At 37.9% G+C, this 95,769-nt stretch carries 81 protein-coding genes and 1 CRISPR repeat array (1 of these 82 only partly in view); of the genes, 66 read left to right on the top strand and 15 right to left on the bottom strand.

Annotated features, from left to right (window positions below):
• The first annotated feature begins 592 nt into the window (after window positions 1-592).
• From rpmH to rsmG, 8 genes are all read left to right on the top strand, one after another.
• Window positions 593-727, top strand: coding sequence for a 50S ribosomal protein L34 (rpmH, locus tag VPAR_RS09470; RefSeq protein WP_004692946.1), 135 nt, complete (start codon window positions 593-595; stop codon window positions 725-727).
• Between the two features lie 79 nt (window positions 728-806).
• Window positions 807-1,166 (top strand): ribonuclease P protein component, encoded by a 360-nt coding sequence (gene rnpA, locus VPAR_RS09465; protein WP_004692947.1) that lies wholly within the window; start codon window positions 807-809, stop codon window positions 1,164-1,166.
• Window positions 1,167-1,214: 48 nt separating this feature from the next.
• A complete protein-coding gene (yidD, locus tag VPAR_RS09575) occupies window positions 1,215-1,436 on the top strand; it encodes a membrane protein insertion efficiency factor YidD (protein ID WP_012865047.1) in 222 nt (73 codons plus the stop codon).
• 170 nt (window positions 1,437-1,606) lie between these two features.
• Window positions 1,607-2,272, top strand: a complete 666-nt coding sequence (locus tag VPAR_RS09460; RefSeq protein ID WP_012865046.1) for a YidC/Oxa1 family membrane protein insertase — start codon at window positions 1,607-1,609, stop codon at window positions 2,270-2,272.
• Window positions 2,273-2,281: 9 nt separating this feature from the next.
• Window positions 2,282-3,079 (top strand): RNA-binding cell elongation regulator Jag/EloR, encoded by a 798-nt coding sequence (gene jag / locus VPAR_RS09455; RefSeq protein WP_012865045.1) that lies wholly within the window; start codon window positions 2,282-2,284, stop codon window positions 3,077-3,079.
• Window positions 3,080-3,260: 181 nt separating this feature from the next.
• Complete coding sequence (gene mnmE, locus VPAR_RS09450; RefSeq protein ID WP_012865044.1) at window positions 3,261-4,646, top strand: tRNA uridine-5-carboxymethylaminomethyl(34) synthesis GTPase MnmE; 1,386 nt, start codon at window positions 3,261-3,263, stop codon at window positions 4,644-4,646.
• Window positions 4,647-4,696: 50 nt separating this feature from the next.
• The gene (mnmG, locus tag VPAR_RS09445; protein ID WP_012865043.1) at window positions 4,697-6,568 is read left to right on the top strand and encodes a tRNA uridine-5-carboxymethylaminomethyl(34) synthesis enzyme MnmG; all 1,872 of its coding nucleotides are present in this window, start codon (window positions 4,697-4,699) and stop codon (window positions 6,566-6,568) included.
• 119 nt (window positions 6,569-6,687) lie between these two features.
• Complete coding sequence (gene rsmG, locus VPAR_RS09440) at window positions 6,688-7,440, top strand: 16S rRNA (guanine(527)-N(7))-methyltransferase RsmG (RefSeq protein ID WP_012865042.1); 753 nt, start codon at window positions 6,688-6,690, stop codon at window positions 7,438-7,440.
• A gap of 305 nt (window positions 7,441-7,745) precedes the next feature.
• Here the strand turns inward: rsmG and VPAR_RS09435 are convergent, their stop codons facing one another.
• Genes VPAR_RS09435 through VPAR_RS09425 form a run of 3 tightly spaced genes read right to left on the bottom strand, consistent with a single transcriptional unit; the run spans window position 7,746 to window position 11,876 of the window.
• Window positions 7,746-8,603 carry a methylenetetrahydrofolate reductase gene (locus VPAR_RS09435; protein WP_012865041.1) on the bottom strand — a complete coding sequence of 286 codons (858 nt, stop codon included), beginning with the start codon at window positions 8,601-8,603 and terminating at the stop codon, window positions 7,746-7,748.
• Window positions 8,604-8,624: 21 nt separating this feature from the next.
• A complete protein-coding gene (locus VPAR_RS09430; RefSeq protein WP_012865040.1) occupies window positions 8,625-11,060 on the bottom strand; it encodes a homocysteine S-methyltransferase family protein in 2,436 nt (811 codons plus the stop codon).
• Between the two features lie 48 nt (window positions 11,061-11,108).
• Complete coding sequence (locus VPAR_RS09425) at window positions 11,109-11,876, bottom strand: methionine synthase (protein ID WP_012865039.1); 768 nt, start codon at window positions 11,874-11,876, stop codon at window positions 11,109-11,111.
• 900 nt (window positions 11,877-12,776) lie between these two features.
• Here VPAR_RS09425 and VPAR_RS09420 point away from each other — a divergent pair.
• From VPAR_RS09420 to VPAR_RS09375, 10 genes are all read left to right on the top strand, one after another.
• Complete coding sequence (locus tag VPAR_RS09420) at window positions 12,777-13,547, top strand: ParA family protein (RefSeq protein WP_012865038.1); 771 nt, start codon at window positions 12,777-12,779, stop codon at window positions 13,545-13,547.
• Window positions 13,548-13,695: 148 nt separating this feature from the next.
• Window positions 13,696-14,625, top strand: coding sequence for a ParB/RepB/Spo0J family partition protein (locus tag VPAR_RS09415; protein ID WP_012865037.1), 930 nt, complete (start codon window positions 13,696-13,698; stop codon window positions 14,623-14,625).
• Between the two features lie 277 nt (window positions 14,626-14,902).
• Window positions 14,903-16,273, top strand: coding sequence for a [FeFe] hydrogenase H-cluster maturation GTPase HydF (hydF, locus tag VPAR_RS09410; RefSeq protein WP_012865036.1), 1,371 nt, complete (start codon window positions 14,903-14,905; stop codon window positions 16,271-16,273).
• A gap of 211 nt (window positions 16,274-16,484) precedes the next feature.
• On the top strand, window positions 16,485-17,006 hold the full coding sequence (locus VPAR_RS09405; protein WP_012865035.1) for a DUF4446 family protein: 522 nt from the start codon (window positions 16,485-16,487) through the stop codon (window positions 17,004-17,006).
• Window positions 17,007-17,015: 9 nt separating this feature from the next.
• The gene (locus tag VPAR_RS09400; RefSeq protein ID WP_012865034.1) at window positions 17,016-17,972 is read left to right on the top strand and encodes a M23 family metallopeptidase; all 957 of its coding nucleotides are present in this window, start codon (window positions 17,016-17,018) and stop codon (window positions 17,970-17,972) included.
• A gap of 172 nt (window positions 17,973-18,144) precedes the next feature.
• Window positions 18,145-18,723 (top strand): cob(I)yrinic acid a,c-diamide adenosyltransferase, encoded by a 579-nt coding sequence (locus VPAR_RS09395; RefSeq protein ID WP_004694402.1) that lies wholly within the window; start codon window positions 18,145-18,147, stop codon window positions 18,721-18,723.
• Between the two features lie 29 nt (window positions 18,724-18,752).
• Complete coding sequence (locus VPAR_RS09390; protein ID WP_012865033.1) at window positions 18,753-19,886, top strand: hypothetical protein; 1,134 nt, start codon at window positions 18,753-18,755, stop codon at window positions 19,884-19,886.
• A gap of 75 nt (window positions 19,887-19,961) precedes the next feature.
• Window positions 19,962-20,339, top strand: a complete 378-nt coding sequence (locus tag VPAR_RS09385; RefSeq protein WP_004694406.1) for a GerW family sporulation protein — start codon at window positions 19,962-19,964, stop codon at window positions 20,337-20,339.
• 280 nt (window positions 20,340-20,619) lie between these two features.
• Window positions 20,620-21,078, top strand: coding sequence for an OmpH family outer membrane protein (locus tag VPAR_RS09380; RefSeq protein WP_004698051.1), 459 nt, complete (start codon window positions 20,620-20,622; stop codon window positions 21,076-21,078).
• A 283-nt stretch (window positions 21,079-21,361) separates the two neighbouring features.
• Window positions 21,362-21,883, top strand: a complete 522-nt coding sequence (locus VPAR_RS09375; protein ID WP_012865032.1) for a nitroreductase family protein — start codon at window positions 21,362-21,364, stop codon at window positions 21,881-21,883.
• A 163-nt stretch (window positions 21,884-22,046) separates the two neighbouring features.
• On the opposite strand, the gene VPAR_RS09370 is transcribed toward VPAR_RS09375, so the two are convergent.
• From VPAR_RS09370 to VPAR_RS09360, 3 genes are all read right to left on the bottom strand, one after another.
• Window positions 22,047-22,334 (bottom strand): cupin domain-containing protein, encoded by a 288-nt coding sequence (locus tag VPAR_RS09370; protein ID WP_012865031.1) that lies wholly within the window; start codon window positions 22,332-22,334, stop codon window positions 22,047-22,049.
• A gap of 76 nt (window positions 22,335-22,410) precedes the next feature.
• The gene (locus VPAR_RS09365; protein WP_008714572.1) at window positions 22,411-23,076 is read right to left on the bottom strand and encodes a hypothetical protein; all 666 of its coding nucleotides are present in this window, start codon (window positions 23,074-23,076) and stop codon (window positions 22,411-22,413) included.
• Window position 23,077: 1 nt separating this feature from the next.
• Window positions 23,078-24,034, bottom strand: a complete 957-nt coding sequence (locus tag VPAR_RS09360) for a DUF1858 domain-containing protein (RefSeq protein WP_012865030.1) — start codon at window positions 24,032-24,034, stop codon at window positions 23,078-23,080.
• Window positions 24,035-24,426: 392 nt separating this feature from the next.
• Between VPAR_RS09360 and sfsA the strand changes: the two genes are divergently transcribed.
• The 12 genes from sfsA to cas6 (VPAR_RS09730) all read left to right on the top strand — a co-directional run bounded on the left by sfsA (window position 24,427) and on the right by cas6 (VPAR_RS09730) (window position 39,148).
• A complete protein-coding gene (sfsA, locus tag VPAR_RS09355) occupies window positions 24,427-25,689 on the top strand; it encodes a DNA/RNA nuclease SfsA (RefSeq protein ID WP_012865029.1) in 1,263 nt (420 codons plus the stop codon).
• Window positions 25,690-26,045: 356 nt separating this feature from the next.
• A complete protein-coding gene (locus tag VPAR_RS09350) occupies window positions 26,046-26,852 on the top strand; it encodes a hypothetical protein (RefSeq protein WP_012865028.1) in 807 nt (268 codons plus the stop codon).
• Window positions 26,853-27,022: 170 nt separating this feature from the next.
• On the top strand, window positions 27,023-29,491 hold the full coding sequence (gyrA, locus tag VPAR_RS09345; RefSeq protein ID WP_012865027.1) for a DNA gyrase subunit A: 2,469 nt from the start codon (window positions 27,023-27,025) through the stop codon (window positions 29,489-29,491).
• A gap of 78 nt (window positions 29,492-29,569) precedes the next feature.
• Window positions 29,570-29,941, top strand: a complete 372-nt coding sequence (locus VPAR_RS09340; protein WP_012865026.1) for a hypothetical protein — start codon at window positions 29,570-29,572, stop codon at window positions 29,939-29,941.
• 97 nt (window positions 29,942-30,038) lie between these two features.
• Entirely contained in the window at window positions 30,039-30,413 is a 375-nt protein-coding gene (locus VPAR_RS09335; RefSeq protein WP_012865025.1) for a hypothetical protein, read from the top strand.
• Between the two features lie 327 nt (window positions 30,414-30,740).
• Window positions 30,741-32,171, top strand: coding sequence for a [FeFe] hydrogenase, group A (locus VPAR_RS09330; RefSeq protein WP_012865024.1), 1,431 nt, complete (start codon window positions 30,741-30,743; stop codon window positions 32,169-32,171).
• Between the two features lie 489 nt (window positions 32,172-32,660).
• Window positions 32,661-33,809 carry a glycoside hydrolase family 3 N-terminal domain-containing protein gene (locus VPAR_RS09325; protein ID WP_012865023.1) on the top strand — a complete coding sequence of 383 codons (1,149 nt, stop codon included), beginning with the start codon at window positions 32,661-32,663 and terminating at the stop codon, window positions 33,807-33,809.
• 435 nt (window positions 33,810-34,244) lie between these two features.
• Window positions 34,245-35,309, top strand: coding sequence for an ATP-binding protein (locus VPAR_RS09320; RefSeq protein WP_012865022.1), 1,065 nt, complete (start codon window positions 34,245-34,247; stop codon window positions 35,307-35,309).
• Between the two features lie 293 nt (window positions 35,310-35,602).
• Window positions 35,603-36,469, top strand: coding sequence for a sigma-70 family RNA polymerase sigma factor (locus VPAR_RS09315; RefSeq protein ID WP_012865021.1), 867 nt, complete (start codon window positions 35,603-35,605; stop codon window positions 36,467-36,469).
• Window positions 36,470-36,788: 319 nt separating this feature from the next.
• Window positions 36,789-37,397 carry a hypothetical protein gene (locus VPAR_RS09310; protein WP_004694448.1) on the top strand — a complete coding sequence of 203 codons (609 nt, stop codon included), beginning with the start codon at window positions 36,789-36,791 and terminating at the stop codon, window positions 37,395-37,397.
• A gap of 980 nt (window positions 37,398-38,377) precedes the next feature.
• The gene (locus VPAR_RS09735; RefSeq protein ID WP_231968131.1) at window positions 38,378-38,665 is read left to right on the top strand and encodes a hypothetical protein; all 288 of its coding nucleotides are present in this window, start codon (window positions 38,378-38,380) and stop codon (window positions 38,663-38,665) included.
• 120 nt (window positions 38,666-38,785) lie between these two features.
• On the top strand, window positions 38,786-39,148 hold the full coding sequence (gene cas6 / locus VPAR_RS09730; RefSeq protein WP_231968130.1) for a CRISPR system precrRNA processing endoribonuclease RAMP protein Cas6: 363 nt from the start codon (window positions 38,786-38,788) through the stop codon (window positions 39,146-39,148).
• Between the two features lie 2,315 nt (window positions 39,149-41,463).
• Here the strand turns inward: cas6 (VPAR_RS09730) and VPAR_RS09300 are convergent.
• Window positions 41,464-43,833, bottom strand: a complete 2,370-nt coding sequence (locus VPAR_RS09300) for a hypothetical protein (RefSeq protein ID WP_012865020.1) — start codon at window positions 43,831-43,833, stop codon at window positions 41,464-41,466.
• A 168-nt stretch (window positions 43,834-44,001) separates the two neighbouring features.
• On the opposite strand from VPAR_RS09300, the gene VPAR_RS09295 reads away from it, so the two are divergent.
• Window positions 44,002-46,146, top strand: coding sequence for a TM1812 family CRISPR-associated protein (locus VPAR_RS09295; RefSeq protein WP_012865019.1), 2,145 nt, complete (start codon window positions 44,002-44,004; stop codon window positions 46,144-46,146).
• A 63-nt stretch (window positions 46,147-46,209) separates the two neighbouring features.
• Here VPAR_RS09295 and VPAR_RS09290 read toward each other — a convergent pair whose 3' ends face one another.
• Window positions 46,210-48,225, bottom strand: a complete 2,016-nt coding sequence (locus VPAR_RS09290; RefSeq protein ID WP_012865018.1) for a TM1812 family CRISPR-associated protein — start codon at window positions 48,223-48,225, stop codon at window positions 46,210-46,212.
• Window positions 48,226-50,796: 2,571 nt separating this feature from the next.
• Between VPAR_RS09290 and VPAR_RS09670 the strand changes: the two genes are divergently transcribed.
• From VPAR_RS09670 to cas6 (VPAR_RS09185), 22 genes are all read left to right on the top strand, one after another.
• A complete protein-coding gene (locus VPAR_RS09670) occupies window positions 50,797-50,961 on the top strand; it encodes a hypothetical protein (RefSeq protein ID WP_169302147.1) in 165 nt (54 codons plus the stop codon).
• Window positions 50,962-53,448: 2,487 nt separating this feature from the next.
• On the top strand, window positions 53,449-53,847 hold the full coding sequence (locus VPAR_RS09285) for a DUF805 domain-containing protein (protein WP_012865017.1): 399 nt from the start codon (window positions 53,449-53,451) through the stop codon (window positions 53,845-53,847).
• A gap of 114 nt (window positions 53,848-53,961) precedes the next feature.
• Entirely contained in the window at window positions 53,962-54,237 is a 276-nt protein-coding gene (gene cas2, locus VPAR_RS09280; RefSeq protein ID WP_012865016.1) for a CRISPR-associated endonuclease Cas2, read from the top strand.
• 17 nt (window positions 54,238-54,254) lie between these two features.
• Complete coding sequence (gene cas1 / locus VPAR_RS09275) at window positions 54,255-55,250, top strand: CRISPR-associated endonuclease Cas1 (protein WP_012865015.1); 996 nt, start codon at window positions 54,255-54,257, stop codon at window positions 55,248-55,250.
• Between the two features lie 192 nt (window positions 55,251-55,442).
• Complete coding sequence (locus VPAR_RS09270) at window positions 55,443-55,808, top strand: hypothetical protein (RefSeq protein WP_012865014.1); 366 nt, start codon at window positions 55,443-55,445, stop codon at window positions 55,806-55,808.
• A 30-nt stretch (window positions 55,809-55,838) separates the two neighbouring features.
• Window positions 55,839-57,440: a Cas10/Cmr2 second palm domain-containing protein gene (locus VPAR_RS09265; protein WP_012865013.1), complete on the top strand. Its 1,602-nt coding sequence runs from the start codon at window positions 55,839-55,841 to the stop codon at window positions 57,438-57,440.
• A 2-nt stretch (window positions 57,441-57,442) separates the two neighbouring features.
• Window positions 57,443-58,090, top strand: coding sequence for an RAMP superfamily CRISPR-associated protein (locus VPAR_RS09260; RefSeq protein WP_012865012.1), 648 nt, complete (start codon window positions 57,443-57,445; stop codon window positions 58,088-58,090).
• On the top strand, window positions 58,078-59,658 hold the full coding sequence (locus VPAR_RS09255; RefSeq protein ID WP_012865011.1) for a hypothetical protein: 1,581 nt from the start codon (window positions 58,078-58,080) through the stop codon (window positions 59,656-59,658). Before VPAR_RS09260 ends, VPAR_RS09255 begins: the two co-directional genes overlap by 13 nt.
• 13 nt (window positions 59,659-59,671) lie before the next feature.
• A complete protein-coding gene (locus tag VPAR_RS09250) occupies window positions 59,672-61,006 on the top strand; it encodes an RAMP superfamily CRISPR-associated protein (protein ID WP_012865010.1) in 1,335 nt (444 codons plus the stop codon).
• Window positions 60,999-61,562, top strand: coding sequence for a type III-D CRISPR-associated protein Csx19 (gene csx19, locus VPAR_RS09245; protein ID WP_012865009.1), 564 nt, complete (start codon window positions 60,999-61,001; stop codon window positions 61,560-61,562). Before VPAR_RS09250 ends, csx19 begins: the two co-directional genes overlap by 8 nt.
• A gap of 1 nt (window position 61,563) precedes the next feature.
• On the top strand, window positions 61,564-63,576 hold the full coding sequence (locus VPAR_RS09240; protein ID WP_012865008.1) for a TIGR03986 family type III CRISPR-associated RAMP protein: 2,013 nt from the start codon (window positions 61,564-61,566) through the stop codon (window positions 63,574-63,576).
• Window positions 63,576-64,379, top strand: a complete 804-nt coding sequence (cas6, locus tag VPAR_RS09235; RefSeq protein WP_012865007.1) for a CRISPR system precrRNA processing endoribonuclease RAMP protein Cas6 — start codon at window positions 63,576-63,578, stop codon at window positions 64,377-64,379. The genes VPAR_RS09240 and cas6 (VPAR_RS09235) overlap by 1 nt, the downstream gene beginning before the upstream one ends.
• 348 nt (window positions 64,380-64,727) lie before the next feature.
• Entirely contained in the window at window positions 64,728-65,390 is a 663-nt protein-coding gene (locus VPAR_RS09230) for a phosphoribosyltransferase (protein WP_012865006.1), read from the top strand.
• A gap of 1 nt (window position 65,391) precedes the next feature.
• A complete protein-coding gene (locus VPAR_RS09225; protein ID WP_012865005.1) occupies window positions 65,392-66,339 on the top strand; it encodes a DNA-processing protein DprA in 948 nt (315 codons plus the stop codon).
• A gap of 27 nt (window positions 66,340-66,366) precedes the next feature.
• Window positions 66,367-66,903 carry a hypothetical protein gene (locus tag VPAR_RS09220; protein WP_012865004.1) on the top strand — a complete coding sequence of 179 codons (537 nt, stop codon included), beginning with the start codon at window positions 66,367-66,369 and terminating at the stop codon, window positions 66,901-66,903.
• Between the two features lie 100 nt (window positions 66,904-67,003).
• Entirely contained in the window at window positions 67,004-69,259 is a 2,256-nt protein-coding gene (locus VPAR_RS09215) for a hypothetical protein (RefSeq protein WP_012865003.1), read from the top strand.
• 433 nt (window positions 69,260-69,692) lie between these two features.
• A CRISPR array of direct repeats spans window positions 69,693-70,247; the repeat unit is 35 nt; unit sequence GTTGCAACAGCACTTACCGTTTACGGTATTGAAAC.
• A gap of 828 nt (window positions 70,248-71,075) precedes the next feature.
• Window positions 71,076-73,625, top strand: coding sequence for a type III-A CRISPR-associated protein Cas10/Csm1 (gene cas10 / locus VPAR_RS09210; protein ID WP_012865002.1), 2,550 nt, complete (start codon window positions 71,076-71,078; stop codon window positions 73,623-73,625).
• A 10-nt stretch (window positions 73,626-73,635) separates the two neighbouring features.
• On the top strand, window positions 73,636-74,148 hold the full coding sequence (gene csm2, locus VPAR_RS09205) for a type III-A CRISPR-associated protein Csm2 (RefSeq protein ID WP_012865001.1): 513 nt from the start codon (window positions 73,636-73,638) through the stop codon (window positions 74,146-74,148).
• Window positions 74,149-74,160: 12 nt separating this feature from the next.
• Complete coding sequence (gene csm3, locus VPAR_RS09200; protein WP_012865000.1) at window positions 74,161-74,844, top strand: type III-A CRISPR-associated RAMP protein Csm3; 684 nt, start codon at window positions 74,161-74,163, stop codon at window positions 74,842-74,844.
• Window positions 74,845-74,853: 9 nt separating this feature from the next.
• Window positions 74,854-75,852: a type III-A CRISPR-associated RAMP protein Csm4 gene (gene csm4 / locus VPAR_RS09195; protein WP_012864999.1), complete on the top strand. Its 999-nt coding sequence runs from the start codon at window positions 74,854-74,856 to the stop codon at window positions 75,850-75,852.
• Window positions 75,845-77,020 carry a type III-A CRISPR-associated RAMP protein Csm5 gene (csm5, locus tag VPAR_RS09190; RefSeq protein WP_012864998.1) on the top strand — a complete coding sequence of 392 codons (1,176 nt, stop codon included), beginning with the start codon at window positions 75,845-75,847 and terminating at the stop codon, window positions 77,018-77,020. Before csm4 ends, csm5 begins: the two co-directional genes overlap by 8 nt.
• The gene (gene cas6 / locus VPAR_RS09185) at window positions 77,010-77,780 is read left to right on the top strand and encodes a CRISPR system precrRNA processing endoribonuclease RAMP protein Cas6 (protein WP_012864997.1); all 771 of its coding nucleotides are present in this window, start codon (window positions 77,010-77,012) and stop codon (window positions 77,778-77,780) included. Before csm5 ends, cas6 (VPAR_RS09185) begins: the two co-directional genes overlap by 11 nt.
• Before the next feature lie 508 nt (window positions 77,781-78,288).
• Here the strand turns inward: cas6 (VPAR_RS09185) and VPAR_RS09665 are convergent.
• From VPAR_RS09665 to VPAR_RS09175, 3 genes are all read right to left on the bottom strand, one after another.
• On the bottom strand, window positions 78,289-78,453 hold the full coding sequence (locus tag VPAR_RS09665) for a hypothetical protein (RefSeq protein ID WP_009351567.1): 165 nt from the start codon (window positions 78,451-78,453) through the stop codon (window positions 78,289-78,291).
• 5 nt (window positions 78,454-78,458) lie between these two features.
• On the bottom strand, window positions 78,459-79,763 hold the full coding sequence (locus VPAR_RS09180; RefSeq protein ID WP_012864995.1) for a cytosine permease: 1,305 nt from the start codon (window positions 79,761-79,763) through the stop codon (window positions 78,459-78,461).
• Between the two features lie 738 nt (window positions 79,764-80,501).
• Entirely contained in the window at window positions 80,502-81,920 is a 1,419-nt protein-coding gene (locus tag VPAR_RS09175; RefSeq protein ID WP_012864994.1) for a sodium:solute symporter family protein, read from the bottom strand.
• Window positions 81,921-82,412: 492 nt separating this feature from the next.
• Between VPAR_RS09175 and VPAR_RS09170 the strand changes: the two genes are divergently transcribed.
• Both VPAR_RS09170 and VPAR_RS09160 read left to right on the top strand, forming a co-directional pair.
• Window positions 82,413-83,672: a hypothetical protein gene (locus tag VPAR_RS09170; RefSeq protein WP_012864993.1), complete on the top strand. Its 1,260-nt coding sequence runs from the start codon at window positions 82,413-82,415 to the stop codon at window positions 83,670-83,672.
• Window positions 83,673-84,572: 900 nt separating this feature from the next.
• Entirely contained in the window at window positions 84,573-85,109 is a 537-nt protein-coding gene (locus VPAR_RS09160) for a flavin reductase (protein WP_012864990.1), read from the top strand.
• 205 nt (window positions 85,110-85,314) lie between these two features.
• Here the strand turns inward: VPAR_RS09160 and VPAR_RS09155 are convergent, their stop codons facing one another.
• Window positions 85,315-86,649: a hypothetical protein gene (locus VPAR_RS09155; protein ID WP_012864989.1), complete on the bottom strand. Its 1,335-nt coding sequence runs from the start codon at window positions 86,647-86,649 to the stop codon at window positions 85,315-85,317.
• A gap of 256 nt (window positions 86,650-86,905) precedes the next feature.
• On the opposite strand from VPAR_RS09155, the gene VPAR_RS09150 reads away from it, so the two are divergent.
• From VPAR_RS09150 to VPAR_RS09135, 4 genes are read left to right on the top strand one after another with little or no spacing between them, the layout of a single operon-like run.
• Complete coding sequence (locus VPAR_RS09150) at window positions 86,906-87,484, top strand: hypothetical protein (RefSeq protein WP_012864988.1); 579 nt, start codon at window positions 86,906-86,908, stop codon at window positions 87,482-87,484.
• A 53-nt stretch (window positions 87,485-87,537) separates the two neighbouring features.
• On the top strand, window positions 87,538-88,260 hold the full coding sequence (locus VPAR_RS09145) for a hypothetical protein (RefSeq protein WP_012864987.1): 723 nt from the start codon (window positions 87,538-87,540) through the stop codon (window positions 88,258-88,260).
• A gap of 38 nt (window positions 88,261-88,298) precedes the next feature.
• A complete protein-coding gene (locus VPAR_RS09140) occupies window positions 88,299-88,742 on the top strand; it encodes a hypothetical protein (protein WP_012864986.1) in 444 nt (147 codons plus the stop codon).
• Window positions 88,742-89,341, top strand: coding sequence for a DNA-3-methyladenine glycosylase I (locus VPAR_RS09135; protein WP_012864985.1), 600 nt, complete (start codon window positions 88,742-88,744; stop codon window positions 89,339-89,341). Before VPAR_RS09140 ends, VPAR_RS09135 begins: the two co-directional genes overlap by 1 nt.
• Window positions 89,342-89,361: 20 nt before the next feature.
• Here VPAR_RS09135 and VPAR_RS09725 read toward each other — a convergent pair whose 3' ends face one another.
• Complete coding sequence (locus VPAR_RS09725; RefSeq protein ID WP_012864984.1) at window positions 89,362-89,490, bottom strand: hypothetical protein; 129 nt, start codon at window positions 89,488-89,490, stop codon at window positions 89,362-89,364.
• A gap of 300 nt (window positions 89,491-89,790) precedes the next feature.
• On the opposite strand from VPAR_RS09725, the gene VPAR_RS09130 reads away from it, so the two are divergent.
• The 5 genes from VPAR_RS09130 (at window position 89,791) to VPAR_RS09110 (ending at window position 93,109) form a co-directional block, all read left to right on the top strand.
• Entirely contained in the window at window positions 89,791-90,507 is a 717-nt protein-coding gene (locus tag VPAR_RS09130) for a DUF554 domain-containing protein (protein WP_012864983.1), read from the top strand.
• 355 nt (window positions 90,508-90,862) lie between these two features.
• On the top strand, window positions 90,863-91,147 hold the full coding sequence (locus tag VPAR_RS09125) for a type II toxin-antitoxin system RelE/ParE family toxin (RefSeq protein ID WP_012864982.1): 285 nt from the start codon (window positions 90,863-90,865) through the stop codon (window positions 91,145-91,147).
• Window positions 91,148-91,163: 16 nt separating this feature from the next.
• Window positions 91,164-91,484: a HigA family addiction module antitoxin gene (locus VPAR_RS09120; RefSeq protein WP_012864981.1), complete on the top strand. Its 321-nt coding sequence runs from the start codon at window positions 91,164-91,166 to the stop codon at window positions 91,482-91,484.
• 86 nt (window positions 91,485-91,570) lie between these two features.
• Window positions 91,571-91,924 (top strand): Spx/MgsR family RNA polymerase-binding regulatory protein, encoded by a 354-nt coding sequence (locus tag VPAR_RS09115; RefSeq protein ID WP_004698187.1) that lies wholly within the window; start codon window positions 91,571-91,573, stop codon window positions 91,922-91,924.
• Between the two features lie 411 nt (window positions 91,925-92,335).
• Window positions 92,336-93,109, top strand: a complete 774-nt coding sequence (locus tag VPAR_RS09110) for a hypothetical protein (protein ID WP_012864980.1) — start codon at window positions 92,336-92,338, stop codon at window positions 93,107-93,109.
• A 108-nt stretch (window positions 93,110-93,217) separates the two neighbouring features.
• On the opposite strand, the gene pgtP is transcribed toward VPAR_RS09110, so the two are convergent.
• Window positions 93,218-94,540, bottom strand: coding sequence for a phosphoglycerate transporter protein PgtP (pgtP, locus tag VPAR_RS09105; RefSeq protein WP_012864979.1), 1,323 nt, complete (start codon window positions 94,538-94,540; stop codon window positions 93,218-93,220).
• 315 nt (window positions 94,541-94,855) lie between these two features.
• Here pgtP and VPAR_RS09720 point away from each other — a divergent pair, with 315 nt between their 5' ends.
• Window positions 94,856-95,047 (top strand): P-type ATPase actuator domain-containing protein, encoded by a 192-nt coding sequence (locus VPAR_RS09720; RefSeq protein WP_042466846.1) that lies wholly within the window; start codon window positions 94,856-94,858, stop codon window positions 95,045-95,047.
• A 17-nt stretch (window positions 95,048-95,064) separates the two neighbouring features.
• Window positions 95,065-95,325 carry a hypothetical protein gene (locus tag VPAR_RS09715; protein WP_042466845.1) on the top strand — a complete coding sequence of 87 codons (261 nt, stop codon included), beginning with the start codon at window positions 95,065-95,067 and terminating at the stop codon, window positions 95,323-95,325.
• Window positions 95,326-95,511: 186 nt separating this feature from the next.
• Here VPAR_RS09715 and VPAR_RS09090 read toward each other — a convergent pair whose 3' ends face one another.
• Window positions 95,512-95,769, bottom strand: partial view of a nitroreductase gene (locus tag VPAR_RS09090; RefSeq protein WP_012864978.1) — the 3' end only. The gene runs 333 nt beyond the window's last position; 258 of the gene's 591 nt are visible here — the last part of the coding sequence; the start codon falls outside the window, past its right edge; it ends in the stop codon at window positions 95,512-95,514.

The raw sequence follows: 95,769 nt of genomic DNA, 5'->3' as shown, positions 1-95,769 counted from the left end.
ATTTTCCCTAATTTCAAGTATGATTGTACCAAAAAATCACTAGTTTGTCATTTATTCTGTGGATAACTTTTGATTATCTGAAGGAGAAGTGTTAATAACTCAGTAATTAGCTCATCTTTTGTTTATCAATTACTTTTGGGGAAGGACTGAAAACTACTTTTATCGCTCCATACGATGCGTAAGTCACTCAAAAAGTAGTTTTCAGTCCCCTCCTCCAATAAGATAATTTTTATGATTATTATACACATAGATGAAAAAGTAATTGATGAACATAACAGCATTAACCTTCAGATAATCAAAACTAAATGATCAAAAAAATGACAAATTAGTGATTTTTCAAGAGGGAGTGTTAGGTGTAGATATGGATTTTTGACAGAAACGTGTCGTATGGAGCGATGAAGGACCCTATATTCCTCCCCATGGAAACGTAACATCAATTACAGGATAAAATGTGTAGTAGAATTATTTTCAGAAATACAAGAACTCACAGCAGAACCCCTTTATTATATTGACAAATTTACGTTTTACCTCTATAATTACCCTGTTATGGTATAAGTAAAACAATACAAAATGACGAGGAGGTGTTTTACTAATGAAACGTACTTACCAACCAAATACTCTTTGGAGAAAACGTACCCATGGTTTCCGTGAACGCATGAAAACTATCGGTGGCCGTCTCGTTTTGAAAAGAAGACGTGCAAAAGGCAGAAAACGCTTATCTGCATAATATAATAGCTGTTAGGCAGGAGAAAAAACTTGGCGCTGCTGCCAAGTTTTTCTATTCTTAGGACTTAAGGACAATGCATATGGATTATTGCCTTGATAAAGCAAGACGACTGACGCACAATAATGAATATCGCCTTGTGTATAAGCACGGTAAATACGAAGTAGGCCGTATGTGTGTACTGTATCGTATGCCCGTGGCAAAGCAACCTACTCGCATTGGTTTTGTAACAGGTAAAAAGGTTGGTTGTGCAGTGGAGCGCAATCGAGCTAGACGCCTTATGAAAGAGGTATATCGCCTCAATCAGCACGCCATTCGCGAAGGGTATCATATCGTAATTGTTGGACGTGGCCCTCTGAAAAACGCTACCTACGAAAAAGCGGAAAAGGAGATTTTGTATCTCTTGCGGAAAAGCAAATTATTGATACAAAATGATAAATAGGACCACAAGTTAGAGGCTTTGGTCCTTTTTGTGTATATGGAGGTTTCCATGAAACGCTGTATAACCATGCTTTTACGACTTTTAATTAGGTTCTATCAGCTCGCCATATCTCCCTTAAAACCTGGATGTTGCCGTTATTATCCGACATGTTCCACATATACTCTGCAGGCCATCGAAAAATATGGTCCTTTGAAAGGTAGCTGGATGGGTTTAAAACGCATTCTTCGCTGTCATCCTTTCCATAAGGGTGGCTACGATCCAGTTCCATAATCTATTTTGGATTATATTGGTTTTGTGTTTTGTGAAAGCAACTTTCACCATCATTATCTAGCACAGTTTTGGAAATACCTGAGCATCTGTATGGATGAAATTTAGACCATACCATAACGATATATAGATGCGCAAAGGACGATTTCGGACTGTATGAAAAAGGAGAAACAATGGACTTTTTAAGTGGTATTTTCCAACCTATCGTTGATTTAATGAGCACATTGGTAACCTATGCGTTCCAATTGACTCAAATGATAGGTTATCCAAGCTACGGTGTGGCTATTATCCTTTTAACAATCGTTATTAAAGCGATTTTGGCACCACTTACTGTTAAGCAAATCAAATCCATGAAGGCTATGCAAGAATTGCAGCCTCGCATGAAACAATTGCAAGATAAATATAAAAACGATCCTGCAAAACTGCAAGCGGAAATGGGTGCATTGTACAAAGAAATGGGCGTTAACCCATTGGCTGGTTGCTTGCCTCTATTGGTGCAAATGCCATTCTTGATCGCGATTTACTGGGCTTTGAAAGATTACCCATATGATCCAAACTTTGTACAATTCTTGTGGTTGCCTAGCCTTGGCGATCCAGATCCAATGTACATCTTACCTATTTTGAGTGCATTATCCACATGGGTTATGTCTCGTCAAACTAGTAGTGGTGCAACTGGTGCTGCTGCGCAACAACAAAAGATTATGACAATCTTTATGCCTTTATTCATTGGTTACATTTCTTTGAGCTTCCCATCTGGTCTCGTTATCTACTGGGTAGTTTCTAACGTATTCCAATTGATTCAACAGCATTTCATTTACAAAAATTTGAACGCTAAGTAGGAGGCAATTATGGAATTTATCGATGTATCTGCTAAAACCATTGAAGATGCCATTGCTAAAGGTGTAGCTCAATTGGCCTCTGAAGGCCAAGAATTGGTAGAAACTAAGGTCTTAGAACAACCTTCTAGTGGATTTTTAGGCATTGGTCGTAAACCAGCAGTTGTTCGCTTATTCTTCACCGCTTTAGCTAAATCTGCTACTGCAGAAGAAGCAGCTAATGTTAAAGAACAATCTGTAGCTATTGCTTCCGAACCAGTGGCAACAAGCGAAACAGAAGTACAAGATACGGCAGCTGAAACTTCTGAAAGTACTGTAGAAGAAAAACCTTCTAAAAAAGAACTTTCAAAAGAAGATCAACAAGAAATTGCTGAAAAGGGTAAACAATTCCTTGATGATATGTTTACACAAATGGGTCTTACTGTCGTTATCGAGAAGATGATGACGAAAGATAAGATTACATTCCAAGTACACGGCGAAGAGCTAGGTATTTTGATCGGCAAACATGGTCAAACATTGGATGCTATTCAATATTTAACAAATCTCGTGGCTCACAAGGATGTATCTGGCCATTGCCATATCGTTGTAGATGTGGAAAATTATCGTTCTCGCCGAGAAGAAACATTGGTGAATCTCGCGAAACGCTTGGCTTTTAAGGTGAAACGCAATCGTCAAAAGGTTTCTTTAGAACCGATGAATGCTTTTGAACGTAAAATCATTCATACCGCCCTTCAAGGGGATAAAAATGTTATTACCAACAGTGAAGGGGATGAACCATTCCGTCACGTTGTGATTTCGTACAAAAAATAAAATATAATGGTGCAGCTTTCAGGTAACTGGTATTCTCCGTTACTTGAGGGCTGTTCCCTTTATTCTTTAGGTTATGGTGAAAGCTAACCTAAGTTAATCTTCGCACGGGTAAGATTGGTTTAGTTTAACTTTCACAGGCGAAGAACATATAAAAGATAATAATCGAAATACGGAGATATGTATGTATATAGATGATACAATAGCGGCCATTGCGACACCGCCCGGCATCGGTGGGGTTGGTATTATTCGTGTTAGCGGCAAGGATAGTTTTCCTATTGTAAATAGCCTGTTCAAGAGCACTGGCACCGTTCCTTTGATGGATTGCCAAAATAGAACGATACAATATGGGACCATTGTGGATCCTACAACGAACAAGACCATCGACGAGGTTCTTGTATTATTAATGAAAGGCCCTCATTCTTACACGGCGGAAGATGTGGTAGAAATCCAGTGTCACGGTGGCATTGTGCCGGTTCGACAAATTCTGAAATTGCTCGTCAATCATGATGTACGCATGGCTGAGGCCGGCGAATTTACGAAGCGTGCCTTTATGAACGGACGTATCGACCTCACCCAAGCGGAGGCGATCATTGATATTATTGAAGCAAAAACGGAGGACTCCCTCTCCCTCGCTGTGGCTCAGCTAGATGGAACTGTTTCGTCCTTTGTAAAAGATGTGCGAGAACAGCTCATCGCCATGATTGCTCATTTAGAGGTAACCATTGATTATCCTGAGGAGGATATAGAAGACGTAACGAGCCAAGAGGTTCGTGAACAGTTGCAGCCTATTTTGAAAGCTATGGATGAACTCTTGTCCACAGCTAATACAGGTCGCCTTATTCGGGACGGTATTACGACGGTTATCGTAGGCCGTCCAAATGCAGGTAAATCGAGCTTGATGAACGCTCTCTTGCGCGAAAATCGCGCTATCGTAACGGATATTCCGGGGACGACACGCGATAGTATTGAAGAATATATGACCGTAGAAGGCATTTCCTTGCGCCTCATCGATACAGCAGGTATTCGCGACACACAAGATACGGTGGAAGCCCTCGGTGTGGAGCGTGCTCGCGATTATATTAACAAAGCAGACATCGTGCTCTGCGTTATTGACGGATCTACTTCTTTAACCCCTGAAGAAATCGAAATTTTGACCTCTGTGAGCGGTTTGAATACTATCGTACTCCTTAATAAGTCCGATGTGGCACAAGTCGTTACAGATGAAAATATTAAAGAACACGGAACCTTCACGGCTATCGAACGAATCAGTGCTAAAGAAGGTGAAGGCTCTGCGGTTCTTGCCAAATGGGTGCAAGAACTCGTCTACGGCGGTCGCGTAAAACAAGACAATAGCGCCATGATCAGTAATGTGCGCCACATCAGCCTCATGGAACAAGCGAAGGCTCAAGTAGAACAAGCCCTCTCCTCTATCGACATGGGCATGCCTGTAGATTTTGTAGCCACCGACCTGCGTAGCGCTTGGGAACTACTAGGCGACATCACGGGCGATACCATCCGAGAAAGCATGATAGATGAATTGTTTAGTCGTTTTTGCCTTGGTAAGTGATTTAAACTTTTACAATAAGATAAGTAACAAATATAAGGAATTTAATTGATATGTACACAGTAGATAATTATGATGTCATCGTCATCGGTGGCGGTCATGCTGGTTGTGAGGCGGCTCTTGCCACTGCTCGCATGGGTCATCGCACGTTGATGGCGACCATCAGTTTAGATAATATTGCGCTTATGCCGTGCAACCCTGCCGTGGGTGGCCCTGGTAAAAGCCATCTTGTTTACGAAGTTGACGCATTAGGCGGTCAAATGGGTATCAATGCGGATGCTACAGCTATCCAAATGCGTATGCTCAATATGGGCAAAGGACCTGCCGTTCATTCTTTGCGCTGCCAATCCGACAAGATTAAATACCAACATTTGATGAAACAAACATTGGAGAATACAGATAATCTTAATGTTAAGCAAATTATGGTGACAGAACTTAAGGTTGAGGATGATAAGGTAATAGGTATCGTTACAGAGCTTGGTGAATTTTATGGTGCTAAGGCTATTATTCTTTGTACAGGTACCTATTTGAAAGGTAAAATCCTCATCGGTGATATCGATTATGTGGGCGGTCCAAATGGTCAACGCGTAGCGGAACATTTCTCTCAATCCTTACTCGATAATGGTATTGAATTGATGCGCTTTAAGACGGGTACACCAGCACGTGTAGATAAACGTACTTTAAACCTCGAAAATATGGTAGTTCAAGAAGGCGATGCACATCATCACGCATTTTCCTTCATGGATGAATGGATTAATCGTAATGAAGATGTATGTTGGTTGACCTATACTAATAAAGAAACGCACGAAATCATTCATAGCAATATTCACCGGGCTCCTATGTATAGTGGCAAAATCGAAGGCGTAGGCCCTCGTTACTGTCCTTCCATCGAAGATAAAGTAGTGCGCTTTGCCGATAAAGAACGCCATCAATTATTCGTAGAACCAGAAGGCACGGGTACAAATGAAATGTATGTACAAGGTATGAGTACGTCTCTTCCAATGGATGTACAATATGCTTTCTTGCGTACCATCCCAGGTCTTGAGAATGTTGAAATTATGCGTCCTGCCTATGCTATCGAATACGATTGCTTGAATCCAACGCAATTAACACCAGCACTTCAAGTGAAACATATTGAAGGTCTCTACTCTGCAGGTCAAGCCAACGGTACATCTGGCTATGAAGAAGCGGCTGCTCAAGGCCTCATGGCTGGTATCAACGCAGCATTGTGGATTCAAGGGAAGGAACCGTTCATCCTTGCTCGCTCCGAAGCGTACATCGGTGTTCTTATCGATGATCTTGTAACAAAAGGGACAAATGAACCGTACCGCATGATGACAAGCCGCAGTGAATACCGTCTATTGCTTCGTCAAGATAATGCAGACCTGCGTCTTACAGAAAAAGGCCGTGAAATCGGTCTTGTAAAAGACGATCGTTGGGCCAAATTTACAGCAAAGAAAGCTGCTATCGAAGAAGCAATGGATATGTTACGAAATACACCTGTCAATCCGTCTAAAGAAACACAAGTTTTGCTTGAAGGTTTAGGTACAGCACCTATTAGAACAGGTATTCATGCTTATGATTTAGTAAAACGTAATGAACTCTCTTACGCCATTGTAGCTGATGCATTTGGTTTGAAACGCTATACACCTGATGTAGAAGAGGCTGTCGATATTTCCATTACCTACGAAGGGTACATTAAAAAGCAAATGGACCAAGTCGATAAAGTTCGCAAACTAGAAGAAAAAATTCTTCCAAAAGAATGGGACTACACAGAAATTAAGGGCATTTCTCTTGAAGCTCAACAAAAGCTCAACAAGATTCGTCCTCACTCCATCGGCCAAGCAAGCCGTATCTCTGGCGTCTCCCCTGCAGACGTATCTGTTCTATTGATCCAATTAGAGCAATACAACAGAAGTAAATAAAAATAGCATGTAATAATATGAATTCATGTAATAACATGCATTTTATATGAACTTTTTAAAAGATATTTCCTACAAATCTTATTGTCGTATACATATTAGACAATTCATTAGGAGTACTTATGAAAGAAAAATACGATGTGCCTATAGCACCTCTGTCTGAATTTGTTTCATATATGATGGAGCAAATGAGTCATTTTGGTTTGCTCTGTACGGAAGAGCAAGCAAAAGACTTTTATTTGTATTATGTGCATATGATTGAAACAAATAAATATCTCAATCTAACCGGTATCACAAACATGAAAGAGGTCGTGATTAAGCATATGATTGACTCCCTCTCATGTTATGATTCTGAAATTATCAAATCTGGCATGACGATTATCGATGTTGGTACCGGTGCAGGTTTTCCTGGTATTCCATTGGCTATCTATGACCGTAGCCTCAAGGTTACCCTGTTTGATTCTTTAAAAAAGCGGCTTAACTTTTTGGAATCGGTTATAGATGAACTAAAACTGACGAACTGTACTACCTTACACGGACGTGCGGAGGATTTGAGTCATCAAGATTACCGTGAAAGCTTTGATATTGCTACGAGCCGTGCCGTGGCACGTTTGCCGATTCTTTTAGAATGGACTGTGCCATATGTAAAAGAAGGTGGATATGTAGTTGCTTTAAAAGGAGCTATCTACGAAGAAGAAGTTAAAGAATCTAATAAAGCCCTTAGCATACTAAAAGCTACTATCGAAGAAATAAGGACTGTTACTTTACCAACCTTAGACGATAAACGAGCCATTCTGTACATCAAGAAAACAGGTAAAACACCGAAACAATACCCACGGAAACCAAAAGAAATCAAAGATAAACCATTAGTATGATTTTTACTAGTACATACCGTGTGAAACTTAATAAAACTAGCAATACAATACAAAACAAGTACAAAAAGAGGATGCAAATCTTATATTTGCATCCTCTTTCCTTTTCATTAGGAATGACTTAGCTCGTTTTCTATCCCCCTCCCCACTACCTATTAAATGATATCGTTTACAACAACATTTTAAGGAGGAGTTATTTTGATATAGGATAAATTAGTTTAAATGAAAATAGAATACCTTTCCCTAAGGACGACTTAGCTCGCTTTGGAGTCCGTGGGAAAGGTATTCTATGCAAACATTAAAATGACTTATACGTGGTCAATAATATGTAACGTTGTATCGATATCATTTAAAGGCATAATATGTACGCCTGCTGCAATTTTCTTGATTTGTTCAAGTGTTTCAATCGCAATTTCTGTACCCGCTTCTTTACCACCTTTTTCCATGCGGTCCAAGATTTCTTGCGTAAGGTTAATTCCAGGTACTTTTTCGTGGAGGTATGTAGCCATTTTAAAGCTTTTAAGTGGAATCAAACCAAGCATGATAGGTACATCGAATTCAGCCATCTTGTCGATGTAGCGTTTTGCTTGTTCTAAATCGTAAATTGGTTGTGTTTGTACAAAGTGAGCGCCATTTTGAATTTTAGCAGCCAATTTTTGGCGTTCAATCTCTAAATCTGGAGCACCAGGATTACCAGTTGCACCGATGTAGAAGTTCGTAGGTGCGTCTAGGTCATTACCTGCAAGGTCTTTGCCTGCATTTAATGTCTTGGCGATATTGAGTAGTCCCATACAGTCGACTTCAAATACAGATTGTGCAAATGGATGGTCCCCGTTATCTGGTTTGTCACCAGTGAGGGTTAAAATGTTGTGCACGCCCAACGCTGCTGCACCGAGTAATTCAGATTGCAAACCGATAATATTGCGGTCGCGGCATGTAAGGTGGAAAATGGTTTCAATCTCTTTGTTATGCTGTAACAAATAAGAAAGAGAAATTGGGCTCATGCGCATTTTGGACATAGGACTATCAGCGATGTTGATAGCATCCACCTTCCCTTTCAAACGAGCTGCTTGTTCAAAGGTTTTTTCCGCAGAACTGCTTTTAGGAGGATCCAATTCAACAGTAATGGTGAACTGCCCTTGTTGATGTTTTTCTCTTAATGTCATCATGTACCTCGTTACTATAAATTATTTTTCTAGTGTTTCAAAGAAATCGTTAGCGTGGTTAACAGCAGCGATGCCGTCCTTAGCGTAGATATCTGCGCCCGCTTGGTCTGCGTAGTCTTGAGATACTACAGCGCCGCCAACCATGACCTTAGTTTTAAGGCCTGCTGCACGGATAGCAGCGATAGTATTGTCGATTTGTGGCATTGTAGTCGTCATCAAGGAACAAATACCTACTAGAGCGGCTTTGTTATCTTTAATGGCTTGTACGATAACTTCTGGGTCAACGTCTTTGCCAAGGTCGACGATTTTGTAACCGTTGTTTTCAAGCAATGCTGCTACGATATTTTTACCTAAATCGTGAATGTCGCCTTTAACTGTAGCCACGACAACAGTGCCTTTATCTAGGCTTTCACTAGCAGGAATAATTTCTTTAATCGTGTTGAAAGCAGCCTGCATTGTTTCAGCAGCAAGCATTACTTGTGGTAAGAATAATTTACCAGAACCAAACTTATCCCCTACTACGTTCATTGCTTCGGATAAGCCTTTTTTCGTAAGATCTAATGGGTCGATACCATCTGCTAAGGCTTTTTTTACAAGATCAATGATAGCTTCTTTTTCGCCTTGTTCTACACATGCGCGAATATTGGCTAAAGGATCATTACTATCGAATGATTTTTTTTCTGGCCCTTTAGGAGCAGAGTTACCAGGAGCAGTCGTTTCGTCTTCATAGCCGTATTCTTTAATAAATTCAGCAGAACCTGGGTCCCATCCTAGTAAGGTAGTACTAGATACAAATGCTTTTTTTGCTGGATAATTGAGTGGATTCATAATCGGTGTTGTTAAGCCACATGCAAGGGCCATTGTTAAGAATTGGCCGTTTAAATATGGACGTTGAGGCATACCGAAGGAGATATTGGACAAGCCCATTACTGTTGGAAAGCCAAACTTCTCTTTATATAATTGTAGCGTACGCAATGTTTGGCGTGCACTATCTTCACCGCTAGCAAGTGTTAATACCAATGGATCGAGTAATAAGTCGTGTGGTTGAAGACCATAACCATAAGCGCGATTTACGATGCTTTCAGCTAAAGCAACGCGATCCTCTGCTTTTTCAGGTAAGTCACCACTACAGATTGGCAAGCAAAGCAATGCTGCACCATACCGTTTAGCTAATGGCATTACGTGAGTAATAGACTCCTCCTCCCCATTTACGGAGTTGATGAGAGCACGACCTGGATAGTTTTTAAGCGCTACTTCCATAGCTACTGGGTCTAATGTGTCAATGGATAATGGAGTTTCTACGAGCATGGATAATTCGAAAATGGCACGTTCCATTAAGGGTGATTGATCCATGCCAGCTACGCCCATGTTTACATCGAGGATGTCTGCACCTGCCTCTACTTGATCTAAGGCATCGCGTTTAACACGGATGAAAGAGCCATCGCGCAATTCTTGAGCGAGAACTTTACGACCTGTTGGGTTAATACGTTCACCAATGATAAGCGGTTTTGTATTGTGACCTAATTCTAACAATCTAGTACGGCTTGTAATAATTGTTTTAGGTTCGATATGAGCACGCTCTTTAGGTGTATGTGCTTTTACAGCATTGGAAATAGATTGGATATGAGCTGGTGTCGTACCGCAGCAACCACCAACATAACTAGTGCCTGCATCAACGATATCGAGCATCAATGGTCCCATTTCTTCTGCTGTAAGTGGGAATACAGTTTGTTTATTAATCAGTTGTGGCATACCGGCATTTGGTTGACAGCTGATTGGTAAGTTTGTAACACTTGCAATCTCTTTGATTAGCGGTGTGATTTGCTCAGGTCCAAGAGAACAGTTAATACCGATGATATCAGCACCAATAGCTTCAACAATTGAAGTTGCTACTGCTGGTGGTGTACCAGTAATAGTACGACCATCTTCGCTGAAAGAAAATTGACAGATGATTTGTACATCCTCTTTTGTTTTTCCCGCTGCTTCACGAGCATCTAAAGAGGCTAATAAAGCGGCACGCATTTCCTGTACATCAATAATAGTTTCAATGATGATGAAATCAACACCACCTTCGATTAAAGCCTCGGCTTGCTCGCGGTATGTGTCGTAAATATCATCAAAACTCATATTGCCTAATGGTTGTAAGAAACGACCTGTAGGACCCATAGAGCCTGCTATACGAGCAGATGGTTTAACTTCTGCAATCGCTTCTTTGGCTACTTTTACAGCAGCAATATTTATTTCTCTTACACGATCTTGTAAGTCATAATCTTCTAGTTTAAGCCCACAAGCGCCGAACGTATTTGTTGTGATTACATCACTGCCATGTTGTAAGTATTGAGCGTGAATATTCTTTACTACTTCTGGTCTTTCTACGTTAAATAGCTCCGGACAATAGCCCTCTTCTAAGCCTGCTGCTTGCAGCATTGTGCCCATAGCACCGTCAAATATATACATAAATATCTTCCTTTAACATCCTAAAATTAAAATGTTTCACGTGAAACATCACTCTGTTGGTTGACCTTTCATAGCGATGCCAGAAATATCAGCAGTAGTTTTGCTACCTTCCTCTTCTCCCCTATCTTGGTCGTTAACTGTTGCTTTCTCTGGTAATTTACGAGAAGCGCAGTCTTGTTGTGAACAAGATGTACAGCCTCTTTTTGTTTTAATATCTTCATTTGCTGGCATTAAACCAATAATAGCTGTTACAGATTTACGTGGGAATAATAAATAGTTTTCTGTAACTTGTAAGCCAATTAGCTCAGTTTTAATAATGTTAGCTAATTCAGGCTGAATCTCTAATGGCCAATTGCCATAACCAGGACTAAAACGCCAGGTTGGCTTATATCCCTGTTTCTTAGCAATCGTATTGATTACTTCGTTTACCTGATCAGCTACCTGTTCTACAGCAGTTGTCGCCGCTGCATCAAGTAATAAACCTACCGTATAGTTACCTTGTTTAAATAACTGCTCACTACGAATTTCTACATCTTCTCCGACTGTTACGCCCAATACGTATACTTTAGTAGATTTTTCTAGATGTTTTTCGATGATAGAACCTTCAATTTTTAGGGGTGGATTACTTAAAATAGTCTTTGTTTCTGCATCGTAATCATATTCTTGATATACACCTCTAGGTGTAGCCAATAATTGGATTTCCTTACATGCTTCGTCAACATAGTTTTGTGGGAAATCCTCAGCGTGACGAAGTCCTGCGTATCGTTTTACTTCTGCTTTGTCGATGGCAGGAAGCATTCCGTTATAGATGGGCATGGAAACGCCTCCTCTTCAAAATAAAAAGCTCTGCGTGTCCGTAGAGCATGTGCTTACTATTATCAATTGTATATAAATCTTATAAAGTAATTTTTCTAGACTCTTAAGATTATCAATCTAATTACTATCTAACTAATAGTATATAGATATGGATAATACCTGTCAAAGTATATAGGGCCTGTATTCTCATATAATTTAGTAGTATATAGATATAGTTTAAAGTTATATCAAAATGCTTTTTGATCGTAAAAGTTATTGGCAATGAAGTTCTTATGTATTTAATGTTAACCTTAATGTTTCACGTGAAACAATTTGTTAAACATAATCTAATAGTTTGTTATGAATATATAAGTATATTAATGTTAGTTCATTATATTTCGTATATTATTGTTATATATAATGTTACCGATCAAAAGTTGATTACTTTATACCTTTCACTAATAGTGTTGTTCTATAAATAAAAAAGATGATATAAAATAATTTTGTATATATTTGTCTATTGGTATAGTTTATATTAAGGTAATAATTTTTTACTGTAAAATTTTTTATTAATTTTACAACTTAATTTTTGCGTTAGATTTTAATCCTTAAATTTTTCACGTGAAACATTTAATCGTAAAACTTATAAAACATTTGATGTAATTTTTCTTATTTTGTGTTGTACTTATATAGTAAAGGAATAAATTGTTATGTTTCACGTGAAACAATAAAAAATAAGCGTTGTAATTATATTAATGAAGTTATTTACCTATAAGTTTATGGACATAATATAAATGTATGTGGAAAATAATGTATTAGATAAAAAATTAATGAGAAATTGATTTATAAATACCGTAATTAGCATTGTTTTATGTTATAATGGAAAAGAAATATTTTGAACGAAGATGTGAGGTGAATTAAGTGGGCAAAGTTATAGCTATTACTAATCAAAAAGGCGGTGTTGGTAAAACTACAACATCAGTAAATTTAAGTGCTTGTTTAGCTGATGCAGGTAAGAAAGTGTTACTGGTTGATTTGGATCCACAAGGTAATGCTAGTTCTGGGCTAGGTATTGAAAAGGATGATTTAGAGCTCTGTGTGCATGATGTTCTAATTGATGGAGAACCAATTGCTGATATTGTACAACCTACAATGCTTGAAAACCTATTTGTGGCGCCTGCAACAATTCAACTAGCTGGAGCTGAAGTAGAATTAGTTTCCGTTGTTTCACGTGAAACAATGTTGAAAAAAGCATTGGTGTCAGTACGAGATACATATGATTTTATCGTTATTGACTGTCCACCATCTCTCGGGTTATTAACATTAAATGCCTTCACTGCTGCTGATAGTGTATTGATTCCGATTCAAAGTGAATTTTACGCATTGGAAGGAGTTAGTCAATTAGTTAAAACGATAACAATTGTACAACAAACATCTAATAAAGATCTTGAAATTGAAGGCGTATTATTGACTATGTTTGATGGCCGTACAAATTTATCTATTCAAGTAGCCGATGAAGTAAAAAAATTCTTTGGTAATAAAGTATATAAAACAATTATTCCTCGTAATGTACGTTTAAGTGAGGCACCTAGTTATGGGGAGCCAATTATTGTATATGATCCAAAATCCAAAGGTGCTGATGTATATACGAAATTAGCTAAAGAGGTAATTAAAGCATCCAAAGCTAAATAAGTACTAAAACTGAATTAGTATTTAAAGTTAAGTAAGCATCTGGTGATAAGTAGGTATCAAATGCTAAATAAATTGGTTCTTTGATAGTTTAAGAAATTTACTTATTTATAATTGGTAAATATTTGTAAGGTCGAGAGAGGTTAGTTGTATGCCAAGAGAAATTAAAAGCAAGAAAAGCAAAGCGTCCGGATTGGGGAAGGGCCTTGAGAATTTGATGAAGGTTGACTCTGTAGAGTCTGTATTGCCTGATAAGGAGATACATGAACTGCCGATTTCTGAGCTAGTTCCAAATGTAGATCAACCACGTAAAAGTTTTGATGAAGATAGTCTAGCTACATTGGCTGAATCAATCAAGAATCTTGGTATTTTCCAACCGATTGTAGTTCGTAAACAAAAGAATAAATATCAAATTGTAGCTGGTGAGCGCCGTTATCGTGCTGCTATGATTGCTGGATTGAAAACAGTACCAGTTATTGTTAAAAAATATAATACCGAAGAAATGACAGAGGTTGCTCTTGTAGAGAACCTACAACGAGAAGGATTAGATCCCATTGAAGAAGCGTTGGCTTATCAAGGATTGATGGATACTTATAAGCAAACGCAAGAAATGATTTCCGCTCGTCTTGGCCGTAGCCGTTCATATATAGCTAATATGGTTCGTCTTTTAAAATTATGTGATTCTGTACAAAAAGATCTTATCGAAGGTGATTTGACGGTTGGTCAAGCTCGTCCATTATTAGCGTTAAGAAGCGCAGCTCAACAAATGGAAGCAGCTGAACGTATTAAAGAGGGCGAGCTAAGCGCTAGACAAGCAGAGGCCCTTGTTAAGTCTATGCAAAATAAATCGTCTAAAGCAAAGGCTGGTAAAACTCAAAATACGGCAGAGGTTCGTGCTTTAATGGACCGTTTAAAACTAAGTTTAGGATCCCCTGTGAATATTAAATTCCGTGCAGGTAAAAAGGTACAAGGAAAAATTGAAATTGCTTTCTCCTCTGAAGCTGAATTAGAAAGACTTATTACATATATGGATGGGCAAGATCAAACAAAAGATGCGGAAACAATAGAGTTTAGAGTATAATTGGCTAGCAAAAGCAAAAGCAAAAGCAAAAGTCATAACAATAGTAATAGCCGTAATACCAACAATAATAGTAACGATAATAATAACAACAACAATAACAATAATAACAGCTATAGCAATTGTAATAGTCGTAATAATAACAATCTGAGGTAAAAGTGTAGTCTACGGGCTGCGCTTTTACTATATGTAAGAGAATTATTAAATAATAAGATAAGGCGTAAGAAGTTTTATAATATATTTTGCAATATATATGAAGGTTAAGTAACGAGGATAGGTTATGGAACAAACACCTAAGGCAAATCGTATACATATTGGTTTTTTTGGCCGTTGTAATGCGGGAAAGTCTACATTGATTAATATGCTAACTGATCAGCCTGTATCGTTAGTGTCCGATGTGGCAGGGACTACAACTGATCCTGTGAGTAAAGCTATGGAAATCTTGCCACTCGGCCCTGTGGTGATTACTGATACAGCTGGTATAGACGATACAACTGAATTAGGTACATTGCGCATGGAAAAAACAGAAGAGGTTTTGAAAAAAATTAATCTTGCTGTTTATGTGCTTCGCACTGATGAAGAACCAACTTCGGATGATATGCATTGGTTAGGTCTTTTAAAACAAAATAATGTACCTGTCGCACTTTTTATAAATGAAATTAATTCGACTAAATTCGATAAGCATTTATATAAAAATGATATAGATGAGCTTAAAGAGAATATAGTAAAGTCTAAAGGAACTATAAAAGAATCCGTAGACAATATAAGTAAGGTTACAAACAATTTAGATGATTCTAAAGATATTGTCGAAAAAGTTATAGTGGGGGAGGGCTATATAGCTGCCCATACAGGCTTATCAGATTTAGCTACTGTTATTGGTTCTGCTGACTTCACATCTGATGCTAAGCGCTTAGAGTTGCTTGATCTACTCGGTGGGCTAACACCACTTGATGTAGAAGGGGAGCAAACTCTTTTACAAGGTTTAGTTGAAGAGGGGGATACAATTATTCTTGTATGTCCTATCGATAGTGCTGCACCAAAGGGGCGACTTATTTTGCCACAGGTGCAGACTATCCGAGAAATTCTTGATTACAAGGGTTTAGCATTAGTATGCCAAACAGAAGAATTACCGGCTATGATTCACTCTCTTAAGAATCCACCTAAAATGGTAATCTGTGACTCCCAAGCATTTGATCGGGTTGATGAGTTGACCCCCGATTCGATTCCGTTGACGTCCTTTTCTATTTTGATGGCACGGTTCAAGGGAAAATTACAGGATTTAGTAACTGGTGTTAAGGCTATTAAAAATTTGAAAGCTGGCTCCAAGGTGCTCATCAGTGAAGGTTGTACTCATCGTCGTCAATGTGATGATATTGGGACTGTAAAAATACCTAATCTTTTAAAGAAGCAAGGTCATACAGATTTACAGCTAGAATTCACTAGTGGGGGAGCATTCCCAAAGGATGTATCTCAGTATGATTTGATTATTCACTGTGGAGCTTGTATGCTCACACGCCGTGAGGTGTTACGTCGTATTGAATGCGCTGTTGTACAAGGTACGCCCATCGTAAATTACGGTGTACTCATAGCAGCTCTACATGGTATACTAGAACGAGCAATAAGCCCATTTGTTGACGAACTAGAGGGCTAATAAGTAGCATTGTAATATGTATGTAACACATACATTTAGATATACATTACATGCTTGTTATATACATTGTTATATAGGTATCGTTTATCTATATTAGATATATTAAATATTAGATATATTAAATTAAATTGCATGCAGTCATTTAACTTTCACAATAGGAATGGTATAATTAACTGTTGGAGTTTTGATGATTGTATAGGAAGGAAAATACATGTTCGAATCGATTCAACCGTGGATAGGCATGGTTACCATCGTTCTTGTTATAGTGTTATTCGTATATTGTGTAATCTTACACATCCGTTTAGGTAGCTTGAAAAAGAAATACGATTTCTTTATGCAAGGAGAGCATGGTGCGAGCCTAGAACGTAAATTATCTGTAGAGGTTAGTGAAATTCGCGATGCTGCAAAGGGCCTTGAGTCCTTGTTATCCGAGCAAGTGGCAATCCGCAATATTCAGAGCAATACGATACAAAAAATTGGCTTTATTAAGTATAATGCCTTTGAAAATATCGGGAATGATTTGTCCTTTGCTCTTACCTTGCTAGATGGCAACAACAATGGCATCTGTATCTCCAGTATTTACGGTCGTAATGAATCTCGTATTTTTAGTAAACCTATTGTGAAAGGTAAAAGTTTAGTAAGTCTTTCACAAGAGGAATTAGAAAGTTTGAACGAAGCGTTGGGTGAGCGTACCAATGAGGAAGCGTTGACGAGCGCTATCGTCTCGAAATAAGGAAGTTTTATGTTGAAATTACCGGCATTCATTTCAAACAAAGTTGAAAGAAATGGTGACAAATGCATATTGACATTAACTACCAAACAAGCGAAACTCGTTGCCATTATTGGTTCTGTAGTATTGGTCTTGGCATTGGTACTCGGTATTTGGGGCATCGTGCGTCAGGCTGAGGTTGTGCAATTACGACAACAAACGCAATTGCAATCGGAACAGTTGAAATTGTTACAACAAAAAACAGAGGTTCTGGATAAGAAAATTCAAAACTTAAATCAAATTAGTGAAGAGAATAAGCAAATGTTAAAGGGTGCTGAATCTGGTACACCAGCTCAAGGTGGCGGGGATGGTAGCGACCCAAAGCAGGAAGCCGCTGATAATAGCGAAGTACAGACGTTAACAGCGGCACAATTATCGGCTCGACTGTCCAAAATGGATAAGGAAGCACAAAAATTGCTTGTTAGCTTCTATACGATGCGCAATATTCTTCGTGATGGTGGCGCACAAGATTTGATGGCATTACAATCCATCAACTTCTCCGCTGGTTCTGGTGGTGCTGTGAATAGTACGACACCTAGTATTTGGCCGAGTAAGGGTGTTATTACATCTCCATTTGGTAGCCGTGTTGATCCTGTTACGGGTGCTATTGGTGCATTCCATGAAGGTATCGATATTGCCGATGACTATGGTTCCCAAATCGTAGCTACTGCGGCAGGAGTGGTAACCTTTGCAGGGTATACAAGCGGCGGTTATGGTAACCTCGTTGAAATCGATCATGGCAATGGCTTTGTTACCCGTTATGGCCATAATAGTGCCGTATTGGTAACAGTAGGGATGAGCGTGAAACAAGGTCAAACTATAGCTTTGATGGGTAGTACTGGTAAAAGTACGGGTGCCCACGTTCACTACGAGGTACGCCTCAACAATACGCCTGTAGATCCTATGATTTTCTTACCAATTAGCAATTAGATACGCAAAATCAATTGTGATACACATAAATCAAATACTATATACTCAAAATTAAATACAATACATATGAAAAGAACTTGTTATGCGTGCACATGCGCTTATAGCAAGTTCTTTTTCTTTCTTTTTGTATATATATATTGTAAAATAAAAGTATATGAACGGAGGTATATCTATGAAGGCCTATGTACAAGTTTATACCGGTGAAGGCAAGGGCAAAACGACTGCCGCAATTGGCCTAGCTATTCGTGCCATCGGGGCTGGCAAGAAAGTCCTCTTCTTACAATTTATGAAATCTAAAGTATATAGTGAACATACTATTTTACCTACCTTAACAAATTTAACGTTAGAAACTGTGGGCAAGCCATTCTTTATCATCAAAGAAGGGATGAAGAGTAAGGATGAACTTGCTAAATGGGGCGATGAAGTCGTTGTCTTTGAGTCTGGTAACCCTCCGAAGGATTATGTAGCTCTCATTGAAAAAGGCTATGAACGTGCACTCGCTGCGATTAGCAGTGGTGAGTACGATCTCGTTGTACTTGATGAGTACAATATGGCTCTCTTCTTTGAACTCATTACATGGGATAAAACTAAAGCTTTACTCGATGCTCGTCATCCAGAAACGGAACTCGTATTTACGGGCCGTGGGGCTCCTCAAGAATTAATTGATGAGGCAGATCTCGTAACGGAGATGAAAGAGATTAAACATTACTACCTACAAGGTGTAATGGCTCGAAAAGGTATTGAAAACTAATCATAGGAACACCTAAGGAGGTGATGTGGTTGAGTACAGTGGCTATTGTGGTCCTCGTTATTGTGGCCATTATTGTAGCACTCATCTTGACTATCCTACTGGCACCAATCACATATAGCATCGAAATTGATGGACGGACACCATATCGTGGTGAGCTGCGCATCAAATGGCTGTGGCGCGTATTTTCACTCCACTTAGCGTACATTCAAAATAAACCATTTTTTAAGGAATTATACGTTTTAGGTATACTTAAGATCGGTCCTGTGAAAGATTATGAACAATGGCTTGAAAATCGTGTAGATGAAGAATATCAAAAGGTAATGGACGATGATGGCGACATGGCAGAAGCCTTTGCAAAGGCTATGCAAGGAGGCGGACAAGGTCCAACTACAAGCTCCAGCGGCACAAGCTTTGATGACTTGAAGAGCGCCCAAGGCTCCAATACAATCTTTGATGATGAAGAATCACCAGGGGCGGGGAGCTCACCTAGGGCAAAGGAGCGCATTGAGCGACCTGATGCGGTTTCTAAGGATATGGATGCACAAGCTCGTGCTGATCGATATGACTCGATTCAACAAGATCCAACGGCTCACATTCAAGATGATGATGAAGTAGTAAGTCGTGTTACTTTTAATAGTGACGGATCTATCAAGGAAAAGGTATTTACGAAGGTAAATGATATTAAAACGACTGTGAGACAACGTTTTGGAAAGCCTGATCCTAATGATCCGGTAGCATCATTCAAGTCTGAAATTCCTACATTCTGGTTCATGAAACACTTGAGAAATACAGAGCTGTGGCGTCAGATATTCCTGGTGTCGAAACGATGCTATAACCACTCTAAACCACGTGATATGGCTATAGAGGGCCGATTTGGTATTGGCGATCCGTATCGGATGGGGCTTATTGCATCTATGTTGTATAGCATTTGGCCTGAGCAAGCAGAGTCTATTGAGATAGATTATGTGAACTGGGTAGCTGAAGGCAGTGGTTATATCAAAGGTCGTATGATTCTTGCCGTATTGGCGTGGTATGGTACTAGATTTTTGGTATCTAAACCTATGCGTTCTCTATTGGGTGAAAGTGCTCGTGTTTTCTGGGTTAAACGGAAGGAAGCAAAGCAACTAGAAAAGCTAAAAGCCGCACAAGGCCAAACAGCGTAAGGATATATTATGTCAATTGAGTATATGAGCTGTATTATTATAGCTATGATACTTTCACAAAAAGGAGGTACTGTGATGGAGAACAGTAATGTAAAAGAGAATTTGGAAGTCCTATTCGAGAAGTTTAAAAATATGATTAAAGTGGAAACTGTAGTTGGTGAAGCTGTGCAAATCGGCGATACCACGCTCGTTCCATTCGTTGACGTAACCTTTGGTTTCGGTACTGGTACAAACCACTGCACAGCCAATAAAAATCAAGAATCTGGCGGCGGTGGCGGTGGTGCCAAAATGGAACCAAGTGCGATCCTTGTTATTAAAGGTGACCGCATCGAATTGTTCAACATTAAGGGTAACCCTTACAGCAGCAGCTTTGATCGCCTTATCGGTTTGGTGCCTGATCTCGTATCTAAATTGAAATCCGATAAATACATCTATTTAAATGATGAACAATAATTCGGTGAATAATAAACCATAATTTGATGACAAATTATAAATAATTGGTGAAAGCCGAAATGCCCACATGTGTGTTCTGAATATGTCTGTATCGACTGCTTTAAGGGTCTCAGAGTATGCTTGTGGGTATTATTTTAAGTTCTCATAACTTTCATAAGTAGTTCATAGGCCTTTATTATGCTATTTATCATAGTCTTGTGAAAGTTAGCAAGATTTGTTATAGTAAAAATAGTACACTATTGGATTGTATAGTGACACTTTTAATCGAGGAGGATTTCAGATGAAATTATCTAAAAAATTGACTACCTTAGCTATCGTTGGTGCTATGTCTGCTACTGCTGCAGTAGCAAGTGCTGCTAACATTGGCTTAGTAAATATGAGCCAAGTAGTAAATAGCTACCCTGGCTATGGTGCATTAGATATGAAAATGCAACAAGTAGACGCTCAATACCGTCCACAAATTGAAAAAAAAGTACAAGAAATTGAAAAGATTAAAGACTCTGCACAAGCAGAAGCAGAATTCAACAAAACTGTAGCTCCATTGCTTCAAAAAGAAAACGAAGAAATCAATAAAATTGCTCAACCTATGATGCAAGCAATTCATAACACTGTTGAAGCTATCCGTGTTGAAAAACAAATGGACGTAGTATTGGATGATCCATACACAATTCGTGCTGCTGACGCAAACAGCAAAATCGAAAACATTACTAACGAAGTAATTAGCCGTCTTAAAAAATAATAAGCACAAAACCCCCTAACTGAGTAATCAGATAGGGGGTTATTTATTATATAAGATACTTACTGTTTTAAATATATTCTGTCTTGCCTATATACTGTCTAAACGTTACAGTTTATATAGTCTAGGTTATGTATCCTAGGTAGAAATTTGTACACTTGGTAGAAGTGGTACAGGACTTCTTTTGGTACATAGAGAATTATTATACTATGAGGATTATATAAAGGATTATATAGTGAATTTCTTTACAATATATTAGCTTATTTCATCTAAGGAGTGAGATTTAATGAAAGAATTTAAAGCATTAGCCACAGAGCGGTATTCGGTTCGAAAATTCGATACTCGACCAGTGGAGCAAGAAAAGGTAGATATTTTGTTAGAAGTAGCTAGATTAGCACCTACGGCTCATAACTACCAGCCGCAAAGACTGCTTGTATTAAATACTGAAGAGAGCTTAAACAAACTAAAAGGCTGCACAAATGGTCACTTTAATGCACCGCTGGCAATCATTGTTTGTTACGATAATACGGTGAGCTGGAAGCGGGAATACGACGATGAAGATTTAGGCGTTGTAGATGCCAGCATTGTAGGCTCTCACATTATGTTTACCGTAGCCGATATCGGTTTAGGTACAACGTGGATTGCTCACTTTGATCCTGCTAAAGTACGCAAGGCATATAACTTGCCTGATAATATCATTCCTGTAGCCATCTTCCCAATTGGTTACCCTCATTCAGACTGTGTTCCTGCACCAGGTCATACGAAACGCTTTGATGTGGGGGAATTTACAACTTATAACTCCTTTTAAAAGAATACTCTTTAGATTGTGTATTATCCTGTGGGTATTTAATAACTATGGATATAACTGAACCACTAAATAGCTATATAAAACCTAATAACTATATTATTTCTTTTTAATACATACACCATATAAAAAGGACAGTTGCTTGTATCAACTGTCCTTTGGTATTTTATTCAGGTTTGTGAATGAGGTTTACAACGAACTCGCTGTCTTCTACGAGTGTTGCTTGGATGTAGTTATCGCCGTTGAATTCCAATACTTGGCCTGGTACGAGTACATGTTCTTCCGTTTCGTTAAGGAACACTTGTACTTTACCTTTTACAACTGTAAAAATGACATTAGCTTCAGGGTGGGTGTGTTTTTCCACCTTTTCACCAGCTTTGCCACCTTTTTTTACGATTACATAGTTAGGGCCTTGGAATAATAAACCTAATTCTTGATTAACTGTGCCTGCCATAATAGACCTCCTAATTCTAGCTTTTTGTCCATTTTCATCCGCTTATATTTTTTTAATCAAACGAACTGTCATGGATTTATTTTTTCTTAATTGTATATAAACGTGTACCGTTTTCTTCTGTTGTTACAAGTTCAAAGGCTGGATCGATAGCTTTTACAAAAGCTTCAAACCATGTTTGGTAGGCTAATGCCATGAATTTAGGGTCAACGCCCGCTGTACGCCAGTAGCCTGCTTGTAATCTGTGGTCGCCAACCCAGGTAAATTCTTCTGGGCTTTCAGAAACCACTTGGTCACCACCATCGCAAGGCATGCCATTTACGTAGAAGTTTTGTAACGCATTGTAAATCGCAGGTGCAGTGTGTTCTTCAAGGCTGTCTTGAGCCACAACGCCACATGCTTGGCCTTGTACTGCAAAGGCATCGAGGATAGCGGTTACTACGTGTACTGCTTCATCGCCAGAATTTGTGTCGAGCATGTCTTTGATGAAAGCCGCTTCGCGAACGGAAGCAATGTTGATTTGGTTAGCTAACCAGCCGTGAATATTGCCGTGGTCAATGATGTTTTCCAAAGGAATGCTTGGATTGATTGGCTCGCCGTATGTATCTACGGAGATGGAGTGTAGTTCCTCCGCCAAATCATCAACAACTTTAGAAGTTTTTTCTAAAATCAAATTTTCACGCTCAACAAGCAATTGAATTTTGCGATATAACCAGTAATGGATGTGACCTAAGAATGCGGACATATTAAGCTCCTTTTCGTGCTGTTTCTAATTTCTCTACTAAATCGTATACATTAAAACCGTGGATTTCTGCGGCTTGCCATAATGGCTCAGCTGTTGCAGAAGGGCAACCTAGGCAACCCATACCAATACCTTGTAATACAGGTACAACATTTGGATAGGTTTCAACGATGTCGCGAATAATTGTGTCTGGAGTGATAGGGGCACCTGCTTCGAGGCGTGGTGCTTCCACTTCAGGATCGTTACCTTGACCTGGTAAGAATACAGGTGGTTCTTCGGACTTGCTTTCAGCTGGAGCCCCTTCAAGGTCGCCCAATACAGCTGCTTTGAAAGCCTCTAAACCAATGCGGTCGATGAATTCGCCCATGCGTTCGATTTGTGCGTTTTCTTTATAGTATGCGATGATTCGATCAACTAATGCAAGAGCTTCTTTTTCTGTTTTAACTTCTGCGATGAGGTCGCCGATGCGAGGATGCGCGCCGCCGCTACCGCCAGCGTATACATTCCAACCTTCTACAGTACCGATAACGCCCACATCTTTCATGCGGCTTTCAGTACAAGAATTTGGACAACCGGACACGCCGATTTTCATTTTGCTTGGCATTTCAAGGGACAAGTACTTGCGTTCGATTTGCATGCCAAGATGTACGCTGTCTTGTTTAGCGCGTTTACAGAAGGTAGTACCTGGGCAGATTTTTACGCTGCGTACGCGGTTAGATACAGTGTACGCTGGCTCCATGCCAAGCATCTCCCACGCTTTATCTACGTCTTCTGCTTTCAAATTCGTAATCATAATGCGTTGGCTGCCAGTTAATTTAAGAACGGCGCCGAACTCATTCGCTACGTCGATATATTTTTGTAATTGATCAGGTTGAATGAAACCTCCTGGAATGCGAGGTGTAATTGCATAACGGCGTTGGCCGTTTTTAATGCGTTGTAAATTTGCTGCAATTTGTGCCATGATAAATCCTTTCTCGAGCCCTCTCTGCGGAGAATAGTGGCTAAAACTACTTAGTTAATCTATAAAACTCTTTATATATTAATTATTTACGCCCTAGGGTTTTGTGAAAGCTTCGCACATATATACGGACAAGTGGGATGAGATCAACTAGGCGATGCCTTAACAAAACCCGACGTAATGATCAGTATGGGTATTTAGAATACTGACCCGACGCTCTTAGTATAAACCATTTTAACAAACAATAATGTAACCCAAGCTACAAAAATAGAACTTTTTAATATTAATTATTGATTGTTACTAACTATAATTATATACGATACTGTTTATAGATGAAACCCAAGGGTAACATATCGTATAATAGACACATAGAATGTTTTGATGTAGGAGAAACGATGAAAGTCCTTTACGATACTATTTTAAAAGCAACATATATAGGTCGCCCGAATCGTTTTGTGGTGACTTTAGATTTGAATGGTGAAAGCATACTCGCTCATTTGCCAAATCCTGGTCGCATGTGGGAGCTTTTGTTTACGGGGGTAACGATGTACATCGTCCCTCACGACAAGCCGGATGCAAAGACGAAATACCGCGTGATAGGTATAGAACGTGATGGCGTTGTTATCATGCTCGATACAAACTACAGCAACGATGTGGCGCAACATTTAATCGAAAATAAACTGATCCCTGGTTGGGAGGAGTGGCGCGTAGTGAGACGGGAGTATACGGTTAAACTACACGGCACATCATCTCGCTTTGACTTGCTCCTCACCAATGATAAGGGCGATGAGTTCTTACTAGAGGTTAAGTCCTGTACTTTGTTCTCCAAAACGGGTGCCATGTTTCCTGATGCTATTACAGAACGGGGTCGCAAGCATTTATTGCATCTGAAAGAATTGCAAAATGAAGGCTACCACACAGGCGTTCTATTCCTCGTACAATGGGACCAAGCGCAGTGGTTCTTGCCAGATTATCATACGGACTTGGAATTTGCCCGTACCTTTAAAGAGGTAGCACCTTTTTTAGATTGGAAAGCCGTTGCTGTGGCTTGGGATGAAACTTTCACCATGCCTACGGTGACACATGAATGTTCCTATCCGAGTAGCGTCCTCGATACAGAGGCTCATGATAGTGGCGTGTATGTGATGGTCATGCACCTCGATCACGATCTAGATCTCGAAATCGGTTCTAAAGGGATGATGCATTTCAAATCTGGTTACTATATGTACGTTGGTTCTGCGAAGGCAAATTTGACGAAACGCATTGAACGTCATAAACGAAAACGGAAGAAAATGCACTGGCATTTAGATTACTTCCGAGGTTACTGCGAAATGATAGCGGGTTTGCCGATTCGTACTAGTGGACGGCCGCAGGCTATGACAATTTCCGCTCAGGAACGGCGTAAAGGTAAATTTTCTGATGATGACTCGGCTGTTCGTGAAAGCGCAGATGTAGATTTAACTAAAATTGACGTAGAATGTGCTCTCGCTGATGCGGTGCGAGCTATTGCGGAATGGAATGTACCGAACTTTGGGTGCAGCGATTGTGAATGCAACAGCCATCTATTCGGAATGAGCGAAAACCCGATACATAATAAAAAATTTATGAATGTGATAGAAGATTTTCGTATGAATAGATTGGATGCGCTAGTTAAGTGATTGTTGTTAATGGCGAATAACCGAAAATAGTATGGATGGGGCCCGAATACAAATATGCTAGATTGTTAAAAAAGGGATTCCCTTATCTCTTCGCTCCAAAGCGAGCTAAGTCGCTCATCAATAAGGGAATCCCTTTTTATAACGTTAAATGTGAATTCGTCCCATCCATACCTATGTTTTCTATTAACTAGTTGCCTCGACCATTAACAACAAAAACCCTTTTCCTTTCGCATGGGGCGAGGCCCCTGATTGGGAAAAGGCAGTGAAGTAGAGTATCAACAATCAGCTGATTTTATCAATAATTGTGGCTACATATTTGATACACATGGAATATTTGGAGAGAGGTGTGGTTGTGTATGCCTTTGTTTGTTAGGTTTGTGTTGTTGGTTTTGGTGTGTGTTTGTAGTGTTGTGTTGAGTGGTTGTTCTTTCATTTGGACGACGGAGAATGGTGATCCTGCTACACCAGAGGATATCAAGTCTAGTGTGGAGAAGGAGTTTTCGGTTGTGCATCCGAATCTTGTTCTCCAGTCGTCTGTGGTAGAGAAGGAGAAGCCATTCCAGCGAAATGTGTATGTGTTTTATGATGAAAGTAATGGTTTTTCCTTTACCACAAATTCTGTAGTGAAGTGGCCAACCTTGCCGGCCCCTGGTGGTGAGCGAAAAAATGATGCGAATTTTACGTATTCACAAGCGTATTTAGTTCATTTGAATGGTTCGTTAGTGGAGCGTGCTAAGCAGTATGGCATGCGGATGGCGACGCACGAGGAAGCCTTGGAGTTAGCTAAGTCTAAAGCGACACGTGTGGCAGGTACTAATAAGATATCTCTATTCACATATGATGAGATTATCTTTGTAGACGAATCTGTAAAGGGTAAAGATATTCTAACCTTTATGAAATCTATATATAGTTTGTATAAACCGCAAGACAACCCAGCGTTATTGCACCCTCCTTCTGATAGAAGCGTAGGCTTTTATTATCTACCAAAAGAAGAAGCGGACAAAACAAAAGCTAAGTATTTGATCGCCTTTCGATTTATGGCAAAAAATGATTGGAAAGAAACTATGCTAACAGGCATTGGTAGTACTGGTAATGACACTTCGGCTGTGGAACGAGACTTTGTTAGCATTTTAGATCATATGATACAACATGCGGCTCATTAAATAAGAGATAGAGGTTACTATATTTTATAGAATTAATTACAGTTGGGCAACAGTTGTACAATTGGGCCATGTAATGGGAAGGAACTTTTACAAAATATAGCGTTATATACGCAAAAATGCTATAATTATATGATGAATTAGTATCAGTGTTAGTAAAATGAGGTGAGATTGTGGCAGACCAACAATGGTCCCACGGGAATATTCATCCCGTTCAGATTGATAAAGAAATGAAGAACGCGTATATCGATTATGCAATGTCCGTAATCGTTATGCGTGCACTTCCAGATGTGCGCGATGGCTTGAAACCAGTACATCGCCGTATTTTGTACGCGATGCACGAAACAGGCATGACGCCAAATAAACCGTACAAGAAATCCGCTCGTATCGTCGGTGACGTACTCGGTAAGTATCATCCACATGGTGATAGCTCCGTTTATGATGCGACGGTTCGTTTGGCGCAAGATTTCAATACGCGCTACCTCTTGGTTGACGGTCACGGTAACTTCGGTTCCATCGACGGCGATAGTGCCGCTGCGATGCGTTATACCGAAGTACGTATGGCGAAGATTACAACGGAAATGCTTGCCGATATCGACAAGGAAACTGTTGATTTCATGCCGAACTATGATGAAAGCTTGCAAGAACCAACAGTATTGCCAGCGAAGATTCCAAATCTTCTCATCAATGGTTCTAGCGGTATCGCCGTAGGGATGGCAACAAACATTCCACCACATAATCTCAATGAGGTATGTAATGGCCTAGCGATGCTCATCGACAATCCGGATGTGACTGTAGATGAATTGATGACCGCTATTAAAGGGCCAGACTTCCCGACTGGAGCGCTCATTTTGGGCCGAGAAGGCATCAAAAAAGCGTATTCCACAGGTCGTGGTAGCGTTAAAATGCGTGCTCGTGCAACCATCGAAGAGATGTCTAAGGGTAAGCATAAGATCGTAGTGACTGAGATTCCTTACCAAGTGAATAAGGCTCGCGTAATTGAAACAATTGCGAACTTGAGCCGTGATAAGGTAATCGATGGCATTACAGCACTTCGCGATGAATCTGACCGTCAAGGTATGCGCATCGTTATTGAATTGCGTGCTGATGTGCAACCAGATATCGTTCTTAACAAACTATATAAACACACTCAACTTCAAGAATCTTTCGGCGTGATTATGCTGGCCCTCGTGGATGGTCATCCTCGCGTATTGAATTTGAAAGAAGTATTGGGTTACTACTTAGATCACCGTCTAGATGTAATTGTACGCCGCACTCAATTCGAGCTCAACAAAGCCGAAGCGCGTGCACACATCTTAGAAGGCTTGTTGATCGCTCTCGACCACATCGATGAAGTTATCGCTACAATCCGCAGTTCTCAAACTGACGAAATCGCACGTAACGCATTGATGCAAAAATTCGGGCTTTCAGAAAAACAAGCGGTAGCCATCCTCGACATGCGTTTACGCCGTTTAACAGGCTTGGAACGCGAAAAAATCGAAGAGGAATACAAGGAATTGTTGGCATTGATCGAAGACTTGAAAGCTATCTTGGGTAGCGAAGCGCGTCAACGTCAAATCATCAAAGACGAACTCGATGATATGAAGAAAAAATACGGCGACCCTCGCCGTTCTGAAATCACAATCGATACGTCTGACCTTGATGTAGAAGACCTCATTGCTGACGAAGAAATGGTTATTACCTTGACTAAACAAGGTTACATCAAACGCATGAACGCGAATGTATATCGCAACCAACATAAAGGCGGCGCTGGCGTTATCGGCATGAAGACGAAGGAAGACGATTATGTAACGCAAATTATGCATGTGCGGACCCATAATACATTGTTATTCTTCACATCTGCAGGCCGTGCATATCGACTCAAGGCATACGAAGTGCCGGAAGCAGGTTCCCGCAACTCTCGCGGTACCGCTATGGTTAACGTATTGCCACTCGCTGTAGGTGAATCCGTTACGACTATGATCGACCTTGAACGTGTCCATGAAGATGTAAATTTATTTATGGTCACTGAATTTGGCGTTGTCAAACGTACGGCTATTGAAGAATACCGTAATATCCGTCGTTCTGGCCTCAATGCGATTAACCTCGACGAAGGCGATCGTTTGATTTCCGTTAATGTAACGACTGGCAATCAAGACATCTTGATTGGTACTAAGTTGGGTATCGCTATTCGCTTTAGCGAGCATGATGTGCGCCTTATGAAACGGGCGGCTCACGGTGTGCGTGGCATTAAATTGAATGCAGGCGACGTAGTTGTAGGCGCTGGTGTTCTTAATACTGATGAAAGTGAAGCACAAGTGTTTACTATCTCTGAAGAAGGTTTTGGTAAACGCAATGATGCGGAAGCTTATACATTGCAAAAACGCGGTGGTAAAGGCTCTAAGAACTTCAAGATTACGAACAAAACAGGCGACGTAGTGGCCGTAGAGGTTGTTCATAATGATGATGAAGTTATGCTTATTTCTGAGCAAGGCAAAATCATCCGCTTCAACATGAACGATATCGCTGTGAAGAAAGGCAAAGCTATTTCTGGTGTGAAAACACAAAACCTCGACGAAGGCGATAAGGTAGCTAGTATTGCTGTTATTCCAGGCGCTGAAATCGAAGAAGAAGTAGAATAATATAAAACACTATATAACTATTGAGTAACCATGGGCGACCATCTAAGATGGTCGCCTCTAGTGTTGGGGAGTTTAAAAATGAAAAAATGGCTAGCTGCTATGTTTGCAGCAGGAGTTTTCTTTGTAGGTGGCTTTGGTCAAGCTGGTGCTGCTGACTGGTACTATATCGATGCTGATGCTGACGATGCGGCATGGTTTATTGACAACTCTTCTGTATATAAAACAGATGATGCGGCTACAGTACTTGTTAAAATTAACAATGTAGAAGGCTTTACATATATCTACACAGTACGGATCGATCGCAAAGAAAAAACATGGACAGAACTTGATACAACAGTATATAGCAATGCTGGTATAGCATTGCTATCCAGTAAAGAAACACAAAAACCTACGAAAATTGAACCGGACACCATGGGGGCGGAAGTTATGCAGGCCCTATGGGGGAAATAATTTCCCATAATTGAGCAGGTTTATTTTTCATACAATATTTAGTTTTTCCTTATATACTAGTTTGTATATTTTTGTATTTTCTTTGAGAGGTATTAATATGAAAAAAACATTGGCAGCTGTTTTGGCAGCAGGCGCATTATTAATCGGCGGTATTGGTAGTGTTGATGCGGCTAATTGGTATACAGTAGGCACTGATAGCAATGGTGTTACTTGGTCTATCGACAATGATTCTGTTAAAAAAGACGATAAAAAAGCGGTAATGGACATTAAAGCTATGGACTACGAAGGTTACCACTACATCGTGACTGAAGAGTTCAATCATAAAAAACGGGAAGTTAAGGATCTTAAGGTGACTCTTTATAACCCACAAGGTTATGTTGTGAAAGAGGAACAAGTTAATAAAGATAGCCGTAAAGTTGAGCCAGGTACGCCTGCGTATGCTGTATTCCAACTTATTTGGGGCGATAAATAATTGAATCCTACAGACGAGACACTCTTGATCAGTACAGGCTTGTTTGGATTGAATGATTTTGTGAAAGCTCTTCACTTGCGCACGTTCTCTTATGGAGGGCGTGCGTTTTTTATGTGAATTATTTATTGTTTCATGGTAAAATGTGATTTATATTACACTTTTTCGGAGATTTTGTGCAAAAGTGTAACAATTCTACATAGTATAAACTTTCACTATAGCGTATACTATAGGTAAGATGCAGAAGTATGGCTTGGGTGCAGTGCTCCGTAGTTTGGCATATTTCGCCCCAATAGGTTTGGTAGTTATAGTTTGTTAGAGGAGGTCCTCATGTCTCAATACGAATTTATCGATAAACGCGTGCCGATTGCACTAGACAATCCATCCATTTATCACGACATTTCCAAGTGTAAAAACTGTACGTTATGCCGTCGCGCTTGTGCGGATGTAATGAGCGTACTTGATTACTACGACCTTGATGCAAACGGCGATGTGCCTGTATGCATCCATTGCGGTCAATGTGCGGCAGCATGCCCATTCGACTCTATGCATGCTAAATCCGAGCTTGAAAAGGTAAAAGCAGCCCTTGCAGATCCTGAAAAAATCGTCGTAATCCAAACGGCTCCGGCTGTTCGTGTAGCAATTGGTGAAGGCTTTGGTTATGAACCGGGTACATTCTTGGAAGGTAAAATGGTCGGTGCCTTGCGTGCACTTGGTGCAGACTATGTAGTAGATACTAACTTTGGTGCGGACTTAACCATTATGGAGGAAGCATCCGAGCTTGTAGAACGCCTTAAAAATGGCGGACAAATTCCTCAGTTTACAAGCTGTTGCCCAGCGTGGGTACGCTTTGCGGAAATCTATTTCCCTGAATTGATTCCTAACTTGTCTTCTACACGTTCTTGTATCGCTATGGAAGCGGCCATGATTAAAACGTACTTTGCAGAGAAAAAAGACATCGATCCTCGTAATATCGTATCCGTATCTGTAAACCCTTGTACGGCTAAAAAAGCAGAAACAAAACGGGAAGAAGAAAATGCGGCGGCTCGTTACCACAATGACGACTCCCTTGGCATGGATACAGATATTTCCATCACAACTCGTGAGTTCATCCGTTGGATCCAAGAGGAAAACCTCGACTTCAATGCCATTGAAGATTCTAAATTTGATGATTTAATCGGTATGGAAACTGGGGCCTCTATCATCTTCGGTAACACTGGCGGTGTTATGGAAGCGGCGATGCGTACGGCTTACAAGCTTATCACTGATAAAGAGCCACCTCCATATGCGTTGACTCACCTCGAGGACGTTCGCGGTATGGAAGGCGTAAAAGAGGCGACTGTTCAATTGGGTGATGATGTAACATTGTCGGTTGCCGTTGTTCACGGTGGTAAAAACACACGTGACTTCTTGAATGCATTGAAAGACAGCGGTAAACACTACGACTTCATCGAAGTTATGGCGTGCCCAGGTGGCTGTATTGGTGGCGGTGGTCAACCGCGCACTAAATTGCCACAAGCAGTTAAAACTAAGGAAGCTCGTATCGGCGGTCTTTACGAAGCTGACGAAAATTATAAATGGGTTGCGTCCTATGAAAATGAAGAAATCCAAACATTGTACAAAGATTTCTTAGGCGAACCATTGGGTCACAAGGCACACGAACTTTTACATACACACTACACAGACCGCAGCGCGGTTCTTGGTACTCGTAAAGACGTAACACCTGAAACATGTCCAACATCCCCTAAATTTAAAGGCTAATGATAGCCGATTGCTTAAATATGGTGCAAGTTGGTGTTGACGACATGCCAGTAAACAAAGAAAAATTTAAAGGTTAATAATAGTCGATTACTCAAACAGCAGGCTGTTATAAAGTAATCAAATGTTTATATACTCATAGTAGCGTTAGCTATTTAGGGTATAACAACATAAAATAGAAAATCCTACGGGTCATGAGTGACTTGATACTCACGTAGCCTTTTGTTACAGTGCGGTCACTTTTTAAACGATTCGTAGGATTTTTTTATATAATTATTCAAAATTCACATATTTTTACTGTATAACTTTATTATAATAATCCAGTATAAAAAAATTATTTTATTATGAGGAAAAGATGAATCATTTAGTGTATAATATAAAAATATACTGTACGGATCAAGAGGGGACTTATGGGTGTTGCATTGGGAGAGCAACATAGAAAGCCCATAATATTCATAATATTGCGTAAGCATTAAGGAGCTTTTAGGAGAGATGAACCAGTTTTTTCGGCGGGTCCTGAGTGGCCTTGCCTTATTAGTTGCTGTCGTTGGTACAACTGGATGCCAACATGAGAGTCAGGCAGAACAAGAAACGGTACGAACCGTATCGTACCGTGCCGTCATGGAGTCCAACAAGCCGGTGTCTGAAAAGGTGGACACTTGGATTGCGGCCATGTCTCAAGAGGATAAGGTGGGGCAGCTGATGATGATCAGCCTTCATGGCAGTACGATAGGACAATCCCAAAAGGATGTGATCCGAAAATACCGTGTCAGTGGCGTTATGCTAACGAATGAAAATCTTATTAATAAGAACCAAGTGAAAACTTTCACCAGCGATATTATGCAAACGGCGATAACCTCTAGCATGGTGACACCCTATATCGGGGTACATCGTGATCGCATATTGCATGGGAATGAAAGTTTCTTGCGGTTGCCGAAGCCCAATCGGTGGGGGCAATTGCCTATGGATCGTATCATCAACTTGGCCACGCGATCTGCTATTGAAATGCGGGATATGGGTTTTAACCTAGTTATTGGGCCTAATGCTAATCTTGGTGTACCTAATATGTCTTATACATCCGATCCCACGTGGGCAGGCCATATAAACCTTGCCATGGTGGAGCGTTACCAAATTAATCATATGTGGTTCGCTTATAACTACTTTCCGGCGGTGACCTTAGGGGATGCGTCCTTTGGATCTGCTAATGAGGCGAAAGCGTATCTCAGCAATAATGATGTAGCCGTCTTTAAACGTCTCATTGCGCAGACGACGGCGAATAGCTATATGCTTGTGATGAGTCACATCCAGATTCCTGCTATCGATAACGAACACTTGGCGAGCTCCTCTAAGCCGATTATTGACGGTTGGCTTCGCAAGGAGCTTGGCTATAAAGGTATCGTTATGACAGACCGTATCGATGTGGGTGCGTTGCAATCCAATCAAAAGATAGGCGATTACGCTGTGGCCTCTATCTTGGCGGGCAGTGATCTCATCCTTGTTGATGCGGATACGATTCATATCGATGAAGTCTATCGTGCGCTGACCCAGGCGGTGGCGGATGGAACGATTTCGAATGAACGCCTCAACGAATCGGTTAAGCGCATCTTATTGATGAAAATGCAAACGCAAATTGATCCATAAGATATTTAGGAATATTAGATTTTGTAATCAGAAATTTACGAATTAGATATTTACTATTAAGAAGTTTAGTATAAGAACATTCAGTAACAATTTAATATACTTTATATGCAAATGACGTGCTATACCTTTTGGTAAGCACGTCATTTTTAATATATATAGATTAAAATATAAAATATATAGTTTAATATGTATATCTTATAATGTATAACTTATATAACCATGCCTTATAGGATATGTTGATATCAAACATATCTGGGAATAACGTAATCATAAGGCCTTTTATGATAGTAAGGAAATACGTATCACATGAAAGCTCTGATTTGATGGGTAAAAAAATTAACATAATAAAAAGCTATGTTAACTATATGAAAAAAAGTTTAATAATGATTTAAAATTATGATATAATAATTTCCGTAAATAGTTGGAGGTGAGTATATGAATTTTGTGGGACGTGCTGAGATTATAGAGAGTATCCAGTCCCGTATTGCATTGGGCCGAATGAGTTTATGTGTTGTATATGGCCCTCATCGCAGTGGTAAATCCTATGTGGCTTCGCAGCTTGTACGCCGTCATAAGGCGGTATACTTGGCGGGGCGCATGGCTAATGAATCAGTCCATGTGGCTGATATAAATAGAGCTCTTGAGGCACGTTTTGTTCCTGCTGATGCTCAAGATACATTCGAGCCTGTAGAGAGTTTGCAGCAGGCCTTTGTAAGGCTTTTTGAAAGCAGTGTGAAAACACCTCAAACTGTGGTGATTGATGATTATCCATCTTTAGTGGAAGCAGTTCCTCAGTTTCCCATTCACTTGCGCGATTTATTAGATACTTATAAAGATACGAGTCGTTTGAACATCATTTTGATGGCGAATGGCATGGAACAGCTCGATGGTCGCATCATTGGCAATCGCAGCCTTATCGGACCTTTCGTGTCCGAATATCTTGAGGTGAAACCATTTTCCTTGGTGGATATGAAATCCTTGGGCCTTCACTATGCAAAGGACGATTTGCGCACCGTCTTTGCCGTAACAGGTGGGTTACCTGCCTATGTGCAATACTTTGATAATGGTGAAAGCATCGATACGAATATTATTAACTTGTTCTTCTCAGTAACGGGAGCTCTCTTTGAAGAAACACAGTATATCTTGCATCGAGATATGAAAAATATAACGGGTGCCAATGCCATTTTAACGGGTCTTGCTAGCTTGGAAAGACCGTACTATGTGGAGCTTTTACAAGAAAGCCAAATTAAAAGTGGCACGTTCACATCTCGTTTGAACGATCTTATGTCCATGGGGCTCGTAGGTCGCATTCAGGCAAGTAGTCGTGGGAACGCGAAGTACGCGGATTACCATTTCACGAACAGTATGTTCCATTTCTGGTACCGCTATGTATATAAATACTGGGGCGACATCGTGCGCGGCTATGGTGCTGATGTATATTATAATCATGTAAAACCGCAGCTAAACGACTTTGTTCAAGCCGCGTGTATTGCGATTTAATCAGACAATTTCAGATTGAATACTATTACTTAAAGATTGAATACTATTACCCAATGATAGTATATATTTCCTCTAAAAAATGACACCACATTACATATGTGGTGTCATTTTTAGTAATTATATATTTTCAGCAATTACCCTTTTAATCGCATACTTATGTTGTACTTTGGATAGAAATAAAGACTCAAATATAACAAAATATAGTGAAATTCCAAGGAATTGCGGATTTGTCAAAACACTCTTTCCGCGGTATTGTGTACATAAGCGCTATGCCATGGCAGGAAAGGGGATTTATGTTATACACAAACGAAGAACCTTTAGTACAAAGAACATGTATTAAAACTGCAAACTTACAACATGACAACTATCAGTCAGAAAAATTAGAAACACAGGCATTACCATCTCATTCTTTATTATCGAAAGCTGATGAGTCTAGCCGAAGTATTCCAGAGAAACTGAAATTACAGACCCTCGTCTATGGTCATCAAGTCTTATCGTCCTTGTCGGACAAGAGTCTCGTGTCCATTTGTCAAAAGCCAAATATGAGGATTCAGACGGTAGGGTATCAGCCGTGGTCCGTTGATGAGCTTCGTCATGATGCGGCACAAATCGAGCTCTGTCGCAGGTATCGACCGCTCATCTTGCACTATACTAATCGCATGGGAAACCGTGAGTTCCGCGAGGACGTAGAGAGCTATCTTTGGGCCATCCTCATAGAATCGATTTATAGCTTTGATTTGGAAGGGCCCGTACCGTTTCCAGGCTTTGTGAAAGCTGGCATCATGTACGGTTACATGAGGTACTGGAAGCGGGAGCGATTGCGTTATCGCCGTGAAATTCACATCCCAGATCGCACCACCGATGATGGAGAAGTCGCCTTTGGTATGGATATCTTCGCATCTGGCGAGAATGTGGCGGATATGGTAATGAGTGCCGACGAAGAGCATAGGCTGCGAGCCCGCCTCGTATGGGCTTTAGGCAGACTATCTCCTGATCAACGGGACCTGCTGCGCCGTGTCTATGGTGAGTGTCAAAGCTTGGTATCGGTTAGTGAAGAGTTGAACTGCAGCCGCCAAGCCATCCAACGGCGCCACGAACGAGCTATTCGAAAGCTGCGTAGATATTTGAGTACGGACTTTGAAGTCTTACGTGTGCATTAGTTATTATAATTTAATTTCTTATTTATATCCTATATATTGCATATTTCTTTTAATCTCGATTAACAAATATACATAAAATATGCAATTCTCAATTTAAATGAGAAAATAATGACACATCAAGGTATATTTAACTTTTACAAGATCATAAAGTCTTTAAATATACATAAATTTCTATAGTTTTGTATATATATTTACAAATTATACAGGCTGATATACAATTAAGTCAGCAGCAGATTAAAGCATGCTAATCTGCTTTCACAGAACACGTGTTCATTGTATTGTTGAAAGGAATGTTCCTGATTAGATTGGAGAGGATTCCATGGCAATAGATGATAAACTAACAGATTTGATGGCCGCTCGGCTATCTAAAGGAGAAGATTTGGATTTGATCTACACGAATCCAAAGAATCACATTGTTTGTTTTATTCCTACCTATCAACCTAGTGGTGGGGACAGTACGAAGTGTTATTTTGTGGATGGACGCGAAGAAATGGTCCATCTGCCGATGCGAACGATTACGCGAGAGCTGGCGATGCAGGAAGGGCTGAGACCCAATTACATCATGACCAGCGATGGTCGACGCAGCAGCTATACCGCGCCTAAAACCTATGGTCCGCATTTAACCTTTGCTCATATTAAATGTCGCCGCCCTATCGGCAAGGACGTGGTGTACGGCCTCTTTAACGTGGCTATACCCTATGAATATATCGTTACGGAAGGTCCGGAACCGGATACGAGCTATATTCATGTGGCGGACTTTGCACCGATCTTGGTGTACCAATCCCCGCGTCATGTCAAACACAAACTGAATGAAGCGATGCTAGAACACTGCAACTACGTGCGTAAAATGCTAGCCCGCATCAAACTCAGCCAAAACCCTCAAGTCGTGGCCGAACTATTTATCGCCTGGAGAGACCTAACGAGATAATTCGTTGGACGGTGAAAGTACAAGTAGGAGGGTGGAGAGAAATCTGGGAAAGGAGGATAGGCGTATAAGAAAAAGAAGAAACTGCTGGAGCAGATGAACTATTGAAAATAAGTTACATATGGCATCTCAATAGAGCTACCTTATATAAGGTGGCTCTATTTTCATATGTTTTTCACTAATGCTAGTGATGTGCTATAATAGACCTAGATTTAATCTTTGGAAAACTAAATCTGCGCCGTTGTGATAGTGGCGCGGTTAAACGGCATTATTTTAGCTCGCTAAAGTGCCTTTTGGGGTAGATTTACAATCTCCGCCGTTTTTGGCATTTTAGAACCAGTAAATACCTGTTGTTTCAAAGACAGGGTTAAATTAAATGATCCCCATTAGGGGACGGAAACTCACTTGTAAACTTTCTTCATCTGCACCCGTCATTTCACGAATGTTAAATTAAATGATCCCCATTAGGGGACGGAAACCGTACTAATTGAGTTTGCACTGTGAAATCATAGATATTCAATGCTTGTTAAATTAAATAATCCCCTGATGGAGACGGAAACCAAGCTATATGACCTATAGCAATAGCTTCTTTTGTTGCACTAATATTAAATAAAATGATCCTCATTAGGGGACGGAGACTAGGTACTCTTTGGCTAATTCTCTATATTCTTTATCCGTCATGTGTTAAATTAAATAATCCTCATTTGGGGACGGAAACATATGGAAATCATCATTAATGATATGCAGTAATTCATGTCTAATGTTAAATTAAATAATCCCCTTACGGGGCCGGTTCTTATATCAAAAACTTATATAAGTACAAAAATATAGCCAGTATCTTCTTTTTAGTGAATATACTGGCTTTTTTGTATAAATCGGATGTCTTTTCTATTGGTTTTAATTAGAAATGAATATATAATGAAATCGATAGATTGTGAGTGTTATATATTCAGATATGCGTAAGATAGAAAGGAGGGATTTTATTGTCTGATAATGTAGAGATTATGTCTATAGAGTTGGTTATAGTTGCAGATCTATCTATCAAAATTGTACAGTCCATAGGTAGTGTTTTACATGGTGTACTAATGGAGCTTGTGGGAACAGAGTATGCAGGCCAATTACATGAGACTGGTTTACGTCCTTATAGCCAATATATTTACTTTGATAAACATAAAAAACAATATATATGGCGTCTTTCAGCCGTAACAGCTGATGCAGTTAATCGTATAGTAAGACCTGCGTTAGAAATGCCTGAGAAAATCTTCTTATAGCAAAAGCGAGGTTATTTATATATTAAAGATAGAACTATTTTGGAAGAAACCTCCTATGAGGCTTTGATACATAAGTTCTGGAGTAGTGATGCATTCTACTCTCAGACTAAGTTACAGTGCATGAGTACCACAAGTTTTAAAGTAGATCGGCAATATACAATCTTCCCCGAAGCATTTCGTATATACCGCTATTTATTGCGTCAATGGAATCACTTTAGTACTTTTGGAATGATGGATGCTGATTCCCTTTTAGATACTCTTAAAAAGGGGGTATTTATACGAGACTATAATCTACGTATGGGAATTTATAGTCTTGAAGGCATAAATATAAGAGGATTCCGAGGTCAAATTGTTATGCAATTTAAAAGAAATATAGAATTGCAAAGGATTTTGGCACTGTTGGGTTACTATAGTCAATTTACTGGACTTGGTATTAAAACGGCACTTGGTATGGGTGGTGTGAAGTGTGAAATTATAGAATAGTTTCCACTAGAAATATATGAATGTTAAAAAGTTAATATTCATATATTATTGGCTTTATCTGAATTTATAGATAGAGTTTTTTGTACAGTTTTACTTGTTTATCTGGGTATAGTAGATAGTATTTTAATTGTCTAAATATGGTATTAAATGAGAAGAATTGACATGGATATTATGGTATGGTCTTAGACTAAGGGTAATAAGGGTAGATGATTGATTATATTTTTCTTTAAACTCAAATGAAAAGAAAATGAACTTAATTGTTGACGTAAAATCTATAAACCCTTATAATAACTGTAATCTTAGAAAAATCATTTACCACTAGTATTTATCTATGCTCATCGACATTTTAGATGCAATGGGAGCACAATTTGACCGTTTACGGTGTGAGGTTTGCCAAAACCTATTTTTAAGCCACATGAATACTGGCTTTCTAAGACACGCTGTTGCAACAGTGCTTACCGTTTACGGTATTGAAACATTATATGAATATTATTACTAAATCAGAACATCAAAGTTGCAACAGTGCTTACCGTTTACGGTATTGAAACTCTATAAATTAGTCACGACTATAATTATTAAAGTCGTGGTTGCAACAGTGCTTACCGTTTACGGTATTGAAACATTATATGAATATTATTACTAAATCAGAACATCAAAGTTGCAACAGTGCTTACCGTTTACGGTATTGAAACTCTATAAATTAGTCACGACTATAATTATTAAAGTCGTGGTTGCAACAGTGCTTACCGTTTACGGTATTGAAACACCCATTCGCCTAGTGCTTTATGATAGTGACTTACAGGGTTGCAACAGTGCTTACCGTTTACGGTATTGAAACTTGTATTGATGGCGGTGCACAATATTATCAAATGTTAAGTTGCAACAGTGCTTACCGTTTACGGTATTGAAACCAATAAGATCAATATTATTAATATTATCAAGCTGGCTAGTTGCAACAGTGCTTACCGTTTACGGTATTGAAACCTCCTTTATAAACATTATAATAAATAATCGTAACATACAAGTTGCAACAGTGCTTACCGTTTACGGTATTGAAACTCTTCACCTTCTTCATGGAATTCGCCTTCATCATCAAGTTGCAACAGTACTTACCGTTTACGGTATTGAAACTGTAAACCAATAGCTTTATTTTTATGGCCAAATGCTGCAGAGTTGCAACAGTGCTTACCGTTTACGGTATTGAAACGCTTCATAAACTGCGATAACACACATAATAATTCTCGTTGCAATAGTACTTACCGTTTACGGTATTGAAACTTATCGGAGTTGAGCCAGCTTCACGCATCAATTAGTTTTTGTTGCAACAGTGCTTACCGTTTACGGTATTGAAACCCCTAAAATTGATTTCTGACCGCTCGCAGTCGGACCGTTGCAATAGTACTTACTGTTTACAGTATTGAAACGACATTTCGTTCAAGGTAACTTCTTGCTTCATTAAGTGCGGTTGCAATAGTATTTATCGTTACGATATGTGTACTACAGATGGTGAGGTAGAAGCGGGCACAGCGCAACGATGAAATCCTCTATATTGCAGTTATTTATACAGATTGAAGGTGTAAATAAAGGTGATAAGGGGTTGCACTATATTTTTATATCTAATAGAAAACGAGTGAATCTTTTGAATTCACTCGTTTTTTTTATGTCTTAGTTTTTTTGAATTTGGTTATATTAGCTTTCATCTTATACTAAAGACGTAGCCGATGAGCGGTGATAATCTTAATATGTTTAGGGGATCCTAGTTTTGCATCAGATTATTTGTAGCTTGTTGGGGATTGTAGAAAATATGTATAGCGTTAGGTATAGGAGGTAGTATATGAACATTAATTGGAATGGATTATTTTAATAATAGTATATTTAGTTGTAATGATAGGAGGGATGTTATGTCGCCTTTAGCAGTGGATTCTGCAGTAGCAGTGTTAGTAGCGGTGCTTGATGCACTTGAAGAGTAATTTTATTTATGTATGTTGATCGGTTAAAGTTTGTAAGGTGGTGATATTTTGAGTAAGTATAGAATTGGATTAGAAAAGTAATTATTTTGTTAAATTGTATAGGGTAGTTAATCATATGTTAGGTTTCATACTATCTTAAACAGAGCGTAGTAAGTGACCTCGTTTTTTTGATTCGTTAAGTTTTAGTACATAGTATTATTGTATAATTGGTGTAGATTTTGATTTGGATACAAAAAAGTTAAAGGACCTAGTGCATAGAGATATGTGACTAGGTCCTTTAGTTTATTAAAAGGATACCTCTATTGTATATAAAGGTATCCTTTTAATCGTATAATTTTATAAATATTAGATACTAGGGGCATGAATGAGTGCTATTTTATAAATTGTTTCTAGTTGCTTTTTTAACGGACCATCATCTGTAATTCGGACTGCACAGCCTAGTTTTAATAAATGTCGTAAGATATCTATTTCCTGGAAGGGAAGATAGCTAACTTCAATGGTAAACTCTTCATCGTTAATATCTTTAGCTTGAATTGTATAGTTGCTAAAATAGTTAAAGCAACGATCAACTGCATTGTTTGCATCGTGCAAGGTAAATGTTACGGTTCGCTTTGATTCATCTCTATAGTTAGCATATATAGTTTCTATATCTTCTAGTCGTGGTGCAGCCGTTTTTATGATATTAGATTCATTGCGTAGTGGATAGTCTAAAAAGGTATCCGTTGCATGGTCATAGGCAATAAGCGTATAGCCATTGCTTCCTACAGAGTATTCTATTCGACAAGGAGATAGATCCTTATCTTGAATAATGATACGTTTGTTATTTTGGATAGCTTGTAAGCACTGGATAATTACTTGCATTGTTAACGGAGTATCGTCTGTCATGGTTGGAACACGTGTCCATGATCCTCTTGGAAAAGTAGTGTCTGCAGTTTCTAATTCAGTAGATAATATTTGACATAGCTCTGGTGAAAGCAACCAGTTAGCTCGAGTATCAGAAATGAGATCCTTTAAGAACATTCTTTCAGCATCAGAGATAATAACAAGAGGCAAATCTGGAAGGATAGACTCAACCTCTTCGCCATTTTCATTTGGCTCAACTAATGCATCGGCTAGAAATTGCTCATAATCATCATTCCGTAATACTTTTTTGTATGGGGCTGGCGTGAGCAGCCTACGATGGTTAATTAATTCTTCTATATCTTGTTTTGTATGGACAACACCATTAATTAAGTCTAATTGCAATTGGTATTGTGTCGTAAAAGTGATAGCATTGATATCGTTTAAAACAGATGATACATAGGTACCATCTAAGTCTTTGTCTTTTTTAGTATTGTTATTATTAGATTCTTTTCTTTGAAGTGGATGAAGGAATCGATTAATTTTCTTTCGCTTTTTATATCCTTCTGGTTCTACAAAATCTATATTTAAAGAGGCGTATAAATTATTGTAGAATTTATCCTTAATACTGGATTTATTTGTGTATGTAATATATACATAAGGTAAATAGCTACGTAATTGTGGTAATAATTGTAAGGTATCTGGTACTTTTAGTTGTAATTCTATATATTCATCTGTTTTTGAGAGCACTGTTAGGAATTCTTTGAAATGACGAATAAATTTATCGTAGACCAACTCATAATTTTTTAAGGTCAAGAAGTGAATGATACAAGTATCAAATGTTTTATTTCTTGTTTGTATTTTTGGTACAGCATTAGTACTATTATATTTTGTAACCTCAAGAGCCTTGATGCGATCGATACGATTCCATTGGATACGTCCGTTATTAATACTACATAGCATATTTTTATTTTCCCCATAATGGGTTTGTAACGCTAATGGACTAACGATTTCCCTAGGTTTCCCAGATTCATAAAAGGATAGACGCACCTTTTTTTGTCGATGTAAGGCATCGGCTAAAGGGTAGAAAATGTCTCCATCAATTACATTATTTGGATTATTATCCTTGAAAGAAAAATATGTATTATTAAAGTCATAGTACATAGACTTTTGTTGGTCTTTTAAAGAAAAGTCATTAATCAAATACATAATTTTCTTGAGTAAGATATGACCTGCTGCTGAAGTAATAGAAATATTAGTATAAAAGAATACTGCCATTGCTAGTTCTTGCAATTGCTGTTTTGATAGTTCCTCTATAATAGTTGGTTTTATTGAATATGCATAGCCTTTTGTGTGCTCTGTTTTGGTGATAGCACCTAAAATTTCTAATGTCTTTACTTGGCGTTGAATATATTGTTGATCAATAATGCAAGGGGGCTCTTGTTTTTTGTTTCGTTGTTCATATAGGTTTTCTACCAAATCAATATAGTGATCCAAGTATGGTTCTTGGTTTAAATTATTATATAAATCTGTAATAGTTACATCATCGTTTGCTCCAATATATGATAAGATGCAGAGCTGTACATAAATTTGTTCTGGAACGGCAGCATATAATTCATATAAATTGTTAAGATAATTATAGCCATCTATAAAATCATCTTTTGCCAAATGATGAATAGATGTTTTACCAATTCTTTGTGTGTAAATGTGACGTATGATATCAAAATAATCAAGGCGACGAATCACATCGTCGTGCTGACTTTCTTTGATACCACGAACTGTTGCTTTACCTCTATTATGGTTTCCGAAAGTTAAGCTGCGAATAAATTGGCGCATACTAGCTAAATCATTTAGATAATTAGTTGTTGTTGCCATTATTGACTCCCTTTTAAATATGTACATTCCCGACTGTACAAAATGATTCTTAATTATGAATATAACATGATACAATATAAAATGTAAGGATAAAATTCGAGGGTAGGTTCTGATAATACACGGATGACCAAGTGTAGTTAATCAATTAATGTAGGTTTGGTGAAAGCTATGGCAATTCATAATATATTTTTGTCTTTTTTGAGTAAGGTGTCTAATACGAGTATAAAGACAATTGTAAATGCAGATATGGAAGATGCTATTCGTAGTAGTATTGCCACGAATGAGTCGTCTTTGAAATATATTTTATACCATACATGGAAGGATGAAAAAACAAGAGATATATCCTTTGATAAGATATATTTATTATGTACTGATGGTGTAATGGCACATCAAAGTAATAGCCCATCATCTTATGATATCTTTGTTAATCAAATGTGTAAGTTTTATAAAGTGATGGGCCGCAATGAGCAGGCCTTTTTAGATGCTCTTGATCATGTCCCATGTGGTACAGACTTAGATGATATTAGTCGTATTAAGTCTAGCATCATTGAGATGTCAAAGAAGATTCTTGATTTTAAAGATACTTTCACCAATGATAAAGATGAGGTCCGCCTCTATATGGATATCACTGGTGGCCCACGCAATGCAGCTATGATTCTCCTTGTTATTAGTAGACTGCTCGCCTATCATGGTATCGTTGTTGATGATGTATATTACTCTGGTTATAAGGAAATCGAGAACGACTCAGGAGAAATTACAGTTCATAAAGTACTAGATATTTATGAGCTTTTTGATATTATTGCAGGATTTGAAGAGTTTAAACTATTTGGTAGTGCCAAAAAATTAAATACTTACTTTAAGCCACCTGAAAATATTGGAACAGGTAATATTGAATCGACTGCTACCGCTACAAAAAAATTGCTAAAAGCTATGGACAGCTTTTCAGAAGCTATTAATATTTCAAGCCGTGGTGCATTTGAAAAATCTATAGCTTGTCTTGATGATAGCTTAGCCTTAGTACGTAGTATGGCAAATAATATAGATAGCAATAAGACCTTTGACCAAGAATTAATTGAATTATTGCATAAACCTATTGAGCAGTCGTATACTACACTTTTACAACATCATCGCAATCATGCTTCTGATGAACTAGCCTATATTGACTGGTGTTTAGATCATGATTATTTACAACAAGCACTTACCTTATTTTGTGAATATGTACCGGAATATGCAGTAGATAAAGGTATTATAGAGTGTGACCCACTCGTGTTTAATGCATATTATGAAGATACGCAACAGAATAAAGAAAAGAGATTGCTCCAAGCTGCTATAAAAGCATGGAATAGAGCCGGGAATAATATCGAGTTTAGTACATTTTATAATGTAGTCATGCCCGATCATGATAAGAAAACTTCTGAAAAAGATGTACGGTCTATGCCTATGCGCTTATTCAATTCTATTAATAACGCTCGTATGCAAAACTTGACGGCTATGATAAATACAAAAAAAGATAAAGTAGCTCCAGGTATCGATAAAGTAATTACTTATTATATTAAATTCGTAAGAAACGAAAAAAAGAAAATACAAATTGTTGAAAGAGACTTTCAAAAGCAGAAGGAATGTATTCATTTGATGGTGGATGAATACACTACTAAACTTAGAGAAAAATGTGAGGTTCTCTTAAATCAATATGGGTTTACACTTTATTTACAAGACGGTAGATATGCTGATAATTATACATTATTAGAATATATCTCGTTTTTGCAAGATATTCTAGAAAGCTCAGAGAATATAGAGAACTTTAATAATATATTAGAGTCATTGTGTAAAAATATAATATCTGAAGTTTTAAGTAAAGAGGAATATAAAGAGTATATTATTTGTGATGCAGATAATTCTTCGTTTAGGTTGAAAAAAACAAGTATGTTAGCGCGTAATATGGTATGTAATGCTATATTAAATCATTTAATTGAAGAAAAAAAATATAAGGCCTATAAGAGTCTTATTATGCATCAATTACCAGATACTAAAGATAGTGCAGTGACTACGGCTGAGTTATTATTATCACAACGAAAACCGTATGATAAAGGGGTTCCTTTATTTGAGGTTTCGGGTGTATATATTCCGCATGTAGCATTAGAGGATGTAACTAAGACAATGAAGTTTATTGAGCAATACTTTGAGATAAAAAAGGCACGTAATGATAGTAATCATGCGAATAAAGAAGCATTATGTAAATATACTACTTCACAAGAATTGCTAGATGAGATGCGTAAATGTGTGGCAATGGCAAGAGAATTGAGTAGAAAATAGGATATTTAATATAAGAGGCTATAGATAGTAATAATCTATAGCCTTTTGGTTTTTATGAAATTATTATTGATTATACGTACAGATATATTCACGAACCTCACGAATATCATTAAGACATTGTTTTAACTCCCTTTTTATGTCTTCACTTTCAATAAACTGGCCCCGTTTTTCTTCACGTGCATGTGCCGTATCATTTCGACTACCTTTTAATGTTCTATAAAGATTTAATATGCGAGCCACTTGTGTTATTTTTTCTGGATTGCTTTTTAATACTGAATTAAGTGTGAGTCCATCTATTCCATAAAGTTGATGGGGGAATAAATCTATTGGATATTGATATGATACAAAATTAGCAAATAGAAAACGATATATATCATCATTGTTTGAGTTCGTGAAGATTGAAATAAATGCATCTCTTACCTTAAAGAGTTTATTAGTGTCGTTAAGTATAATTTCATATTGATCATTAACTGTTACAACATCGCTAGGTAAATCTTTAAATTCTTTTAATTGATGTACAAGTGCAGCAGTAAAATATCTTCTAATATCTTTACTGAACTCATTTATACCTACAATAGATTTGGTATTTATACCTATATTACTGATAAGTCGCAGTAGCTTACTAGGCACATTAACATTATTATTGGTAAACGTTTTGTATTTCAAATAATTATGTGGCTCTTTTTCTGCTTCTTTTAAGATTATTTGATTAATATCGTTTATTAGTTGCTCTTCAAATTTAGGGTATTGTGTATCCTCTCTAGTAATGTTAGTACTAATGTTATTTTTCTTGTTTTTTAATGTTCGTTGGATAATTTGCTTAGACTCTTTTGAAAAATCACCACTAAAGTATTTCAGTAATACGCTTTTTATTTTATTATTAATCTTAGTCGCTATATTGTTTACGCTTTCCATTGTTTTGGCGGTATACTCATTAATCGTATTAAAGTTCTCCATAGAGGCACTCAATTCATTGTCTGAGTCTGTAGGGAAGATTGTGTCGTCTAAAATAATCATTTTAGATTCTAAAATAGCACGAGGTACAAATTCAGCGAACAGTGCTAAGGCCTGCTGTAGATAACCATTAGCTAGGCACCAATCAATGTATGCTAAATCGTCTTCTTTATTAGCTAGCACTGTTTTATAGTTATTTTGAATTTTGCCACTCATTAATTTGAGTGCCTCAATTTCAAAGTTTTTATGGTTTTCCCTATAATTTACAGGGATTTCTTGTTTAGAGGATTCGATATCTGTTAAAAGTTTATGAATGTCCTCCATGGATCTTTGGAACATACCGCGACTAGATAGACGAACGGCTTCTGAAAAATCTCCCATGCTAGAGATTAGTTCTTTGATTTGGACATCGGGGTTATCTAAAGTATTTACATAGTTTTTTAAGGTATCAACACTACCAAATTGGTTGAACTCAGCAAATCCTGTAATCATATCATAAATATTATAGATGGAGTTCCCTTCATATACTCGAACTATGCTATTGTTATTTGCATTTACATTGGCATATAAAATAGTTCCAATTTCAATACCTTGAAAAGCTACTAGTCTAATAATGGCAATCATCAGCATAATAGCTGTTCGTGGGCCACCAGATAAGTCTACATGTAAGATAACCCTGTCGTCAGATGACTTGCTTTTGTAATATTCCATTATAGCTTGAGACATATCTATGATGCTGTCCTTTAGATTGTCTATATAGTCAATGTCACCACAATCTATATAATTAATTATTTCTGGGCCCCACGTAATAGGTATACTGGTATTATTGATATAATCACACATTTGCTCTTCAAATACGTTGAGGCTTGATATGGTAGATTCTTTAAACGTATTCTCCATTTCTGGTGATTTAAAAAAGAACAGCTTATCTAATTTGAAAGTGGAGTTCTCTTTTCTTTTATTATGTAAAAGATACTTTAAAGCGGATTCATTAGTTTGACGGATGATATCAAAGGGAGCCAGCTCAGTAAGATTAATAACTGTTTTTTCTAGCTTTTGAGGATTATATGGATTATCTTTTGTATTTAAGGTACTTAAAAATGTTAGGTAAATATGATGTTCCATAATAGGACTCCTAGTAAATTGAGATTTAAAAATGAATCTTTTATGAATACTATATCAGATTTTAAAAGAATTACATAGAGGCTGGTTTGGCGTAAAAACTGACATACATAGAAAGTGAATATTGGGATTCATTTTTTTGTCTTAGTTTTCTTGAATAGGGGCACTTAAGTTTTCGTTTTATAATAATCTTGTAGCCTATACGAAATACTTTTGAAGTATAAGATTAAAGGTTCGTCCTAGTTTTTATGAATTCATGGGTAAATTAGATTAGTTTATACTTTAGATAGTTAATTTAGTTTTATAAAACAAGGAGGTAATATGCGTAGTAAGATTGGATGTCTAGATTTGTAATTGAAGTTGTATTATATTGTTTAAGATTTTATTATAGGAGGAATTACTATGTTACCATTTTTAGCAGCAGCAGCGGCCGTGGCCGCATGGGAAGGTTTTGCAGTAGGTGTATCCGTATATCAAGCAATAAAGTCTGGTGACTAATCATTGGTTGATATAAATAAGAAAGGTAGGTGATACTGTGTATTCATTTGTAAGATTAGCTGTAGACTTAGCCCTTTGTGCATTATTTAAAGATAAAAAGTATTAGAGGAGGTATTTGTATGGCACTATTTGTAGATTTTGGTTTAGTTCATGTTTATGTTGAGGAGTAATTTTGGTTGTTATAATTGAATCTGATATTAATTAGGCCTATTCATATGATGTCATATGGATAGGTTTTTTTATGTAATGTTCGGTTAAAGTCATTTTTTATGTATTAAATGTATTATAATTTGCTGAATAAAGATAATATCTGCCTTTTGCCAAAAATAAACAAAATTACGGGTGTACGCTTTCATATTTAATGTAAAAGAGCAAACCTTTAGATTCACTTTCTTGCGTCTTAGTTTTTTTGAATATGGACTTATCGTTTTTCATTTTATAATTATCTTGTAGCCTAGAGAAAAATACTATGATATATAGAGATGATGGTTCGCCTTAGTTTTTATGAATTCAATTGTATCTTTGAAGAGGTTATACTGTGGATAGTTAATTTAGTAATATTAATTAGGAGGTAATGAATGACTCGTAGAATTGGACATTTGAAATTGTAAAGGTTAAAGTATTTGTTTTGTTTGTATGTGCTTTAGGAGGAATTAATATGTTACCATTATTTGCAGCAGCAGCGGCCGCGGCCGCATGGGAAGGTTTTGCAGCAGGTGTATTATTAGGTGTGTCCGTATATAAAGCAGTTAAATCTGAAGACTAATCGTTGGTTTATATCTTAAGAAAGGTAGGTGATAGTATGTATCCATATATAGGCTTTGCCGTAGGACTAATAGTATGTAAATTATTTGAGGATTAATATAAGGAGAAATAGTATGAAGCAATTGCTACAGCATGATTTAGTAGAAAATAGGAAATCTCAGTTTTAAGTATAGTATCAAAAAAGTTTTGATTATAATGAGGTGAAAATATGGATGAACTATTGGATCTAGTAATAGAAGTAGCCGTTGATGCGGCGGTAGATTTTGTATTAGACGAATTATTTGATTAGGGATAGGGGGTGTTGTACATGTCAGCTTTAGTAGGATTATTATTGTTGTATATATTCGCTTGGTATCTCGAGGATTAATAGTAAAAGTAATGATGGAATTTAATTGTATATAGGCCTATTCGTATGATGTCATATGGGTAGGTCTTTTTTATATGTTGCAGATAGACTAAATCCTTTTCTAAGGTATTAAAATTAATTTAAAGCTTGGTAAACTTAGATAAGACCAGTATTTTAATAAAATAGAACAGAAAGAAAATGATAAAGAATATTGACGTAATATTCAGAAAACCTTATAATTACTGTAACCTTAGAAAAATCATTTACCACCAGTATTTACCTGTGCTCATCGGCATTTTTGATCAAATGAGAGCCTAATCTGACCGTTTACGGTGTGAGGTTTGCCAAAACCTATTTTTAAGGCCTATGAATACTGGCTTTCTGAGGCACGCTGTTGCAACAGCACTTACCGTTTACGGTATGCGCCGAAGGGTGCGAGACAGCAGAGGCGCAAAGCGACGATGAGGTCCGCACATCTCAAGTACCTGAACGAAGTGAAGGTAAAACGAAGGTGATAAGGGATCCAGCCTACCGTTTACGGTATTGAAACTGGTCTGAAGTGTTCTCCGTTCCTTGTCCATTCCCCTCGTTGAAACAGTACCTACCGTTTACGGTATTGAAACTTTACTCCTTTCCCGAAGATTTCACGAACTTCTACGAGTTGCAACAGTACTTACCGTTTACGGTATGCGCCGAAGGGTGCTAGACCGCAGAGGAGAAAAGCGACGATGAGGTTTGCACATCTCAAGTACCTGAACGAAGTGAAGGTAAAACAGAGGTGATGATGTAATAGTCTTACCGTTTACGGTATTGAAACTTTCGAGCAAAATTCCATTCAAATTGTCGCAATACCAAGTTGCAACAGTACTTACCGTTTACGGTATTGAAACCCGCTGATAGCTTGTGTAGTCATATCAACGTTCTCTGGTTGCAACAGTATTTACCGTTTACGGTATTGAAACATGATGTTTACCATCATACATATCGGCATCTGTTCCAAGTTGCAAGAGTACTTACTGTTTATGGTATGCGCCGAAGGGTGCGAGACAGCAGAGGAGCAAAGCGACGATGAGGTCCGCACACCTCAAGTACCTGAACGAAGTGAAGGTAAAACAGAGGTGATGAGGTAATAGTCTTACCGTTTACGGTATTGAAACATAAACATAATCGGCTTGGTATGTCTTGAGCTTTTTGGTTGCAACAGTACTTACCTTTTAGGGTATGCGCAGAAGGGTGCGAGGCAACAGAGGAGCAAAGCGACGATGAGGTCCGCACATCTCAAGTACCTGAACGAAGTGAAGGTAAAACGAAGGTGACAAGGTAACAGCTTTTATCGTTTATGATTGTGTATTTTCATATTTAATGTAAAAGGGTGAATCTTTAGATTCACCCTTTTTTTGCATCTTAGTTTTTTTGAATATGGATTTGTCGATTTTCATTCTATAATTATTTTGTAACCTAGAGCGAAATACTTGAATTATAGAGATGATAGTTCGCCTTAGTTTTTATGAATTCAATTGTATCTTTGATAAGGTTATACTATGGATAGTTAATTTAGTCATATGAGTTGGGAGGTAATGAATGACTTGTAGAATTGGATATTTAAAATTGTAAATGTCAAAGGATTTATTTTGTTTATATGTATTTCAGGAGGAATTAATATGCTACCATTATTTGCAGCAGCAGCGGCCGCAGCCGCATGGGAAGGTTTTGCAGCAGGTGTATTATTAGGTGTGTCCGTATATCAAGCCGTTAAGTCTGATGACTAGTTGTTGGTTGATATATTAAGAAAGGTAGATGATAGTATGTATCCATATATAGGCTTTGCCGTAGGATTAATAGTATGTAAATTATTTGAGGACTAATACAAGGAGAAAATAGTATGAAACAATTGTTACAATATAAATTAGTAGAAAACAGGAGATGTAAGTTTTAAGGATTGTATTAAAAGGTTTTAATTGTAATGAGGTGAAAATATGGATGAACTGTTGGATTTAGTAATAGAAATAGCTGTTGATGAAGCAGTAGATTTTGTACTAGACGAATTATTTGATTGAGTATAGGAGAGGTGTACATGTCAACTCTAATAGGATTATTATTGTTGTATATATTCGCTTGGTATCTTGAGGATTAATAGTAGAAATAATGATGGAATATAATTGTATATAGGCCTATTCATATGATGATGTATGGATAGGTCTTTTTATATGTAGTAGATAGACTAAATCCTTTTTTAGGTATTCAAATTAAGTTAAAAATTGTTAAACTTAGATACTATCTACATTTAATTAAAAATAAGCCATAAGTCAGAAAGAAAACGATAAAGAATATTGACGTAAAATCGAGAAACCCTTATAATTACTGTAACCTTAGAAAAATCATTTACCACCAGTATTTACTTATGCTTATCGGTATTTTTGATCCAGTGGGAGCCCAATCTGACCGTTTACGGTGTGAGGTTTGCCAAAACTTAATTTTAAGCCCCATGAATACTGGCTTTCTGAGGTATGCTGTTGCAACCGCTCTTACCGTTTACGGTATTGAAACCTAGTTCTGCTTTCTTATTTTCAGCATCATGTAGAGTTGCAACCGCTCTTACCGTTTACGGTATTGAAACTAGAAGGGGTTGAATATTCTACTATTGCCATGTCTGCAGCTTCGTTGCAACCGCTCTTACCGTTTACGGTATTGAAACATTATTGCTGTACTTCAAAATGACAATTACTTTGGGTTGCAACCGCTCTTACCGTTTACGGTATTGAAACGCTAGAAATAATTCGAATCCGATTACAAATCCTAAAGTTGCAACCGCTCTTACCGTTTACGGTATTGAAACTATTGGGAGTTTTGAATTTCTTTATGCATTTGCATAAAGAGGTTGCAACAGCACTTACCGTTTACGGTATGCGCAGAAGGGTGCGAGACAGCAGAGGAGCAAAGCGACGATGAGGTCCGCACATCTCAAGTACCTGAACGAAGTGAAGGTAAAACAAGGGTGATAAGGGATTCATCTTACCGTTTACGGTATTGAAACATTTATAACTATCGGCAATTTTAATTTTAGATGATTCGTTGCAACAGCACTTACCGTTTACGGTATTGAAACCCAAAGAACTTAATGAGTTTCAAAACATTAGCTCTACGTTGCAACAGCACTTACCGTTTGCGGTATGTGCAGAAGGGTGCGAGACAGCAGAGGAGCAAAGCGACGATGAGGTCCACACATCTCAAGTGCCTGAACGAAGTGAAGGTAAAACGAGGGTGATAAGGGATTCAGCTTACCGTTTACGGTATTGAAACCCGGTCCATGTTCCGTGTGTGGTGAATTTCCAAGGTTGCAACAGCGCTTACCGTTTACGGTATGCGTCGAAGAATGGGAATATCTAACTTAAAAATTACATAATAATAAAGAACTGTGTTCTTGTGTATGTCACACAAAAATACAGTTCTTTTTTTGTTCCTAGTTTTTCTGATTAGTTCACTTTCAGTATGATTCGTATAATGAACTCAACAAGTTTAATTGGTCTTATATAGGAGGTAGTATATGGCAATGTTGTTTTTAACTTTATTGGTGTGGTTTGTATTACCATCACGGAATGATTATTAAGGAGGGTATTATGGAAAATTTACAGGAAGAATTAAAGTCTATGTTGTCCTTATCAGGGCGTATGAATCGTCGCTCTTATTTTATGAATTTGTTGATGATTATTGGTATTGGCTATCTTGGGGGTCTTTGTATTAGTCTTGCCCCTGTATCAAAGTTTTTCTGGGTATTGGGTTGGTCAATCATAGGGTATTCTGTTATTCGAGAGTTAGCTATTGCATCGCGTCGTATTCATGATTTAAATGGACCAACTTATTTAGCAGGTATTTATATTGTGGCCGCTATAATAGCTATTTTTGAGCCCACTTTGGCTAAAATAATGGGATTTGTAAAAATTGGTTTAGTGCTGATGCCAGGGGATGAAGATCCTAATAATTATGGTGAAAGACCAGATTCAATGATTGTTGTTTAGTAAAGGAGTAAATGGAATGACTAGCTTCATAGGGATATTTTTATGTGGGATTGTATTGTTTATGATTTTTGATTCGCTGACTAATGGTAGAAAGTAAAGATACAGGAGGTTCTGATGCGGTATCTTATTTCTTATGATATTTCTGATACTAAAATTAGAAATAAGGTAGTTAAGTATTTAGAATCCTTCTGTTATCGCATACAGTATAGTGTGTTTTTATGTGTTCATGCTCACGTTAGAGTAGAAACGATTGCTAAAAGGCTCGAAGTGTTAACACAAGGGGATGAAACACGGCGCCTCCTCATCGTCTCTATTTCTGACACAGCTAAGACACCTATATGGTGTAATAAAATAATTCCATTAACAGAGGATAAGATGTTGATCATTTAATTTTTTAGGAGGTTGTGATGTTAGAAACTTTATATGTAATGACACCTGGTATATCGATACGACAAGATGGAGGATTATTGGTACTTGAAAAAGATCATTCTGTTATTAAAGAAATTCCTATAGCGACTGTATCAAATCTTGTATTAGGTCGAACGATTCAAATTTCTACGCAGGTTATGTTTTCTTTAGTGAAGCAAGGTTCTCTCATTCAGTTTGTAGATCATAAGTATCAGCTTGTAGGGACCTTAGGGGATGAGCATACGCCTTTACAACGTTTATTGTGGCAAGTAGCATGCTTTCAAAATCAAGAATTTGCCTTAGATGGGGCAAAATATATTGTTCGTCGTAAGATTAAAGGTCAGATAGCCTTGTTGAATCAGTACAAAAAGAGTAAGTGCATTCCAAATTTTGTGGTCGTACATAGAACGATGCAAGCATTGCTGAAACGTGTAGAAAGAACAAAAAAAGTAGAGACATTACGTGGTATAGAGGGTTTAGCATCTAGGACTTATTTTTCTGTATTAGGGCATGTATTATCTGAACCATGGGAATTTTCTGGTCGTAAACGTCATCCTAGCCCTGATCCTGTTAACGCTATCCTGAGTTATGGCTATTCGTTTTTAGAACGGGAAGTCCGTGCCTGTTTGTTGACTGCTGGTTTAGATGTACGCATAGGTGTTTTACATAGCACGAATAATCGAAAGGATAGTTTAGTATACGATGTAATGGATATATTTAGACAAGATATAATCGATCGCTTTGTATTAAAACTATTGAATCGTCATATGATACTCCCTGAAGATTTTGATCTGTCAGAACGAGGGTGTTTTTTATCTAAGGAGGCCAATAAGAAATGGGTGGAGCTTTATGAGGACTATATGAAAGCGGAACTTTCTCGCATTGATAATCTAGCACCAAGAAAATGGATTCAACAAGAAATACAAGCTTTTATTTCATATCTCAAATCGTTAGATGAAACAGTAGATATTGAAAAATCTGAGAATATATCTTGATAATAGGGGCTGATGTATATGTAAAAATATGGTATCAGTCTATACATTTGTGTAATTATATACAATTTATAAAATATGAAAAATCTTTCATAAATCATGTATTTATGAGTGATTTTTTTTATATGATTTGCTATTATTAAAGATGAATAATAAATGAATTTTGTTTTGTAGTTTGTATAGTGAGGAGTGGTTATGTTTATCAATCATACAAATCATCCTTCTCAATATTGGTCGGATGAACAGTTGGCAGCAGCTCATCAATATGGCGAGGTGGTAGATATACCATTTCCCCTCATTGATCCGGCGTTACCATCTGGTGAAATTGGGCAGCTAGTACAGGAATATGCAGGGAGGATTATAAGTCTTAATCCACAGGTTGTCTTGTGCCAGGGGGAATTTATATACTGTCACGCTTTAGTGGAACGACTATTAGCAGTGGGAATTACTGTATTAGCGGCCACTAGTGAGCGTTTGGTAAGTGAATCTTACGAAGCAGGCATAAATGAGAAAATCGTCAACTTTCAGTTTGTTCAATTTCGAGAATATTGTCATTTATAAATGTTGTGTTAATAGGTAAGGAGTGAGCCTATGCAAGTAAATGCCATATTGTTTGATGTGCAGTCTATTCAAAAGTATATTTTTGCTAACAATAAATTGAAGGCCAATGTTGGAGCATCGTTTATTGTGGATAGATTGTTTGAGGATGTATTGTGTAAAGAAATTATCAATAAGCTTGAGGTAGAGGCTGACACTACATCTTGGTTGACACGTAGTGACAGCATTACATCTCTTCCAAAACCTATATACGTTGCGTATATTGGCGGCGGTAATGCTCTTGTTCTTATAGATGATAAACATGAAAGTTTGGTTCAAGATATTGTTAAGAAATTTACGACTCAAGTTTTGGTGCAGTATCCAGGGCTAAAAGTAGGTGCCACAACTGGTTACATTACTCTTGATGGAATACAGTTTTCTGCAGATCTCGGCAAATTATATAAACAATTGAAATCTAATCAATTTGCATTGAATCCAATAGTGCATCCTGCTAATACAGGTTTGACAACCATTTGTGATTTCAGTGGTGATGTAGCAGATACAACGCAAAGCTTTGGTGATGACAAGCGCTTAGTTGCTACATCCTTCACAGCTAAATTTAAAGCCTTTGAGGCTGCGAATAGCCGTTTAAAAATAGACTTATTTGGTACGGAAACGACTGATTGGGTATTTCCATCTGAATTTGAAGAGTTAGGTCAAAACCAATCTACCGAAAAGAGTAAAACAGGAATTAATGATATTGCTATTGTTCATATCGATGGTAATAACATGGGTGCTCACTTTAGACAATGTAAAACATTAGAAGAACGCAGTGCTCTTTCTAAACGTGTAGCTACAAAGACATTGGAGAGCTTTAAAGCATTGGTGCAATGGATTATTGATAAATACGATATTCTTGATGAAAACCTCGAATTGTCTAAAAATATGTTGCCAATCCGTCCGATTATCATTGGTGGCGATGATATTACTTTTATTTGCAATGCTCGTATTGCAGTGCAAGCCTCTCACTATTTAATGCAACAACTCTTGAGTGATAAGAATGGCATATCCATTTCTTCTTGCGCTGGTATTGCTGTAATTCCTACGTCTTACCCATTCTTTAGAGGCTATGAAATGGCAGAGCAGCTTTGCGATAGCGCTAAATCTAAAATGCGTGAATATAATGCGGTGCACAAGGTTAATGAGTCTTGTTGGATGGATTTTGCCTTCCTTCATGGTGAGACAGCACCTACCTTGGGGCAGTTTTTCGCTAATGAATATAGCAGTTTAACAGGGAATATGCATTTTGGGCCATATCAAGTGTTTAATGATAATATTGAGGCTGAAAAAGATATATTTGCTCTTTCAAAATTATTAGAGTGTACACATCAATTTATTTTGGTTAAGGATAAAGCATATTCAGGTGAGTTACTGGCTCATAATAAGGTCAAAGAATTGCGTTCTGTATTACAAGATAATGAACATATGTGGACTGTATTCCTCGAGCAGCTGCGCAACACTAATAAATTTATGCCTACTGTATCTGGTTGGGATGCTTTCAAAGAAAAACTGTGGGCTAAGGTGGATGGTAAAATGCGTACGCCATATGTTGATGCCATAGAATTAATGGATTATGTTTTGCCTGGATTGGAGTAAGTATGTACACATTAACTATTAAATTATTGTCGCCAACGATGCTTATGTCTGGCCAAGGCGATGTCAACACGGACAGCACTATCGTCCATGATCGTTATGGAATTCCTTTTATTCCTGCTAAACGTGTGCGTGGTGTTTTATATGAAAGTGCCATTGAAGTAGCTGAAATGATGAATGCTGCCGGTTTGAATGCTTTTACCATTGATAATGTAAAGGTATTATTTAATCGACTTGAAGGTGCAGAGGATAACCCTAGATTATCTATTTCTAATTTAACAATTGCTGACTATGAGGTTGTAGCTAGTGAATTAGCGGCTCTTGAAGAGCAATATCCAGCAGTGTTTACGAAGGAACGTGTCCTCGAAGAGTATACATCTATGCGTTATTACACATCTATCGATCAAGTAACAGGTACAGCACTAGAGGGGACGTTACATAACTCTCGCGTTCTCAATAGAGGTCTTGCTTTCAGTGGTCAAATCGATGTGGAAGATATGACGGAAACAGAACGATTGATTTTAGCATGTGCAGTGCGTAATTTGACTGGCATTGGTGGCAAACGTAACCGCGGCTTTGGCCAAGTAGAATGCACAATTGATGACACATCTTTTGATTTAGAATCTTTAGGGGGTACATTATGGAACAAGTAAATATTACGATTACCGTTAAATCCCCAACGCTTATTGCGAATTCCTCTACAGCTGGTGTATTAACATCTACACGAGGCTCCATTGATGGTCGCGTATTGCGAGGTCTTTTTGCATCTCAGTTTATTTTCTCTCATAAACTTGGTAGAGAAGCTCATAAAAACCAGGATTTTATGAAGTTATTCTATGGTGACTTACGATTTGTTGCTGCCTATAAGCATACGCCAAAAGGTACGTCCTTCCCAGCACCGTTGAGCTTACAAAAGAACAAAAATGCAGAAGGCTATGCCAGTGATGATGCCGTAGACTTCTACACCGGTAAAGATCTTTTGGGTTTTAAAGGTGTTAAAGGTTTTGTCATTGTAGATGGCAAAGAATGTAGTCCTGTACAAATTGAAACGGCTATTAAATTACATATGTCTCGTTCCTTAGAGCAAGAACGTGTGCAAGGTCGCAGTAATGAGGGCAGAAATATTTTTAACTATGAATACATTGAGCCAAATCAAGTATTTGTAGGTTCTGTGGTGGGGCCTAAAGCTGCATTAGAGGAGTTTGTTCGTCAATTCCCTAAACAGTTGGATTGTCATATCGGGCGCTCTCGTCGTACTGAATATGGTCATTGTCTCGTTGAAATTGGTGATATTACAGTTGTTCCAACGCCAGTAAATATTGGTAACTCTGTATATGTGCGACTTCATACGCCATTAGTGTTAGGCAATGAGTCTATTAGTCATGTAGTAGCACAAGCAGTACAACCGATTGGTTCAGATATCTCTGTAGGTACTGTGTTTGCCTCTTATCAAGAGGAGCAAAGCTTTAATAGTATTTGGGGCGTTCGTAGTAGTGCTGAAGCGTCTGCATCTGCTGGTAGTATCGTAGAGCTTGTAAAGGAATCTGGTTGGTCTCAAGATGATCTAGATAAACTACAAAATATCTTGTATAACGGTATGGGTACTCGACTTCAAGAGGGCTACGGGCAAGGCCGTTTATGGACTCCTGGCGAGTTCAAGATGGTGAAATTAGGTAAGCAAGAAGCACCTAAGCTCAAATCTTTACATACGCCAACACAAGAAATTGCAAAAAAGGTATTGGAAAAACAAGTTATTGTAAATGCTCGTTTGCGTGCTGCTCACGATGTAGATACGTATATTAAACGTACTATGTCTAGAAGTGGTATATTTAAGCATTTTGCATCTGTACTATTGACTGAACTTGGTACAAATCATGAAACTGGTCATAAGCAATTACAACAATTCTTGAAAGACAAGAAGGCAGAAGGGCAAAAGAAAAATGAGCCTAGAGTTATTGAAAAGAACTTGCGTGAGTTCCATTTAGAGCATGCCTATACGAGGAGTGAAACAAAGAGTGTTAACTTGATGGAGTATATTATTGATTTTGATGCTCCTACATTAGTGGTAGCTTGTTTGGCAAAATCTGGTGAAAGTGGAACATACTACGAAATTCCTGCTGAATTAGTCAATATGGTAGGGCTCGACAAACAAAAACTTTCAAATGTAGTGGCCTACGAATATTGGACATATTTCTTTAGACATATTAGAAAGATTAAGTAAGGAGGACCGTCGTATGTTAAACTCTGCAAGTGTAATGGGGCGGTACACTCTAACTGGTACTGTCAAACTCACAAGCCCTCTCGTTATTCGAGCTGGTGTTAGTAATGATATTTTAAATGATACTGTAGACGATATTGTAGTAACCTATCACGATGGACAACCATTCATTCCTGGGACATCCTTAGCAGGCGTATTGCGCCAAGCGATTCAAGGCCTTGAACCTGTATCTGAAGATGTATTATTTGGTTCCATTGATGACAAAGGTACACAAAGCGCATTACAGATCAATGATATTTCATTAGATAATACAAATATTGTTGTACGTGATGGCATCTGTATAGACGATGTGCGTGGTGTTACTAAAGATGGCGCAAAATATAACTTCGAAGTCATCGAGTCTGGTGCGACTGGTCGATTGCATATCGATTGCGTGATTCGTCAATGTCACGAAAATCAAGTGGATAAGATTGAGCGAGCTCTGGTAGCACTAGCTAATCTACTTAAAAATGGCATCTCCGTTGGTGCTCGTACGGTGAATGGTTTAGGCCGCATAGCATGTAAAGATATTTCTTTAGAGCATTATGACTTCACTAAGCCAGAACATGTAAAAGGGTGGTTACTACGTAAAGCGGGTACATCCGTTGCTATTCCTGAGCGACGTATGGTTGCCGATAAAGATCTTGTTATCAATATGGAATGCTATTTAGAAGATACAGTTCTTATTAAATCTATCTTTGAAGAGGCTTGGGAAGATAAGTCCGTAGCTCTCTTTATTCCAGGTACATCCATTAAGGGCGTATTACGTCATTATTGTAGCCGTATACTACAGGCATTAGGCCGTAGCAATCAAGCGGTGGATGCACTCTTTGGCTATAGCATTGAAAAAACAAATGAAAGCCGTAAAGGTCGTGTCATGGTAGATGAAGTTTACTTTGATAAATCTTTTACACAAGAGGAACAACCTCGCATTCGAGTGGATCGCTTTACAGGTGGTGCCATGAATGGTGCTTTATTCCAAGACCATCCTGTACGTAAGGGTAAAGGTAAACAGTTAGTATTCCCATTGCGCATGACTGTTAAAGATTGCAGTGATAGTGAGGCGGGCCTTGTGCTACTCCTTGTAAAAGATCTTATGACAGGTCAAATTACGTTGGGCGCTAATCGTACAATCGGTTATGGCCGCATTAAAGGTAACTCTGTTGCGGTTCAATATCATGGTGAAAGCTATGGTATCGATGGTACTGGTAAGGTTACGGAAGGTGAATCCACTAAACTTGAAGCTTTGGTACAAGCATTACATCAATCTACAGAAGACACAATGTTAGCTAAGGAGGGTGCTCATGAGTAAACAATTATATAGCCATGAAGGTGTATATACACGTACTTGTGGCATATGTGGTCCTACAGCTAATGTGAATGTACTAGCTGTAGCAAAAGAACAGATGAAACAAGAGGGCTTAGTGATTACGTGGTCTGTCCATAAAGTTAAATGGGGCTATTACAAGCAAGGTGCTTTCTTATTTTCTGATGGTACGACTAATGTAGACTTGGCGTATCTACAAGATATGCGTATCTTTAATGAAAGTGAAGAGTTACGTCTCACTGTTCAACATGGCGAGATTGTATATCGCTATATTAATGATGAAACTGGTGAACCTGTAACGTACGTGGACTCTTCCTCCCGTATGATTGGTGAAGTTGATGCCGGTCGTACACAGTTGAATCGAGTAGAAGGCTTTACAAGCTTAGTTGATACAGGCCGTAAACTTTCACAAATTATCCCTGTGTCCACAACAAAACAATACTGTTATTTAACAACACGTAATTACATTGGCTATTTAGATAATCATCAAGCGAGTTATACAGATTATCGATATGTCAAAATCGTAGATAAGGAGGTCTAGTATGGCTGGTAAAGGTAAAAGTAAAAATAGACATGCTGCTAGTGCGGCCTTCTTTGCACGAAATAATCCAGGTATGGATGTTGAAAAAGTAGCCAATGAAAGACATTCCGGTGGCAATCGTGGCGGTGGACAAAATCGCTCTGGTGGCTATAATAATTCCTACAATAATCAAGGCGGCAATCGCAGTGGTGGTAACAGCAAATACCCAAGTGAGCCAGCAAGTGCAGCGTACAATTTTGTACGCTTGCCAGAGCATGTAATTCCAGCTGAGTTTTATAATGGTCACTTTGAAGGGGTTACAAAAGATGTGCTAAAAGCATACTGTGATCATGTACAACAAGCTGACACACATACAGGCTATATCGACCTTACGATTACTACTGAAACACCATTATTCATTGGGGGGCCATCTAAACAAGATGAGGATACACCACTTGAATTTTATGGCGGCCAAGATAATCCTACAATTCCGGGGGCAAGCCTTAAAGGTATGGTAAAACAAATCTTCAAGATTGTTACAGCTAGTAGCTTTAGACCATACCAACGGGGAACGGGGCTTGGTGATTTCGAAGATAGATATCTTTATTTTCGTGATTTTGCAAGCTCTATTAAATCCCTCAAAGAATACTACGCTTCTCGTATGGTAGGGATGGAAAAGAATGGCAAAGGTGAAATGAAGGCGGCTACAAAAGCAACACCTGGTTTTATTATCCAGACTGTAGACAATAACTATTTTGCTGTACCTAGTGAATCTAGAAAAATGTCGTATTCTGACGATTATGAAATGCAAAAGAAAAAAGATACTCCGTCTATTGATTGGACGAATCAATATGTAAACATCCATACTGGTAGAATGAATTCTAAAAAGTCTTATATGCGCATTACTCGACCTGGTAATTTTGAAGGTAAGCGTATTCCGATTCTTCAAGAATGTATCGACAGTTATAAAGACGATAAAAACCGTGGTACATTAAATCTATTGGATAAAAAAGTCGGTAAATCTGGTGATGCAGCAAAAAAATATACTCGTTGTAATGATGTTAAGTTTGTAGTGCCATGTTTCTTCTCTGAAAAAGACGGTATTGTAGAGCATTTTGGCCATGGTCGATTCTATCGTATTGCATATGATTTGAAAATTAGTGACCACTTGCCAACTACATTAGAACAACATAATAATGGTATTGACCTTTGTGATAGCGTTTTTGGCTACGGTGATAATTGGTCTGGTCGTTTGTCATTCTCCGATGCTCATGTTGTAGGCCCTGTGAGAATGTGCCAATCTGATTACCCACATCCATTGATGGGGCCTAATCCAACATCCTTTCAATTGTATTTAGAGCAAGATGTAGATAATCACTTTACTTATAACCATTGGGGGCATGAAGGGGCGTCCATTCGCGGTTATAAAATGTACTGGCATCAACCTTTAGCAAAAGCAAAAGATTGGACTCGTACAGAAGCGGAAAAAGCCATTCAAGGTACTCGTAAAATCCGTCCAGTTGATACTGGTGTTACCTTTAAAAGCCGCATTCATTTTGACCGATTAAGCAGCGTTGAGCTAGGTGCATTGTTGATGTCCCTAGATTTAGATCATTACTCTGGCGGTAATCGTCGTACATACTATAAACTTGGTATGGGGAAATCTATCGGTTTTGGTAGTATTAAACTAGAGTCTGCTGTAACGGTTTTCGATAGTAAAGAACGCTATGACAGCCTATTCGGTGGTGATACTTGGAATACTGGAGATAGTACAACTACTCCTAATGAGTATGTAGAATCTTTCACTCGGTATTGCGATAATGTACTAGGTTCTAACATATCCTCTTATAAAGCTATGTTAGATGATTTATTCATGATGCTAGATTGGAATATTGCTAATGGCCCAAATGCAGCTAAAAACTGGACTGAAGGTATTTCTATGATGACTATTAAGAATAATAAAATGGATTCTCGTATCAGATTCCGTAGCAAGTTGGATACACCTAAATCCTTCATTGCAAAGTGGTCTAAATAATGCTAGGCATAGTTACTATTGCTTTAGAAGCTCAAAATAGAGGCAGCTTGCCTGCCTTTCCTGGGCGATATCTACATGCGGCACTTTTCTCTATTCTTAGTCATGCAGATGCAGATGAGGCTACATGGTGGCATGATATGGAAGGAATAAAGCCTTTCTCACTACAATTATCCTTTAAAGAGCCTCGTCAAGATAATATCATTCGACGTGGGGATATCTTATGTTTACATGTTTCTGTATGGCATAGTGAGTTATGGGGATTACTAGAAGGTATATCTGAGGGCTTAGAGGTAGTCTTTGGGCGTTTACGTACTACCATCATAGGGATTCGGTATGGAGTACCATTTAATTTACCTTTGAAGGTAGATAATGAGTTGGAGCTAATCAGCCGTCGCCTTTCTGCAAAACAGGCGAAACGCATTACCTTTGAGGTGATGATGCCTACGTCCTTTAATGGAACATATGGAGATATAACGTTCCCTACATCAAGTCTTATTTTCTCCTCTCTAGTAGACAAATGGAATGCTGGAGATATGGCGGATGTATTAGACAAAGACCTAATACGGACCGTTGCTGAAAAAGTAACCCTTGAACGTTGGGAAGGACATACAAAACGAGTATTTTATGGTCGAGATCGAGGGCTTACTGGTTTTGTAGGTAAGTTTACCTTTAATATCTCTAAACTAACAGAAGAGGAAAATCAACTTATCACGATTTTGGCTCTTTTTGGACAGCATTGTGGCATAGGTCGTTTGTCTAGCCAAAGTCTTGGTCAAGTGCGTGTGACATTACAAAACAAATAGGGTTTATAACCCATACAAACTGAACTCAATTGGAGTTCAAATATAGTTACTCTCAAGTAAAGAGGTCTTAAAGGCATCTGTTATAGATGCCTTTGAGACCTCTTTTTTGGTTCCTAGTTTTTTTGATTATCTCCATTTTCGTATAACTCGTATAATGAACACACAAGTTAAACCTGAGGGGTTGAAACATCAAGTAGTATGATAGTTCTCCTTTTAAAAATAAATTTTCTCCTCTCTACACACATAAATCTCCTTTGTTTGGAGACCGTCCTTGACGGTTTGAAATTGAGTGATGGGCACTCCACAGGTTTAACAATAATTATGTAGTTTTTATAAATGGAGGTTCATATGGAACAGTTAATTAGACGTTTTACTTTATCTAGCAATGAATATTTATCTCGTGATTGTGTTGGTTATTACCGTGATTTGTATTTGCGTTTTCGTGAGCCAGGAAATCCTGATTTTCTTAATACTTTAAAAAATACATTGAACAACTATTGTCCTAGTGTCCTAAAATCTGCCCGTCAGGAAGTGTATGATAGAGTAAAAAGGGATATTCCCGATATCATGAAGGCTGAAAAGCTTGAGGAGGTGGTTGTTGCCGTTGTACCTAGAGCTAAAGCCTTTATGTCACCTAACCAGCTAGGCTTCCGCGATGCGGTGCAAGAGTGTGTCAGAATATTACAGGCCAACGGATACTCAGGTATCACAGATGGCATCGGCTGTATTATGCGACATACAAATACGAAGACAACACATATTCATAAAAATTTGCCAGGCTTTGATAATTGCGGTAGCGAGCCCTATGTGGGCATTACAAATGACACTTGTCATATCGACGCCGATGCAGTTCGAGGCAAAACGGTTATTTTAATTGATGATATTTATACAAAAACAGTGAACGTTGATGAGGATTGTATTCAGGCATTATATGATGCGGGCGCAGCTCGTGTTGTATTCTACGCTGTAGCGTACACCTACCGTCGTTCTTCTTATAGAAAAGGGGCATAATATGAACATTTCACCGATAGCTTTAAAAATTTGGGCCGTCCATAATACGACGAGCCGCATTACAACGAGAAAAAGCTTTCACGATAACTGGAAAACAGAGGATGAATTCCTCGCCATGATGAGCGACATTACTGATATCGATGATGTAGTGCATGACCTATCCGTTGCGGTAGATGACATGGACTGGATGGATGGTGCGGTATGCTGCTTTGATGCGGAGTTTCCAGTTATTAATGAAAGCGTCCCTAAAGGGGATCGCCCGTATCTCTTATTTTATAAGGGTGACTTGTCTTTATTGCGTGATTTGAATCGGAATGTGGCAGTCATTGGTTATACAACACCGAACGAGGCTCTCATTGCTCGTGAAAGTAAGATTGTTGAGCACTTAGTCCATCACGGACAACATATCGTAAGCGGCCTTGCAAAAGGTTGCGATGCCATTGGGCATACGGTTTGCATGGACTGTGGAGGAAAGACGATTGCCATTTTGCCATCACCATTAAATGCTATTTCACCGGCAGACCATCGGGACATGGCCCATCAAATTATCGAAAAAGGTGGTCTTGTTATTTCTGAATACTACAATGGGCCGCGCAGTCGTCATGAAGCGATTAATCGTTATGTAGAGCGAGATCGGTTGCAAGCGTTATTTGCCAAGGCTGTAGTGCTCATCGCTAGCTATGAAGGCCGAGATGGAGATAGTGGCTCCCGTCATGCTATGGGTAAAGCACACTCTTATGGACATCTAGCCTGTGTCATGTATGATGAAACGACAGATGGCGAAGTACTTGAGATGAAATTGAACCGTAGCCTACTTTCACAGCAAAAAGCAAAACAATTGGTGACAAATCCAAGTGGAGTCGGTACGACAGGATATAGCTCGGTAATGGTGGATGACCTCGTAAGTTTTGTGAATCCTGCATTAGAGGCACAGCAAAAACTATTTTAATGTTTAATATGACTAAAGGAGGTTCTTATGTTTCACATTGTAGATGTAGATAACACCTTGGTGTTCACCGACGAACTTAATATAGCGGGCTATGTACATGCCTTGGCCTGTGTGGACTTAGAACCTTGTAAGGTCGTGCCACGCATCACACGTGAAATTGTGCAGGAATGCTATCCTCAGCTGACAAAGGGTGAAGTAATGCATATTACTAGACTCAAACAGGACTATGTGGAACGCCATTTAGAGGTATCTCAGCTGAACGAATCTGTAGCACGTGTGCTTGTTACCTATGGTAGTGAACGTTGTGCCCTGTGGACTGTGGCCAATCCTGAACGGGTGCGTATGTTACTAAGATACCATAAGATTACCGAATATAGAGCGATTCGCTTTAGCAATAAAACAGAGGATGATGTAGCTCATGCTGTGCAGGATTTCTGTGCACTCTTTGGTTGTGAGCCTGAGGACTTATGCTTTCACGAAGACAATCCTGAGGTTATTAACTATCTTCGGAAGCTAGGATTGACCGTAATGGCTGTGGAATCAGTTGCAGAATGTGGTAAATAGAGAAATAGGATTTGACAATGATAGGAATTGGTTGTTATATGTTAAAACGTTTGTATAAAGAGAGTTTCTTATTATGTAGTATTATGTACAGGGAGGATCTATGAGATTTTTAACCTTAAGTACAACAGGTATATTTAATGATATTCGTCCATCGTTGTTTCCACCCATAGAAGGAAAGGAAACAACGACATTTTTACTTGCTTTGGATTATTATGTACCAGATCGATGTTTCTTAGAAGATGAACAAGAGGATGTGGAGACAGCTCGAGAAAGGTATGATTTAGAACGTAAACGTATTCGTGCTTTTGTAAAAGCACTTTGCAATGACTGGGGAAAGCCTATAGAGGAGTTGCGAACAGAAGTTATCAATTGTTTGCCAGAGTTTATTAGTCATGGTACCTATAATGGGGAACCATTATTATCTGAACCTCGTGATGGATATTATACTATTTATCCTATGTATAAAAGCTATCGAGGTAGGGATATGCTATTCCCAACACATCAATCTTCTAAAGAGGAGGCTCAGTATATATTCGATCATATGCTTAGATATTTTTTAAAGGTCTTCTTTGAACCAGATGCTTTTTTTGGTTATTTAGACGGTGCATTTCATATTGATACCCCCTTATCTGTCACAACAGTTCAACAGATTTTGGAAGATCTCGAGCGTGAAGCAGTACCATCTCCATTGTCGGTTTCCTCAATTTCCAATACCCATACCATGGACGAACCTACGATAATTAATACAGAGTTCCTATTAATCGCTGATGCCTTTGGTGCTTACATGGTACAAGCCATGGAAGGTGATACAGAGAGTGAACAGTTAGCTGCTTTAACAGAGGATCCATTTGTCTGTGAGATGTGTTGTAGTTTACATAAGTGTTTTATGATTAACAATAGATGTTTTAGCATATCCATTTATGATGAATGTAATATTTGGGTAGATAAAATATTAGATGCTTATGCTATACATGATTATTTACAGATTCTTAACGTTTATAATGATGAGTTTCCATCCTATGACGATGGAGTAATCGGCTATGAGAAACAATATCTTGTAGGACCTTTACTTGATAACCTTGTAAAAGATCTTACACGAGAAAAGCTGTTAGTTCAGTTATCTCCAAAAGATGAGCAACGTAAGGACTATCTTAACTTTATACTCACCTATGATGAGACAGTGCAGTCTATTTTTGAGGAAATATGTGAAAAAAAGATAGATGGTCGAGACATTTATAAGCAGCAAGACTTAGCAACTGTACTAACTCTAGACGTTCGCCTGTGCTGTACATTTTATTGTATGATTGATGCATGTCGACATGCTTTTAATAGATACATGTATGCCGATATTTTACCGATTGTAGACAAGTTAGATGTGCAACTTGCAAAGGTACAAATTTCTGCGACAGATACTTGGCAAGTTGAGTATTTGGTGAAAGTATCTCGCATATCTCAGTGGTATCGAGCACTAGCCTATGCTTGTTTAGGAGATGAAAGAATAGAGCCAATACTACAAGATTTAATGATTATGCAACAGCAAGACCCAGTTTTGTATAAAGAACATATAGATTCTATTTTTGAGAATTTAGACGATCCAGAACATGCTTTTAATACAGAACATTTACGCTATGCATTGCTACATTATTACATAGAAACGAATAATCAACTTGGCTATGAGCGTTATATTAAAGAGCTGTATCCACCAATATTAGGGATAGATTCAGATTACAAAGTACAAAAGAATATACTGTTATACGGTGAAGATGGTAAATATTGTGAAAATTATTCTAATAGAGATTTCTATTTATGGGTGAAAGCGTTGTGGGCGTTCTACTTAGATGATATTGATAAAGAATTTTGGAATGAATTGGTAGAACAATGGGAAAAACAGGACTATATACCTATTTTCTATGGTATAAATGACTATGAGCTATGTGTTAACTATATGATTAAGCTAGCTGTTCATTTTGGAGATATGCAACGAGCCGAGAAATATAAAAAAGAATTTGATATGGCTCTTCCTAATAAGAAAGAACCTATGGAGGATGCACCTAGTGGATATACATGGCCTTTCTTCGATTGCTATATAATAGCTCAAGTTAATGAAACGTTAGGAAATATAGAAATAGCAAAAGAACACTATCACAAAGCCCTTTCCATGGCTTCTTTTGGCGAAGCACGCTGGGAACAATACGAAGAACAACATGGTGGGATATGGAAGACCTACAAAGACTTCGGTTATAGTGGACCAGATTTGAAATTTGAAGATTGGATTAAAGATAGTATTGTGACTTATGACACCATAGAAGAATATAAAAAAGTATTAGATAAGTATCTATTTTATATGTATAAGTAGTGACTATATAGAAAAATTTATATACCTATTTTATAAAGACTTCCATACAAAATTTTATTTATAGATTGAGGTTATGAGCATAAAACATAACTATATAGTTATGATCTTTATGCCTTAAAGAATAAAAAGAACTCGCCTAATAAAACGTTAGGAGGGTTCTTTTATTTAAACTATATATTGAAAAAAATAACTATCAAAATTTTATTAATAGTATTTCCTTAGAATATATTGAAAAGAAAATGAATTAAATATTGACGCAAAATCTGAAAAATCTTATAATTACTGTAACCTTAGAAAAATCATTTACCACCAGTATTTACCTATGCTCATCGGCATTTTTAATCCCATGGGAGCTCAATCTGACCGTTTACGGTGTGAGGTTTGCCAAAACCTATTTTTAAGCCCCATGAATACTGGACTACTGAGGCCTGCTGTTGCAACAGCACTTACCGTTTACGGTATTGAAACTAATTACTAATAGATTGTACAGAACGATTACTTTGAATAAGTTGCAACAGCACTTACCGTTTACGGTATTGAAACATTCTTTCATAACAGATTGTACACTTTCACTGCTCTTCAGTTGCAACAGCACTTACCGTTTACGGTATTGAAACATTCTTTTTTTGTCTGTTCATATTATTCTCCTCTCTTGACAGTTGCAACAGCACTTACCGTTTACGGTATTGAAACATTGCATCGTTACGAACTTGATCCATTGCAATATTGTCGGTTGCAACAGCACTTACCGTTTACGGTATTGAAACTTTACCGCTGTCTTAGTGGTATCTTGTAAAGATTTTACAGTTGCAACAGCACTTACCGTTTACGGTATTGAAACGTGAAGTAGAAATCAATTCCAGTATTGAAATTGAAGAGTTGCAACAGCACTTACCGTTTACGGTATTGAAACATAATACTTCCAAGGGCGACGATATTTTCTATCTGCACCTGTTGCAACAGCACTTACCGTTTACGGTATTGAAACGAGTAAGCTTCAAGCATACCACAAGTATCAGTGATTAGGTTGCAACAACAATTAACGTTTATAGTATATTAATAGAACCATTATTTTTAGTTTGATATATTGATAGAGTTATCTCACTAATGCCAATGGTTCTATTTCTTTTGTTTATGGTATAATATAGCTAGATTTAAAACTCGGAAAACCAAATCTGCGCCGTTATGATAGTGGTGCGGTTAAAAGACATTATTTTAGCTTGCTAAAGTGCCTTTTAAAATCAATTTGCAATCTCCGCCGTTTTTTGCATTTTGGAACCAGTAAATATCTGTTGTTTCAGAGACAGGGTTAAATTAAATAATCCCTTGATGGGGACGGAAACTTATTTACTCATCTTTTTTAATAAGAGTTGCAATACTTGGTTTGTTAAATTAAATAATCCCCTGATGGGGACGGAAACTTTAATAGCATTCAATCTAGGAGTATTATAAGTTAGTTAAATTAAATAATCCCCTGATGGGGACGGAAACTTGCTGAAATATATGGAATAAGTTCCTTCTTGATCTTTACAATGTTAAATTAAATAATCCCCTGATGGGGACGGAAACCAGTCTAGTGCTATCAGCTACAGATACTTCATCTAATTCTAGTTAAATTAAATAATCCCCATTTGGGGCCGGTTTTTATGTTAAAAACTCATATAAGTATAAAAATATAGCCAGTATATTCTTTTTAGTGAATATACTGGCTTTTTTGTATAAATCGGATGGTTTTTCTATTGGTTTTAAACAGAAATGAATATATAATGAAGTCAATAGGTTTTTTATTTCTTAAGTAGAGTTTGGAGGCGATGTAATGGGTAAATGGGATGCACTGGTAAAGGGTGCATTGCTTCATGATATCGGCAAAGTCGTGTATCGAGCTAATCAGGGAACCGATGCACATTCTAAGCGCGGCGCTGCTTTCATTGAACCCTATTTTTCCGATATGGGCTTAAAGCAAAGTATTACTCATTGTTTGAAGTATCATCACGGGAAAGAGCTTAGTACAGCTCAACTAAAAAATGATGATTATGCATACATTGTGTACGAAGCAGATAATATTGCTGCAGCTGTAAATCGTCGAGATCTTGAGGAAGGTGAAAATACCTCTACACAGAAGTTTGATAAAGAGTTACCGCTTCAATCAATCTTCCGTGTATTTGGCGATAAAACTAGTACTCAACCTTTACAGTATTATCTACGTGGCATTGATGTGTCGGACCACTTTAATTATCCTGAAAATGATAAAACGATACGCGCACCAAGTGATAAATATAAGGCACTATATGATGTATTAGTACAGAACTTTCAGCAACAACCAATAGATAAGATGTCCGTTAATGAGTTGCTGAGAATTTATGAAGACACTATATCTTATATGCCATCTAGTACGGCAACAGATCAAACCAATGATATTTCTTTGTATATGCACTCAAAGATAACAGCTGCCGTGGCACATAGTATGGTGCATTATTTTGAGGAACAAGGCATTACTGATTATAAAGAATACTGTTATCAGAACTCTAAAAAGTTTCGTGAAATGCCAGCGTTTCGATTAATATCTGGAGATATTTCTGGCATTCAGAATTTTATTTATACGATTCCGTCTAAAGGTGCATTGAAATCATTACGTGGTCGCTCATTCTATTTAGAAATTTTAATGGAACAAATTGTAGATGAACTATTAGATACATTGCAGTTAACTCGGGCAAATCTTATTTACAATGGTGGCGGTCATTTTTATGTATTGGCTCCTAATACAACAAAAACTTGTACTGCCATTGAATCTATGGAAAAATCCATTAATGAATGGTTCTTAACAGTATTTGGTACTAAATTGTATTTAGCGCTTGGTTCCGCTACCGCAACAGCTGCCGAGTTAATTCAATCGCAACGTACATTATTCCGTAAGGTGAGCCAATCTGTTGGTGAGGCTAAGGCTAAACGATATTCTGAACAGCACCTAACAGATCTATTTAATCCAAATAGTACGTATAATACAGTTCTTCATGGCGAGCGGGAATGTTTCATTTGTCACACTTCAACAGCAACATTATCGCCTTATGGTAAGGATACCGATGCTGAGGCTTGTCCAATTTGTAATGGCTTGTATCACTTAGGGGAACAAATTGTTGACAGTCGAGATACGGTCTTTGTATTAGCTAGCCCTAATACGAGTGATGATAATGAAAGTATTCCTAAGGTTGAAGTATATCTTAACAATTTGAGTAGTGATGCGGATAATCTGAAGGTATATCTTTATGTGGTCCCTGAATCATCATTACAGAAGTTCGAATCTAGTCATGAGATTCTTAGAATTTACTCTAAGAATACAGCTAAAACTGGACATAATATATTCAATCGTATTTGGTTAGCAGATTATGTAGCACGCAAGGATAATGGTCAAGTTTATGAATTTGAAGAACTTGCCGCATCTAGTGGCTTAGGGGAGGATAAAGGCATTAAGCGACTTGGTGTATTACGAGCAGACGTAGATAACCTTGGTGCTGCTTTTACCGGAGGCTTTATTTCTGAGGGCTCTGATAAATTTAAATATGGTACTTTATCACGCTATGCTGACTTATCTCGTGATTTAGCAATGTTCTTTAAGGTTGCTGTTAATAAAATGGCTCAAGGTGATGTGCAAGGTTTTGGTAGATCTGTTACACCATTTACTATTTGGGCTAATAAAAAAGTTACGACTAGAAAAATTCACGTTATTTACTCCGGTGGTGACGATGTATTCCTTGTTGGTGCATGGGACGAATTATTAGAATTAGTCATTGATATTCGTGAAAAACTGGCAGAGGTTACAGATAATAAAATTACTATGTCTGCTGGCCTAGCTCTATTCTCTCCATCCTATCCAATTAGCCAAATGGCTGCAATTACAGGTTTACTTGAAAGTGTTGCTAAAGATAATGATGGCAAAGATAGTATTGCTTTATTTGGATTTGAAACAAACTCAAACGGTGAAGAGCGTATATGCCGACATGTATATAAATGGGATGACCTCATTAATAATGTCATTGAAGATAAGCTCTATACACTAGATCAATTATTTGTTATTCCAGGCATTAATGAGGTGCAAGACTCAAAAATGAAATTAGGTAAAGGCCTAATATATAAGTTGATGGAATTGTTACAAGGTATATTAAATGATAGAGCTTTAGGCAAACATATTAATGTGGCTCGTATACTCTATTTATTGGCTAGATTAGAACCTAAGAAAAATAATCCTACCTATGAATCATATAAAAACTTTGTTACAGCTATTCATAGATGGATTCAATCAGAAGAAGATTGTAAAGCTTTGCTAACAGCTTGCAACCTCATTGTTTACTATATGCGTGATACAAAGTGAGGAATAGTATATGACACAAGGTAAATTTAATTGGGATATAGATATTGTCACTAAGGCAGAAGAAACTATCGGTCGTTTAAGATATAATCCAAAATGCAGAAAAACAGATGAAGTATTTGACGTAAAGTATGCACAAGTACGTAAAATTTTATCTAGTGTAGTGGCTATTAAAAATAAATTGGGTGTGGAACAACGTAAAAGCAAATCCTTTGATAAGCTACCTGAAAATATAGCGATGGAGGTTCGTTTTTTAAAAACTACATTCTTATATCAAGCTGGTCGAGATAAAGATAATAAATATCCAGTAAAAAACTTTATTGAAGATAGTCAATTGGTAGAGATGGTTGAATGCATTGGTACTGATGTTAATAAATTTGAAATGTTCTGTAAATATGTAGAAGCATTAGTAGCTTTTTATAAATATAGAGCGGTCAGTGTTATAGCTGCGTCTAATGAAGCGTGGAACAAAAATAAACAGTATAGTAATCAAAATTACAATCAAGCAAATGGAAACCGTCGATAGGAGGGGCACAAGATGGAGAATAATGATAAATTAAAATCCTTACGTGGTAAATTACTAATTACAGGTACTATTAAACTAGAAACTGGTATGCATATTGGTGCTAGTAATGACTTTGCTCCTATTGGATCCGTTGATACACCATTCATTCGTGATGTAGTTTCTCAAGAGCCTATTATTCCTGGTAGCTCTATTAAAGGGAAATTACGTACTTTGTTAGCGAAAAGCCATTGTGAAGACTATATTATGAATGATATTAAAGAGGATAAAGAGGATATTAAACGTTTATTTGGTTCCGTAAATCCTGTAAAACCAGCTCGTTTACAGTTTTATGATTTATTTATCACAGATGAAACTCGTCAACTGTTTGATAATATAGAGACAGATACTTATATGGGTGAAATTAAGTTTGAAAATACTATTAATCGTGTTGATGGTAGTGCTAACCCTCGTCAAATTGAACGTGTTCCAGCAGATACTGTATTCACTTTTAAAGTTGCTTATAATATTGAACGTGAAGATGAAGTAACTGAGGATATGAATATACTAAAAGCAGGTCTTAATTTATTAGGTATCGATTATCTCGGGGGGCATGGTTCTCGCGGGTATGGTCGTGTAAATATTTCTATTGATGATGTGAAATCAGTAGGTAATAGTACTATTAATACGCAGGATTTATTAGATATATTAAGAAAGTAGGTTGTTACTATGAACTACTATCTATATCCACTGCGTTTTCTTACACCAGTGCATTTTGGAGATACCTCAGAAGGGGGAAACCTAGAAACAATTTCATCCACATTAGGCTCTGATGTGCTTTTTGGTGCATGCTGTCATGAAATCAGCCATAATACAGGTTTACTACAATCTTTTATCGACTCTGTAAAAGAACAACATATTGTATTATCTAGTTTGTTTCCTTACTGCATAGATAATGGGGAGTATCAATTGTATGTACCTACACCTATCATGCAAATTGATTCAATAGAGCTGCCTATTACAAGTTTTGCAGAGACAAAACGTGTAGCGACAGAGCAAAAGAAGATTAAGAAGATTGAGTATATCCGAGCATCACAGCTACAAAATTTTAGTCAATATATAGAATCAGATACCTCACAAAAACATATGCCTATCTTTGGAACTAAGCAAGCCATGACACAAGTAAATATGCGTGGTGAAAAAAGTAGACCATATTATGTGGGGAGCTATCAATTTATGTCAAACACAGGACTATATATTATAGCTAGATTTACCGATGATACAAGTCGTGAGTTATTTGAAGCCATTCTTGAATTATTAGGTCTATCTGGTATCGGTGGCAAGCGCAGCGGTGGCTATGGGAAATTTGAGTTAGCTGATGATCCCATTCAGTTGGAATCTGAAGGCATTTATAAAGATGACTCTGCTTTATATGAATTGCTTCACAATAATCAAGGAAAGATGATGTGTATTAGTGCTTGTGTTCCGACTCGTGATGAAGTGGCTACTTTAAAACAAGGTTCTTATAAATTACAAAAACGTGGCGGCTTTGTTGGATCTGCTGGAAGTATGACTCAAGTGAAACGTAATTCCTATTATGTTGTTAAAGAAGGCTCTGTTTGTCCAAAAGCATTAGTAGGACAAATGCTTACTATTACAGGGGATAGTTTACCTCACCCTGTATATCGTAATGGTATGGGCTTATGGATTGGGGTGGATTATGAGTAATCGTATAGATCATGCACAACTATCGCTCACTATTGTGAGTCCTACCAATATTGGTGGCCCTGAAAATCTAACGACTAAGGATTATATGTATAATTACGATGCTGGTGAAGTATATTTACTTAATAACTACGAGTGGTTTCGCTTTTTAGCACATCATAATAAATTAGAAGAGTTTGAATTATATATGCAGGATGAAATGATAAGGCCAAATGGTCGGACTATGTATGATTGGGCAAAAAATGCTATTGGTGCATCTCAACTAACAAAAGATACATTAAGGTCTGCTATTGGCTCAATTATGAAATCATCGATATATAATAAAGGGCGTAAAAACTCATTGAATGATATTACTCCTCAGATTCGTGGTGCTAATGGAGATGTTTATATTCCTGGTAGCTCGATTAAAGGCGTTATTGATAGTGCTATTATTTCGCATATGCTTCGTAATAATAAAGCATTTAGGAGTAATGTACAAAGAGAGTTAAGAAAAGTTTTAGATGTATATAAAAGAAAGAATGCTAGAAGCCTTTTCAAAGATATATTTAAGATGGTAAATCTAGCTATTCTTAAACATATTCATGTCCTTACGAACAATGAAGGAAAACCATTTAAAGGTATTTTAGCCAGTGCTTTCCGAGGTATTTCTATTTCTGATGCTATGCCTATGGGTGTGATTAAAACAGAGGTATTAAAGAAAGAGGATTCTTGTGTTGAGGAAGATGGAACTCATGATATTTCTGTACATCGTGAGTGCATTTTACCAAATCAGCAGTTTTCCTTTACATTAACCCTTGATACAGCTATGACTAAAGAAATAGGGATTACTAGTATCGATCAAGTGTTAGATATTTTACAGGAAGACTTTGATGCTACTCATAAGTTATTAGCCTCTAAATTTAAGAAGGTTAGTCCGTCTGTCTTTAAAGCTCTAGACTCAGCTAATGCGTATATTGGTAGTAATACAGGGTTTATTCAGAAGACTATTATTATGGCTGCTTTTACAGATGATGAAAAAACAGGAATTGATATTATTAGAGCTATTTTAGATGTGAATTTTCAAAAGGCTAAACATGATAGTAAGGATAAATTTATGGCACCACGTGCGATTAAATTAGTAAAGTGGAATGGCAATTATTATGAGGTGGGGGGCATTCATATTGGCAGATAATGTTGAAATTATGGCCATTGAGTTAGGAATAACAGCAGATCCATCTATTAAAATTGTACAGTCTATAGGTAGCGTGCTACATGGAGTCTTAATGGAGCTGGTGGGAATAGAATACGCAGGTCAGTTGCATGAAACGGGCCTGCGCCCTTATAGCCAATATATCTATTTTGATAAAGAAAAAGGTCAATATATTTGGCGCCTTTCTGCTGTAACAGCAGAGGCTGTTGAACGTATATTACGACCAGTACTAGATATGCCTGAAAAGATTTTTTTGAAACAAAAACGAGGGCATATTTATATTCAAGATAGAACCATTTTAGAGGAAACCTCTTATGAAGCGTTAATGGCTAAGTTTTGGAGTGGTGAAGCAGAATATGCGCAGGCTAAATTGCGGTGTGTGACTACAACAAGCTTTAAAGTAGATCAACAATATACAATCTTCCCTGAAGCCTTTCGTATCTATCGCTATTTATTGCGTCAATGGAACCAATTCACTACGTTTGAAATGATGGACTCTGAAGATTTATTAGCTGCACTTGAATCGGCAGCTTTCATTCGCGACTATAATTTGCGTATGGGCATATATGGTTTAGAAGGGGTTAAAATCCGTGGTTTCCGTGGAGAGATTGTAATGCAATTTAAGCGAAATTTAGTGATGCAACGCATCTTATCTCTATTGACCTACTATAGCCAATTCACAGGGCTCGGAATTAAGACCGCATTAGGTATGGGTGGGGTACAAAGTGAGGTAGTACAATGAGAATTCTTTATACTCCTGTAGGAGATACAGATCCTATTCGTGGTTGCTATGATGGTGGGATGCTTCATATAGCGTTAGTCACTAAAACTAAGGTTCATAGAACCAAGTTAAATTAAATAATCCCCTGATGGGAACGGAAACCAAAATACCAACAATATTTTGTTTCATTTTTGACTAGCATTGTTGTTAAACTAAATAATCCCCATTAGGGGACGGAAATGCACTACTTGATGCACCGAGTAAGGCGTGCTTCTTAGCCAGTTAAATTAAATAATCCCTATTAGGGGACGGAAACCCAAACTTATCTTCTGTATTATCGAATAAATTACCGTACACGGTTAAATTAAATAATCCCCATTAGGGGACGGAAACATATCATAATAGCGCTTAGGAATTCCAACTGCAGCATACGTGGTTTTAAATTAAATAATCTCCAATGGGGTCAGAAAAGCACTATCTTATTATTTGTAGATAGTGCTTTTTCTTATTTTATATAAATATTAATTTTTTACGGTTGCCATTTTGAATATCCAAATCCCATCATAATAATACTTACCACGAGCATGCCGTTACCAAGGGTAATGGTACTTTCAGTTGTGGCTAGACAGGTAATAAAGGATCCGATGCCCATAATGATTGTGCCTAGTATAGCAGATAGTTTATGAATTGCCATGATAATCACCCTTTGCTTTCACTAATAACATTAGGTTTAACAATATACGTAATGACTGCGTACAGTAGGGCACCGATTACAATCCCATTTAGCGAAGCCAGTCCGAATGGTATGAATTTAACACAGACCAATGCGATGGCCCATGTGATCCATGGAACTAGATTCCATTTTTTGAAAGTCGCTTTGTTGTAATCGATATATTTTCCGCGATGAACCAGGTAAAAGTCCGCTAAGATAATACCGCATAGTGGCGGAACGATGATGCCTAGTGTACTTAAGAATACAAAGAGGGAGTCGATTTTATATGGTTGTGTCATTGTTGCTAATGCAGAGATAGCAATGAGCACGGCTAGCATAATATTTCTATTTAGTTTGAAAGAGTTTGCTAGGTTCAATGATGTGGAATAGAGGTTCGCACCATTTGTGGTAAAGATATTTGTAGTCAACAATAGTAAGCTTGGGAACACGAGGCCAAAGCTTAAAAGTACGTTGATTAAGTCACCATCATTCATAGCAACGCCTGCGATAGCACCGCAGCTGATCATCAACGTATTGCCACCTAATAGACCGATTGTGCTCGCTGTAATAACGTCTTTCTTGCTTTTACCATAGCGCATAATATCAGCGATACATGTGGCAGTAGATAGAATCCATGTACCGATAACGATGGTAATGCCTGATAGTAAATCGATAGGTTGCAATGGCACATAGCTAAATAGTTCTTGCCAGCCACCGATTGTTTGAACGGAGCGAGCCGCCGTTCCTAGAGAGAGGAATACGATGGACGGAATCGCAATATAGCCGAATACGGCGAGGGATTTAATGCCGAGAACTGCAAAGATACCCATGATAACGGCGCTGAGCATCATAGCAATGACTTCGCCTGTGTAGGAGAGGTTGAATACTTGAGCAATAAAATGTCCATATAAAGCCGCTTGAATAGTGTACCAACCTAGATTGACGATAGGTACGAAGAGAGAGGCAATTCTGGAGCCTTCCTGACCGAAGCTGTATCGCGTCAAAAGGGCAAAGGTAAGGCCTGTTTTATAGGCGATTACACTTACTAGACCTGCGATGATACATAAGAAAATATTTCCTAGAATCATAGCTAATAGTAATTCGTTGAAAGTTAGCCCTGCAGCTAATCCGCCACCAGCCATCATACTAGTAACAAGAAAAACAAATCCAGTCCAAACAATGGTGAGAGAAAAGCAGGATTTCCTTGCCCCTAATGGGACTGGCTCCCTAGAATACTCATTATCTGTGTTCGTATCAACTGGTTCAACAAACTCTAATTTCTCCTTACTCATACATCTATACTCCTTTACGTAATAAAAAAGCTACCATGATGCGTTTTGAGATTATATAAGCATGGTAGTAAAGACCTATTATGTAGTGTAAATATAGTGGATTTCTCTAATAAAGGATACATATTTAATTTGTTATAAACGAATGGTATTTATCTTCATTAAAACATACGTAGAATGAATATTCAATATGTATACTATGCATATTGAGCAATGTTGAGAACGATAGATTCTTTAGTGTTAATATTGTAAAAGCAAATAGATGTTGTGACTATAATATAGTAAGAAGGTATGAGTAGATGTTACTCCTATGAGATCCTAGTTATAAATAGGCACGTTCTCAAGAGTATAGTATATATACTGATGAGAACGTGCCTTTGCTGCATTACTGGATGTGGTTATTGTTTTTGGAGCTTTAGTGCCCTTATTTGCTTTACAAAAAGCAAATAGCCCTCCGTTGCCTAGTGTAACTAGATAACTGAAAGGCCATTTCTTCATGTTTTTATGTAACTAGAGATGAGCCTGACGGTACGACTCGTCTGACTATCTTCTTATATTATAATAAGGTTATGATATATCGTCAAATTATGATGAACACGTGTATGGCATACAGTTTGATGATGTCGTTGTAAAATAAGAAAAACTCCTATTGGCTTTCACCGATAGGAGTTTTTGGTTTTATAATTGTAATTTTATAGTACTTTTAGGCCTATTATTAAGTCACAGATTATAACAAACTAATTATATTTCTTTTACATCATCAGGTATAGCCGGAGGAGCGGGTGGTTTACCCATAGATCTTTCAATGAACACCACAGCCACAAAGACGATGAGGCTGACGATGGAACCAAAGATGATGGACATGATGCCATATGGATTGCCAACGAATTCCCAGTACACGCCTGCGATGGAGCCGAGCACGATGGACCAAATGCCAGCGCCAGCTGTTGCATTTTTCCAAGTGAGGCCAAGTAGGAATGCAGCGAATGGGCCAGCGGATCTCATTGTGAAAGCAAATACGAGCATCGGAATGATGGCTTTGCTTACAAGGGAGATGATGATGGCGATGATGCCGAGGAATAGCACGCACAGACGACTGTAATTTGTGAGCTGAGCGTCAGTGAGGCTTTTACCAAAATGATGTTCCACAATATCCTTGGTAAATACTGTTGCGGCACCTAAGAGGTCGCCTGCGCCTGATGAAAGCGTAGCCGAAACGACCGCAGCCATAACGAAGCCTGCCATTACAGGAGGCATGAGGTTAAGCGCTACCGTTGCCACCGCATTGTTCGCTTCGATGTTCGGAAACTCAGCCAATGCTACGAGGCCTAAAACCGCAGGAACAAAGGCGAAAAGAGCCATGATAATGCCACAAATGATAGAACCGAGAACGGCCGTCCTTTCGTCCTTCGCTGCAAAGTACCGTTGAACGGATTCTTGGCCGGTGGAGAAGGTCATGAAGTACATGATAATGAGGCCGATGATGGTTTTCCAACCAACCTTTGTGAAGCCTAGCTGTTCAGGTGGCAATTTCGCCACTACCGATTCCCAACCGCCCACATTGTGCAATACGAATGGCACCGCGAGGGAGAAGCCCCCAACGAGAACGAAGAAATGGATAACGTCCGTCATCGTAACGCTCCACATACCGCCGGACATGGTGTAAATTACGAGTACCGCGCCACAGATGAGGATGGCGAGTTCTGTTGAAAGTCCGGTGAGAACGCTAATAATGGTTGCAGTTGCTGTAATCTGTACGCCTGCTAGTGTAATCGTTGCCAGCATGGACAGAATAGAAGTAATGAGATGGCTAGACGCGCCGAAACGACGGCCGATGATCTCTGGTACTGTTGTTGCCATGGCACGCCGCAAGAGTGGTGCGATGAACGCAACGAGGATAACACCAATCCCTGCAGATACTACGTACCAACCTGCAGATAAACCCCAAGAACCATACGCTTTCGCTGCTACACCTACGGTACTCCCACCACCGATTTCCGTAGCTGCTAATGTGCCTGCCGTCATAAGAACCCCAATACGACGACCTGCGAGTAGATAGTCAGTACTATCTTTTACACGAATATGACAATATACGCCGACTAATAAATTCAGTAATAAATAGGCGCAAACAATAACCCAAATAATAGTCAGAGAATCCATATGACACCTCCAAAAATTTACACTATCTAGAGATTCATACTAAATCACCCTTACTACTTGTGGTGCATATATCAAGTATAGTTTAATTATCCATAAAAACTGGGGAAAATACAAAGAGGAGTTTTATTGCTTGTTGGAGAATATATATACATTGGGAATAAAAAAATCCCGTTATTAACGGGATTTTTGGAGCTTTAATAGCACTTATTTGTCTAGGAAAAGACAAATAACCCTTCGTTATCTTAGATGATTCGATAACTGAAAGGCCATCAGAGATGAGCCTGACGTTACGACTCGTCTGACTATCTACTTATATTATATGAATAAAGATATATATCGTCAAATTGAGATAAACCTTATAAATATCAATATAGGTAAATCCTATATACTAAATTATAAAATTATTAATCATAGGCACAGCATTATTTGCATAGTATACTTATGCTAATAATGCTGTGCTTATTTATTTTATAAAAATTGAGAGAGGGTACTATGTTACGTAAAAGTTTGATTATGATGGCGCTAGCAACTGCTTTCACCATGAATATAAGTGCTGTACAGATTGAAGTGCAAAAAGGGCAACCACCTATGCCTGGGGCGGATGCGAGTATTCCTACTAATGCGTATGAGAATTATCGGCATATTAATAAAGTTACGGAGCAAGAAGCAGAGTTATATAGTCAATTTGCAAAATCGAATCCTAAAAATCCGCCATCTACGCCTGATAAGCTAAATCTGGAACATCCTGGTTTTTCTAAGGCTTTGGAGCTTGCAGATTATTCTCAATCAACGGTTGTATTGATTCATGAAGGGGATAAGAATATCAGGCTATCTGTACCAAATGTCAGCTTTCGCGGTGATGTTGTAGAGATTCCATCTGGAAAAGAAGGTTCTTTTTTTGCTGTTAGAAGCTTGAGTGCGTTTTTAGTGGTAGGACCACCGCATGGCAAAGCACTTGATACATATTCTGAAAGTAAAGGAAAATATATGTATCCAGGTTTACGGAATACATCTTGGAAATTTATGTCGAACAATGCTCGTGTGATGTATACGGAATTCACACTGAATGATACAAAAACTGCCTATGGCATTACCTATGGTGGTTGGGTTAATACAGAAGATCCATATCAAGATCAAGCACCTGAAGTGGTGATGAGTAATTATATTATTCCATCCATAGAATCCTTAGCTGGATTAGATAGTTATAGCCAGATTGAGCATTGGGGGAACTTTCACTATCGCATTCCTAAGACGGCTAAGTTAGTCAGTGAAGCCGTAGAAAATGAGAGACATGAGGTGAGAACCTATGAGGATACAGGGGTTAAAATACGGGTAATACGTAGCGCAATCATGAGTAAAGAGACAGATAACACGCTGATTAAGGTTCCAATAATATATTATTTACATAAATATAATGATTTAGAGACGCCTACACAGTACGCCGTAGTGTGGAATAACGGAATTCCTGGTTCTTTAGTTGATGCCTATAAGCCCAATCGTGAATCCTATCTTCGTCATGTTATGAAAGATTCTGTATACTATTACAGTTATCGCATTAATTATGATGAAAGTAAAACGTCTTATACACATAAACAGCTGAGAAATATGATTGAATATGTGGGATTTGATGATGCGGCAAGATTACGAAAAGAGCCACAATGGCGAGAGAAAGGGTCATATAAAGAGAGACTCGAAAATAGCCCAGTATTTATTCCTTGGTATATGGAATGGGTTAAACTGTTGACTCAATAAAAAACTTTGCTTTTTTAGCTTGTATAATATTAGATAGGAGAGAGGCAATGAGTAAACTCAAATACATTAAAATTATATTAGTGCTTTTGCTTAAATCTTATCTCATTTATCTATGGGTCAACTTCGTAGGGACGTTTACTAATCTACTCTATTATATTTATATATTGAAAGTATATTCATTGGAGCATTTCGGTCTATTTCTATTTTTTCTCTTTGGTAATATATGCAGTATTCTGTGGCTTGTTTTATGGTGTAAGCGATTACCGCCAGCTTTTAACAAGCCCAAAATATATTATAAAACTAAAGAATGGATACGACCTAAGAAAGAAGAAGCACCTATCTATAAAGTCCTATTTGGCAGTTTACTGCTTTTGTTAAAGCTATGTCTTGTAGTGTATATCTTAATAATAGCTTCCATGATTTTAAGCATTCCATTGGTAAATTTTTAGTATCCCTTCAAAAGTTAAATAAACTAAAAGCCGAGCTTTTAATTATTAGAATTAGCTCGGCTTTTATTGGTTTATTCATATATTTATATAATATGGTCTTTATTGTATCGTATATTAGTTTGCTCTATAATAGATTTAGGATAGTTAGATGAGGTTGGGCCTCTCTTCGCTTTTGAAGGGAGGGGGGGCTTATGAGTGGGTATAAAATCATTATGGTTATCCTTGGGATTTTATCAGTCATGATATCCTTTGGAGCACTTGTGGCGCTTATTTGTTTAGAAATAGCAAAATAGCCCTTCATTTCTTCGGAAATTAGATAAAACGAAAAGGCCATTTCTACATGTTTATATGTTATTAGAGATGAGCCTGACGCAACTACTCGTCTGACTATCTATCTATATTATAGATGTAAAGATTTATATCGTCAAATTGAGATAAACTGGAGGTCTTTATGAAACCATTTGAAACAAAAGATAATCAAGCTTTTACCATGTTTGAGAATCGTTGGGCTCTTGTTACGGCTGGAACGCTTGATGATTTTAATACGTGTACAGTTAGTTGGGGCAGCATGGGCAATGTGTGGGGCCCTAATGGCGGCGACATGTCTACGGTGACGGTGTACATTCATCCGGCCCGCTATACGCAGGAATTTATGGCAAAATACGATACCTTTACAGTGAGTTTCTTCCCTGAAAGCTACCGCAAGGCGCTTGGTTACTTAGGATCTCATTCTGGTCGCGACGAAGATAAGGTAGCTAACTCTGGACTAACCCCGGTGGCGGCAGGCGATGGGGTGACTTTCAAAGAAGCAGAGTTAACTTTTGTATGTAAAAAGTTATATGAACACCAATTCGATGAAGCCCATTTGGCAGAAAAGGTAAAAGACTATTATGCATCTAATCCTGCTGTATATACACAAGCTGGGCATGATCGTTGGGAACCACATTATATGTACATTGGCGAAGTAGTTGATGCCATAGAGGGCTAGTCTGTCCACATAACAAATGAAGACATACATACAATTCTTTGGGATACCGTGAATGCTGTATCTTAGCTAAGTATATTTTAGTTTTCTGGTACTAAAAAAGTCGAGCTTCTATCGTTTAGTTGCTCGACTTTTGTTAGTTAATTTATATATTTGTATAATATAATGCTTATGAAAGCTATTTTATAATGGTGTTGATATAGATCGTCTATGCTTCTGGAAATAGAACGTGTTCTTGCATTTTAAAATTAGGATTATTGGTAGAGTCAAAGAACTCAATCATATTCCGTAATTTTTGAACTTCCTCAGCACTTAAAAAACTTGGATAAAAGATAGTATAAGTAAAACTATATATGCCATCATAGGAGTTAAAGTTTAGAATGTGATCATTCTTATTAGGTTCATAGCTGTGTATGGATAGACCAGGGATGTTATTGTTCCATACAATTGAGTAATTGATATAGTCTGATGCTGATGGATGGTAACGGTAAATATCCCAGAACGTATTTAAATCAGTTTTAAAATTGTAATGACCATTTATAACAATTTCATGCGCATATGGGTTTTTAGGAACATTGTCAGTAGAAATAAAGAATGTTATGTCTCCTTTTTTGTAGTATCTAATATCTTGGTGGTCGGTGCCCTTACTTTCACCTTCGTATATGGCGTCTTTTGGTACGCGGTATTGTACACCGTTTAAGCTTTCTATGCGTGAATATTGATTTAATTCATTTAGGTTTTGTACAGAGGGAAGCACATAATTAGCCAATAATTTATCTGTAGGAACCTTGTTCAGAACGGGGTTGTTATCATAATAGACAAACCCTGCGTGATATAAAGGATAACGCATATTATAGCCCTTAAATTTAAAATTTATTGTGTCGATGGTGAGCGTTGTTTTTTTAGCGTTTTTAAGGTGTGGCATCTTCATGCTATCCCAAGTGCTGTAGGTAACAGTAGGATATGAAAATACAGTACCCTTTATATCAGAAATCTGTTTTGAGGACTTTCGTTTCGCATTGGCTTGCAAGAAATTACGGACGTCTTTGTCTGTTAGCTTTTCATAAGCTATTTTGGTGTTGCGCCAGTCGTAATCTTTAAAATCTGCGTAGTCAATTTCTAAATTGAGACTTCCGTTATCGGTTAACACTCGATAGTCCTCAATGGTTCGACTCGGATTTTTGTAACGCCCTATATGATAATCACTTTTTATGCCCGCTACAGGGAATGAAAGCCGAATTTGGTTGTATTGGTCATGAACGGAAATGACCGTATTATGGTAATGTTGAGCACGATATATAGAGATAGCTTTAGCATACTCCATTTCGCTTTTGCTAATACCTTTGGTTTTGTCCATTGCTTTTAATGCTTCTACATAGTTTGCTACATCCTGTTCAATAGCTGGGTTCGTAGCTTGGTAATTTATATAGGCATCCTTGGAAATCTTAGAATCTGCACCAGGAATATTAACATCAATGGCTCCTACTGGTGATAATATAGTGCTCATGATGAAAGCACACGCTAATAGTGGTAGTTTAGTCATGGTGGTATCTCCCGCTTACATTTTCGTATTTATTGGTATTGTAGTAATCTGTAGGTTATGTTATTAAGTATAATTATATAACTAAATGGCTATATTTTTTAGTGACATGGAAGCGTGTTTTGCTTACATGCTACTACCCCCTATGGGGCATGAGTCCTTTTTTATAGGTATTGTAGCGTTAGGTTCTGATTTCAGTGTGATTATGTTAATATTAGATCTATAGGTCATTTATAGATTGAGAGGCTAGGAGAGAAACATGAAAACAAAATTTATTGCAATTAGTTTAGGTGTGGCTTTATTATTGGTTAGCAATGTGAGTTCAGTTGCCGATGCTAGTTGGTTAAGTAAAGCTATGGATCGGTTGGAAACGAGTAATGCTAAGCTTTCACCAACTTGGCCCAAAGCGGAGCAATATCGACATTATCGGCCAGGGCAAGCTATTGGAGCTCCATTGCCTGATGAAGATATGAGAATTGCCGGCGTTTCACTAGGCACGTCCTTTGATGCGGTAAAAGCTAGTCTAGGTCAGCCGACGAGTGAGAAACGTGATGAGCTCACTTATGGGGGCATCAAATTTGGACATTCGTTGATGCAAGATAGTCGTCCTATCGTATGGTATATGACTGTTAGTAATCGCGATGCTGTGACTGCTCGTGGCATTGCTGTTGGCGATTCCTTGAAAAAAGTGATGGACATCTATGGCCGTCCTGATTTTATAGACTTTAATAATCGATGGTTCTATGGATATCTACGCTATAACAGTGACAATATTGTAGGTATATTTTTCGAGCACAATGGTAGCAAGGTAACGAAAATTATTATTAGTGATAATTAAGTTCCATTTTTAGATAAGATTATTGATAGGGGTATTTATAGAGGGGATTATGTATGGGGGTAAATGCTAAGGTTGATTTTTATAATACAGAGATAGATAAATTATTTTTAGTATGGAAATTAAAGGATGCTTCTCATGATATTAACCATGATGCAGATGGATTTATAAGAGATGGTATTATTAATCCAAGTACATGGTTTTATTCGAATTGCAGACCTTTGTTTATTTTAAAAGAAGCTTATAATGGTAATGGCTCTAACGATTCGTGGGATTTGTGCGAATGGATTCGTAGCGACTTAGAACGTGTTAGTAAAATTAATACATGGATGACAATTTCTTTGTGGGCTCAAGGTATTATACATACAGATGTAGAGACGTTACATCATTTACCAAATGAAGATGAGCAAAAAAAGACAGGAGTGTCCTATTTAGATAAGATTGCTATTGTAAATTTACGTAAAAGTGGGGGGCAAAAGACATCTAATCATGCTGTATTAAAGGAATATGTTGAGTTTGATAAATTTGAGTTAAGAGATGAGATTGGTTTTATTCAGCCTACAGTTATCATTTGTGGTGGAACATTTAGATATTTAAGCGACATATTTGGTGAAAATTTAGTATGGGTAGGAGATGATCCATATATAAACTTAAATAATACAAATATTCTTGTTCTTGATTATTATCATCCTGCTTGTAGATTTCCAAAATTAATGAAATACTATGGATTAGTGGGTAAGTATCAAAAAACGTTGTTAAGAAGAGGAAATATGCTATAATTAAAATACTGTTTATAAATTTAGAGAGTGTGTTTATTATGCATGTAGTGAAGCCCTTATTATGGCTATTAGAACCGTATATCGTATACAAAGCCTATTTGTGGGGTACCCGTTTCATGGCACAACCCTATACGTGGGAAGGCGAATTAGATTGGTTCGCTTTTATGCTAACCATACTGCTCGTCATTGATGTGGTGGCGTTGCCCTTGGTGATCTTCTATTGCCCTGGTTTGAATCCTGGGGTACGTGTTCCGGACTGGATTCGCCGTTTAGGAACACCTATTTATGCCGTCCATAATTGGCTTGATAGTAAGGTGGGTGGCGACACATCTACGCCGATTGTATGGCTTCGTAAAGCCTTGCATTCCCTACTTTTATTCATTTATTATTTGGTGCCATTTTACGTGGGTGGTCATCTCGTAATGGGTCTTGTAGTAGCGCTCATGTATGACGTTCTCGTATGGGCGCATGGAGGTGTGTGATGACGACTTGTGAATGGCCGACGACGCCTTTATATCAGGATTACCACGATTACGAGTGGGGACGACCAATTCATGATGATCAACATCAATTTGAACATCTTTGTCTTGAAAGTCTCCAATGTGGCCTAAGTTGGCTTACGATTTTGAATAAACGAGATATCATTCGAGCATGCTTTGATCATTTTGATATTGATGCGGTGGCTGTTTATGGTGAAAGTGACATTGAACGCATCATGCAGACGGAGGGGATGCTTAAGTATCGTCCTAAAATTGAAGCTATTATCAATAATGCTACGGCTTTTAAACGTATTCAATCTGAATTTGGTTCGTTTTGTAACTATATTTGGGGATTTACAAATCATAAAACGATTATTTATGAAAACCATCCTGAAGGGCATTTTCCTACTAAAAATGGTCTATCCACGCGGATTAGCAAAGACTTAAAAAAGAGGGGCTTTAAGTTTGTAGGCCCTGTCACAATTTATTCGCATCTACAAGCCAGTGGCCTCATCAATGATCACGGTAAAGACTGCCCTTGCTTTGAAGAGATTAATAAAACAGCAGATATCGTACGGTTACCTGTAGACGATGAAGCTTAAGGGAGATAAGCAGAGATTAGTTAACAATAGTTTTTGCGCATGATTGAGTTTACATAATTGAATTTGTTGTTATGTGGAATTGGGTGTACACTAAAATCGATGAGGCGATAGCGACTCATCTCATGTTGGCCCGCTTTATATAAACACATATACTCTCTCTCTCCTAAGCGGGTCTATCATTAGTTCTCTCTCAACGCTATAAACTATACAGAGCCTCTACCTTATTGGGTAGAGGCTTTTTGCTGTATATAATGTTATAAGAGGAGCAATACTGTATTAGGGAGTCCTATAACAGCATTAAACAGGCTATATGTATGGTCTTAAAGAATCTTTAATTAATTCAATTTCATAGTATATATTTTATACCATATAAATTGATTTCTTTCGATGTAGTTGTTATACTGAAGTAAATTGATAGTGTTACTTTCACAATTAAAGAAGGGAAATATATGATTGGTTTGGGAACGGCCATTAACATTGGTCTCATTATAGCTGGTAGCCTATGTGGCCTCGCGTTTGGTCGCTTTATGAAAGAAAATTTAAAGCAGACGCTCATGATTGTGAGCGGTATTATCGTGCTCCTCCTCGGTATGAGTGGGGCTATGAAGTATATGCTCGTCATTGTCAACGGATCTCTACAAACAACGGGGCCGCTATTGATGATTATTAGCATGGTCGTAGGCGCCGTGATTGGCGAAATTATCGATCTTAATCATTGGATTACCGTGTTTGGTGATTGGGTGAAAGCTCGCACTGGCAATGCTGGTGATCCAAAGTTTACACATGCTTTTATTACTGCATCTTTGACGTTTACCGTAGGTGCTATGGGGGTACTTGGTGCCATTCAAGACGGTCTTACTGGAAATTATCAGACGTTGCTTTTAAAAGGCATCCTCGACGGTATTATCGTTATGGTTATGGTATCCTCTATGGGAAAAGGGGCGCTGTTCTCCTTTATTCCTGTAGGTATTACGCAATGGCTCATCACGGCAATGGCACATATTGCAGCGCCTCTGATGACACCTAGTGCCATCGATAACCTATCCTACGTTGGATCTATTTTGATTTTCTGCGTTGGTATCGACCTCATCTGGCCTGGTAAAATACGTATTGCCAACCTCTTGCCAGCCATTTTCATGGCAATGGGGCTTACATTTTTGCTATAATTAGCATTACAATAATATATAGATTTTTATAAGAGACCTATATTCTTTGAACCTTTGATGTGTACTTTGTACATGATACGGTCGAGGATGTAGGCCTTTTTACTTTTTAAAATCAATTTAATAGATGTGCGAATTAATGATAGTTTAAATTCAATTATGACAATAAGGTAAATTTATTACATTCCGAAATAGGTGACCAATAGAGTCATCGCAAGTGTAGGATTTAAATGATGTTTTATAGAATTCTTTTACCAAAATTGTTTGTAGAATAATTTCAATTCTATGTATAGTTATTCTTCAAGTATATGTTATTGAATTATACCTGTTAAACAGGTATAATCAAAGGAGAGATTCTATGATTATCGGATTTAAGGATAAGGAAACAGAAAAAGTTTACTATCAAAGCTTTTCCAAACGCTTTTCTCCGTTTATACAAAGGCTAGCCCTTCGTAAATTACTATTGTTAGATAATGCTGAATCATTACAAGATTTACGTTGGCCACCAGGTAATCGCTTGGAGTTGTTGCAAGGAGATCGATTTGGACAATATAGTTTGCGGATTAATAGTCAGTATAGACTGTGTTTTAAAGTGAAAGATATTAGTAGTTTTTATGATGTAGAAATTGTAGATTATCATTAATAGAGAGGAAATTAATATGGAAAAGTTTATTCCTACACCTACCATTAGTGAAATATTAAAGGAAGAGTTTATGGATCCATTAGGACTATCTGCATATCGATTAGCTAAGGATATACATGTGCCTGTTTCACGTATTCAAGAAATATTGAATGGTACACGGTCTATTTCAGCAGATACATCGTTGCGTTTAGCGAAATACTTTGGTGTTTCGGAAGGGTATTTCTTGCGTTTACAGATGGATGTTGATTTGCGTACAGCAAAACTTAGTGAGGGGATGGATGAAGTATTATCCTCTATTACACATTGTGCTTCATTAGACCCCGTAGACTGTCAATAAGAGATTGATAACTTTCGATGTATTTGGTAAAATTAACTTAAATAAGTAAGTTGTTACAACATTGAATATTGATATAAGGAGAACCTATGTTATTCGTTGAATATCCTAAATGCACAACATGCAAAAAAGCAAAGAAATTCTTAGATGATCACAAAATTAAGTACACAGATCGTGACATCAAGTCCGAAAATCCTACAGCAGAGGAAATCGCTGCTTGGTATCCACAATCTGGCAAGGATTTGAAAGCATTCTTTAATACTTCTGGTATGATTTACCGTGAACAACAATTAAAGGATAAATTGCCGAACCTTAGTGAAGAAGAAAAACTAGCTTTATTAGCATCTAATGGCATGCTTGTAAAACGTCCTATCTTGGTTCTTGAAGACAAAGTACTCGTTGGATTTAAAGAAGCAGAATGGATTGAGGCGTTGAAGCTCTAATTTCATATTAGTTAACCGAAAGAACAGGTCCCTAAAAGCCTCCATAGCGAGCTAAGTCGTTTTTAGGGACCTGTTCTTTCTACGTTTTAATAAAGAAATTAGAGCTCACGACTAGGATCTCTTTTACAGTTAAGATATTTTTCATTTATCAAAAATTTTGATTTGTATATAACTTATATATTTTGTATAATATTTACACAATAGATATACCCCTATGGGTACTATAAAAATTTAGAATAGAAACAAAAGGTACTTCAGATCGGTAGTTGATTACTATTAGGTTAATATTAGTACGATATTAACACAAGATTAGTGTCATATTGCATGGGTGTACCTTACTATTTAATAAATTGTTTTGTATTTTATTTCCGGATTAAGTAAGGCCGGTATCTCATTTATAGAGAGGTCTATATGAAGTTTTTACAGTCTTTATCAGCGCAGGTGTCTCTGCGTACGCAGGGGGCTATTTTGGCACTCGGCTTGTTATTTATTATATTAGATGCGCTTACGGAGCCTATGAATCCAGCTATTGATTTGGCGTGGGTAACGGTCATCATTTGTGGCTTGCCATTGCTCATCAACAGCGTGCAAAGTATTTTGGATCATTTAGAGATTCACGCTAATTTTCTCATCGTGATAGCCATGGTGGCGCTTATTGCGATTGGAGATTATCATACGGCGGCTTATGTAGGACTCATCGTACATGGTGGCTTTTTCTTAGAGCAGCTTATTACGGGCGACGTACATTATACATTGGATGATGATATGTTGCCGACCATGCCTACACAGCTTGTAGCCTTGCGTCAGGGCATCAACAATTATTCATCTGTTATTGTTGTGGCTGTCATGTTGCTTTCCATGGGTTCCTATGCATTGACGCAGAACTTTATGCATACCATTACATTGCTAGTTATCCTTTGCCCATGCTCTTTGGAACTCGTTCTTGTGGCACTCATGATGGGTTCTCTCGTAGATGAAAACTCTCCAACGGCGGGGCTTTCAAAAGAGGCGAAACAATGCCATTTGGGCCTACTTATCGTGTCCATTTTGTTCCACGTTGCCATCATCGGTGCTGGTGTGTTAGGATCTATCAATCCTGTAACAGCTGCTGCATTACATGGCTTGGCGCGACTTGGTCTCGTGTATAATTTAAAAGTATTAAACAGTTCCTTGTGCATCGCATAAATAATTAAACTCCCCTAGTAATCATAAGTATTACTAGGGGAGTTTTGTATATACAACAGTGAGTTGTACAGTACGTATTTATACATTACGTATTATACAGTACATATTCTATTGTTGTCCTTTGTCTCCAAGGGTGAGGAGTAGGAATACGATGGATAGGATACATGCACCAACGAGGGCAATGAAACCACCATCCCAACCGTAGAGGTCAACCATGAGACCCATGAAAGCACCAGCACCGGCAGAACCGATGAGGTAACCAAGAAGGCCTGTAAGGCCAGTAGCACCACCTGTTGCTACGCGTGGCACCATATCTGCTGCTTGAAGGCCAATCATCATAACAGGACCGTAGATGAGGAAGCCGATAGCGATGAGTGCTAAGTTATCGATGAGAATATTGCCCGCAGGGTTAAACCAGTACACGAGGATTGCCAAGATAACGAATAACATAAAGCAAATCGTAGCTGGAGCACGACGGCCACGGAATACGCGGTCACTCAAGTAGCCACTTACGAGCATGCCTGGAATACCGGCCCATTCGTATAAGAAGTAAGCCCAACGGGAACCTTCTTTTGTGAAGCCTTTCACAGCGGTTAAATAGGTTGGTGCCCAGCTAACTACGCCGTAACGGATGAAGTATACAAAAATGTTTGCAATCGCAAGATACCATAAGTATTTATTATGCAAAATATATTTGTAGAAGATTTCTTTGAAAGTACTTTTTTCTTCATTTGCTGTATGTGTATGAACTACTTCATGTTTGTATTCTTCGATAGGCGGTAAGCCACAGGATTGAGGCGTATCTTTCAACAATACAAAGGTAATAATCGCTAACACGATAGAGATAAGGGCAGGGAAGAAGAAGATACTATGCCATGTACCGAATAGGTAGATGCCAAGCGTAGCAAGAGGAGCGATGATGCCGCCACCTAGGTTGTGGGAAACGTTCCACCAGGACCACCAAGCACCGCGTTCGGAACGGGAGAACCAAGTTACCATGTTTTTCGCATATGGAGGGTAGCCCATACCTTGGAACCAACCGTTTAATAAGGCAAGAACGCACATGATAGGAATACTGCTCATAACACCTGGTAAGGTGCCGAATAATAACATAACTAAAGCACTAAGCAATAGACCTACTGTGGAGAAGTATTTTGGGTTAGAGCGGTCAGACGCATTACCCATAACAAATTTACTTACGCCGTAAGCTACGGATAAGATGGTCATAACTATACCGAGATCCGCTTTGGTGTAGCCGTACTCAGCAATCATGTACGGAACAGCTAAACTAAAGTTTTGACGGATCAAATAGAATGTAGCATAACCAATAAATGTACCTGCAAAGACTTCGCGACGAAGACGTTTGTAGGTGGAATCGATTTGCGCCTCAGGTAAACGTTCAATATGAGGAGCAGGAGAGAAAATCGACATCGTTACACATCCTTTCTACAACATGTCATTTGTAATAATACCATGTAGGGTATGTAGTCGACTATACTTAATTTTCTATTATAATAAATAGTTATTAGAAAACTGTATTATGGATAGTATTGATTAGGTTGAAATAGTATTGAATAGGTTGAAAATATCAAAATATCTTCTATGTAAAAATTATTAATTTGTAAATATATATATATGAATAACTGTTCATGCATTTGCGTAATGAGGCTATGCATGAATAATATAATCTCATTGAATCCGCATTTTTCCTGTACTTTTGAGTATATATGAATAATTGTACATATTTTGTTATTGACACAAGGTAATGCGAAAATCGTTAGCTTGGCTGACCGTTGGGCCACATGGATTGTAGTGATTGCGTTATTAGCCGCGGTTGGCACCTATGTGGTAACTGGAGAAATCATTCGTGCCGTAACCATCCTCGTTATGTTCTGTCCTTGTGCTCTCGTATTGGCAACGCCGGCAGCGATAATGTAAAGGAAATTCCTCACTTAGTGGCATTATCTAAACGCATGATGACTACTATTAAAATTAATCTTTCTTTCTCCTTGCTTTTGAATTTCGTAGCTATCATCTTGGCAATGGTTGGTACTTTATCTCCAGTGTGGGGGGCCCTTGTTCATAACGGAGGGAGCCTTCTCGTAGTTGCAAACTCTGCATTACTATTGCGTTGGGCTTACAAATCTAATTACATAGTAGATGATGATCATTCCGTTCTCATGAACGTAGCTCGTAAACGCGTGTTTGAGGCTTAATAGTAGTTCATTATAAATATAAGTATGGAGTGTGTGTATCGATTTGATTACTAAATCGATGAGCGTTAAAAAATAATATAGTCAATAAAAAGCGCTATCTATCCCTAAGGAAACTCAAATAGAGTTGTGGGATAGATAGCGCTTTTGTTTCACTTATAGTATGAAATCGATGGTTTCCAGTGTTGATTAATCAATATATGTTACAGGATAACCTTTGGCTTCGATTTCACGGCGGTTAAGACCATTTGGTAGATCTGGGTAGCCGATAGAGAGGCTAGCGTAGACTTTTTCGTCTTCGCTAAGACCTAGTTCACGCATTTTGGCTTGGATGCGTTCATTATCTTGAAGATGACGGATTTGGTTAACCCAGCAACTACCAAGGTCAAGTTCATTGCAGGCAAGCATCATGTTTTGCATAGCACATGACACGTCAGCAAAGTTGTT

Source organism: Veillonella parvula DSM 2008, assembly GCF_000024945.1.
GTDB classification, from domain to species: Bacteria; Bacillota; Negativicutes; order Veillonellales; family Veillonellaceae; genus Veillonella; species Veillonella parvula.
The sequence above is the reverse complement of the archived record's forward strand: the minus strand, read 5'-3'. Positions and strand labels throughout refer to the sequence as shown.

Excerpts from the sequence above, each read along its gene's own strand:
- VPAR_RS09725 (WP_012864984.1), bottom strand. The coding sequence starts at position 89,490 with ATGTGTTTATATAAAGCGGGCCAACATGAGATGAGTCGCTATCGCCTC.
- VPAR_RS09335 (WP_012865025.1), top strand. The coding sequence starts at position 30,039 with ATGAAAAAAACATTGGCAGCTGTTTTGGCAGCAGGCGCATTATTAATC.
- VPAR_RS09405 (WP_012865035.1), top strand. The coding sequence starts at position 16,485 with ATGTTCGAATCGATTCAACCGTGGATAGGCATGGTTACCATCGTTCTT.
- hydF (WP_012865036.1), top strand. The coding sequence starts at position 14,903 with ATGGAACAAACACCTAAGGCAAATCGTATACATATTGGTTTTTTTGGC.
- yidD (WP_012865047.1), top strand. The coding sequence starts at position 1,215 with ATGAAACGCTGTATAACCATGCTTTTACGACTTTTAATTAGGTTCTAT.
- jag (WP_012865045.1), top strand. The coding sequence starts at position 2,282 with ATGGAATTTATCGATGTATCTGCTAAAACCATTGAAGATGCCATTGCT.
- VPAR_RS09325 (WP_012865023.1), top strand. The coding sequence starts at position 32,661 with ATGAACCAGTTTTTTCGGCGGGTCCTGAGTGGCCTTGCCTTATTAGTT.
- VPAR_RS09310 (WP_004694448.1), top strand. The coding sequence starts at position 36,789 with ATGGCAATAGATGATAAACTAACAGATTTGATGGCCGCTCGGCTATCT.
- cas6 (WP_012865007.1), top strand. The coding sequence starts at position 63,576 with ATGCTAGGCATAGTTACTATTGCTTTAGAAGCTCAAAATAGAGGCAGC.
- VPAR_RS09255 (WP_012865011.1), top strand. The coding sequence starts at position 58,078 with ATGGAACAAGTAAATATTACGATTACCGTTAAATCCCCAACGCTTATT.
- VPAR_RS09120 (WP_012864981.1), top strand. The coding sequence starts at position 91,164 with ATGGAAAAGTTTATTCCTACACCTACCATTAGTGAAATATTAAAGGAA.
- VPAR_RS09300 (WP_012865020.1), bottom strand. The coding sequence starts at position 43,833 with ATGGCAACAACAACTAATTATCTAAATGATTTAGCTAGTATGCGCCAA.
- VPAR_RS09460 (WP_012865046.1), top strand. The coding sequence starts at position 1,607 with ATGGACTTTTTAAGTGGTATTTTCCAACCTATCGTTGATTTAATGAGC.
- csm5 (WP_012864998.1), top strand. The coding sequence starts at position 75,845 with ATGAGTAATCGTATAGATCATGCACAACTATCGCTCACTATTGTGAGT.
- VPAR_RS09415 (WP_012865037.1), top strand. The coding sequence starts at position 13,696 with ATGCCAAGAGAAATTAAAAGCAAGAAAAGCAAAGCGTCCGGATTGGGG.
- cas6 (WP_231968130.1), top strand. The coding sequence starts at position 38,786 with ATGAGTACCACAAGTTTTAAAGTAGATCGGCAATATACAATCTTCCCC.
- VPAR_RS09130 (WP_012864983.1), top strand. The coding sequence starts at position 89,791 with ATGATTGGTTTGGGAACGGCCATTAACATTGGTCTCATTATAGCTGGT.
- pgtP (WP_012864979.1), bottom strand. The coding sequence starts at position 94,540 with ATGTCGATTTTCTCTCCTGCTCCTCATATTGAACGTTTACCTGAGGCG.
- VPAR_RS09110 (WP_012864980.1), top strand. The coding sequence starts at position 92,336 with ATGAAGTTTTTACAGTCTTTATCAGCGCAGGTGTCTCTGCGTACGCAG.
- VPAR_RS09125 (WP_012864982.1), top strand. The coding sequence starts at position 90,863 with ATGATTATCGGATTTAAGGATAAGGAAACAGAAAAAGTTTACTATCAA.
- VPAR_RS09380 (WP_004698051.1), top strand. The coding sequence starts at position 20,620 with ATGAAATTATCTAAAAAATTGACTACCTTAGCTATCGTTGGTGCTATG.
- VPAR_RS09270 (WP_012865014.1), top strand. The coding sequence starts at position 55,443 with ATGTTTATCAATCATACAAATCATCCTTCTCAATATTGGTCGGATGAA.
- VPAR_RS09240 (WP_012865008.1), top strand. The coding sequence starts at position 61,564 with ATGGCTGGTAAAGGTAAAAGTAAAAATAGACATGCTGCTAGTGCGGCC.
- VPAR_RS09370 (WP_012865031.1), bottom strand. The coding sequence starts at position 22,334 with ATGGCAGGCACAGTTAATCAAGAATTAGGTTTATTATTCCAAGGCCCT.
- VPAR_RS09135 (WP_012864985.1), top strand. The coding sequence starts at position 88,742 with ATGACGACTTGTGAATGGCCGACGACGCCTTTATATCAGGATTACCAC.
- VPAR_RS09215 (WP_012865003.1), top strand. The coding sequence starts at position 67,004 with ATGAGATTTTTAACCTTAAGTACAACAGGTATATTTAATGATATTCGT.
- csm2 (WP_012865001.1), top strand. The coding sequence starts at position 73,636 with ATGACACAAGGTAAATTTAATTGGGATATAGATATTGTCACTAAGGCA.
- cas1 (WP_012865015.1), top strand. The coding sequence starts at position 54,255 with ATGTTAGAAACTTTATATGTAATGACACCTGGTATATCGATACGACAA.
- csx19 (WP_012865009.1), top strand. The coding sequence starts at position 60,999 with ATGAGTAAACAATTATATAGCCATGAAGGTGTATATACACGTACTTGT.
- VPAR_RS09670 (WP_169302147.1), top strand. The coding sequence starts at position 50,797 with ATGTTTACCATCATACATATCGGCATCTGTTCCAAGTTGCAAGAGTAC.
- rnpA (WP_004692947.1), top strand. The coding sequence starts at position 807 with ATGGATTATTGCCTTGATAAAGCAAGACGACTGACGCACAATAATGAA.
- VPAR_RS09360 (WP_012865030.1), bottom strand. The coding sequence starts at position 24,034 with ATGGCACAAATTGCAGCAAATTTACAACGCATTAAAAACGGCCAACGC.
- VPAR_RS09295 (WP_012865019.1), top strand. The coding sequence starts at position 44,002 with ATGGCAATTCATAATATATTTTTGTCTTTTTTGAGTAAGGTGTCTAAT.
- VPAR_RS09430 (WP_012865040.1), bottom strand. The coding sequence starts at position 11,060 with ATGTATATATTTGACGGTGCTATGGGCACAATGCTGCAAGCAGCAGGC.
- VPAR_RS09170 (WP_012864993.1), top strand. The coding sequence starts at position 82,413 with ATGTTACGTAAAAGTTTGATTATGATGGCGCTAGCAACTGCTTTCACC.
- VPAR_RS09385 (WP_004694406.1), top strand. The coding sequence starts at position 19,962 with ATGGAGAACAGTAATGTAAAAGAGAATTTGGAAGTCCTATTCGAGAAG.
- cas2 (WP_012865016.1), top strand. The coding sequence starts at position 53,962 with ATGCGGTATCTTATTTCTTATGATATTTCTGATACTAAAATTAGAAAT.
- VPAR_RS09115 (WP_004698187.1), top strand. The coding sequence starts at position 91,571 with ATGTTATTCGTTGAATATCCTAAATGCACAACATGCAAAAAAGCAAAG.
- VPAR_RS09400 (WP_012865034.1), top strand. The coding sequence starts at position 17,016 with ATGTTGAAATTACCGGCATTCATTTCAAACAAAGTTGAAAGAAATGGT.
- VPAR_RS09395 (WP_004694402.1), top strand. The coding sequence starts at position 18,145 with ATGAAGGCCTATGTACAAGTTTATACCGGTGAAGGCAAGGGCAAAACG.
- rpmH (WP_004692946.1), top strand. The coding sequence starts at position 593 with ATGAAACGTACTTACCAACCAAATACTCTTTGGAGAAAACGTACCCAT.
- VPAR_RS09665 (WP_009351567.1), bottom strand. The coding sequence starts at position 78,453 with ATGGCAATTCATAAACTATCTGCTATACTAGGCACAATCATTATGGGC.
- VPAR_RS09340 (WP_012865026.1), top strand. The coding sequence starts at position 29,570 with ATGAAAAAATGGCTAGCTGCTATGTTTGCAGCAGGAGTTTTCTTTGTA.
- VPAR_RS09320 (WP_012865022.1), top strand. The coding sequence starts at position 34,245 with ATGAATTTTGTGGGACGTGCTGAGATTATAGAGAGTATCCAGTCCCGT.
- VPAR_RS09375 (WP_012865032.1), top strand. The coding sequence starts at position 21,362 with ATGAAAGAATTTAAAGCATTAGCCACAGAGCGGTATTCGGTTCGAAAA.
- VPAR_RS09285 (WP_012865017.1), top strand. The coding sequence starts at position 53,449 with ATGGAAAATTTACAGGAAGAATTAAAGTCTATGTTGTCCTTATCAGGG.
- VPAR_RS09260 (WP_012865012.1), top strand. The coding sequence starts at position 57,443 with ATGTACACATTAACTATTAAATTATTGTCGCCAACGATGCTTATGTCT.
- VPAR_RS09145 (WP_012864987.1), top strand. The coding sequence starts at position 87,538 with ATGGGGGTAAATGCTAAGGTTGATTTTTATAATACAGAGATAGATAAA.
- VPAR_RS09435 (WP_012865041.1), bottom strand. The coding sequence starts at position 8,603 with ATGACATTAAGAGAAAAACATCAACAAGGGCAGTTCACCATTACTGTT.
- VPAR_RS09175 (WP_012864994.1), bottom strand. The coding sequence starts at position 81,920 with ATGGATTCTCTGACTATTATTTGGGTTATTGTTTGCGCCTATTTATTA.
- VPAR_RS09225 (WP_012865005.1), top strand. The coding sequence starts at position 65,392 with ATGAACATTTCACCGATAGCTTTAAAAATTTGGGCCGTCCATAATACG.
- VPAR_RS09155 (WP_012864989.1), bottom strand. The coding sequence starts at position 86,649 with ATGACTAAACTACCACTATTAGCGTGTGCTTTCATCATGAGCACTATA.
- mnmE (WP_012865044.1), top strand. The coding sequence starts at position 3,261 with ATGTATATAGATGATACAATAGCGGCCATTGCGACACCGCCCGGCATC.
- VPAR_RS09230 (WP_012865006.1), top strand. The coding sequence starts at position 64,728 with ATGGAACAGTTAATTAGACGTTTTACTTTATCTAGCAATGAATATTTA.
- VPAR_RS09180 (WP_012864995.1), bottom strand. The coding sequence starts at position 79,763 with ATGAGTAAGGAGAAATTAGAGTTTGTTGAACCAGTTGATACGAACACA.
- VPAR_RS09290 (WP_012865018.1), bottom strand. The coding sequence starts at position 48,225 with ATGGAACATCATATTTACCTAACATTTTTAAGTACCTTAAATACAAAA.
- VPAR_RS09220 (WP_012865004.1), top strand. The coding sequence starts at position 66,367 with ATGTTTCACATTGTAGATGTAGATAACACCTTGGTGTTCACCGACGAA.
- VPAR_RS09425 (WP_012865039.1), bottom strand. The coding sequence starts at position 11,876 with ATGCCCATCTATAACGGAATGCTTCCTGCCATCGACAAAGCAGAAGTA.
- mnmG (WP_012865043.1), top strand. The coding sequence starts at position 4,697 with ATGTACACAGTAGATAATTATGATGTCATCGTCATCGGTGGCGGTCAT.
- csm4 (WP_012864999.1), top strand. The coding sequence starts at position 74,854 with ATGAACTACTATCTATATCCACTGCGTTTTCTTACACCAGTGCATTTT.
- VPAR_RS09160 (WP_012864990.1), top strand. The coding sequence starts at position 84,573 with ATGAAACCATTTGAAACAAAAGATAATCAAGCTTTTACCATGTTTGAG.
- VPAR_RS09350 (WP_012865028.1), top strand. The coding sequence starts at position 26,046 with ATGCCTTTGTTTGTTAGGTTTGTGTTGTTGGTTTTGGTGTGTGTTTGT.
- VPAR_RS09150 (WP_012864988.1), top strand. The coding sequence starts at position 86,906 with ATGAAAACAAAATTTATTGCAATTAGTTTAGGTGTGGCTTTATTATTG.
- VPAR_RS09315 (WP_012865021.1), top strand. The coding sequence starts at position 35,603 with ATGTTATACACAAACGAAGAACCTTTAGTACAAAGAACATGTATTAAA.
- sfsA (WP_012865029.1), top strand. The coding sequence starts at position 24,427 with ATGAAAGTCCTTTACGATACTATTTTAAAAGCAACATATATAGGTCGC.
- rsmG (WP_012865042.1), top strand. The coding sequence starts at position 6,688 with ATGAAAGAAAAATACGATGTGCCTATAGCACCTCTGTCTGAATTTGTT.
- VPAR_RS09250 (WP_012865010.1), top strand. The coding sequence starts at position 59,672 with ATGTTAAACTCTGCAAGTGTAATGGGGCGGTACACTCTAACTGGTACT.
- VPAR_RS09330 (WP_012865024.1), top strand. The coding sequence starts at position 30,741 with ATGTCTCAATACGAATTTATCGATAAACGCGTGCCGATTGCACTAGAC.
- VPAR_RS09365 (WP_008714572.1), bottom strand. The coding sequence starts at position 23,076 with ATGTCCGCATTCTTAGGTCACATCCATTACTGGTTATATCGCAAAATT.
- cas10 (WP_012865002.1), top strand. The coding sequence starts at position 71,076 with ATGGGTAAATGGGATGCACTGGTAAAGGGTGCATTGCTTCATGATATC.
- VPAR_RS09140 (WP_012864986.1), top strand. The coding sequence starts at position 88,299 with ATGCATGTAGTGAAGCCCTTATTATGGCTATTAGAACCGTATATCGTA.
- csm3 (WP_012865000.1), top strand. The coding sequence starts at position 74,161 with ATGGAGAATAATGATAAATTAAAATCCTTACGTGGTAAATTACTAATT.
- VPAR_RS09265 (WP_012865013.1), top strand. The coding sequence starts at position 55,839 with ATGCAAGTAAATGCCATATTGTTTGATGTGCAGTCTATTCAAAAGTAT.